This window comes from Flavobacterium glycogeni, assembly GCF_048286775.1.
In the GTDB taxonomy this organism is placed as follows: Bacteria; Bacteroidota; Bacteroidia; order Flavobacteriales; family Flavobacteriaceae; genus Flavobacterium.
The window spans coordinates 1-115,343 of record NZ_JBLVPV010000001.1 but is presented as its reverse complement, the minus strand read 5'-3'; the positions used below and the strand labels follow the sequence as shown (position 1 = coordinate 115,343).

The window sequence follows — 115,343 nt, the reverse complement described above, 5'->3', positions numbered from 1 at the left end:
CATCTTTTTTAGTTGAATCTATCCCTTATTTTACTCCGTTATATTAAATCCTGCAACATAAAAATTGGTATCTATTTCCAGTTTTGAATTTTCAGTAATCGTTGGAAGACTCTTCCATTCCGTTTCGGGTTTCAGCAATTCTTCTTTTCCATTTAGAGATACTTTCACTGGCATATTGAATCCAGAAACACAATTTGTCCAACGATAACCCACTTGATTATCCTTGAAAAAATATTCTAATGTTGGAATTCGAGTATCTCTTAAATATTGATTAAAAACAGTTGATAAATCGATTCCAACTTGCTGACTTAAATAATCTTCAATTTGTTTAGTCGTTACCGTTTGGTGATAAAAAGTACTGTTCAAACCTCTTAATATTCCTCTCCATTTTTCATCATCATTTACAATTTGGCGTAAAGTATGCAACATGTTCCCTCCTTTTGGATACATATCTCCAGAACCTTCGTTGTTTACACCGTAGTTCCCTATAATTGGTTTGTCATTGTTTATTCCTTTTCTTGTCCCTCTCACATATTCAAATCCGGCATCTTTTCCATAGTAATATTCTACAAAAAGACTTTCAGAATAGTTCGTGAAACTTTCGTGAATCCACATATCAGCAATATCTTTATACGTGATATTATTGGCAAACCACTCATGTCCCGATTCGTGAATAATAATAAAATCAAACTTTAAACCCCAACCTGTTCCGCTTAAATCCCTACCGCGATACCCATTTTGGTACCCATTACCATACGTCACACTGCTTTGATGTTCCATTCCTAAATACGGAGCTTCGATTAACTTGTAACTGTCTTCATAAAATGGATACGGTCCAAACCAATGTTCAAAAGCTTTCAGCATCCTTGGAACATCTTGAAATTGTTTTTTGGCTTTCGCCAAATTGTCTCTCAAAACATAATAGCTGCAATCTAAATCGCCTTTTTCGCCTTTGTATTTTTCTGAAAAGGAAGCATAATCACCGATATTGATATTTACACCATAATTATTGATAGGATTTGATACATACCAATTATAGGTTTTGGTTCCGTCTTTTAATTGTTTTACACTTTGCAAACGGCCATTGGATACATTCGTCAAATTTTTCGGAACATTTACGCTAATCAACATAGTATCCACTTCGTCATACATATGATCTTTGTTTGGCCACCAAACACTGGCACCCAATCCTTGACAGGAAGAAGCAATAAAATGATTGCCATTACTGTCTTTTTTCCAAGTAATTCCACCATCCCAAGGTGGATTTATTGCAACTTTTGGTTTTCCTCCATAAAATACGGTAAGTTCTTTTATTGCACCTTTTGTTTGAGGAGCAATTAATTCAATAAAGAAAGCATTTCCTTCTCTTCTGTATTTTAAAGCTACCCCATCCTGAATGACTTTATAAATGTCCATTGGATTTTGCAAGTCAATTTGCATAGTATTGTGTTCTTCCAATACTTTATATCGAATGGCGTTAGAACCTGTAATTGTGCTGTCTGCAGGATTTACTTTAATATCAAGATGATAGTATTTTGCATCCCACCAAGCTCTTTCTTTAGTGATGCTACCTCGCAAAGTATCTTGTCTGGTAAATATTTGCTCCGGTTTTCCTAGTAAACCTTGTGCATTTATACCATTAAAAAATAGAAATGTGATAAAAATAATACTAAACTGTTTTTTCATAATAATCATTTGGAACAAAAATAAACTTTATAATCCTATAAATATAGGACTCTAAAAAATTATTTTTCAGTATATACCTGAACATATTCTTGAATAAATTTATTTTCTTTTCCCCGAATCCAAACTGAGGAATGATTGTTATCCATTGTATTTATTTATTAAACTTTAAATAAAAAGCGACTATCTCTATTGAAATAGTCGCTTTTTTACTTTATGCATTAAAAATTAATGCAGGTTGGTTACCTTATTTTGTTGTACTACAGCAGTAAAATCATTGGCTAAGCGATTCCCATAATCTTCTAATAGTTCTAAAACTCGTTCCTGACTATCTGATTTTACAATAAGTCCTGCATGATGTTCTAACGGAACTCTGAAACAAACTTCCGGATCTGAAAACGAAGATAAATTAGGATGCTGGAATTTTGATAAGGTCAAAACAATTCCGGCATATCCTTTTTTTACTTTTGGTAAAATGTATTTTGTTCCTTTTACCAATGCGTCTTCAATAGCCGCCCATTCCTTCCATAAATTTATATTGGAAGCCTCGGCAACCATTTCAGCCAAATGCGCTCCTCCTACTCTTGAAGAAGTCTCCAGAAAATAGATTTGACCATCTTCATTGCTTTTTATGAATTCAGTATGTGCAGCACCATGTTTTAATCCAAAGCTTTTCAATACTTCTTCATTTAACTTTTTCATCGCTTTATCATCTTCTGAATTGTATTTAATAATAGCCGAACGAAAAACGCCTCCACCTTGTAAAATTTCCATCGGTGTAGCTAAATATTTTGAAGTTAAACTAAAGATTACTTTGCTATCCGAAATCAAACTATCACAATGATACACATCGCCAGGTTTGAATTGTTCTAATAAATATTTGAATCTGTTATTCCCCATTTCATTGATATGAATCCACAAACTCTCTTTGTCAAATATTTTTATAATTCCTGCAGCCGAAGCTTCTGATCGTGGTTTCAAAACCCATGGAGCTTGAATAGTATCTGCAAAAGTATTAATATCATGATCATTAAATAATGAACAAAAAGCCGGAATAGGAATTCCACAACTTTTGGCTCTCATGCGCATCGCCAGTTTATCTCTAAAATAACGTCCTGTAGTTTGTCCCATCCCGTCAATACGGAGATTTTCCCTGAGATACGTAGCTTTTTCTACATCATAATCATCCAAAGCAACAATGGCATCCACTTTGGTTGACTTCATAAAATTACCCACACCTAACAACAGATGTTCTAAATTCCAATCGACATCTTGACCTTCCATATAAAAAATCTCATCAATATGTTGATGCGGCCATGGTTTGTCTCTCAGTTTTTCGCTCGTCACTAAATAGACTTTGTTGCCTAACTTTTTTAAATTAATTAAAAAATCGGCACCCTTGAAATAATTTGAAATACAAAGGAAGGTTTTAGAGTTTTCCATAGGTTATAAATTTTCAATGAATTTAGTTAATAAATGAACTCCATATCCTGTTGCGTGCTTACTTTTAGCAAACTCATCATCGCCAAATGCTACACCTGCAACGTCAAGATGCGCCCAAGCTTTGTGTTCTTGGGTGAAATATTCTAAAAATTTAGCGGCGCTTATTGCTCCGGCAACTGGTTTTCCGCTATAATTTTTCACATCGGCAATATCGCTTTCGATATCTGATTTATAAACATCCCAAAGCGGCAAAGGCCACAAACGCTCTCCAATTGCATCTCCGTTATCTTGTAGTTTCTTAGCCATTTCTGCATTATTGGTAAACAAAGCACCACATTCATACCCAAAAGTACCAACGCTGCTTCCGGTAAGTGTGGCGATATCTACAATATATTCTGGTTTGAAATTTTTAATCAAATACGATAATCCATCCGCTAAAATGAGTCTTCCTTCAGCATCTGTATCAATAATTTCTATCGAATGTCCGCTGTAACTGTGAATCACATCACTGGGTAAAAACGATTTGGCATCAACGGAATTTTCGGCACAAGGAACAATTGCAGTTACTTTAACGGGTAATTGTAAATCAGCAATGAGTTGCATTGCACCAAGAACGGCTCCAGCTCCCGCCATATCACATTTCATATGAAGCATTCCGGCTGTTTTTATATCTAATCCACCGGTATCAAAGGTGATTCCTTTCCCTACCAATCCAACATGTTTTATGTGTTTCACTTCGGCTGCAGGAGTGTAATTCATAATAATAAATTGTGGTTCATTTTCACTTCCCTTTCCAACTGCCAAAAAAGCACCAAGTCCCACTATTTTTGAAGCATCATGACCTAAAACTTCTACATCAAAACCATATTTTTCACCCGTTTCTTTAGCCCAATTTGCTAGATATTTTGGATTAACAGTATTTGGAGGCAAATCAACTAAATTATGGATTGCCAGTTGCGCTTTGGCAATTTTAATTCCTTTTTTGGCTGTAGCCAAATGATCTTTTTCAGAAAGCAAATTCAATGTGAAATCAGGATCCAAAAACGGATGAACGCTTTTCTCCGATTTAAAATGACCTAAATCATACGTTCCTAAAAGCAGTCCCGAAATCATCGCTTCCACCTGATCCTGAGTAAACTGTTCCGGTATAACTAAAGCTACATTCAAACTGAAATCTTCTTTTTGTTTCGATGAAATACGGCGAAAAATAGTTTTCAATGATTTATAATCCGTCTCTTTTCCCAAGCCAATAAAAACATACGTATTGTTGTTTTTTTCGGCTAAATAATGAGTGTCTTTTTTTCCGAAAAAAACTTTTGATGTTACTTCTAGTCCATTATAAGTTATAGGAACAATACTTTTTGAATACGTTTCAAAAACCGGAATCAAAATTGTTCCTGAAAAATCAGTTACGTTCTGTAATGTATTTGTTTTCATTTGTTCTTTTCTTTTTCCCTTATTAATTGCATACACTATAAATCGTGTAGCTACGTTTCTTTTGTATTAAAAAACAACCATTCTATTGCTTTAGGGAATTCATCACTCCAATAGGTTTCGCTATGTTTCCCTTGCCTTTTAATGCTTAGATTAATCTTTGATTTGTCTTTTACAAATTCGCTTGAAATCAAATTATCTTTAAAACTTTTTATGTGTTCAATCATTGTATCACTTTCATCACCGCCAGCATACAAATAGATTTTGGTATCGGCAGTATTAGCTTTATCAGAATTGATTTTTAATTCCGGAACTACCCAAAGTGATGGTGAAAAAATCATTAATTTGCCATACACTTCAGGGTTTCTTAATCCGCTAAAAATACTTACCAATCCGCCCATCGAGCTTCCTCCTATTCCGGTAAATTCCCGTTCTTTTTTGGTTCGAAAGGTACTGTCAATAAATGGTTTTAGCGTATCCGTTACAAATCGAATGTATTTCTTGCCTTGTCCTTTACCTAATGCTGTTTTCCCAACATTATATTCTTTTATACGATCTTCTTCGGCGTGCTCTATCGCTATAATTATAATTTTTCCAATTTTGTACTCTGACATAACAGCCAGTTTTTTGTCAATTTCCCAATTGCCAAATTCGGCTGATTCATTAAATAAATTTTGGGCATCCTGCAAATACATCACGGGATAACTTTCACTTGAATTGTCATAATCATGAGGCAACAAAGCCCAAATTTTTCTTGTTTTGTTGAGCTGAGGAATTAAAAATTCATCTGAAATCAGCTGAACTTGTGGCAAAAATGATTGTTTAAAAGGCAACCAATTTTTTCGCCATCTGGCAACATGTTCTTTTTGAATACCAGTATGATTAAGTGTCGAACGATTTTCGGTACGATTGCCGTGGCTGTCAATTTCCACTTCACTCCAATCCCCTTTAGTAAATTTATACAAAAGGACGACAGGATAATCAAAATCGTGCAAAAATTTATAATGGTATAAGTTATTGCCAATTTTTTCCATCATAAACGCTTTGTCCTGCGTACGCCAATTATTGAAATTCCCTGAAATATAAACAGGTCTTGCATCATCTTCGTCAGTTGTAAGGATTATATATAGCCCCGTATTTAGTATTGGATCGTTTAATTCTTGTGTCAATGTGGTATTATCTAAATTCATCACTTGCATTGTGGTACTTTAATTTTAAAATAATAGTAAATATAGTGGATTGCAATTTGAAATAAAAGAAAAAAGAAAACCCAATAGTATATTATTTACTATTGGGTTTAAATATGAAAATTGAGTAAACTAATTTTTCTTCTGGCGACTTTTTAGGACTTCAACAACATCATTTAGCTTAAATCCTTTGGCTTGCAACAATATAAGGTAATGAAAAAGCAAATCAGCACTTTCGCTCAAAAACAAATCATCATTATCATCTTTCGCTTCAATAACCACTTCAATCGCTTCCTCGCCTACTTTCTGTGCAATTTTGTTCATTCCTAGTTTAAATAAGGAAGCAACATAACTTTTTTCAGAATCAGCATTTTCTCTTCGAAGTTGGATTGTGTCTTCTAAATTTGAAATAAATCCATAATCAGGTTTGTTTTCGTCTGCCCAACACGTATCAGTTCCTTTATGACATGTTGGCCCTTCTGGTTTTACCTGTATCAATAAAGTGTCATTATCACAGTCGTTTTTGATGTCAATCAGATGGAGAAAATTGCCGCTTTCCTCTCCTTTTGTCCAAAGTCTTTGTTTCGTACGACTATAAAATGTTACTTTTTTAGTGTCAACTGTTTTTTGATACGCTTCGGCATTCATAAAACCCAGCATCAAAACCGTTTTAGTTTCGCTATCTTGAATTATGGCAGGAATTAATCCGTCTGTATTTTTTGAAAAATCTATGTTCATTTTTTTTTAAGTATTAAGTAGTGAGAATTAAGTATTAAGACTTAAATTCTAACCTCAATGTTGTTGTTTTTAAGGGCTGTTTTTAATGATTTGATTTCAATTTCTTTAAAATGAAATACACTTGCAGCCAATGCGGCATCAGCTTTTCCTTTTTTGAATGTATCAATAAAATGCTGTATGTTACCTGCACCACCAGAAGCTATTATTGGAATATTTACTAATTCTGATAATTTTGCCAAAGCTTCATTGGCGAATCCGTTTTTGGTTCCATCATGATCCATGGAGGTAAAAAGGATTTCGCCTGCGCCACGTTCTTCAACTTCTTTTGCCCAATCAAACAAATTCAATTCTGTAGGTACTTTTCCGCCAACTAAATGAACAATCCATTGTCCATCAATTTGTTTAGCATCTATGGCAACTACCACACATTGACTCCCAAATTTCTGTGCCAAATCATTAATCAACTGCGGGTTTTTCACAGCAGATGAATTAATGGAAACCTTATCAGCTCCATTTTGCAGTAAAATTTCAACATCTTCAACAGATGAAATTCCACCACCAACGGTAAACGGAATATTAATCGTCGAAGCTACTTTTCGCACCAAATCCACCAAGGTTTTTCTTCTTTCTTCCGTTGCCGAAATATCCAAAAAAACCAATTCATCGGCTCCTTCATCCGAGTATATTTTGGCTAATTCCACCGGATCTCCTGCATCACGCAAGTCCACAAAATTAACACCTTTTACGGTTCTTCCGTTTTTTATGTCGAGACAGGGAATAATTCTTTTTGTAAGCATTCTATTTATTGTTAAAAGTCTTTTTATTCAAATACTGGGCGCAAAAAGGTTCTTTCATAGCTCAATATGCACCTTGTATCTTCTGCAATTTTAAAAGCCTCTATACATTCATGATCTTCCAAAATTAGTTTTCTGTAATTCTCATATTCGGATAAGTTAGGAAACGAAAACATGGCAAATGCTATGTTATTTGCTCCTTCAGAAGGCATGAAATAACCATGATGCTGTCCTCCAAAACGATTAACTAACTTAATCCATCTTTTGCCATAATCTTCAAAAACATCCAATTGAAAAGGATCGATAGTGTATTTTAAATAACAAGTTATCATGTTTTATTATTTGTTGATTATATAATTTTCTAATTGTTTCAATGAAATTCTTCCTTCGTAAATTGCTTTTCCGATTATTGTTCCTTCACAACCTAATTCGGCTAGCCTTGGCAACTCGTCAAATGTAGAAATTCCTCCGGAAGCAATCAATTTTATGCCGCTGGCTTCAGCCAAAATTTTTGCATACAAATCAAAGCTGGGTCCTTCAAGCATGCCATCTTTGACAATATCTGTACAAATAACATACTGAATTCCTTTGCTTTGATAGTCTTGTATAAATGGAACTAAATCTTCATCAGAATCTTCCAGCCAGCCAGAAACGGCTACTTTTTCGTTATTGGCATCCGCTCCCAAAATGATTTTATCAGAACCATATTCGGCAATCCATTTTTCGAAAATTGCTCTATTTTTCACGGCAATACTTCCGCCAGTAATCTGATTGGCACCACTTTCGAAAGCAATTTTTAAATCAGCATCCGATTTTAATCCGCCTCCAAAATCAATTTTCAATTTAGTTTTTGTGGCAATTTGCTCCAATATTTTATAATTGACAATTTGACTGGATTTTGCACCATCCAAATCAACCAAATGCAAATATTCGATTCCGTGTGCTTCGAATGATTTCGCCACTTCAAGTGGATTTTCATTGTATATAATTTTGGTATTGTAATCGCCTTTTGACAAGCGAACACATTTTCCGTCTATGATATCTATTGCAGGTATTATTCTCATTGAGATTTCAGATTTTAGAGTGCAGATTTTAGATTTTATTGTTATTGAAATTGATTTTTGCCATTGCTATTTATAACTTCAAAAAGTTTCCAAGGATTTGTTCCCCTACATCACCACTTTTTTCAGGATGAAATTGTGTTCCGTAGAAATTATCCTTTTGCAAAGCTGAGGCATATTCAACTTCATAATCTGTTGTAGCAATAGCTACGGGACAGCTCGGAGCATAAAAACTATGAACCAAATACATGTACTCGTTTTCAGAAACACAATCAAATAAAGGCGATTTCAGATTGTAAATTTGATTCCAACCCATTTGTGGGACTTTCACTTTTGGAGTGAATTTGATCACATCAACATCAAAAATTTCCAAACCTTTTGTATTCCCTTCTTCCGATTTGTTGCACATCAATTGCATACCCAGACAAATTCCCAAAACGGGTTGTTTTAAGGTTGGAATCAATGTGTCCAAACCACTTCCGATAAGCATTTTCATGGCGTAACTCGCTTCACCAACGCCTGGAAAAATAACTTTATCGGCTGTCTTAATTTCGTCAGGATTATTACTCAAAACCGCTTTGAATCCCAACCTTTCGATGGCAAACATAATACTTTGAATATTTCCTGCCCCGTAATTTATGATTACTATTTTCATTTATTTAGTCTTAATGTTGTAAAGTCAAAAGTCATAAAGTCAATTTCAATATCAAAAAAAATCATTTTTAAAGTTCTTTCGACTTTAAGACTTTCGGCTTTTGACTTAATTAAAGCATTCCCTTCGTACTAGGCAAAATCATTTTTTCGGTATCGCGTTTTACGGCTACTTTTATTGCTTTTGCAAAAGCTTTAAAAATGGCTTCAATTTTATGATGTTCATTAGTTCCTTCCGCTTTGATATTAATGTTTGCTTTAGCACCATCCGAGAAAGATTTGAAGAAATGATAAAACATTTCCGTCGGCATTTTACCAACCATTTCACGTTTGAATTCAGTTTCCCAAACCAACCAGTTTCTACCTCCAAAATCAATAGCCACTTGTGCTAAACAATCGTCCATTGGCAAACAAAAACCGTAACGTTCTATTCCTAATTTATTTCCTAATGCTTTTGCAAAAACTTCTCCAAGTGCAATCGCAGTATCTTCGATAGTATGGTGTTCATCCACTTCCAAATCTCCTTTTACAAGGATTTCTAAATCCATTTGTCCGTGACGTGCGATTTGATCCAGCATATGATCAAAAAAAGCAATTCCGGTATCTATTTTACTTTTTCCGGTTCCATCAAGGTTCAACTTGATGAAAATATCCGTTTCGTTAGTTTTTCTTTCTATTGAAGCAGAACGCTCTTCTAATTTCAAAAACTCATAAATTACTTTCCAATCTGTAGTTTGCAAAGCAATAACCGAATCGAGTTCTTCTCTTTTTGAGGCTATTTCATCCCCACCCAATCCTTCGTCTGTGTTGATGAAAATCGCTTTTGAGCCCAAATTTTTTGCCAATTCCACATCAGTTATTCGATCGCCTATTACGAATGAATTTTCTAAATCATATTCCGGATTATCAATATATTTTGTCAATAAACCCGTTGCAGGTTTGCGTGTCGGTGCATTTTCGTGCGGAAATGTTTTATCAATTAATACTTCTTTAAAAACAACTCCTTCATTTTCAAACGCTTTCATGATTAAATTATGAACTGGCCAAAAGTTAATTTCCGGATGAGAATCAGTTCCCAAGCCATCCTGATTCGTAACCATCACGAGTTCAAAATCTAGTTCCAAAGCAATTTTACCAAGATATTGAAAGGCGTTTGGATAAAATTCTAATTTTTCGAAACTGTCTAATTGATAATCGTTTGGTTCCAAAACCATTGTTCCGTCACGATCTATAAAAAGTATTTTTTTCATTTTTTTAATATTTATCCCTGTTAGGGTTTAAGACCCTAACAGGGTTATTACTTCCATTAATTTTTTATTTTCCAATTCGGTTCCAACGGTAAAACGCAAACAATTATCGCATAACGGTTGGGTTGTTCTGTTTCGAATTACAATTCCTTTTGCAATCAATTCATTGTATCTTTTATTGGCATCATCCACTTTCACCAAAATAAAATTTGCTTCTGTAGGATAGATTTTTTTGACGAAATTTACATCAAGTAATACTTTTAGTAATTCTTCTCTTTGTGCTATAATAGATGCTATTTCAGTTTTTATCTTATCCGAATCGTTCAAACGAACAATAGCTCTTTGTTGTGTTAATTCGTTTACATTATACGGAGGTTTTATTTTATTTAAAACTGAAATTACTTCTGCAGATGCATAACAAATTCCCAATCGAATTCCTGCCAGACCATACGCTTTTGATAACGTTTGAGTAATCACCAAATTTGGATATTCATCTAATTCATTAATCCAACTTTCCTTTTTTGAAAAGTCAATATAGGCTTCATCAATCACAACCAAACCTTTAAAATTTTGCAAAAGATACGCAACACTTTCATCCGAAAATGAATTCCCGGTTGGGTTATTTGGAGAACACAAAAAGATGATTTTAGTTTTTTCATCAACAGCTTCCATGATTTTCTCAATCTGAGGTTGAAAATCTGAAGAAAGCAAGACTTCTTTATTTTCAACGGCATTGATATTAGCCAAAACGCCGTACATTCCGTAGGTTGGTGGCAAAGTAATTACATTGTCTGTTTTTGGTTCACAAAAAGCCCTGAATAACAAATCCAACACTTCATCACTTCCGTTTCCAAGTAGAATTTGATTTGGTTTTACATTTCTTTGCTTAGCTAAAATAGCTTTTACACTCATTTGTTGAGGATCCGGGTACCGATTTACACCGTTTTCAAAAGGATTCTCATTGGCATCCAGAAAAATCATATCTGCAGTATCAAAATCCTCAAATTCATCGCGAGCCGAAGAATACGGTTTCAATTGCTTTACGTTTTCTCTGACTAAATTATTTATATCAAAATTATTTTCCATCCTCAATTACTTTTAATCGTAATGTAACTGCATTTTTGTGTGCTTGTAAACCTTCCGCTTCTGCCATGATTTCGATAGCTTTACCGATGTTTTGTATTCCTTTTTTAGATATTTTCTGGAAAGTCATCGCTTTGGTGAAACTATCCAGATTTACACCGCTATAGTTCTTGGCATAACCGTTGGTTGGTAAAGTATGATTGGTTCCTGAAGCATAATCTCCAGCACTTTCAGGTGTATAATTCCCTATGAATACAGAACCCGCATTTTGAATGCCATTGCTGTAAAAATCATCAAATTCTGAACAAATAATAAAGTGTTCTGGTCCGTATTCATTGATTAATTCCAAGGCAATTGTATCATTTTTCACAAAAATTAATTTTGAATTCGCAATGGCTTTTTCGGCGATCGCTTTTCTTGGCAAAACTTCCATCTGTATTTGGATTTCTGCTTCTACAGCATCAATTAATTTTTTGGAAGTAGAAACCAAAATCACCTGACTGTCCGCTCCATGTTCTGCTTGTGACAATAAATCAGAAGCTACAAAAGCAGGAACTGCAGTGTCATCAGCAACAATCAATAATTCCGATGGTCCGGCAGGCATATCGATAGCTACTCCAAACTGAGTTGCCAATTGTTTAGCAACGGTCACAAATTGATTTCCTGGTCCAAAAATTTTATAGACTTTCGGAATCGTTTCCGTTCCAAAAGTCATTCCGGCAATAGCTTGAATTCCGCCAACTTTAAGAATTTTTGTTACTCCACATAGATTCGCAGCATATAAAATAGCTGGATTTATATTTCCGTTTTTATCCGGAGGAGAACATAACACAATTTCGTTACAACCAGCAATTTCTGCAGGAACTGCAAGCATCAATACAGTTGAAAATAAGGGTGCAGTTCCTCCTGGAATATACAATCCTATCTTTTGAATAGGTCTTTTTTCCTGCCAGCACTTTACTCCTTCGATTGTTTCTACAGATACTCTATTTGTTTTTTGAGCAGTATGGAATTTTTTAATATTTGATTTAGCTAATTGAATAGCATCTTTCAATTCGGTAGAAATTGACGCAATTGCTTGGTCAATTTCAGTTTTTGAAACCTCTAATTTATCGATTTTAGCACCGTCAAAAAGCGACGTATATTTTGCAACAGCACTATCTCCTTTTTTCTGAACTTCCTTAAAAATTTCTTTTACAGTAGCTTCAATATCATCAACAGTTTTTGTAGGTCTTTCTAAAATAGAAGACCAAGTTTCCGGTTTTGGATTGTATATTTTATTCATTGTTTTTTAGTTTTTAGTTAATCCGTTAAAAGTTATGGATTAGGACGCATAACTCTTAACCCAGAACACTCAACTGTTCTATAATACCATTTTTTCAATTGGACAAACCAAAATTCCTTCGGCTCCAACTTCTTTCAACTGATCAATCACATCCCAGAAAGTATCTTTGTCGATTACGGAGTGTACGCTGCTCCACCCTTCTTGTGCCAGAGGCAAAACGGTTAAACTTCTTAATACTGGAAGAATTTTTCCTACAGCATCAATTTTGTCATTTGGAATATTCATCAAGATATACTTCGATTTTCTTGCCCTTAAAACGGATTCGATTCTGAATTTTAATGTATCGATTATTTTTTGAGATTCAGGACTTACTTTTGGAGAAACAGCCAAAACCGCTTCACTTTTAAAAATAACTTCAACCTCTTTTAGATTATTTTTAAACAAAGTACTTCCACTGGAAACAATATCAACAATGGCATCTGCTAAACCAATGTTTGGAGCTATTTCTACCGAACCGGAGATTTGGTGAATATCGACTGTTACTCCTTTAGAATTAAAAAAATCAAGTACTGTTTTAGGATAGGAAGTTGCAATACGCATACCATCTAAATCTTGAATTGATTTGTAATTAAATGCTTTCGGGACTGCAACGGATACTTTACATTTTGAAAAACCTAATTTTTGAATTACTTCAATATTGTTTCCTTTTTCAACTAATAAATTATCGCCAACAATAGCAATATCTACAACTCCATCTATTAGATATTGGGGAATATCCGAATTTCTTAAATATAAAACCTCTAATGGAAAATTTGATGCTTCGGCTTTTAATTGGTCGATACCGTTATCGATTGAAATACCTGCATCTTTAAGAATTTGAATGCTGTCTTCGTTTAAACGTCCTGATTTTTGAATTGCAATTTTTAATGTACTCATTTTGTCTTTTTTGTTTTTGTTTAAAATATTTTGATTGAGTACAAATTTTGGGTAATAAAAAACCCGTTTGATGTACTCAAACGGGTTTTTAGAATATGATGATTTACACACATACCATTAACACATCGCTTGAGAGCAATAATGAAAATGATGATGATGCAATTGATTTGTAAACATTTTTGTGTGTTTTAGAATTAAATTCTTTTGCAAATATAAGAGATAAATTATTTAAAAAACTATTTTTATTTTAACTTAATGACGTAAAATTGTTACGATTTACTTTTTATTCAATTCTGTTTCAGCAGAATCTGTATCATTTACAATTTTGGCACTGCCATCTTCTCTAATTTCAGTATGACGAATTTCACCGCCAGAAGTCCCTACGTTTATTGAAATAATTCCAGCTAGTAAAGCCAGAACAAGCGTAATAAATGAAAATATTTTAGCCAGTCGAAACTTTTTTATAGCGGCTACAAATGAAATTAATGCAAAAACTCCCGTTATATAAAGTACTAAAGCAAATTTCTCAGCTAGTTCTTCATGTTCATGGATAATTGCTTTACCAATATTTGGAAAATCCTCAACCATTTCCTCTGCTCCCTCGCCAGTTCCCATACTGAGTGCCCCAAAAATTGCAGCAACAATAAATAAAATATAAGCCGTATTTTTTACGGAACTGTTTTTTAAAAATATTCCTGTGATTAAAATTCCAATTCCAAAAATGGTTCCGATAATTGGAAAATGGTTTACGACCATGTGTAAATGAGCATCATTCATAATTTTTATTTAAAGTTTAATCTCTTTAGGTTTTATTCCTCGAAGCTCTGCTTCTTTATTTTTTTACCACAGATTTCATAAATTTTTTGTTTGTGTCAATGGCAATAATTGTACCGCTAAATTACCACTTCTTTTGTAGTAATTAAACCTCAAATCAATATTTTTTAAAACCGAATTTCCAGATTTTACACTCTTAAAAATATCCGTGTAATTTACCCCAAAACCATATTGATTCGCATTAAAGTGACTAAATCAAAATAAAACGTGTAAAACTATTTCATTTATAATTAAACACCAAAATTTGTGAAAAATTTTAAGTTATTAATGTTTTTTCACAAAATATTAAGCAATTCTTAAAAAATAATACTAAAAATTATATATACTTTTGCATCTAAAAATAGCACTATGAATTTTATCAAAAAATCATCCCCTTTTTATTATTTATTACTTTTCTACATTGCCGTAAGCTTTGTTTTAAGGATTGTCCTATTTTTTCATCCCATAACACAAACCACATTTACTTGGACTGATGCGCTGTCCCTATTTATTTTCGGGTTTATATCTGACTTTTTTATTTTTATTTTACTTAGTGGCTTTTTATGGCTCTATCTTATTTTTATATCAAATTCTAAATATTTGAAACCATACGGTTACATCATTTTTGGTTTATTGGTAGCCTTATTACTCTATGTTATATTTGGCAATACTATTCTTAATGAATATGGTGGCGCCTTACCTAAAATTGGCATTGCTTTTATAGCAATCAAAACCGTTTTATTTGGATTATTGCTTTTCCTGCCCAAATACCGCAGCCAAATCAGATTTTGGCTGTTCTCCTTTGTGATTTTTCTCTACGTGGTTTTAATTTTACAAAATGGAATCAGTGAATACTTTTTCTGGAATGAATTTGGCGTTAAATACAATTTTATAGCGGTAAATTATTTGATTTACACCAATGAAGTCATTGGAAATATCATGGAATCGTATCCTGTCATTCCTCTATTTTCCGGACTGTTTATTATTGCTGGAATTGTAACCTATCTAATTGTAAAAAAATCAAAAAACTATATTGAAAGCATTCCTGCTTTTGTAGAAAAAATAAAATTGTCCGGGATTTATTTAGTGTTGTTTGGTCTTTCTTTATTGGCAATACCATTTTTATCCACCAAAGAAAATTCTCAAAATATTTTTGCAAATGAACTTCAGGCAAACGGTATTTACAAATTCTACTTGGCATTTATGAATAGTGAATTGGATTATTTCAAATTTTACAAAACAGTTCCCAGTAGTGAGGCCTTTGCTCAATTAAAACAACAAATTCCTTCCATTTCAGGAGAAACAACTTTGAGACAAATAAAAAATGAAGCTGCCGAAAATCATAAAAACGTAGTTCTGATAACTATTGAAAGTTATAGCGCGGAGTTTATGAAAATGTATGGCAACGAGAAGAATATCACTCCGTTTTTAGACAGTTTGGCAACCAAAAGTTTAGTTTTCACAAACCTATATGCTGTAGGCAACAGAACGGTCCGTGGGCTTGAAGCCGTTACTTTATGTTTCCCTCCTACTGCCGGCGAAAGCGTTGTGAAAAGAAAAGACAATAAAAATAAATTCTCCACTGGAAATATCTTCAAAGAAAAAGGGTACAATGTAAAATATCTTTACGGCGGCGATGCTTTTTTTGATAATATGGAAGATTTCTTTACAGGAAACGGTTATGATATTGTAGATAAAAAAACATTTACCCCTGAAGAAATCACTTTTTCGAATGTATGGGGCGTTTGTGACGAGGATATGTATAACAAAGCAATCAAGGTAATGAACACAGAAGCAGCAGCGAATAAGCCGTTCTTTAATCATATAATGACGGTAAGCAACCACAGACCATTCACGTATCCAAATGGAAAAATTGATATTCCGGGTGATGCAAAATCCCGTGATGGTGGTGTAAAGTACACGGATTATGCGATGAAAAAATTCTTTGATATGGCAAAAAAACAGCCTTGGTTTACCAATACCGTTTTTGTAATTATTGCCGACCATTGTGCTTCCAGCGCAGGAAAAACAGAACTTCCGGCAGATAAATATAGGATTCCTGCCTTAATTTATAGTCCTGGTTTTGTTGAACCAAAAAACTATACTAATCTGATGTCACAAATTGATATTATGCCAACGGTATTTGGACTATTGAATTTTGATTACCAAAGTAAATTTTATGGCCAAGATGTTTTAAAACCAGATTATAAACCTCGAGCTTTGATTGCAACCTATCAGGATTTAGGATTGATTAAAGACAATGTTTTAACGATTATTTCCCCAAAACAAAAAGTGAAACAATTTCAATTGACTTTGAAACCAAACCAGGAAGTAGCTCGTGATTTCCAAATTCATTACGATCAAATACCGTTGTCAAAAGAAAGAACAGATTTAGTAAACGAAACGATTTCATACTATCAAACCGCCTCGGATATGTTAAAGAAAAAGAAATACCAAAAAATTAATTGACATAAAAAAAACGGGTGAAATTAAAATCTCACCCGTTTTCTAATTGGAAGTATAACGTTACTCTTTTTCGTTTGTCAAGCCAAAAAGATTCCCTTTTTCAAAAGTTTTTAAATCCTTTTTCAAAGTTTTGCTGTTGCGTTTTGTAAGTTCGGTAGCATCAAGATTACTTAAATCCGGTTTTCCTGCATTTACCCAAGCCGTATACCAAAAACTCGCCGTTGCAGTAATGGCTTTTTTCATTTGTTTTTCAACCATACCATTCAACTCCGTGTGGAATTTACCGGCATATTCATCTGAATATAACATTCCACCATATTTGTTTTTTACAATATTTCCAGTTGCATCTGTTACATACATTTTGTTTTCAGCAGTTGCGGTTCTTAGTTTTTTATCCGCAGCCAATAAAGGCTCCACCAAACTGTGGGTATCAAAAATGATATCCCAAGTTGCTTTGTCCACATCCTCTAAATATTTTCCTTGCGCTACAATCAATTTATAATCTTTAGCAAACAATTCCGGCAAACGACTTTCCCACAAAGAATGAATTCCTTTTTGATTGGTATTTTGTCCATCGTGATTGTCTGAAGTATGCAACGGCATGTGCGCATCCGCAATGTAATGCCCTAAATCAGCTGTAATAAATAATATTTCGTTCTTTCTTTTGTCCTTGAAAGCCTTTGTCAATTTGACCATCATATCCTGAATATACCAAGGTAATATTCCGTTTTTAGTCAAAAACTTCTCATCGTATTTTAGTTTCGCTTCTTCCATCGTTTTAGGAAAAGTTTCTACTGCACCAAAATTCTCCATATCAAAATAATGACGAGGTGGCTCTGCTTTATCATTCAAAACATTTCTTCTCAAATCTGGAACGGTAGATTCTTGCGTGATGAAATCAATATGATTGTAAAAGAAAGTCTGTAATGGTTTTGGAAGTGCCATTACCGCCGCTCTATTGATTCGTTCATGTCCAATAATTCCCCATGACAAAAGAAAAAAAGCAACTCCAAGAGTAGATAACGCGATAAACGTAGGTCTAATTTTAAAATTTTTCATTAAATTTATTTTTTTGAAGTGCAAATGTATTTCTTTAAATCGTTATTAGAAAAAATTGGGTTTAAGATTCTGTTAATTAAAAAAGAAAACTATAAATATGTTTCGACATCAAGGAAAAAACAGAACTTTTATTCACAATCTTCGTTTAGCCACTTTATTATCTTTTGTTGCCGGAATTGTAAATGTTACCGGAGTTTTATCGATACAAACATTAACTACCAATGTTACGGGGCATTTCGCCTACTTTGCCGAAGAAATCATGAAGCGGGATTATGCAGCCGCAATTACCTTTTTTGTATTCACTATTTTCTTTTTGTTTGGCGCTTTTACCTCTAATTTTTTAGCGGAATTGATTTCCAAGAAACATCCAAATTTATCTCATGTCATCCCTATTTCTCTGGAAATGATTGTTTTGATTGGTGTTGGGGTTTTCGGAGCACAATCAGCATTATCCAGCATTGAAGGGAAATGGATTGCTTTTTCGATGCTTTTTGCCATGGGAATACAAAACTCTTTGGTAACCAAAATTTCTCAATCTACAGTTAGAACAACCCATTTAACGGGGCTTTTTACTGATTTGGGAATTGAACTGTCTCAATTATTTTTCTATAAAAAACCAGAAGAAAAGAAAAAATTAAAAACCAGTATCTATCTGAGATTATCCATTATTACGTTCTTTTTTATCGGCTGTTTTTCAGGTGGTTTCCTTTATAATTTATTGGAAATGAAAACCCTTTTTGTTGCCGCAACTTTTTTATTAATTGCGCTTTTGTATGATTACATCCGATTGCAATTTCATGTTATCAAACGAAAAACCTTTCATCATAAAACTATTTTAGATAAATAATCGAGACCAAAGTAGCTATTGCTATAAATGTCCAAAGCAAAATTCCCTGCGCAAGCGGTTTCAATCCCACCGATTTTAAAACAGTTCTATTTAATCCGGCTCCAATCAAAAACAAAGTCACCGTCAGACCAATTTTGGCAACAGAAACCAAATGCGGTGCCATAATCTTAATTTGTGGCAGATACGTATTAGCAATCATCGCCAAAATAAATAATCCGATAAAATAAGGAATTTTTATTTTCCCCGATTTATTTTTAAAAATAAAAGCAGTAATCAATGCTACAGGAATAATCCATAACGCACGGGCTAATTTTACCGTTGTGGCAATTTGTAATGCTTCCGGACCATATTTACTGGCTGCTCCTACCACAGAACTCGTATCATGAATGGCAATGGCGCACCATAATCCAAACTCTTTTTGAGATAAATCCAACCAATCACCCACGGCGGGAAACAAAAATAAAGCCACCGAATTCAGAATGAATATCACTCCCAAAGCAACTGAAGTTTGTTTTTCATTTGATTTGATTACGGGCGCAATAGCAGCAATGGCACTTCCGCCACAAATTGCCGTTCCGCAAGAAATTAAATGAGATGTTTTCTTTTCCGTTTTAAACCATTTCCCCAGAAAAGTCCCTAAAACCAAAGTACTGAAAATAGAAATGACAGTAAACAAAAAGCCTTCTTTACCAGCAGAAACAGCACTGTGGACATTCATTCCAAAACCCAGTCCTATTACCGAAAACTGCAATAAAAAATGAGTTGCCTTATGATTCAATTCTAAAAAAGGATGCCCAAAAAGGTTGGCTACAATCAATCCTAACACTAAAGCAATTGGCGGAGAAACAAAAGTTGATGTGCAGAACAATAGCAATGCAACAAAAATGAGTTGCTGTAATTTGGCATTTATTTTAAAAAAAATAAAGGATTCTTTCTGAATTACTTTTTGATGCGTTTCCAATGAAAAGTTGTTGAATTATTACAGTACAAAGGTGAGCATATAAAACTATTAATGCCAATCGCAAATTATAATCTGCTATAACTTTAAATTATAATGATTCGAAATGTTTTGGATAAACAAATCCGATAGCGAATCGGTTTTTCCTTGTAACGTAATGACATAAAAGAAACGTTCTATGATTAAATCTTTAATGTCTAATATCGCCAGTTCATTGTTTTTAAGTTCTTTTTTTATCGCATGAATGGATATAAAAGCCACACAATCAGAGTTCATCAAATAGGATTTTATGCTTTCCGTACTTCCCAATTGCATTTCAATTATTAATTCTGATAGTTTAATTTCAAATGGTTTCAACGCATGTTCAATAACTTCAAGTGTTCCTGAGCCTTGTTCCCGCATTAAAAAATGCATCCTTTTAAGATCTTCCTGAGTCACTTCATCAAGACTGACTAATGGATTGGAACTCTTACAGACTAAAACCAATTCGTCTTTTAAAAACTCGGTATATTTAATAGACTTGTTTTTTGATTGCCCTTCAACTATACCTATTTCAATTTCCTGTTTTAATAAAGAGTTTTCTATTTGTTCCGTATTTCCATTCAGTAAATTCACTTTTACATCTTGCAATTTTTGATGGAAACGAGCTAAAAGCGGCGGAATTATATACTGAGAGATAGTTGTACTGGCTCCTAATCGTAACAATCCGGAACGTTGATTAATCAGCGTGCTCATATCAAAATCTATCTCGCGGTATACTTCAAAAATATTTTTGGTGTGTTTTAATAATACTTCACCGGCGGTTGTCAGTGAGATTTTAGAACCATTTCTATCAAACAGTTTGATTTTATATTGTTCCTCTAATTCCTGAATATGTTTGGAAATCGCAGGTTGCGTAATAAACAATTCCGTTGCAGCTTTAGTGAAACTCAAACGGTTGGCAACGGTATAAAACACTTTTAGTCTAAAATCCATGTTGTTTAATTGTATTTTATTACAGTAATCCGTTGTATTTTCGAACAAACCATTCAGTTGCCAGCAAAATTGAAATTAAAACCAATAACCAAATCCAATCAATCAAAGGAGTTTTAGTAATAATGTTCTTCTGTATCGCTTTATATTCCTCATTTTCTAAAAGCGTTTTAATCAACACATCTACTTGATCCGAAAAATACGCTTTTCCTTGTGTTTGTGTGGCTAATTGTGTCAATTTCTCCACATCGGGATTGACAAATTGCTTTTCGATATCAAAATCAAGAATTTCAAAACTACTGGAATACGTCGTTTTAGAATTTAATTCTTTTACGGTAAACGCATAAGGACCGGCTTTCAATCCGTCAAGATTGACTTTATAGGAATTATTTCCTTTTAATAAATCGTAATTTTTCGTTTGCTTGGTTTTGGTATTTGTTACCGCAATAGTCAAACGGGCTTTTTCATCAAACTCATAATTTTTATTAAAAAATTGCGCGGTTATTTCAATGGGTTCATCTGAATTATAGAAACTTTCATGTTCAACCACTAATGATTTTTTAGAATTATTCGAAGCCAAAAATTGAATAATCTTATCAATAAAAACATCATATTTTTCAAAAGATTGATTGTTGACGTGTGTTTGCAAGCGCCATTTCCAACTGTTTTCTCCCAAAAGATAAGCGGATCGCCTGCCTTGATTTTCTGTAAAAGCCAGTAAAGGCGCATTCGTATCTATTGTTCTAATTTTGGATGAAAGTAAAACTGATACCGTTCCTTTTGTAGTTACGGTTCCAAAAGCATTTTGTAAAGGCGGTAAATTTTCAAACCCGATATTATCAATGGCAAACAAATTAAACTGAGTATTAAAAACCGACAAATAATCTTCTTTTTGTCCGCTCATTTTAAAGCTCAAATTATCCTGCTGCTGATTCAGAAAATTAAAATCGGTGTTGTTTCCAGTAATAATAAACGTGTTGATTCCGGCACCTTTATTATTCTCAAAAATGGTTTTGAATTCGGTTGTTGGCTGGTATAAAATTAAAACATTAAAATCTTGCAATGTTTTGACTTCATTTGGCTTAATGATTGTTACTTTACGTTGTACATTAGATTCAATGGCCCTTTTTAGCGCCCCTAAATCAGGATGATTTATAGCAGATACTATAGCAATATTTGTTTTTTGATCTATAACTTCAACCGCAAAATTCTTGGTATTATTATACGTATTTTTTTCCTTTTCTTTCGATGAAATAGAGGCTTTAAAAACCTGTAATCCTATTTTATCAGCCGGTAAAAGCACACTTACAATTGCCGTTTTTTTGGAAGGCGAAAAGGTAATAGATTGTTTACTGAATACCGAATTTCCTTGCGAAATGATGAAATCAGCTGTTACGTTTTTTGTTCCTGAATACTGTAAAAAAGCTTCTACAGGAAATTTATTTTTGTGAAAAGCGTATTTGTTAACGTTCAGCTGATTGATTTTAAAATCTAAAAAAGTCGTTGTATCACCTACAATTACGGGATATATTTTATTCACAACATCAAAACTATAGACATAATCATTCCCGGAAGTTTGATTTCCATCAGTAATTAAAACCGCTGGATAGATTGCATTTTTATAAATACTTTTTAGATTTTTGGCAACAACATCAATATTAGTTTGGGTTCCTTTAAAATCAAATGTTTCTGTAGGTTTAAAATCATCTGAAAACTGATACGATTGCACGTCGAATTTCTCTTGTAAATCCGAGTTTGATTGTATTTTTTTATACAATTCCAATGCTTTTTCATTGGCATTCAAAAACGAAATAGAACTCGAATTGTCAACAACAATCGGTAAAGGCGTTTTTACGGTTTCAAGCGTATTTTTGGTTATTATTGGATTAATCAACAATAATAAAATTCCAAAAATGGATGAAAAACGCAAAAAAGCCAAAAACCAACCGATTTTCGATTTGTTTTTGGCTTTGTAGATATATTGAAAAAATGACAAACCGCCAGCTATTAGTAAAGAAAGAAGTAATAATAGTAAAGTGTTTGTTGTCATATTTTAGTAGTGTTCAGTCATCAGTATTCAGCAACTGAGCACTGATGACTGATCACTATTTTTTTTAGGTAAGCATTCCTCCACAAACATTCATAACCTGTCCCGTTACGTAAGCACTCATGTCTGAAGCAAAGAAAAGACACGCATTGGCAACATCTTCAGTCGTTCCGCCACGTTTCAACGGAATTCCGTCTCTCCATCCTTTTACAACATCTTCGTTTAATTTAGCCGTCATTTCTGTTTCTATAAATCCTGGAGCAATTACATTGCAACGAATGTTACGAGATCCTAATTCCAATGCTACTGATTTAGAAAAACCAATAACTCCCGCTTTAGAAGCAGCATAATTAGTTTGTCCTGCATTTCCTTTCACCCCTACTACTGAACTCATATTGATTATAGAACCAGAACGTTGTTTCAGGAAAGTACGTTGAATTGCTTTGGTCATATTAAAAACCGATTTCAAGTTAACATCAATTACTTGATCGAAATCTCCTTCAGACATACGCATCAAAAGGTTGTCTTTAGTAATTCCGGCATTGTTAATTAGAATATCAACCGTTCCAAATTCAGCTAAAACCGCATCAACAAAAGTTTGCGCTTCATTAAAATCGGCAGCATTTGATTGGTATCCTTTGGCTTTAATTCCAAGCGCATTCAATTCATTTTCTAATGCCAAAGCTGATTCTACAGATGAGCTGTAGGTGAATGCTACATTTGCTCCATGTTTTGCAAAAACTTCAGCAATTCCCTTTCCAATTCCGCGACTCGCACCTGTAATTATGGCTACTTTTCCTTCTAGTAATTTCATATTCTATCGTTCGTTTGTATTTTTTTTTATAAGACAAATATAACAATTCAATTCAAAAATTTTATGTCAAAAGCTTAAACTTTCAAAAATCTATTTATCGATTTATCCCAAAAATCGCTGTAAATGGCAATTAAAGTAACTAAAAACAAAAATAAGAGATACCAAGCATTACTGAGTAAATCTAAGAAATTCAGTTTACCATTAGCAAAACTTAAAATCAACAACACTTGAGCGCCATAAGGCAAAATTCCTTGTACAATACAAGCAAAAATATCCAGTAAAGTTGCTGTTTTTTTAGAGCTCAAATTATACTCATCATTAATTTCTTTGGCTATAGAACCAGTAATAACAATGGAAACCGTATTATTGGCGATAGCCATATTAGTAAAACTCACTAAGGTACCAATTCCCATTTGCGCCGATTTTTTGTTTTTAATTCTTGATTTAATTTTGTGAATGACAAAATCAATTCCACCTGCTTTTTCTACCAATGCCGCTAAACCACCCGTAAGCATGGATAACAAGAATATATCGGTCATGCTCGTAAACCCTTCGTATATTTTTTGTGCAAACACTAAAATAGTAAAATCGGCACCAATAATTCCAATAATTCCTGCTACCACAATTCCGATGATTAAAGTTGTGAAAACATTAATTCCAATTATGGCAAGGACAATCACTAGCAAATAGGGCAAAATAGTCACTAATTCGTAGCTCGATTTTGGAATAGCGACAGCCGTAACTTCCGAATTTAATCCTAAATAGAAAAGTAAAAAAATGGTAATTACCGAAGCCGGAAAAGCGATGAACAGATTTACTTTAAATTTATCTTTCATTTCGCATCCCAAAGACTGAGTAGCCGCAATGGTTGTATCAGAAATCATCGATAGATTATCCCCTAACATGGCGCCCCCCAATAAAGATCCCGCGATTAACGCAAGCGGAGAACCGCTTTTTTCAGCAAGACTTACCGCAATTGGTCCTAATGCTACAATTGCACCAACTGAAGTTCCTGTAGCAGTCGAAAGAAAAGAAGCAATCAGGAAAATTCCTAATGGAAAATAAGCCACATCAATATTGTTGATACCTAAATTCACCACAGAATCAACTCCTCCCATTGCTTTAGTGACAGTGGCAAAAGCGCCTGCAAGCAAATAAATCAAACACATGGTGATTATTTTACTCTCGCCACAACCGGAAATTAGAGTATTTACTTTGTCTTCTGTTGATTGTTTGAAAAGTAAAAAAGCAGCTATAATCCCTAATAAAACCGCTACTGGAGATGGGAATGCATAAAAATCATTAAGCCAAATTCCAGCTCCTAAAAAGGTTAAAATAAAAATAAATAACGGAAGTAATGCCAATGCATTTCCTTTTAGTTGAATTTTTTTTGTCATAAATAATGGTATAAAATGAATCCATTACCACGACTAACAAATAAACCAAAATATAAAAATGATTAAAACAACATTTTTTCCAAAGGATTTGGCTTATCGTTTTAGCACCTTGCTTGTTGTTGCAGGTTGCTATCCTTTTAAAGGATTCGTGATAACGGGTGCAAAAGTAATTAATTATTTATGAAATAATTTGGATTTCATTCAAAAAAAATAATAATTCAGAAAAAAGCGTCACATAAAAATGTGACGCAATTATAATTAAAATATTGGAAAACAGACTTTAAACAATTAAAAAGCTACATTCCATTTTGGCAATCTTCCATTTTCGTCAAGGAAATTTTGTAAAACTTGTCCTTCTACAAATGTTGGGATTGCTTTTGTTTTATCGTTGAATGTCTCATACCAAACCACTTCTAGCGTGCTGATATCTTCGATTTTCATTTGTGCTGGCCAAGAATATTTTCTTCCTGTTTTTGCAAATTGGTGTCCTTCTACAATTTTTTCTTTTAGACCACCATTTTTAATTTTCAAAGTTCCATCATTTTGAACAGTTCCAGTAGAACCAACCATAATCAACTCTTTTTCCTCCCCTACAGAATACACTAAAAACACTCCAGATCCTTCTGAAGCATTACAAACTTCTGCTAGACTGTCCTCTGTAGTAAATGAAAACTGATTGGTAACTTTGAATTTTTTTAACTCTTTGTACATATTATTTTATTTTTATTTGAACTGGCTTCGGCAAAAAAATACCCCACAAAATCGTGAGGCCCATTAGAAACCATTCGTTTATGTTTGTTCTTATTAGGATTACATCTGAAAAACAGATGCATTTAATAAAGTGCAAAGATATTTCTTTAATTCAATTTATAATAAAAAAGCCCCACAAATTGTGAGGCTTTTAAAATATTTAATTAGAGTTTAGATTAACCTAAAACTTCTTTTACTTTTTTACCAATTTCAGCTGGAGAATCTACCACGTGAATTCCACATTCTCTCATGATTTGTTTCTTAGCTTCAGCAGTATCGTCAGATCCACCAACGATTGCACCTGCATGTCCCATTGTACGTCCTGCTGGAGCGGTAACTCCTGCAATGAATCCTACAACCGGTTTACGGTTACCATCCGCTTTGATCCAATGAGCAGCATCAGCTTCTAATTGTCCACCAATTTCACCTATCATTACGATACATTCCGTTTCAGGGTCATTCATCAATAATTCAACTGCTTCTTTTGTAGTAGTTCCAATGATTGGGTCTCCTCCAATACCAATTGCAGTAGTGATTCCTAATCCTTGTTTTACCACTTGGTCAGCAGCTTCGTACGTTAATGTTCCCGATTTAGATACAATACCAACAGTTCCTTTTTTGAAAACAAAACCTGGCATAATACCAACTTTAGCTTCACCCGGAGTAATTACACCTGGACAGTTTGGACCTATTAATCTAGAATTTCTTTCTTTAACGTAACTATTTGCTTTTATCATGTCAGCAACAGGAATTCCTTCAGTAATTGCAATAATTACTTTAATTCCAGCATCTGCAGCTTCCATAATTGCATCAGCAGCAAAAGCAGGCGGTACAAAAATGATAGTCGTATCAGCTCCTGCTTGTTCTACAGCATCTTTTACAGTATTGAAAACTGGCCTGTCTAAGTGAGTTGTTCCCCCTTTTCCTGGAGTTACACCACCAACAACGTTAGTACCGTACTCAATCATTTGAGAAGCATGGAAAGTTCCTTCGCTTCCTGTAAAACCTTGAACAATTATTTTGGAATCTTTATTAACTAAAACACTCATGATATATTTTTTATGTAGTTTTTAAAATTGTTATGCAAAAGTATAAAATAGTAATCAGTAATCAGTATTCAGTATTCAGTTTTTTGCTACTAAATTATGATAATTGACTCATTTGATACCCTCGAAATAGTTTATTGTCTTTTATTTGCCAAATAACCATAAAATGCGCCAATAACATTTCTTCTCTAGGATTCTCTATCGTTTTCACAAAATGAGAGTACCGTACCGAAATTAAATCATTTTCAGACATAATATGACTAATTCTAACCTTTGAACGAACATAGGCTTTACTTAAATCATTAGACAGGCTCAATAAAGAATCATAATCCAATTGGATAAATCCCTTACTGCTATTCCATTCAACGATCACTTCAGGATGCAAAAAATCTTTTATGACTTCGCTATCGATAAGAGCATCTGATTTGTAAAATTTCTGAACGACTTCTTTAGCAGACATATTATTTTAGTTTATTTAGAATTTCTGGTATCTTCTTGATATTAGCCAATTGTTTCAATTTTTCTCTTGATTCTTCAATTGGTGTACCAAAATAGGACTTTCCTCCTTCTACTGATTTTGTAACTCCCGTTTGACCAAGAATAACTGCCTTTGCTCCTATCGTGATTCCGCTGGTGGTTCCTACTTGTCCCCAAATAGTAACTTCGTCTTCAATAATAACACAACCTGCAATTCCGGTTTGTGAAGCAATTAAACATTTTTTTCCAATAACAGTATCATGACCTACATGCACTTGATTGTCAATTTTTGTGCCTTCGCCAATAGTGGTATCGCCAGTAACTCCTTTATCAATCGTACAAAGAGCTCCAATACCAACATTATCTTTAATGACCACTCTTCCACCGGAAAGTAATTGATCGTATCCTTCAGGACGTTTTTTATAATAAAACGCATCAGCACCAAGAATGGTTCCTGCGTGAATCATTACATTATCGCCAATTACGGTATAATCATAAATCGAAACATTAGAATGAATCAAACAATTCTTCCCAATAACAACATGATTCCCTATGAATGTATTAGGCTGTATTATAGTTCCTTCACCTATTGAAGCTGAAGCAGCTATTGAAACATTCGAAAATTGAAATGGCTTGAAATAGTTCGTTAATTTATTAAAATCCCTAAATGGATCGTCTGAAATCAACAACGCTTTTCCTTCTGGACACGCTACATTTTTATTGATTAAAACAATAGTTGCTGCTGAGTTTAATGCTTTATCATAATACTTAGGATGATCCACAAAAACAATATCGCCTGATTCAACAACATGAATTTCATTCATTCCTGTCACTGGAAAATTCTTATCACCAACATATTCACAGTCGATGATACTTGCAATTTCTTCTAAAGTGTAAACTTTTTGGAATTTCATAAATTTAATATTCGGTTTCAATATTCAGTATTCAGCCCATTTGCAAGCTGAATACTGAACATTGTAATCTACTCTTTTACACGTTCCATGTAAGAACCTGATGCAGTATCAATTTTAATTTTATCTCCTTCATTAATAAACAAAGGAACATTTACAGTTGCACCAGTTTCAACAGTTGCTGATTTTGTTGCATTTGTAGCAGTATTTCCTTTAATTCCTGGTTCTGCATAAGTCACTTCAAGAATAACAGATGCCGGCATATCTACAGAAAGAGGTAAATCAGTTTCTGTATTGATACTTACCATTACATTTTCTCCTTCTTTCAATAAATCTGGAGAATCCAAGATGTTTTTATTCAAAGTAATTTGTTCGAATGATTCAACATTCATAAAATGAAATTGATCACCTTCTGGGTATAAAAATTGAAATTTATGGTTTTCTACTCTAACTTCTTCAATTTTGTGACCCGCCGAAAAGGTGTTGTCTAATACTTTTCCGTTAGTCAAACTTCTCAATTTAGTTCTAACAAAAGCAGGACCTTTTCCTGGTTTTACGTGAAGAAATTCAATGATTTTGTAAATATCGTTGTTGTATTTAATACACAATCCGTTTTTAATATCTGATGTAGATGCCATTATTTTTTTATTTTTATTACTATTTTTATTTTTGGTAACTGAAAACTACTTTAATTTTTTAGTAGTTCCCCGAATATCCTTTCATTACTCCTCTTGATGAATTTCGAATAAAATCAATGATTTCATCTCTTTCCGGTGTCGCTTCCATCTCTGCTTCAATAATACCTAAAGCTTGAGTTGTATTGTAATTTTTTTGATACAGAATTCTATAAATATCCTGAATTTCTCTTATTTTTTCAGTTGTAAAACCGCGTCTTCTTAATCCAACAGAATTAATCCCAACATACGACAAAGGCTCTTTTGCAGCTTTTGTAAATGGCGGAACATCTTTTCTTACTAAAGATCCACCAGATATCATCGCGTGATCTCCAATGTGGATAAATTGATGGATTGCTGCCAAACCGCCAATAACAGCAAAATTACCAACTGTCACGTGACCAGCCAAAGCTACTCCGTTTACAATAATAGCATTATCGCCAATGTGACAATCATGAGCAATGTGTGCCGTTGCCATTACCAAACAATTATTACCTAAAGTAGTTTGTCCGGATGCAATTGTTCCTCTATTGATCGTTACACATTCTCTAATGGTACAATTGTCTCCAATTATTGCTAAAGAATCTTCTCCACCAAATTTTAAATCCTGTGGAACCGCCGAAATAACTGCGCCAGGGAATATATTACAATTTTTTCCAATTCTTGCGCCTTCCATAATGGTAACATTCGAACCTATCCAAGTTCCGTCTCCAATAACTACATTATTGTGAATGGTGGTAAATGGTTCGATGACAACATTTTTGGCGATTTTAGCGCCTGGATGAACATAGGCTAGTGGTTGATTCATCTGCTTTTTTTATTTTTTTTATTTTTCAGAATACAAACGTTACTCTCATTTTTTCAAATGGAGGATTTTAGTTTTAATCTAAATCTATTGTTTTTTGGCAATTTGAGCCATTAATTCTGCTTCAGCAACTAATTTTCCATTTGCGTAAGCATTTGCTTGCATGTGACAAATTCCTCTTCTGATAGGAGTAATTAAATCACACTTAAAAATTAAAGTATCACCAGGTAACACTTTATGTTTGAATTTGACATTGTCTATTTTCATAAAATAGGTCAAATAATTTTCTGGATCAGGAACGGTACTCAATACCAGAATTCCTCCTGTTTGTGCCATTGCTTCAACAATTAAAACGCCCGGCATAACTGGAGCTTCAGGAAAATGTCCAACAAAGAAATTCTCATTCATTGTTACATTTTTCATACCCACAACATGGGTTTCAGACATCTCAATGATTCTGTCAATCAATAAAAACGGGGGTCTATGAGGAAGAACCGCCATGATTTTATGAATATCCATTAAAGGCTCTTGATGTAAATCATAAACAGGAACATGATTTCTTTGTTCTATTTTTATAATTTTAGCCATTTTTTTTGCGAATTGTGTATTCACAAAATGACCTGGTTTATTGGCAATTACCTTTCCTTGAATTCTTGTTCCAATCAAAGCTAGATCACCCACCACATCAAGCAGTTTGTGTCTTGCCGCTTCATTTGGATAATGCAACGTAAGGTTATCTAAAATACCATTTGGCTTAACGGTTATTTCGTCTTTTCCAAAAGCTACTTTTAAACTCTCCATGGTTGATACCGAAATTTCTTTGTCTACATAAACGATGGCATTATTTAAATCGCCTCCTTTTATTAAACCGTTTTCCAAAAGAGATTCTAATTCATGCAAAAAACTGAAGGTTCTGGACTCTGATATTTCAGTTTTAAAATCAGCAATGCTTTTCATTGTAGCATTTTGAGTACCTAATATTTTAGTGCCAAAATCTACCATTGCAGTAACTGAATAATAATCGTTTGGCATTACTAATATTTCGCTACCAGAAGCTTCATCTGTAAAAGAAATAACTTCTTTTACTACATATACATTTCTTTTTGAGTTCTGTTCTTCTATTTCTGCTTTTTCAAGAGCTTCAACAAAATATTTAGACGAACCATCCATTATAGGCAGCTCTGAAGCATCTAGCTCTATAATAACATTATCTAAATCACAACCAATTAATGCTGCTAAAACATGCTCAGGCGTTTGAATTTGCACCCCTAATTTTTCTAAATTGGTTCCTCTTTGAGTGTTCACAACATAATTTGCATCAGCTTCAATAATAGGTTGTCCTTCCAGATCTACTCGAACAAAAGTAAAACCATTATTGACTGGAGCAGGTTTGAAAGTCATTTTTACTTCTTTTCCTGTGTGTAATCCGACTCCAGTTAGCGAAATTTCTGTTTTGATGGTCTTCTGTTTAACCATTGTTTCCATTTTTTTGGTTTAATATTTGTTTTTTTAATTCTTCTATTTCTGCAACAATTTTAGGCAAATTCTTGAAATGAACATACGATTTACTAAAATCATTGTATCCAAATGCAGGACTTCCTTGCAAGATTTCATCATCTTTTATATTTCGTCCCACACCTGATTGCGCTTGGATTCGAACATTATTTCCAATAGTTAGATGTCCAGAGATTCCAACTTGTCCGCCAATCATGCCACTTTTTCCAATTTTTGTAGAACCTGCGACACCGGTTTGAGCGGCAATTACGGTGTTCTCACCAATTTCAACATTATGCGCAATCTGAATTTGATTGTCAAGCTTTACTCCTTTTCTGATAATGGTAGAACCCATTGTAGCCCTGTCAATAGTAGTACAAGAGCCAATATCTACATTATCTTCAATAATCACATTTCCTATTTGCGGAATTTTAGTATAAGTTCCGTCCGGATTTGGTGCAAAACCAAAACCATCAGCACCTATTATAGCTCCGGAATGTATCGTACAATTATTCCCGATTTCGGTCTCCGAATAAATTTTTGCGCCAGCGAATAAAATTACATTATCCCCTATTACTACATTATCTCCAACGAAACAATTAGGATAAATTTTTACATTTTCACCCAAAACTACATTCTGTCCCACATAACTAAAACTACCAAGATATAAATTATCTCCGTATTTTACACTCTGCGAAAGGAAAGAAGGCTGCTCTATTCCACTTTTATTCAACTTCACCTGATTGTAAAACTCTAATAATTTAGAAAATGCGGCATACGCATCCTGTACTTTTATTAATGTGGTAGTTAAAGGTGATTCCGGCACAAAAGTCTCGTTAACAATTGTGACTGAAGCTTTTGTGGAATATATATAATTAAGATATTTAGGATTTGATAAAAAAGTAAGTGATCCTTCAGCACCTTCTTCGATTTTTGACAATCTAAAAACTTCTGCCATGGGATTCCCGACAACTTCTCCTTCTAAAATCCCTGCTATTTGTTCTGCTGTAAATTTCATTGCGACAAAAATATAAAAAAATAGATTTTAAATGGTCTTTTTATAACAGTTGTTTTGGGAAACAAATATAATATTTGGTCACCAATTTAGATAACGATTTTAAATTCAGCTGGTCGGAAGATTCTATAACGTCTTCGATTGTGCTGTCTTTTTTCAAAATTCGTATTGGTTCCGCTTCTTTACTGTAGGCTTGGTTTTTTATTTTACCTTTAAAAATAAAATAATTGGTCTCTAATAATGAAATATTATTCTCCATCGCAAAACGTTCTTTTAGCGGCTGTAATTCCTCAATCATCACTTTATCACTCGTTAATTTTATTTTTAGTAAATCTCGATTGACAATCATTTTACTTAATGATGACAAAATAAAATCATCTTGTTTTTGCCAAGATTTTAAAGCACCAATAATATCAAAATCATCTAATTGAGCAAACAAATCCAACGTTTCAGCGTCAAAAGTCTCTATAGTCACTTTGTTTTGCATGAAAAATAATAATGGTTCACTGCAAGGCAATGGCACTCCTTTTAGCGTCAGTTCTTTGGCGCGTTTTAAGATTTTCATCAAAATCAACTCTGCCACTAAACTGGTTTTGTGTAAATACGCCTGCCAATACATCAATCGTCTGGACATCAAAAACTTCTCGACGGAATAAATTCCCTTTTCTTCAATTACCAAGTAATCGTCCACCACATTCATCATTTGAATCAGTCGCTCCGAATTGACATTTCCTTCTGCCACTCCCGAGTAAAAACTGTCGCGTTTCAAATAATCCATTCGATCCATATCCAATTGACTGGAAATCAATTGCAACATGAATTTCCTATTGTATTCTCCTTTAAAAACCTGAATTGCCAAACTTAACTGACCGTTAAATTCCACGTTCAATTGGTTCATGAATAACAGCGATATTTCTTCATGATGCACATCTTCAACAATGCTTTTTTCCATAGCATGTGAAAAAGGGCCATGACCTATATCATGCAATAAAATAGCAATATACAGCGCATTTTCCTCTTCGGGAGATATCGAAATACCTTTGAATCGCAATACATCGACTGCTTTTTGCATCAAATGCATACAACCCAAAGCATGATGAAAACGCGTGTGATTGGCTCCCGGATAGACTAAATACGACAATCCCATCTGGGAAATGCGTCGCAGCCGTTGAAAATAAGGATGCTGGATTAAATCGTAAATTAAGGCGTTAGGAATGGTAATAAACCCGTAAATGGGATCATTGAATATTTTCAGCTTATTGATTTGACTCACTATAACTTTGTTTTGGTCAACAAATATAAGTAAATTAGAGTTTATAATTAAAAACGTGTAGTATGCTAGTTATAGATGTAATAAAAAGGATCTTAGTTCAAACCGTACAGTTTGTCAATTTCGACGAAGGAGAAATCTCATCAAGTTATTCTGATTATGTGATTCCTCCTACGTCGGAATGACAATATTACCAATAAATATTCCAATATTTTTAAAAATAAAATGGTATTCGGTGAAAAACAAAAAGAATAACCCGATTAGTCTTTTGATGAGAAAAAACAAAAACCCGGCTATTCCAATTTTTCGAGACAGGGTTTTCAATCAGAATTCATTTTTGTTGATATAAGGATACGTCCAAAGAATTACAGTAAGTGTTACGGCTTTAAACCAAGCCGAATACATTGCTTCCACTGTTTCGGCATCGTGACCTTTTTTAGTTAAAAATCCTTTGATAGTTGCCGTGATTGGAAAAATAAATGCTACCATATAACGGTAGTGAATAATAGGAACGGTGTCCACATCGTCCGTTTTGTTTTTCTTACTACTGTGATGTCTCAAAGCAATTTCGTGTTGATAGTTCAGCCAAGTTTGGTCATACGGCTTGTTGCATAAGTCCATAATCCATTGTTCAAACCTTGCTCTAACAGCTGTGAGATAGTCCATATTGGGCTGTCCATTTTTAGAAAAATAATGAACCAAGTGTTCGTTACCCCCCACAAAACCATACCAAAGGTCAAGTATCTCATTTGTTTGGTCTTTCAATACTTCGCCTGCAAGACGCAGATTTTTTTCATCTTCTTCCGTAAACAATACCGTTTTTTTAAGGAGCTCTAAATCGGCAATGCTTACCGGTGATTGCCCTACTTGCCCATAGGCATACCCTTTGATGTCTTTTTCCATTTTTTTAAATTTAATTAATGAAACAAGATATAAAGTTAGTAAATAAATTTATGAATTTTACTAAAAACAGCATCGTTACTAACTGAAAACCAATTATTTAATACCGTATGTATTTACAATGTAAAGACAGCAGTTCAAAATGTATTGGGTTCATCGTTCATTTTTGTAACCAAAAAAGTAGCGAATTTTGATAAGAAGGATTCTTATTTCAGTTGGATTGGAATCCAAATTTCCTCTTCAGAACTGGTATCGTTATTCTTGTATTTTTCTCCTAATAGTTCAAAATGCATTCTGTCATCCAAAACGTATTCAGAGTTGGGCAACCAAGTTTCAAAAATATACTGAAATGTCTTTGAAGCAGTCGTCACATCTCCTTTGTGAACAAAAACCGCATACAATCCTCCAGCCAAAGCAATCGGTTCCATTGCCTCTGGAATTTCATTAAAATCAGTTACAGCAACGGCTGCCCATTTTTCGAACTCAGTATTGGGATTAAAAGTATTAAAATACAAGGCGTCGTATTTTTGCATGGAATACAAATCAATCCCAATATTATTTTGAATTTCTTTACGTCTTGGCATAAAGCTTTTCCATAATTCCGCTGTTTTATTATTGGATAACGAAAGTGTAATTCGTTTGCCAATTAGCTTTTTCTCCGATAGTCTTTCAATTCTTGGAATCATATAAAAAATGCTTTTTTTTAGAATGAGCGAATGATTAATCAGTTGCTAAAATAGCATAACCGTAATTATCGGACCAGCCGGATGGCAAGGGCAACAATTTTCGGGTGTGGGCTTCTCTTGTCATTCCAGTTTTTTCCAAAACGCTGATGGAACCAATATTTCCCACCGCACAACCTGCTTCAATACGATGCAGATTCAGTTCATTAAAACCAAAACGGAGAATTTCTTTCAAAGATTCTGTAGCGTAGCCTTTTTTCCAATGGTCTTTGTGGAATTTAAACCAAACTTCGGCATTTTTATATTTTACTTTCCCCAAATTGATTCCAATTAATCCTATAATTTGGCTTCCAGTATTTAATTCGACCGCAAAAGTAAAATTGGTTGTAAGCACTTTGTTGTTTTCAAAAATCCACTTTTCTAATAGTAGTTTTGTTTCTTTAATATCTTCCGGAATTCCTAACGTATTGAATTCATCGGTTTCTTTCAAAGAATGTAATTCGTGAATATAATCTAAATCCAATAATGCAATTGGCCTTAGAATTAATCGTTCCGTTTTGAGGATTATGGTGTTCATTTTTTGTTTTTAATAATCTTATCGTTTTCAAAAGTCTCTTGATATTCTACTTGATCGTTTCTGTCATACCGAATAAAAGAACCATTTTTCTTGCTGTTTTTGAAATTTCCAACTTGCCAAAGCTGTCCGGTCTCTCGATAAAACAGACACTCTTCTTCCATCAATCCATTTATAAAAGTACCTTTCGCTTTCACTTTTCCGTTTTTGAAAAAATAAGTCAATTGGTCCCCAACTAACTCATGAGCAATTTGTCCGTTTACGTAATATTTTTTATCTAACATATTAATTTAATTGCATTTTTAGTTGAGAATTGATCCAAGTCCAAATGACGCCAAGAATCCTATAACTACCAATATTGTCTTTTTCATTTCATCCTATCTTAAAATTAATTGTTTCGCTGTTTTTGCTTGCAAATAATAATTCCTGTGAGGGATTATTATCGAACCGCTTCCCTATTCGAGTGTTCGGGTGCACTATTTTTTACTTTTCAGTTGCTATTGGATACAAAATTCTCAGAGCGTTAAAAACGGCTTGATGCGTTATTGTGGCATGGTCTTCCTGTGGCAAATAGTCAAAATTTACTTTTACAGTTTTAGATTTTGTACTTTTTAATTTTTCTGTTAAAAGATTTGCATCTACTTCCATTACATGTGGAATCTCGCTTGGTGCAAGTCCTTCTTTACCAACTCCTATGTAAATATCTATTTTTTTATTGAAGTTTTCTTGATAAATAGCTGAATTTTGACGCAATAAGGAGCCATTGTCCCACCACAAACTTGGACTTATTATGATATATTTATTGAATAAATTAGGTTTTTTAAGTAAAATTTCGATGGCTAAAAGTCCGCCTAATGATTGTCCTATAATGGTTTTTGAATCGTTTGTTTTGTATTTTTTTTCAATATAAGGCTGTAGTTCATTTTCAACAAATGAAATGAAATTTGCCGATTTTCCGGAAGTTAAAAATCTTTTTTGATCTGCTTCGATGGTGGTTTGATACGTAAAATCTCTTTTTCGGTCAACATTTGCAATTCCAACAACAATTGATTTTGGAACTCTATTAATCCAAGAAAAGTTGTTGAATTGAAAAAGTCCAACAACGTGAATAAAATCTTCGTCTGCTGAACCATCCAGTAAATAGATTACAGGATATGTAATGGTGTCGTTTTGTTGATACCCCTCCGGAAAATAGATATTTAACACCCTTTTTTCTGATAATACTTTTGAATATATCTCTTCGGTAATTCCAAGAACAAAAGGTTTACTATTTTCTTTTGGCTTAATACTTTGCGAATTTGATCCTGTTGTAAAAAAAAGCACTATTAAAATCAGTATTGGTTTCATCATTTTGTTTTTCTTCAAATATTTTAACAAGCGAATGTGTGTGACATTCTTTTATATTGTTAATGTTTTTGTAATTCTAATTAATTTTATTTTCGGGTAAGAGTGGGACGATTTCACTAGAGGTATGAAACGTCTGTAGTGCAACAATTTTTAATATTCATATGAGTAAATTTCATCTTTCATGTTTTTTCTTTTTAGTAAAATATATTCCTTTCTTAATTCGATGTTATCATATATAACATCTTTTACAACAGTCCCATTGATGTTAATTAAGCCTACTTTATTGTTTTGTTTTATAATAAAATATCGCCAGTTTTGTGAAGATTGTATTTCATCATAGATTAATGGAATTATCAATTCATTTAATGAATTTATTACACCATATTTATTTTGTTTTATTATAATTTGAAACAAGCTTTCTCCCATAGAATGATGTCTAAGAGTCTCAATGAAATTAATATCTTTTTCTAAATATTTAACATCGTATAAATTTTGAATGTCTAAAATTTGAGGTTCATTATTTTTTGTAGCAAATATTTTATAGTTATCAATAGTATAAAATTTATATTCTTCTGCAATTATATTTTTTCCATTATAATCATATATTCCATGTAAGTTTTTATCGTTTTTTGTTATATAAAAATCGTCATTTTCTGTTGAAGAAATATCTATATATTTTACAGGAATTACTATATTACCATTTGAATCAGATAATCCAAATAATGAATTTTCTGTCCAAAGAATAAATCTATTGTAGTTTCTGGGTAATAAAAATTGATATTGTACGGGAATTAGTTCTTTATTATCAAGGGAAAAAAGACCATATAATTTTTTATCGTGTACAATTAGTCTATTATTTTTAAACTCTATAAAGTCGTATTTAAATGGAATTATATTGTTGTTTAGACTATCAACAACTCCATATTTATTGTTTTTTCTTTCTATAAATCTATTTTTCTCAATTTTGGTTTTAAAACTTTGTGAATAAATTAGACTTGTGAATAATATAAATATTATTAAAATTCTTTTTTTCATAGTTTTTTTAAATATCGTTCAAATCATGTACATACTTGATAAAATCATCCCAATCCACCCAAAATTGTCTGGCTTGGTCTGATAAATACCAAATTATTGTTATTTCCAAATGTATAATAAATTCATTACAAATAATGTAATCTGGTTTTGTTTTCAGAAAATTTTTCTTACCCAAAAGCAGTACTGAACCGCAATCATTCTCGCAAGCGCGTGAGGGATGGAAGCGGCATCCTTTCCTTTTTTCTTTAAAAAGGAAAGATATAGCGTCCCGATAGCTATCGGGAAGCCCGACCCGGACGGAGTTTACGGAGGATGGGACACGCCCAGAACCAAACCTAAAACAAACCCAAAGCAAATTGTAATTTTATAAAATGTAGTGTAAGTATGTTAAAAAATTATCATAATATTAGCAGGTAGCCGTTACAAAAAAATGTAATTTGGCACTTTAATTTAGTACTTTAGAACACTTGTTTATACAATTATGGATAAAATAAAAATACTTTGGGTAGATGATGAAATCGACCTTTTGAAACCACATATCTTATTTCTGGAAAAGAAAAATTACGAGGTAACGACCTGTAACAACGGGCTTGATGCCATTGCAATTTTTGAGGAAAACAATTTTGATATTGTTTTCTTGGATGAAAATATGCCCGGAATGAGCGGTTTGGAAACCCTGTCAGAAATGAAGGAGAAAAAATCATCGGTTCCCATGATTATGATTACTAAAAGCGAGGAAGAATACATTATGGAGGAAGCCATAGGTTCTAAAATTGCCGATTATTTGATCAAACCCGTGAATCCAAACCAGATTTTGTTGAGTTTGAAGAAAAATCTGGATCATTCTCGATTGATTTCGCAAAAAACAACACTCGATTATCAGAAGGAATTTAGAAAAATCACCATGGAAATGGCGATGGTGAATTCCTATGAAGACTGGATTGAGTTGTATAAGAAATTGATTTTTTGGGAGCTGGAATTGGAGAATATCGACGATCAGGGCATGGTTGAGATTTTGGAATCCCAGAAAACAGAAGCCAATTCGCAATTTGGAAAATTCATTGAACGCAATTATGAAGATTGGTTTGCACCAAAAGCCGATAGGCCGGTGCAATCGCATACTTTATTCAAAGAATTAGTGCTTCCCGAACTCAAGAAAAAAGACAAACCTATTTTATTTGTAGTGATTGACAACCTGCGTTACGACCAATGGAAAACCTTTGAAAGCGTCGTAGGGAATTACTATAAACTGGAAAAAGAAGTGCCTTACTACTCTATTCTTCCTACGGCGACGCAATATGCGAGAAACGCTATTTTCTCTGGTTTGACACCGTTGGAAATGGAAAAACAGTTTCCGCAATACTGGAAAAATGACCCGGAAGAAGGTGGAAAAAACCTTTTTGAAGCAGAATTTTTGACGGCACAATTGAAACGATTGGGTTTGAATATCAAGGAAGACTATTTTAAAATAACAAGTCTTGCCGGCGGAAAAAAATTAGCGGAGGGTTTTAAAGCATTAAAAGATAATGATTTAGTGACGGTTGTTTACAACTTTGTGGACATGCTTTCCCATGCCAAAACAGAAATGGATGTCGTGAAAGAACTGGCCTCAGATGATAAGGCGTATCGCTCGCTGACGTTGAGTTGGTTTAAGAATTCCCCGCTATTGGAAATCATCCAACAGGCTCAAAAAATGGGTTTCAAATTGATTTTGACTACCGATCACGGAACGATAAATGTAAAAAATCCATCGAAAGTGGTGGGTGATAAAAACACCAGTTTGAATTTACGTTACAAAACAGGACGTAGCTTGACGTACGAGTACAAAGATGTCTATGCGGTAAAAGAACCAAAAAATGTAGGCTTGCCTACTATAAATATGAGCAGTTCTTATATTTTTGCAAAAAATGATTTGTTTTTGGCCTATGTCAACAACTACAATCATTATGTGAGTTATTACAAAAATACGTATCAGCACGGTGGAATTTCATTGGAAGAAATGATTATTCCATTTTTAGTGTTTAACCCAAAATAAAAAAAGTGGTCAGTTTTCAGTGTTCAGTTTGCGGAAATCCGAGATAACTGAACACTAATTCCTGAACACTGAATACTTAGTATTTATGAATGTTATTTTTTCATTGGACCAACTCGAAGAAGTGGCCAAACAAATTATTGCAAATAGCCCCAAAAAAGTGATTCTTTTTCATGGAGAAATGGGCGTTGGGAAAACGACTTTGATCAAGCAATTGTGTAAAACGCTGGGCGTAACCGGCGCGACGAGCAGTCCAACATTTTCTTTAGTTAATGAATATGAAGCCGATGACAATCAGTTGGTTTATCATTTTGATTTTTACAGATTGAATGATGAAGTAGAAGCTTTGGACATGGGTGTTGACGATTATTTGTATTCCGGCAATTGGTGTTTTATAGAATGGGCGGAGAAGATTCCAAATTTGATTCCTGAAACACATTCGGTTATCACTATTTCGCTGCTTCCTGACGGAAAGCGTTCTTTAACCTTAAGTTAAAAAAGTAATTATGAGTTTAGACAATACCGTAGAAATCATCCCTTTTTCAGCCGCTTTAGCTGCCCCTATAAAAACCTTGAACCTGGAATGGTTGAGAAAATATTTCAAGGTGGAACCCAAAGACGAAATCGTGCTTTCGGATCCGCAAGGGCAGATTATAGACAAAGGCGGAATGATTTTTTATGCGAAATACAATGATGCCATCGTAGGTACCGTTTCCTTAATAAAAATCGACAACATAACCTATGAATTGAGTAAAATGGCGGTAACAGATGGTGTTCAAGGTTTGGGAGTTGGTAAAAAACTGATGCTGCATTGCCTTGCTGTTGCTGAAGCAAAAGGAATTGAAAAGCTGATTTTATATTCGAACAGGAAATTACTGCCGGCGATTCATTTGTATGAAAAATTTGGATTTACAGAAGCACCTTTAGAAGACGGTATTTATGAAAGAGCCGATATAAAAATGGAAAGAATCATGCGTTAATTTCAGCAGTAAATTCAAAGGTATTTATCCCCGTTAATATTGTACTTTTTTTAAAAGTTTTTACGTAAATTGTACCATTAATTTAACAACAGCAATGTCAATTACTATAACTCCATTCACAAAACAACAGTTATTGCCACAAGAAGAAAAACTTGAGGTTGCAAGAAAAAAAAGCGAGCTTTTTATAGGTGTCCCAAAGGAAACCAGTTATCAGGAACGCCGTATTTGCCTTACTCCAGACGCTGTAAACTCGCTGACCTATCATGGGCATCGGGTGATGATTGAGGCTGGCGCGGGACTAAATTCCAGTTATACGGATAAAGAATATTGTGATGCCGGTGCCGAAGTTACCAATGATACCAAGAAAGTTTTCAGTTGTCCGATGATTTTGAAAGTAGAGCCGCCAACGTTTGCCGAAATTGAAATGATGAATCCTGAAACGATTGTATTATCAGCCATACAATTGAAAACCCGAAAGAAAACCTATTTTGAGGCTTTGACCAAAAAGAAAATTACCGCACTTGCTTTTGAATACATAAAAGATGAAGACGGTACGTATCCTGCAGTCAAATCCTTGAGCGAAATTGCCGGAACTGCTTCCATTCTTATCGCTGCCGAGTTGATGATTACCAATGAATTTGGAAAAGGACTATTATTCGGAAACATTACCGGTGTTCCTCCTACCGATGTTGTAATTCTGGGCGCAGGAACTGTTGGTGAGTTTGCCGCTAAAACCGCTATTGGTTTAGGTGCCAATGTCAAAGTTTTTGATAATTCTATTACAAAATTACGCCGTTTACAGAATAATTTGAATCAGCGTATTTTTACTTCTACCATACAACCAAAATCTTTATTGAAAGCATTGAGACGATGTGATGTCGCTATTGGCGCCATGCGGGGAAAAGAACGTTGTCCCGTGATTGTTACTGAAACTATGGTCGAACACATGAAATATGGCGCTGTAATTGTGGATGTAAGTATTGATACCGGCGGTTGTTTTGAAACTTCTGAAGTGACTTCCCACGAGAAACCAACGTTTATCAAAAACAATGTATTGCACTATTGCGTGCCCAATATTCCATCCCGATATTCTAAAACCGCATCGCTTTCCATAAGCAATATCATAACGCCTTATTTGTTGCAAATTGCCTCAGATGGTGGTATTGAAAGCGCTATTCGCTGTGATAAAGGATTGAAAAATGGCGTTTATATGTACCACGGAATCCTCACAAATAGTGCCATTGGCGATTGGTACGATTTACCAAACAACGACATTAATTTAATTGTTTTTTAAGAAAACTTTCTTCTACCTTTGCCAAAAATTTAATTCATGAAGTTTATACATCGTTTTGCTTATTACTTAGTAGGTTTAGTTATCGGATTGTTTTTTGTAGCGTTAGTTTTTAGTGGGAAAGATACCCGTTGTAATTATTTTCCAAATGCAAGAGTCTTAAATGATTTGAGAAATAAACCGTTCCATTATTCGGATAAAGCATCACGCATTCTGGCTGAAAAATGGATTGATACATCCGATATAAAAAATACATTACAATTTGGCGATGTAGATTTTGACAAAAGCAATATCGAACTTAAAAAAGGAAAATTATATATCATCGAAGGAAAAACAATCAAAAACCAAGAAGTTACTTTGAAAGTGATTAATTACTCCGATAAAGCCGTTTTAGAAGATATTATTAAAAAATAGACACTTTAATAGTGTTATTTATGGTTTAATCCTTCCAATAACAATATTTCAATTTGGGCGTGACCCTGCGTAAAAACTTCGGGTCGTGCTGTACGTTCCCGCTTTTTTTTAAGAGGCTGAAACGCCTCTCCAAAAAAAGAGCTTCACTTCCATCACTCACGCAAAGCAGTGTGAAAAAATATTTATATTTTAAAAACACACAATTAATCTTCTGAAATCCAGTTAATTAATTCTAATCCGTTTTGTTTTAAATATTCATTCGTTTTACTAAAATGTTTATTCCCAAACCATTTTCCCTGATTCGCACTCATAGGCGAAGGATGCCCGGATTCTAAAACCAAATGTTTGTTTCGGTCGATTTTTAATCCTTTTTTATGGGCGAAATTACCCCAAAGCAAGAAAACAACATGTTCTTTTTCTTCCGAAATTTTTTGGATTACTGCATCGGTATAAACATTCCATTTTAAATGTTTATGACTGTTCGCATTGTCTTCTCTAACCGTCAGCGAAGCATTCAATAATAAAACGCCCTGCTTTGCCCAAGCTTCTAAATTACCGGAAGTGGGCATGAAAATAGTCCCTAAATCATCACTCATTTCGCGAAAAATATTGCGCAACGAAGGCGGAATTCGAACACCATCATTTACAGAAAAACACAAACCGTTGGCTTCGCCTTTGCCGTGATACGGGTCTTGACCAATGATAACCACTTTTACGTCCTTGAAACTACAATAGTTAAACGCAGCAAAAATCAATTCTTTGGGAGGATAACAGGTGTGATTTTTGTACTCCTCAGCAACAGTTTCCATTAAATCCTGAAAATAGGGTTTCTTGATTTCATCAGATAAAATGGATTGCCAAGAGGGATTGAGATTGATTTGCATGTAATTTATTTTGCCGTAAAGTTCGCAAAGTTTTTCGCAAAGTCCACTAAAAAAATTAATGCATTTCACTTTGAATCTTTGTAACTTTGAACCTTTACAACTTAGATCATAAAATGATATCCATCACCGAAAAAACATTACAAGATTTACAATTTCCAACTGTTCTCGAAACCATTTCGACAATTTGTAATACTGACATTGGAAAACAAAAAGCATTAGAAATCACCCCTTTTAAAGACAAGGAAACGTTGATGCAAGCATTAATGCAAACGTCAGAATATGTTTCGTCTTTCCAAAATAACAATGCCATTCCCAACCATGGTTTTGACGCCATCACGCATGAGATAAAATTCTTGGCCATTGAAGACAGTTTCTTGGAAGTGGGCAGTTTTAGAAAAATCGCCACTATTTCTTCAACGGTAAATTTCCTATTGAGTTTTTTGAGAAAATTCGAGGATTATTATCCAAATTTAAACGCAAGAGCAAACCAAGTCGAACTGACCAAAGAAATCATCACGATGGTCGATGAAATTGTCGACAAGTATGGTGAAATAAAAGACAATGCCTCACCAGATTTATTGAGTATCCGCAGGAATATGAATGTAGTCCGCGGTAAAGTCAACCAAAGTTTTGGATCAGCATTAACACAATACAATGCTTTAGGATATTTGGATGACATCAAAGAAAGTTTTGTGCAAAACAGACGTGTTTTGGCAGTTTTAGCCATGTACCGTCGTAAAGTAAAAGGATCGATTTTGGGAAGTTCTAAAACAGGAAGTATCGCCTATATCGAACCTGAAGCTACCTTACAATATTCCCGTGAATTAAGTAATTTAGAATACGAAGAAAAAGAAGAAATCACCCGAATTTTAAAACAGCTATCCAATCAGATTCGTCCTTTTTTACCGCTGTTAATCAAATATCAGGATTTCCTGAGTGATATTGATGTAATTGCTGCTAAAGCAAAATATGCCGACAGAATAAATGGGATTTTGCCAAAAATTACGGAAGAGCGCCGACTTTATTTCAGAGATGCTTACCATCCTATTTTGTATTTGAATAACAAACAGAAAAACGAAATTACGCATCCGCAAACCATTGAATTACATCAGGAAAGTCGAATAATTGTGATTTCGGGTCCTAATGCCGGAGGAAAAACCATTTCGTTAAAAACCGTTGGATTACTGCAATTGATGCTGCAATCAGGAATGTTGATTCCCGTTCACGAACGCAGTGAAACCTTTTTATTTGATAGAATTTTAACGGATATTGGAGATAATCAATCTATTGAAAATCACCTAAGCACCTATAGTTACCGATTAAAGAACATGAACTACTTCCTAAAGAAGTGCAATAGAAAAACCATGTTTCTGATTGATGAATTTGGTACGGGTTCTGATCCTGAATTAGGTGGCGCATTAGCCGAAATTTTCTTGGAAGAATTCTACCATCGGGAAGCTTTCGGGATTATTACAACCCATTATTCAAACCTAAAAATTCTGGCTAACGAATTGCCTTTTGCCACCAATGCCAACATGCTTTTTGATGAGAAATCATTGGAACCCATGTATAAATTAGCTTTGGGACAAGCAGGAAGTTCATTCACCTTTGAAGTCGCTTTGAAAAACGGAATTCCTTTCAGCTTAATCAATCGAGCAAAAAAGAAAATTGAAGTCGGAAAAGTACGTTTTGATAAAACGATTGCCACACTTCAGAAAGAACGTTCTAAGATGGAGAAAACCTCGCAAACGCTAAAAGAAGAAGAAACAAAAGCGCGCGAAGAAGGCAAGAAAATGGAGACTATCAATGTAAAAATCAAGCAAAAACTGGAAAGCTATCAGGAATTGTATGACAGCAACCAGAAGACAATCTACATTGGTCAAAAAATTGAAGACATCTCGGAGAAATATTTCAACAATAAGAATAAGAAAGAACTGCTAGGTGAATTTTTGAAAATAATTGAAATTGAAAATTCAAAACGCAAAAAAGCGACAACCAAAGAAACAAAAGCATTGATTGAAAAGAAAAAGGAAGTCATTCAAGAAGTAACCGTTCAGGTTGAAGAAATCAGAAAAGAAAAGAAAGAGAAGAAATTGAAAGTAGTGGTTGAAAAACCAAAACCGATCCTAAAAGTAGGCGATCGCGTGCGAATGTTTGATGGAAAATCAGTGGGAACGATTGATTCTATTGAAAAAAACAAAGCAACAGTAAACTATGGCGTATTTACTTCAAAAGTGAGCCTGGAAGCGCTGGAATTCGTTGAAGCGGGGAAAAAGTAGACTAAAGTCTTTGCGAGGAACGAAGCAAACCCACTAAGAAGGACTTTGAAAAGGATATACGACATGAGATTGCTTCATTCCTCGCAATGACAAATGCAAACAAAAACTATGAAACCTGGATTTATCTATATCATCACTAATAAATACCAAACCGTAGTTTATACTGGTGTCACTTCAAATCTTCCGCAAAGAATTTTGGAACACAAAGAAAAAAGATATCCTAATTCATTTTCTGCTCGTTGCAATGCGAATGTATTAGTATATTATGAACAATTTCAATGGATTGGTGATGCGATTGCAAGAGAAAAGCAAATAAAAGCAGGTTCTAGAGAAGCAAAAAATGAATTAATTCGGACTTTAAATCCAACTTGGGAAGATTTATTTGAAGAAATTAAAGATATAATGACGGAATGACTCTAAAACGACAAACACAAGTCATTGCGAGGAACGAAGCAATCACACTAACGAGAACACGAATTGAGTAACTAAATGCGATTGCTTCGTTCCTCGCAATGACATAACAAAACAAGAAAATGCTCAATATTCCTAAAGACAAAAAAATTATCTTATTTGATGGCGTTTGCAATCTATGTGATTCGGCAGTACAAATGATTATTAAGCATGATACAAAAGATGTTTTCCGGTTTGTAGCCTTACAATCTGATTTAGGTCAAAAAATCATCAAGCACTTGGGAATTGACACAAGTAAAACGGATAGTATAATTCTCTATCAACCCGGTTTTGCGTATTATTACAAATCAGAAGCCGTTTTGGAAATTGCAAAAGATTTAAGTGGAATATTTTATTTTGGTGCTTTATTTTCGATACTACCCACTTCATTCAACAATTACATTTACGATTACATCGCTAAGAACCGATACAAATGGTATGGAAAAAAGGAAACTTGCCTAATTCCCACAAAAGAGCTCCAAGCTAAATTTTTAGAATAAAATAATAATTATGATAATTATCATACCTTTTATTTTGTAGGAAGTATAAATTTGGACAATCTTAAATTTAATTAATCATGAAAGACACTTCACTTTTTTCTTGGGATAACGGTTCATTTATAATGATTGTCGTATTCGGTTTAGTAACCATAGGACTGGTTGCCGCAGTTTTCATTATGATGAATTTCGATAAAAAAATAAAAAAATAGCGCAAAAAAAGAGGATGACCACTGGACATCCTCTTGCTATTATTAAAGTAATCAGAATAAATTAGCTTCTAATTAACTTTCTGTATTTCAATCGTTTTGGAGTTAAATCACCACCCAAACGTTTTTTCTTGTTTTCCTCATAATCAGAGAAACCACCTTCAAAGTAGTATACTTCAGAATTTCCTTCGAAAGCCAGAATGTGCGTACAAATTCTGTCCAAAAACCATCTGTCGTGCGAAATTACTACGGCACAACCTGCAAAACTCTCCAACCCTTCTTCCAAAGCACGAAGTGTATTAATATCCAAATCATTCGTAGGCTCATCCAGTAAAAGTACGTTTCCTTCTTCTTTTAAAGTCATCGCAAGGTGCAAACGGTTACGTTCTCCTCCAGAAAGCATGGAAACCTTCTTATTTTGTTCTCCGCCACCAAAATTAAATCGTGACAAATAAGCTCTTGAATTTACTTGCTTTCCTCCCATCATAATCAATTCTTGACCGTCAGCGAAGTTTTCCCAAATCGATTTATCAGGATTTATGTTTGAGTGTGCTTGATCTACATAAGCGATTTTTACAGTATCCCCAATTAAGAACTCTCCTGAATCTGGCTTTTCTTCGCCCATTATCATTTTGAAAATTGTCGATTTACCAGCACCATTTGGTCCAATAATTCCAACAATTCCTGCTTGTGGTAATGTGAAATTTAAATTATCATACAACAATTTATCTCCAAAAGCTTTAGCAACATTTTTGGCTTCAATTACATTAGTTCCTAAACGTGGACCATTTGGAATATAAATTTCTAAATTTTCATCCAATTGTTTTTGGTCTTCATTCAACAATTTATCGTAGTTCTGCAAACGTGCTTTTTGTTTCGTTTGACGCCCTTTAGCTCCTTGACGAACCCAGTCCAACTCACGTTCTAAATTCTTTCTGCGTTTTGAAGCTACTTTTTCTTCCAGTGCCATACGACCTGATTTTTGTTCCAACCAAGAAGAATAGTTTCCTTTCCAAGGAATACCTTCTCCTCTATCCAGTTCAAGAATCCAACCCGCAACATTATCCAAAAAGTATCTATCGTGCGTTACTGCAATAACAGTTCCTGCGTATTGTGCTAAATGTTGTTCTAACCAAAGAACGCTTTCGGCATCCAAGTGATTCGTAGGCTCATCCAGAAGCAAAACATCAGGTTGTTGCAACAACAAACGACATAAAGCTACGCGACGACGCTCACCACCAGATAAATTCTTAATTGGCGTATCGCCTTCCGGAGTGCGCAAAGCATCCATCGCAATTTCTAGTTTGGTGTCGATTTCCCAAGCACCCAATGCATCAATTTTATCTTGTAAAAGCGCTTGACGGTCCATCAATTGCTCCATTTTTTCGGCATTTTCATAGACTTCCGGCAAACCAAAACTATCATTGATTTTATTGAATTCATCTAAAACAGCCATAGTTTCAGCAACTCCTTCTCTTACAATTTCAATAACCGTTTTACTATCATCTAAAATAGGTTCTTGTTCTAAATAACCTACTGTATAACCTGGTGCAAACACTACATCACCTTGGTAGTTTTTGTCAACACCGGCAATAATTTTTAATAAGGAGGATTTCCCGGAACCATTTAAACCCAGAATACCAATCTTAGCTCCATAAAAGAAACTCAAATAGATGTTTTTAAGTACTGGTTTATCTGCTCCTTGATACGTTTTACTCAATTTTGACATTGAGAATATTACTTTTTTATCGTCTGCCATAGTTAAAAGTTTATTGTTTGTTGTTTTTGGTTTATTGTTATTTGAACTTTAAACCTTTGATTTCACAATTATTTAAATAGTTCATCATTGAACCAATTTTGTTTTTTTCTATTTCGGTTATTTCATTTAACTTTAAATGTTGTTCTTCTGAAATTAGTTTTTTATCAAAAGCTCTGTAAGATTGAGATTTTACTTCACCCGCAGAACCTTTTGCAATACTTAAAAACTGTATAAATTCTCTATTCCCGTTTCGTTCAAATCCTTCTGCTATATTGTCCATTATAGAACCCGAACTTCTGTCTATTTGATCTTTAAGTGAATAGTTAGTTTTTAAAGTTGTGGTTTGAATAAGTAACTCAACATATTGACAAATTTCTCTTGCTCTTTGCCAGATTTCTAATTCTTCGAATTTTGATATTCTTGCCATAACTACAAACTATTAACTAAAAACCATAAACAATTATACTCTGCCTTTAAGCGAACTAAAAACCCAAGCATTAGCCAAAAAACCAATACCTACAGCTGCAAATCCCCAACCTGCTACGTCATCGTATCTAAAAGCGCCTAATGCGATAAGCAATAAACCCATTACAATCATTATCAAAGTTGCCCAACCTAAAATAGTGTTTTTATTCATTCCCATAATTGTGGTATTTATTTTAATCCCGATTCCGAAGTCTCGGAATGGGAGTGCAAATATCGGAAATTTTTGTCCTTTAATTAAATATTTTATAAAGCATTTCTCGTAACAAATCGGATTGTGACATCGCATTTGCGCCAACACCTTTACTTTTTACATCAATATCTCTTAAAGCACCAACAATTTGACTCACTTTTTTCATTGGGTAGTTTTTCAAAGCCACATCATATTCTTTCAAAAAGAATGGATTTACGCCTAATACTGCCGCCACATTTTTTGGATTTCTGTCTTTCAAACCGTGGTATTTCAATAACTGGATAAAAAAACCAAAAACCAAACTTGTAGTCACCACCATTGGATTGTCTTTTGGATTCTGGGCAAAGTTTTCAGCAATCGTGTACGCTTTTAACTGGTTGCGTTCGCCAAGTGCTTTTCGCAATTCAAATACATTAAAATCTTTGCTGAAACCTATGTTTTCCTCAATATGCTTGGGAGTTATGATGCTTCCAACCGGTAATATGATTTGCAGTTTTTCCAGTTCATTGTTTATTTTACTCAAATCTGTCCCCAAAAATTCTACCAACATGGCATTTGCTTTAGGCTCAATCGAATATTTTTTACCTGACAAAACACGCTTAATCCACTCTCCTACCTGGTTTTCATATAATTTTTTACTTTCGTAAACGATACCGTTTTTCGCTAGTAACTTGGTTACTTTTTTACGTTTATCCAACGTTTTATATTTATAGCAAAAAACCAAAACCGTTGTTGCCATTGGATTTTCAGCGTAGCTTTCCAGTTTATCTATGGTTCTGATTAAATCCTGTGCCTCTTTTACGATTACCACTTGACGCTCCGCCATCATTGGATAGCGTTTTGCTGTCGAAATAATATCTTCTATAGAAACATCTCTTCCGTATAAAACGGTTTGATTGAATCCTTTTTCCTCTTCGGATAAGACTTTTTCCTCAATATAATCCGATAGTTTGTCAATATAATACGGTTCTTCACCCATCAAAAAATAGATGGGTTTGATGTTGCCGCTTTTTATATCATTTACAATTTTTATAACCTCGTCCATTTTGTCTTTTCTCTTTTATCTATTATCTAAAAGTCCTACTTTTGCTTCATGCAAAAACTCAATTTTCAACTTTATAATTTTCGTTTCAAAAATAGCGAAAATAAAGTCTCCATTTTTGATGAAATCAGGAAAAAATTTATCATTCTTACTCCCGAAGAATGGGTTCGTCAGCATGTAGTCCAGTTTTTATTGGAAGAAAAAAAATACCCGAAATCGTTGATAAATGTAGAGAAAGTTTTAAAAGTCAATGGCTTGCGCAAAAGATATGATGTTGTGGTTTTCAATTCTGATGGTTCCATTTTCATTTTAATCGAATGCAAAGCGCCTGAAGTAAAAATTGCACAAGCGACTTTCGACCAAATTGCAAGATACAATATGACAATGAAGTCCGAATTTTTGATGGTAACCAATGGATTGAATCATTACTTTTGCCAAATGGATTTTGAAAATGAAAAATATCAATTCCTCCCCGAATTGCCAATGTATAAAATCGTATAATCAAATAATCTAAATGAAAATAGCTGTTGTCATCCTGAATTGGAATGGAATTTTATTGTTAGAAAAATTTTTGCCTTCAGTGCTGAAATATTCTCCGGAAGCCACAGTGTATGTTGCTGATAATGCTTCTACAGATGATTCCATTTCCTACGTGAAATCTTTTTTTCCTTCGGTTAAGATTGTAAAAAACGACACTAATTTAGGATTTGCAGATGGATATAATGAAGCTTTGAAGCATATTGACGCTGAACTGTATGCCTTAATCAACTCCGATATTGAAGTGACAGAAAATTGGCTGCAACCCATTCTTAAAACTTTCGAAAATGAGCCAAATACTGCCATAATTCAGCCTAAAATACTCGACTTTAAAAACAAAGAATACTTTGAATATGCTGGTGCCGCCGGTGGTTTTATAGATCAATATGGATATCCCTATTGTCGCGGGCGTATTTTTGACACTTTAGAAAAAGACAACGGACAGTACGATGATAATTGCGAAATATTCTGGGCAACCGGAGCTTGTTTTTTTATTAGAAGTGCCGTTTATAAAGAACTAAATGGTTTTGATGATGTTTTTTTTGCACATCAGGAAGAAATTGATTTGTGTTGGCGTGCCTTTAATAAAGGATATAAAATAAAATACATTTCAGAATCGGTTGTGTATCATGTTGGCGGAGCGACTTTACAGCAAGGAAACCCGAAAAAAACGTTTTTGAATTTTAGAAACTCCTTATTGATGCTGACTAAAAACCTTCCTAAAAATAAATTGTATCCAATTCTTTTAGGCAGAATGGTTCTGGATGGAGTTGCAGGAATACAATTTCTCACGAAAGGAAAATTCAATCATTTTATTGCAATATTGAAAGCACATTTTTCTTTTTACAGACTTTTTTTAGATCATTATAAAAAAAGAACTAAATTTCAAGAACAAAAATACTATAATACAAAAAGTATCGTTTACATCTATTTTATTAAGAAAATCGTTGTTTTTAACGATTTATTTAGAACAAAACAAATATAAAAAAGTAAATTTGCCTTTAACATTTAATTAAATTAATACCATTTATGAAAAAAATAGTAATTGCCTTATCTGTATTAGCGCTATTGACTTCATGTGTTTCTAAAAAGAAATACACTGATTTAGAAGCTAGAAATAAAGAAACTCAAGACTTATTAAATACTGCAACAGTAAAATTGAATGCTTGTTTAGAAGAAAAAGCAGCACTTTCTGCTACTGCGTCTCTATTAAAAGAGCAAAACCAAGGATTGATAAGTACTTCTAAAGACATGACTATCTTGTCTACAAAAGGAGCTGAGAATATTGAAAAAGCTTTAGAATCTATCAAAGAAAAAGATTTAAAAATCAGCAGAATGCAAGATGCATTAACTAAGAAAGACAGTGTAACACTTGCTGTAGTTACTAGTTTGAAAAGTGCTGTAGGAATCTCTGATCCAGATATCGAAATAAATGTTGAAAAAGGAGTTGTATTTATCTCTATTGCTGACAAATTGTTGTTTAAAACAGGAAGTTACGATGTAACTGATAAAGCAAAAGGTGTTTTAGCAAAAGTGGCTAAAGTAGTAAATGACAAACCGGATTTTGAATGTATGGTTGAAGGTCATACTGATAATGTTCCTTATAACGGTTCAGGTATTTTATTGGACAACTGGGATTTAAGTGTGAAACGTTCTACTTCTATCATCCGTGTATTAACAACTCAATTAGGTGTTAAACCAGAACAATTGATTGCAGCAGGAAGAAGTTCATACATTCCTTTAGTAGGAAATGATTCTGCTGAAAACAGAGCACGTAACAGAAGAACACGTATTGTTGTTTTACCTAAAATCGATCAGTTCTACGACATGATTGAAAAAGAGATGAAAAAACAAAGACCATAATTCAAATATAATTTGAACTAAAAAACGTCTTGAGAAATCAAGACGTTTTTTTATGGTTTTTACTGAACACTAATTAAAGAATATCCAGACTTCCTTTACCTTCTCTGACTACAATAGGCTCATCACCTGATAAATCAATAATTGTTGATCCAATATTATCACCATAACCGCCATCAATAACCATGTCGACAAGGTTTTGCCATTTCTCAAAAATGAGTTCCGGATCAGTCGTATATTCTATCACATCATCATCATCGTGAATGGAAGTAGACACAATTGGATTCCCTAGCAACTTCACAATTTCTAATGCTATTGCATTATCTGGAACCCTGATTCCGACAGTAGTTTTCTTTTTGAATTCCTTCGGCAAATTATTATTTCCGGGTAAAATAAACGTATAAGGTCCTGGCAAAGCTCTTTTTAATAATTTAAAAGTGGACGTATCAATCTGTCTTACATAATCAGATAAGTTACTCAAATCGTGACAAATAAAGGAAAAATTAGCTTTTTCCAGCTTGATCCCTTTAATCTTTGCGATGCGTTCCAAGGCTTTGGTATTGGTGATATCACAACCTAAACCATAAACTGTATCCGTCGGATAAATCACCAAACCACCGTCTTTTAAAACCTTAACTACTTTGGCAATTGCCGCTTCATTAGGTTTGTCTTCGTATATTTTTATAAATTGAGCCATTTTTTTTAGTTTATTATTTTACCTTCACTTAGAGTGCAATGTCATTACGTTAAGTCACTTTGGCCGTCTCTTCGAGTGATTTTTAATAGTAATGCGACAGCTTTACTATTAAAAATTGTATCGAGAAGTATAATAAAGCGTTTAATTCTCGATACTTCAAAAGCTCTTTAAAACTTTTTCTTTGCTAAATTAGGAAGTTTGCCATATTCTTCATTAATCAATGCTTCTTTTTTTGCTCTAGATCATTTTTTAATTTTTTTCTCAATATCAATTGCAAAATTAATATCCGTGAATTCACAATAATAAACTAGTTCAACGGGTCTTTTGCTTGCGGTATAACAATCGGGATAAAAACCTGTTTCATGCTGAAAAAGTCTTTGGGTTAAATTACTCATAACCCCAGTATAATACGAATTATCAAAACATTTTAAGATATATACGTAAGACTGTTTCATATTATTTTTCTATAATAATTTTTGTTACATTCGAATTTAATGGTTCTCGATACATTTTTTGTTCCGTTACTCTCCACAAAAAAAACTCGAACAGACGACCAAAAAGAAACTACAAATTAAAAGAAATTACCCAATAATATCCAGTTTTGCAAAGCGCAACAATAATTTCTTTATTCCGCCAATTTCAAATTTGATTTCGGCTTTTTTATCTGCTCCTGTTCCTTCAAGGTTTAATACTTCGCCTTTGCCAAAACGTTCGTGCATCACAATATTTCCGGCAACCAATTTATTATCAAACAAATTCGCACTACCGCTTGCAGCAACAGTATTGGATACAGGTTTCAATTTACGAATATTTATATCCGATTTGGGTTCATTATCGCTAGTATGTTTTGGAGGTGGTGTTCCATTTGCTGGTTTTGCCAGACGCAATCTAGATTTATCCACATCTCCAAAAATATCACTGTCAATCATTGGTTTATACCTGTAATTCGATTCGGCCGGCGTGAGATATTCTAAATACTGTGCGTCAATTTCCTCAATAAATCGGGAAGGTTCGCTATCAGTCAGTTTTCCCCAACGATAGCGTGACTGTGCATACGTCAAATACGCCTGATGCTCAGCGCGAGTCAAGGCCACATAGAACAAACGACGTTCTTCTTCGAGCTCACTTCTCGTACTCATACTCATCGCACTCGGAAACAAATCTTCTTCCATTCCCACCACAAAAACATGAGGGAATTCCAATCCTTTTGCCAAGTGAATCGTCATCAAGGCCACGCGGTCTTCATCACTGGTATCTTTATCTAAATCAGTTGCCAAAGCCACATCTTCCATAAACTCAGACAAGGCGCCACGAGCACCATCAATTTCTTTTTGCCCTTCGGTGAAATCCTTGATACCGTTTAATAATTCCTCTATATTCTGGATTTTAGCCATCCCTTCCGGAGTGGCATCTTTCTTTAATTCTTGAACCAATCCTGTTTTTTTGGCAACGTGATCGGTGATATAGAATGCATCCTGATTTTCATTAATTACCTGAAAACTTTGGATCATCGTCACAAAATCTTGTAATTTTTGTTTGGTTCCCGAATTCAGTTTCAAGTCAATTTTATCAATATTCTGCATCACTTCCCAGATGGAACGTTTGTAGTGATTGGCTGCAATCGTAAGTTTTTCAACAGTTGTATCTCCAATTCCTCGAGCCGGATAATTGATTACACGAACCAAAGCTTCTTCATCTTTTGGATTGATAACCAATCGCAAGTAACACAATACATCCTTGATTTCTTTCCTTTGATAAAAAGATAAACCACCATAAATTCGATACGGAATATCTCTTTTTCTAAGCGCATCTTCCATCGCACGGGATTGTGCATTGGTACGATACAAAATTGCAAAAGAGCCGTTGCTAAGCTGATTTTGCATCTTTTGTTCGAAAATAGTACTGGCCACAAAACGCCCTTCTTCGGCATCGGTCATGCTGCGGTGCACTTTTATTTTTGGACCAAAATCATTCGCAGTCCAAACTATTTTATCCAGCTTTACTTTATTCTTATCGATAATAGTATTTGCTGCTTCCACTATATTTTTTGTCGAACGGTAATTTTGTTCCAATCTAAAGGTTTTTACACCTTCATAATCTTTTTGGAAATTCAAAATGTTGTTGATATTCGCTCCTCGAAATGCGTAAATACTTTGCGCATCATCACCCACCACACAAATATTCTGGAATTTATCAGATAAAGCACGAACAATCAAATATTGAGAATGGTTCGTATCTTGGTACTCATCCACCAAAATATAACGGAAACGGTTTTGATATTTGGCTAAAACTTCCGGAAAACGAGTTAATAATTCATTGGTTTTCAACAATAAATCATCAAAATCCATCGCCCCGGATTTAAAGCATTTATCAACATAATTTTGATAAATTTCCCCTAATCTTGGCTTTTTAGCCATTGCATCCGCTTCTTGTAATTCGGGATTGTTGAAATAGGCTTTTACCGTAATCAAGCTGTTTTTATAACTGGAAATTCTGCTTAAAACCTGTTTTGGTTTATATACATCCCTGTCCAATTGCATTTCTTTGATAATCCCGGAAATGCAACGCAATGAATCTTGGGAATCATAAATCGTAAAATTCGAAGGATATCCCAAATGATCGGCTTCGGAACGTAAAATTCTGGCAAAAACCGAGTGAAATGTTCCCATCCAAAGATTTTTTGCCTCACTTGCACCTACAATCTGAGAGATTCGGGTTTTCATTTCCCGTGCCGCTTTATTGGTAAACGTAAGCGATAAAATATTGAAGGCATCAACACCCTGATTCATCAAATAAGCAATTCTAATAGTCAACACACGTGTTTTCCCAGAGCCCGCACCAGCAATGATAATCATTGGCCCGTCTTTTTGAAGAACAGGTTCACGTTGGGCTTCGTTGAGTTGATCGATATATTTATGCATGGAGAAATTTAAATTTATTATGCAAAAATAAGAATTTAAGATTTAGAAATCGGGTTTAAATTACAATCATAATGAGTTCTGATTTAACCAAAAATTCACTTACTATAAAGTCATTGACAAAGCTGCGAATCTTTAATAATCAATACATAAAAACAATTATCAGTTATAATAATAGGCTTTTATTTGAAAAATACGTCGTACGCAAAACGGATTAAAGTACCGACAACCACAACCAAAAAGAAAATCCGAATAAAACTATTTCCTTTATTAATAGCTAATTTAGCCCCAATCCAACCACCAAGTGCATTACTGGCTGCCATAGGCAATGCAACGGCCCATATTATTTTACCTTTTAAAATAAAAAGGCAAATAGAACCAAAATTAGTAGCCAGATTCACCATTTTGGCATTTGCGGAAGCATGCAAAAAATCGAATCCCATAATGGCAATAAAAGCCATCACCAAAAAACTTCCGGTTCCTGGGCCTATAAATCCATCGTACAAACCAACTACAAAACTAATTCCAATCGCATTCCATATTTGGGTTCTCGAAGAATGATTTTTTTCAATATGTTGCCCAAAATTTTTCTTGGCGTACGTATAAATCACTAAAAAAGAAAGAACTACCAATAATAAAGGCTTCATGAAATCGTTGCTTACATACGTCAACAAAGTAGAACCTAAAAATGCCGAAGGAAATGCCAAAAGCATCATGATAGCCAGCAATTTCCAGTTCATATCCACTTTTTTAAGATATTGATAGGCCGCAAACGAAGTCCCACTAAAAGCGGGAACTTTTAAGGTGCCAATAACGGTTGAAACAGGAAGATTAGGCAATAAAATCAACCCCATAGGTGTTTGTATCAAACCGCCGCCACCGACAATGGCATCAATAAATCCTGCAGCAAAAGCAGCCAAACAAAGTAAAACTAATATGTAGGTTTCCATTTAACTATTATTTTTATAATTCCCGTAGTCGTTGGCAAAAATACCATTCGTATTGATTTATTGCTATTAAAATGGAATTGATTTATAACCAAAAAAGTATATTTTTGCTTTTATAAATTTTATCAAAACATGGATACTACAAAAATTATAGAATTACTAAGTTATACGTTACCGGCAATTGTTACGGGTCTTGTTGCCTATTATTTTTTTGATCTCCATACCAAAAACGAAGAAGGAAGACGTCGTTATTTACTGAACAAGGAAGCACAAAAAAATGCTTTACCCTTGCGTTTGCAAGCGTATGAGCGCATGTCATTGTACATGGAACGCATCAATCCTACTAAATTATTAATTCGAATTGCTCCAATTTCTAATGATAAAAACGATTACGAAAATCTGATAATTACACAAATCGAACAAGAATTTGAACACAATTTAACCCAACAAATATACATGTCAGACGAATGCTGGACGATTATTGTAACGGCAAAAAATGCTACAATCCAAATGATTCGAAAAGCGAATATGAGTGATCGTGTCGACAATGCCGATAAATTACGTGAAGTACTTTTAAGCGATTTGATGGAAAAACAATCACCTAGCAATGCCGCTTTGGCTTACATCAAAAACGAAGTGGGTCAGTTGTGGTAATCTATGAATTGAGTTATGAGTTATAGGTTAAAAGTTATGAGTGCCCTAGGTTTCGGATTACAATTCCTAACTCCTAACTCCTAACTTTTAACTTACTTACTATTCCTTCAACAATCGGTTCAATTGAAACTGTTCCGCTTCATTTAAATTTGACAGTATTCTTTCCAAAGAAACTCTCATTTCTGGATTTTTTAATAATTTTCTAATGTTATCTCTACCAAATTTCGAGAACTGCCACATGTGATGCGTAGTAGCATTTACCAAATTTCCCAAAACAACATCATTTATTATTTTGAAAGTAAGCAATTTCTCCAAAGCATTTTGCCTTGTATTCGCTTCGTAATTAACTGACGAATACTGTATTAGTTCGTTTGCCAATGCTGCTTTATCTATCGTATAATTTGGCGTTGATAAGGCGAGTGTCAACCACAGCGTCCTTAAATTATAATCATTGAAACCCATCCATTTTTTTGATTTATCTAAATATTGAATGCGTTGCTCCGGAAAATTATTCCATAAATTATACAGCGCCATTTCTTGTGTTTGATACGATTTGTCCTCCAATAAAGTTTCATATTGTGCTTTAAAATGCGTTGGAATTTCATTTAGTGATGCTACAATAGCTTGACGAACTTGTACGTTTTTAGTTTCTAAAGCCAACGTTAAGAGCGATTCTTTCTCTTGAAAACGGTCCTCTTTCAATTGGTTTACAACTGCTTCTTTTACCGAAAAATACACCTCAGACTGGAGTGTTTTTTCAAGAAACTCCTTTTTCTCTGACAACGGTTTATTTTTTAATTTATCGATATCAAACAGCACTTGAATTGATTTGTTTTTAAGCAATAAACTATTGGCTTGTTGCGTATTAAAAGCAGTATTTTCAAGCCATACTTTACTAAAATTACCTAAATCATAGTCCGATACTTTTTTGATTTCAGCAAAGAAATCTGGTGTGTTTACACTCTGAAAAGCATGTTTTTTCAAATAGTTTTTTACCGCTTTTTTAAATGCCTTATCGCCTATTTCTTCATGCAAAACAAAAAGTGCCCAAGCGCCCTTTTGATAGAAAGTCAATGAACTGGCTTTGGCATTCAAAACGGGAATGGTATCCGTTCGGGAAGCAAATTTCAGTTGTTGCGCCGACTCATATAATTTCGAATAAAAATAATCTTCGCCATAGATTTCCTTTTCGGCTAGCAACGCATAATAAGTCGCAAAACCTTCCTGCAACCAATGGTGTTTTCCGCTTTCGGCAGTGACTAAATTCCCAAACCACTGATGGACTAATTCATGCGCATTGACATTCGTGTAACTCCTGTCCTCAAGACCTACCGAATCCACCACATAACGTGTGTTGAAAAGCGTTGCCGATGTATTCTCCATTCCGGCATACAAGAAATCCCGAACAGGAACTTGTTTGTAAATCCCCCAAGGAAAATTCACTCCTATTTCTTTTTCTAAAAAATCAAACATCCGTTTTGAATTCCGATAGGTCGGTTCAAACTTTGCTGCATCTTTTGGTTCCAAATACATCTCTAAAGGAATACCCGAGTTTGATTTTTGGATGTTTTTTTCGAATTTGCCGATGGCAAGCATCAATAAATACGAACTCATTGGTTTTTGCATTTGGTATTGCCAAACTGAAAGTCCATCAAGTCCTGATTTAAATTTCAACGTTCCATTTGAAATTATCTGATACTCTTTATTAAATACAATATTCAAATTGAAGACTACTTTTTCATTCACATCATCAAAACTCGGAAACCAATGGCTGGTATATTTTCCTTGTCCTTGCGTCCAAATTTGTACGTTATCATTTGCTTCTGAGCCAATGAAATACATCGTTTGTTTCGGCTTTGCCGAATACTGAAAAGTCAGGTTGTTTTTCCCTTTTTTAAACGGATAAATAATTTGTAATTGTTTCTGTGTATTGCGATAATTAATGGATTTTCCGTTCAGTTTCAGATTCGAAAATTCCATGTTTTGAGCATCAATTTTAATGGTATCGATGGATTTCAAAACGTCAAAATCATAATCCACTTCTCCTGAAACTGTTTTTTCAATTGGATTTATGGCTATTTTTCCCAGAGCCGATTTAAAATCAATAAATTGGGTTTGTTGGGCGAATGTGAACGTGGAAATAAAAAAGAATAGGTATTTCATTCTAAACTGGATTTTATGGAATCAGTATTCCAATTTTTGGGATTATTTTTTATGTACTGATATATTGTATCAAATGAATTATAATTTCGAACGATATGATCGTGATAATTTGATTGCCAAATGGTGTTGACGTCGTGATTCATCAGTACATTTATTTGTTTGGTGGTAACCGATTTAAAAGCAGCAACAAACGACGAAATGGAATTTGGTTTTCGGGATAATTTGGACAATTTCAATTCCGATTCCAATTGTAGAGACGTACAGGGTAGAGACGCACTGCAGTGCGTCTCTACAGACGAGATGGAATTATCATTTTTTATTTCAACCAACAAATGAATATGGTTGGGCATAATAATCCAATTATGGAAAAACCAACGTTCCCTAATTGTAATTGATTTTAATAATTCCGTTTCAATGATTTTTCCGTTATCGTTTAATAGCATTTTATCATCATCAATGGCACCAAAAATACATTCCCTATTTTGAGCAACCAAAGTAAGAAAATAGATAGCTTCACTGGAATAATCCCAATTTTCCAATCGATTTGATTCGGTTTGGTATCTATTTTTAAATAATGGCATTTAAAATGATTAGCATGATTTTCAAAGTTACAAAGGTTTCCCAAACTAATCCGACAAATTTTGTAAGTTTACCTCCAGAAAACCACAAGAAAACTACATTGAAAAAGAAAGCCCTATTTAATTGGAGCAGCGGAAAAGATTCTGCGCTGGCCTTATATAAAACACTACAAAATCCCGAAATTGAAATTGCCTGTTTACTCACCAGCATAAACCAACAGTATCAACGTGTCTCGATGCACGGTGTTAGAGTTGAATTATTGGAACAACAAGCCGAAAGCATCGGATTGCCGCTTGAAATCATGCAAATTCCCGAAATGCCCACGATGGAAGTCTATGAAAATGTGATGCGCGAAACATTGGCTAAACTAAAAAACCAAGGCGTAACGCATTCTATTTTTGGCGATATCTTTCTGGAAGATTTGCGTAAATACCGCGAAGATAAATTAGCCGAAATAGGTTTCGAAGGCGTTTTCCCACTTTGGAAAATACCAACTCACGAAATCATTCAAGAATTTATGGGCTTAGGCTTTAAAACGATTGTGGTTTGTGTCAACGAACGATTCTTGGATAAAAGCTTTGTTGGTCGCATTATCGACCAAGATTTCATCAATGATTTACCTGAAAATGTAGATGTTTGTGGCGAAAACGGCGAATTCCATACCTTCACTTTTGATGGTCCTATTTTCTCGAAACCCATAGATTTTGAAATTGGAGAAATCGTGTACCGAAAATACGAAAAACCAGAAAAAGAAGATTCCTCAGATACCGCTTGCGACACGAGTGCTTCTGATGCATTTGATTTTGGGTTTTGGTATTGTGATCTGGTTCAAAAATAATTTAAATAAAAAACTCCGAAGTCATAAGACAACGGAGTTTCATTTTTATAGAATCTGAACGAAATTACTAATCTAAACTTGGCACAGAAAAAGTATCCAAAACACTTTTTTCATTCATAAGTGCTTCAATTTCATTTGATTTTCTTGGTGCTTCCCCAGATAAATTTACGGGCCCATTTGTGGTAATCAAAATATCATCTTCAATTCGCACCGCAATTCCCCACCATTTTTTATCACAATCACTACCGTTAGGAATGTAAATTCCCGGTTCAACTGTAATAACCATATCGGCTTCAAAAGCATTGTACAAACCCGGATCGTGAACATCTAACCCGATATGATGCGAAGTTCCGTGCGGAAAATATTTTCTGGATTCTTGTTCCGTTCTAACAATTCCTAATTTCACTAAACCGGCACCGATTATTTTACGAGCAGTATCATCCGGCGCATTAAAACTATTTCCCACTTTTGCGGCAGTAATTCCCGCTTCTTGAGCTTCATAAACCAAATCATAAATTAATTTTTGCTCAGTAGAAAATTTTCCGTTAGCAGGAATTGTTCGGGTTACATCAGCAGTATAACCATGATATTCCGCTCCTAAATCCATCAAAACCAAATCATTTTCGACTTTCATTTTACTGTTTTCAATATAATGCAACACACAACCGTTGTTCCCTGCGCCCACGATTGAAGGATAACCCTCAAACTCGCTGCCGTACTTTTTATAGACAAATTCGTGAATTCCCTGTATTTCCGTTTCGGACATTCCAGGATGCATCGCTTTCATGATTTCACGTTGTCCCATTGCCGAAATCCGAACGGCTTTTGTCAGCAAAACCAACTCTTCTTTGGATTTTTTCTCACGCAAACTCGCCATATACGTCAAAATCGATTTGGTATCGATAGTCGCTTTTTTTGCGGTAATACTTTTTTTAAGCCCTAATTCCTTTTGTAAATTCGAATCCGGTTGTGGGCTTACTTTCTCGTTATAACCAATTTGGGATTTAAACGCTCCAATTAATTTGTATAGATCGGCTTTCTCATTTTTCGAATTTCGGGTATCTTCTTCAAATTCCTTAAAGAAAACAGTGTCAAAATTTACATAATCAATCCCCGAATTTAAAAACGCTGCTCCATTCAAAGCATTTTCAAAACCTAACTCTTTTTTAGCGCCTTCCGTTCCTAAACGCACTCCTGTCCATTGTTCCGCTCTTGGATTTTTTTCCTGAACATACAGCAATTCATTCAATGATTTTCCGTCTTTATTGGTTTGATTGTTCGAAAAAATAACCAGAACTGAATTGGGTTCTTTGTATCCTGTTAAATAATAAAAATCAGGATCTTGATGGTAGATAAAATCCACATCATTGGCTCGGTTCCGAATGGGATTTCCAAAAAACACTGCCACACTATTCTCAGGCATTTTAGCACGCAAGGCTTCTCTGCGCTCTTTATGGAATTGAGCCGATAAATAATCGTTTGGATTTCCGTTTTGTGCCATTGAAACACAAACAAAAAACACAGTAAAAACAAAAGAAAGTTTTAAATTCATAGAACTAAATATTAGAGTTTTGCAAAATAAAGACGAGGTTTTGAATGAATTAATTAGTACGTAAATATAATTTTTTTGTGTGTACAAACTAACATTTTTATTGAAAGACTGATTCTTTTATTCGTTTAAAAATAGAAAAAGAGCACCAAAAGTTTTTCAACTTCTGAGTACTCTTTAGCAAAAGTGCTTCATCATTCTAAAATTAACCAAAACTAAATTTTATGAAAAATGGTTTTTAATAAGCACTTATAATTTACTTTTTGTATTCTAATCCTGGACCGTCACAGCTTTTCCAAGTACTGGACAAGGAATTATTGGCAGTCAAATACAGCACTTCTTTTAGATTTCCGTAACAGTTGCCTATAAGTTCGCTGTCATTGGGATATGTTAATTCAAAATAAATTCCGTCTGATTGAGTTGTAGTCGTGTAGGTTCCCGAAATGGAAGTTTTAACCGAATTTCTTTCTCTGGATTTTGTAAATGTTCCGTTAGTGTTGAGTATATAAAATTCCTGCCATTCCATTGCTGCGCCCGTAGTTTCAGAATTAGGAATAGAACCCGACATCGCGACCAAAGTCCATTTCCCATAATAACCAGTGCTATCCATTGTTACAGCATCATCCTTTGAACAAGAACTAAAAACAGAAAGAAAAGCAACAAGAATAACAAGATTTTTCATATATCAGTTTTTACAGATAATATGTAGATGATACATCATACAAAAGGTTGCGTCAAATTATATTTTTTTTTTTCTAAAGTGAAAAAAGTTAAAAATAGATCCTGAAACATCTTTGTTTTGACTCTAAAAAAATACCGGCAATTCGCAATTTTAAATGGATTATAGCATTTATAATTAGCGAATTAGCGGTTAAAACAGACTTAAGTCTTTATTATATTATCTTTCCTCGTAGAGTTTCAGCAACTGCGTCACCGTATTCCAATTGCGGATTGTTGCGGTAACATTCAGTTTTTTCTCGATGTATTTTTGATCAAATCGAGTTTTTCCGGCTCCAACAGCGTATTTAATAAAAATTCTGCTGCCATCAATACTGGCTTCATCCGGCTTGAATTGGCTAATTTTCAAATCATTCATACTGGTGCTTTGCAAGGTCGTAGAAATAAACGCCACGTATAACTTTTTGATATCAATATCCTTTTCCTTCAAAAAAGGATTGCTCTTGAAACACGCTTCCAAGTCTTCTTTGGCAATAACCACAATAGGCACTTCATGACCAAAAACCTTGAAAATTTCCTGTTTGATTTGAAACCCAACTTTTGCAGGACTTTCTTCTTCTGTATCTACAAAAACATTTCCAGATTGAATATAGGTTTGCACATTTTGAAAACCAATGGCTTCCAAAGTTGTTTTGAGTGCCTCCATTTTTATCATACTGTGACCGGAAACATTGATGCCACGAAGCAATGCGAGATGAGTTGTCATTTTTTAAGCTTTTTTATTTTTGCGAAGATATTGTGTTTGGATGGGAATTTCTGTTTGAATTTGATTAAACCATTTCACTTTGAATAAATCTTTTAAAACTACTTTTAGTAGCTAGCTTGATTTTTTACAAAAAAATTGCTTTTTAATTCCAATAAAATCATATCAGTTGTATTTTTTCGTTCTGGTGTTTTTCTATCTCCAAAATCAAGATTTAATTTATCGCTTGTTAAAAATTCTAATGCTTCTTTAAATTTTGAAAGTGTTAATTCTTCATTGTCTAAAACTTCAATAAGTTTATTGCAATATGTTTCTTGCTTTCTTTTATCATCAAAATTTGGAACTGTTTGAGGTAAAACTAAAAATCTGAAAATCATAATTAAATGGTATCTAAATCGTCTCAAATTTTTATCTAATTTACTTTTATTATACAGATTTTCAAGTTTAAAATATGTTAATGAACTTGTATAATAAGGCAAATTATCGTGTTCATGATTAAATATTTCATCTCCCATTTCTTTTGTCAATTTACCATAATACCCAGCAACAAGATGTGGTTTATCAAGAAACATTGAAGCAAAAACTTTAATTTGAGTTTCTCTATTTATAACTCTATACATAGGTATATCAGAACTTTTATATTGATTAGTCCTTCGCTCATAATAAAGTCTATTCTCATTTTTACCAAACGCATCATAAAATAGTTCAAGATTTCTTTGAAACTCTGTTAATGCTTCTAATTCAACTGCATCAACTGCATCAACTGCGGTTTGATTATTAGTTGCACGAGTTATTTGACTTTTAATTTCAGAATCGTTTGTTACGATTATTTTTAAAGGAACGTGCATATTTTCAATGCCAACTACATTTCTATTTTCATAAAGAACATTACTCGTTTGGCAACCATTTACAATTTGATAATTTGTAATTGTAATATTATCTCCCGGTCCTGAAATTTCATCAGCAACAACCGTGACTCCATTGTTTAGAATACAAAATGATTCAATGTTACCTTCTTTTAAAGTATTTGCTATATCAGTGTTTACGGAATTATTTTCCTGTTCTAAATAATCTCTAATATTATCATTAAAAACTGATTTCATTTTACCTGAAGACTCATCTATAATTATTTTTTTGAATTCTGAAAAAGGAATCATTCCAGAATAGGCTACTTTAATTTTTGAAATTGTTGGTATAGTTACTTTCTTTTCAAATTTTATAGTTGCCTCAACTGGTTCTTTTGTTTTTCTGTATAATTGTTGAATTTTTTTTGAATCAATAGGGTAGAAAGTTACTTTTTCAAACAAATTTAAGTTATCCAATTCAGTTATGTTGCTATTGATTACTTCCAAATGATTTTTATCATCATTCCATTTTCCAGTTGTGCAAAAATATAAATTACAAACAGGACTTCTATCTTTCATATACTTTGAATTTTGGTATATAAAATTTTTCATTTCAATAAAATTCTTCATTTCATCAGTTACAAATAAATCTATTTCTTCTTTAAAAAATGATTTTGTCCACCTAAAAAAATTTTCTATTTGTTGACCGTCAAAACTGGATGATGTTTTTGCTTGTATTAGAATAAAATTTGCATTTAGAACTCTATTTAAATCAATGAGTTCTTGAATTTCTTTTACCGAAGAGCAAAGTTTATTATTTACAATTATTCCAATGCCATCAATTCCTTGCGTTGCTGTTCCTGTTGATATACTTTTTTCATCAAATGAAATAGAATCATATTCTTTATTTATTACACAAAAATTTGTAAATAATTCAAATTGGTCACTTACAGGTAGACTTTGATAACCTTTACTTTCAATGAATTCATCTAAAAAACTTCTTGTAATTGTATCCATAATTTTTATTTTTTAATAAAATTGTCAATCGCTATTATGTATCATCTTTTAATAGCAGTATTTACTTTTCAAATATACAAATTTTCCTACTCCATTTCCAAGCATTCCCATTTCCAAATTTCCAAACAAAAAACTATCTTCGCTCCATCAAATTAAAAATCCGTTTTAATCTGCGTTTTTGCTTTTGCAAATCCGTTTTATCTGTGTCCAAAAAAATCTAAATGAGCAATCTCCTACTCACTCCCATTGAATACTTGAAAGGCGTTGGTCCCAATCGGGGCGAATTGCTGCGTAAGGAATTGGGAATTCATAAGTATGTGGATTTGGTTAATTTTTTTCCAAACAGATACATTGACAGAACACGGTATTACAAGATTAACGAACTCCAAAATAACATTGCCGAAGTTCAGATTATCGGTAAAATAATCAACATCAAAACCGTTGAATTTGGCAGAAATCAAAAACGATTGGTGGCCACTTTTGTGGATGATACGGGTCAAATGGAACTTGTTTGGTTTCAAGGTCACAAATGGATTCGGGAGAGTTTAAAACTCAATGTAATCTGTGTAATTTTCGGGAAATGCACGTCTTTTGGAAATGCGTTCAATATGGCACATCCCGAAATCGAACTGATGAGCGAGCACGAACAAAGTCTGCGTTCAGCGATGCAGCCCGTTTATCCTTCGACAGAAACCTTGACCAATCGCGGGATTTCAAACCGAGTGATTAATAAATTGATGCAGCAATTGTTTCTGGAAACACAAGCGCTATTCACAGAAACTTTACCGGATTATTTAATCAACGAATTGAAGCTGATTCCTAAAAAAGCGGCTTTATTCAACATTCATTTTCCAAAAAGCGCAGACGTTTTGGCGAAAGCCAAATTCCGATTAATCTTTGAAGAATTGTTCTTTATTCAGTTGCAATTAATCACGAAGAATCTCATCCGGAAAAATAAAATAAAGGGACATCCGTTTGCAACCGTAGGCGAATATTTCAATGATTTTTATCAAAATCATTTGCCTTTTCAATTGACGAATGCCCAAAAAAGAGTCATCAAGGAAATCCGAACTGACATGGGCAGCAACGCCCAAATGAACCGATTGCTGCAAGGCGACGTAGGTTCCGGAAAAACAATTGTCGCTTTTATGAGCATGCTTTTGGCACTTGATAATGGTTTTCAAGCCTGCTTGATGGCACCTACAGAAATCTTGGCAAACCAGCATTTTATTGGTTTAACTGAATTAGCACAAACATCAGACATCAACATTCGGATCCTAACAGGTTCCACCAAAATAGCGCAACGCAGAATTATCCATGAAGAACTGGAAAACGGTATGTTACACATTCTCATCGGAACGCATGCTTTACTGGAAGACAAAGTAAAATTTAAGAATTTAGGACTGGCTGTAATTGATGAACAACACCGTTTTGGTGTAGAACAACGCTCTAAATTGTGGAAGAAAAATGTGATTCCGCCACACGTTTTGGTAATGACCGCCACGCCTATTCCCCGAACTTTGGCGATGAGTTTGTATGGCGATTTAGACATTTCGGTAATTGATGAATTGCCTCCGGGACGAAAACCGATTCAAACTGTACATCGTTTTGACAGCAATAGATTAAAGGTTTGGAAATTCCTTCGGGACGAAATCGCTTTGGGAAGACAAATCTATATTGTGTATCCGTTGATTCAGGAATCGGAGAAAATGGATTTCAAAGATTTAATGGACGGTTACGAAAGTATTTCCAGAGATTTTCCGTTGCCACAGTATTCGATTTCCATTCTTCACGGAAAGATGAAACCGGCGGATAAAGATGCCGAAATGAAACGCTTTTCGGAAGGGAAAACCAATATTATGGTGGCCACAACGGTAATTGAAGTTGGTGTCAATGTTCCTAACGCCAGTGTGATGATTATTGAAAGTGCGGAACGTTTTGGATTATCGCAACTGCATCAGCTTCGCGGTCGCGTGGGTCGTGGTGCGGAACAAAGTTATTGCATCCTGATGACGAGCCATAAATTGAGTTCCGACAGTAAAACCCGAATGGAAACGATGGTACAAACAAACGATGGTTTCGAAATTGCCGAAGTCGACTTAAAGCTTCGTGGTCCGGGAGATTTAATGGGAACCCAACAAAGCGGCGTTTTAAATCTTCAAATTGCTGATTTGGTTCGAGACAGAGATACTTTGGCATTAGCCAGAAATTATGCTTTGAAATTACTTAAGGAAGATGCCGGAATGCAAAAACCGGAACATGCCGCTTTGAGAGCTGTTTTTATCGAAATGACCAAAAAGAAAAACATCTGGAATTATATTAGTTAAGTCTTTTTTGCGTGTAATAATTTTTCTATTCTCGATACGATTTTTTTCAAAAATCGAACGGACAAACACAAGATACCTTGATTAACGTCTCTTCGAGGCTTAATTTTTTTACAAAAAAAGCAATATAAAATGACATTCAAACCGTCACCCTGAGCGCAGTCGAAGGGCTACGTAATAAAAAACGTCAATGGTAGTGTTTTTGGCTTGAAAAAATTAGGTTTGAAAACGGAATTTGATAAGCCAAAAATGTATCGAGAAGTTTTCTCTACATAATGGTTCTCGATACATTTTTATAAAAATGCTGTCGCTATTTTATAAAACAACTCGAACTGACGTTTTGAATAATTGCACCTAACTGGTTCGTTAACTATTATTAAAAAACTAATTTCTTTTTTTAATAAAAAATCAAAGCCAAAACTTATATGAACTTACATTTCTTATATGTTTCAAATTACCTATTAAATTTATTTTCTTGAAAAAGGTCTCTTTTTTCTATTCTTGATTAAACCATTTGATTTTTTAATAGTCCTAGAAAATCGAAAGGTGTGATTGCTTCCTCCCATTAGTAGATGCTATATTTTCTAAGTGTTAATATTTGTATGTACAAACGTTAAATAAAAATTAACAAGATCACAATTCCCATTTCTAAAACCTAAATTTGTTTTTAACTAAAAATACTGAAACCTAATCCTACTTTACTCTATACCTATGAAAATTAAATACCTAGTTTATGCCTTGTTAACTATCGGAATCATTGGATTTATTGGCTACCGAATCACAGAAAATAAAACCAAAAATGGAGATTCAAAAGACCAAAAAGGAAAAGGCAAGTCCATGAGCGTAAACGGAATTGTGGCAACACCACAAACTTTTGACAATAATTTATCCCTTTCCGGTTCTATTGAAGCCAATGAACAAGTCGAAATTCGCAGTGAAGTTTCTGGAATTGTTGAGGCCATTTATTTTCAGGAAGGAAGCAACGTGAGCAAAGGACAGGTACTTTTTAAAGTAAATGATTTAGAGTTAAGAGCGCAATTGAGACAAACTTCCACCCGAGAAGGATTGGCTTCGGAAAACGAAAGAAGAGCTAAATTGTTATTACAAAAAGAAGCTATCAGTCAGGAAGAATATGATTTAGCCAGAGCCGATTTAAAATCGGCACAAGCACAAAGTCAGTTGATAAAAGCACAAATTGCAAAAACATCGGTTAGAGCGCCATTCTCAGGAAGAATCGGATTGCGTTCCATTTCACCGGGAACCTACATTACGCCTGCCATTTTGGTGGCGAAATTAGTAAATACAGGAAAGCTAAAAATCACTTTTTCAATCCCTGAAAAATACGCCAGCCAAGTAAAAACGAATACCAACATCAGTTTTACCGTTTCGGGTTCTACTGAAAAGTATACCGCTAAAGTATATGCCATTGAGCCTGAAGTGGCAGTAGCTACCAGAACATTACAAGTTCGTGCGATTGCCGATAACAAAAACGGAAAATTATTACCCGGAACGTTTGCTGATGTCGAATTGCCTTTGGATATCATAAAAGACGCTATCGTTGTACCAACAGAAGCAATTATTCCAGTACAAAACGGTAAAAAAGTTTTCATCTCCAGTAATGGCCAGGCCAAAGAAGTGATGATAGAAACTGCTACAAGAACGGATGCCTCTATTTTAGTACTTTCAGGTTTGAAAGCGGGTGATACCATTATTACCAGTGGTGTTATGTCTCTAAAAAATGAAACTCCTGTGACCGTTAAAATAAAATAATTTTAAAAGTTATAAATTATGAATTATGAGTTACACAGTGTAACTCATAATTCATAATTTATAACTCATAATTCAAAAAAAATGAGTTTATCCACAACAAGTATTAGAAGACCCGTATTTACTATAGTAATCAATTTATCCATCGTGTTGTTTGGAATAATTGGTTATACTTTTCTGGGCGTTCGAGAATTCCCATCTATTGATCCTGCGCAAGTTTCCATCAGTACTCGATATGCCGGTGCGAATGCTGATATTATTGAGTCGCAAATTACGGAACCCTTAGAAAAAGCAATCAATTCCATTGATGGGATTAGAAACGTAACTTCTTCAAGTGCGCAAGGAAGCAGTAACATCACCATCGAATTTAATCTGGATAAGGATCTGGAAGAAGCGGCAAATGACGTGAGAGATAAAGTTTCTCAAGCAGTTAGAAATCTTCCACAAGATATCGATTCCCCTCCTGTGGTTTCTAAGGCTGATGCCAATGGTGATGCGATCATATCAATGACCGTTCAAAGTGATACCAGAAACGCATTGGAATTAAGTGATTATGCCGAAAATGTAATTTCACAACGATTAGAAACGATTCCTGGCGTGAGCGGTGTCCAAATTTGGGGACAAAAAAGATATGCAATGCGTTTGTGGATTGATCCTGTGAAACTGGCTTCCTACGGTTGCACTGTATCTGAAGTGAGAGATGCCTTGAACAAACAAAATGTAGAATTACCTTCCGGAAAACTAACCGGAGACAACACTGAATTGACAGTAAAAACAGTGGGAAACCTTTCTACTGCTGAAGAATTCAACAATATCATTATTCGTTCCGAAGGGGAAAAAGTAGTTCGCTTTAGCGATGTTGGAACAGCAACTCTTGGACCTGAAAATATGGAGACCAAAATGACCCAATCAGGAACGCCTTTAGTTGGTGTTGCCATTGTGCCACTTCCCGGAGCCAATTATTTAGATATTTCTACTGCTTTTTATAAGGAATTCGAAAAATTAAAAAAGGATTTACCAAAAGATATTCAACTAAATATAGCCATTGACAATACCATTTTTGTAAAAAAATCAGTTATTGAAGTTGCTGAAACATTAGGAATTTCTATTGTTTTGGTGATTTTAATCATCTATTTATTCTTCAGGGATTGGGCAATCGCCTTCAGACCATTAATTGATATTCCTGTTTCGTTGATTGCTACTTTCTTTATCATGTGGCTTTTCGGGTTTTCTATAAATGTATTGACTTTACTGGCTATCGTTTTGGCAACAGGATTGGTGGTCGATGATGGAATTGTAGTCACCGAAAATATTTTCAAAAAAGTAGAAGAAGGCATGACGCCTATCGAGGCAGCCATCAAAGGATCGAACGAAATATTTTTTGCGGTAATTTCCATTTCGATAACCTTAGCAGCGGTATTTCTTCCTGTGATTTTTCTCGAAGGATTTGTCGGGCGATTGTTTAGGGAATTTGGCGTCGTCATAGGTGCTGCGGTATTAATTTCGGCTTTTGTATCGTTGACATTAACGCCTATGTTAAACGCCTATTTGATGAAAGGCGGCGAACAAAAAAAATCAAAATTCTACATTCGTACCGAACCGTATTTTCAAAAACTAAACAGTGGTTACGCCAGTGCATTAAGCCGTTTTATGAAGAAAAAATGGTTGAGCTTCCCTATTTTATTTGCTTGTTTTGGATTAATTTATTTGTTTTTCAACCTTTTGCAAAAAGAAACCGCACCTTATGATGACCGCAGTGGTTTTGTCTTGCGTATGTCTACACCCGAAGGTTCTTCCTATGAATACACGGATCGTTTCATGCAAGAAGTGTCTAAATTAGTAGATGACTCGATTCCCAGTAAAAAAGTGGCCTTGGTTATTACCTCTCCCGGCTTTGGATCTTCATCCGTAAACAGTGGTTTTATTCGGGTATCATTGGTTCAGCCAGATAAAAGAAAGGATTCTCAAAAAGAAATTGCTGCTAAATTAACCAAATGGACCAAGCAATATCCTGATGCTAAAACCTCCGTTATTGAGCAACCTACAATCGCGGTGAACAGACGTGGAGGATTGCCGATTCAGTACATTATACAAGCTCCAAACTTTAAAAAACTAGAAGAAAAGATTCCTGTTTTCATGGATGAAGTGTCACAAAACCCAACTTTTGCGGTTAGTGATGTGAATTTAAAATTCAATAAACCTGAAGTCAATGTCACAATTGACAGAGAAAAAGCGGAAAGTTTAGGAATTTCAGTTATTGATATTGCACAAACGCTACAGCTTTCATTGAGCGGACAACGTTTTGGTTATTTCATGAGAAATGGAAAACAGTATCAGGTTATTGGACAATTTGACCAAAAAGACCGTTCGAAACCATTGGATTTAACGTCGATGTATGTCAAAAATAATTTGGGACAATTAATCCAAATGGACAATGTGGTAACTATTGAAGAAAAAAGTAATCCGCCACAATTATACCACAACAACCGCTATATGGCAGCAACTGTTTCTGCTGGTCTTGCTCCAGGCAAAAGTATCAGCGATGGAATTGATGCGATGAACGAAATTAAAGCTAAAGTTCTTGACGATACGTTTACCACCGATTTAGGTGGAGAATCAAGAGATTTTGTCGAAAGTAGTTCGAATACTGCTTTTGCATTCGGATTGGCTTTGGTACTGATATTTTTGATTTTAGCGGCACAATTTGAAAGTTTCATTGATCCTTTTATCATTATTTTGACCGTTCCGATGGCCGTTGCAGGAGCGTTATTCTCATTGTGGTTATTTGACCAGACTTGGAATATTTTCAGCCAAATTGGAACCGTAATGTTAATTGGTTTGGTTACCAAGAATGGAATCTTAATCGTCGAATTTGCGAATCAGCTTCGAGAACAGGGAAAATCGAAAATCGATGCGATATTAGAAGCCTCGGAAGCGAGACTTCGACCAATTTTAATGACGAGTTTAGCCATTTCATTAGGGGCGTTACCGATTGCTTTGTCTCTTGGAGCTGCTTCTACCAGTAGAATTGGAATGGGAGTTGTGATTGTAGGTGGAACTATTTTCTCTTTGGTTTTAACGTTGTTTGTTATTCCAGCCATGTATTTGATGTGGTCTAAAGCCAGAAAACATTATCCTGAATTTGATCATATTGAAGAATATGAAACCAGCATTAAAAAAGATTTTTCTTCCAATGAAATAAAAAAGCTGGTTCCTGACGACCTTAGGCAAATAATAATTTCACCGGAAGAAAAAGAAGTTAAATAGCATATTTCCTTTTTCATTTATATTAAAAAACTTATATGAACTTAAATATCTTATATGTTTTAAAACACATAAGATATTTAAGTTCATATAAAAAATAAATACTTTTTAATTCTTAGTCAAATGATTTTTTGTTTTTCAAGAATTTAATGATTTTTTAAAAGATGTTGAATTATGATGAATACTAAAATACTATTTCAAAGCTTTATACTACTCCTATTTTGTGCAGCTAAAACCAATGCTCAAGAAGTTTTGACATTGGAAAGCGCAGTAAAAATTGCATTGGAAAACAATTACGAAATAAAAATTGCCACCAATAATTTAACCATTGAAAAAACAAACGTAGCTATTGGAAATGCAGGAATGTTGCCTAAAGTTACTGCAACCGTTGTGGATAACAACAGTATTCAGAATAGTTCACAAACACGTCAGGACGGAACAAAAACGGAATTAGACAATGCCAAAAACAATAGTTTGACGTATGGCGTTGGGCTGGATTGGACTGTTTTTGATGGTCTGCGAATGTTTGCCAGACTGGATCAGTTGAAAGAATTGCAAAAATTAGGTGAAGCGCAATTAAAGTTAACCGTAATCACAAGAATCAGTGACGTGAATGCTGCGTATTACGATTTGGTTCAACAACAACAACAATTAGCTGCTTTGGATACAACAATTGTTATTTCGAATCAGCGATTGACTTTGGCACAAAACAGATTTACCATTGGAAAAGCATCTAAATTAGAAGTTTTGAATGCCCAAGTAGATTTGAATACGGATCAGGTTGCGTTGTTAAGACAAAAAGAATTGTATGCTAACAGTAAAATTTTATTAAACCAACTGTTGGCCAGAGATGTTACCACTGATTTCAAAGTAATTGATGAACTTGAAGTGGACGCACTATTAGTGCTGCCGGAACTAACCGCTTTGGCCGAAAAACAAAACCCACAATTAGAAGCCCAGATTATCAATAAAAGAGTAGCCGAATTAGAATTAAAACAAATAAAAGCGGCACGTTATCCTACCGTTCGAGTGAATACGGCCTATAATTTTTCTGAAAGTCAATCCAGTCTTGGGTTTGTGTCACAATCCCAATCCAGAGGTCTGAACTATGGCTTTAGCGCTTCATTGAATATATTCGATGGTTTTTCACAAAACCGAAATGAGAAAATCGCCAAGATTCAAATTGAAAATTCTAAAATTACAATTGAACAACAAAATTTGGCTTTAAACTCACAATTGGCTACTTCTTATCAAACGTATTTGACTAATCTAGAATTGATTGCTTTAGAAGAAAAAAACGAATCGATTGCGAAACAAAATCTGAATATTACTTTAGATAAATTCCGTATTGGAACCATTACTACTTTAGAATTCAGAACCGCACAATTGAATTATGTGAATGCCAAAGTGCGCTACAGCAATGCTCAATTTCTAGGCAAATTATCTGAAATTGCGCTTCGAGAATTGGCGGGAAATCTTAATTTTTGATTTACTTTTGCTAAAAATAGTATCTTAAATGGTTTCATACAATACAAAAGACTGGTTCACCTTTATTTTTCGTTTTCACAAAGCGGACACTTTTAGAACATTAATGCCAATAATGTTCGCTATTGGGCTTTATTCTGGTATTATCGGTTATTTAGAAGTTGAATATTGGAAATTATCCGACACCAGTTATGTAAAAAACATTACGATCATGCACGGAATGTTAGGTTTCGTGATTTCATTATTACTCGTTTTCAGAACCAATACCGCGTATGACCGTTGGTGGGAAGGTCGAAAAATGTGGGGAGCATTAGTCAACAACAGCCGTAATTTCTCCATAAAATTATCGGCAATGTTGCATGATGAAAAAGATCGTAAATACTTTCGAAAAATGATTCCCGGTTATGCTTCCATTTTGCATAAACATTTGAATGATGATGATACCGGCAAACAATTATTTGAAGATGTAGATTTAGAAATTGATCATCACAAACACAAACCCAATCAGGTAGCCAAAATGTTGTTTCAGAAGATTAATGATTTATACGATTCTAAAAAAATAACTGGCGATCAACTGATTATTTTAAACGAAGAAGTAAAATCGTTTACTGATATTTGCGGCGCTTGTGAACGAATCAAAAACACGCCTATTCCCTACTCTTACAGTGCTTTTCTTAAAAAATTCATCTTCTTTTATGTGATGACTTTGCCTTTTGGATATTCTTTTAGTTTGGGTTATTATGTAGTTCCGGTTGTCGTATTTATTTTTTATGTTTTGGCGAGTTTAGAATTAATTGCTGAGGAAATTGAAGACCCTTTTGGAAGCGATGAAAATGATTTGCCGACTCAAAAAATTGCTGAAAACATCAAAAAACATGTCGAAGAATTAATTTAAAAGGACGCAGAAAAATAGAATAAGGTTTTAAAACTTTGTTCCCTACTAACTTTGAACCTCAAGAAACATTGATTATATTTGCAATCTCATTAAAATTGACAGATGAAAATATCTTACAACTGGTTAAAACAATTCATTAAAATAGACTGGAAATCCGAAGAAACAGCAGCTTTACTAACTGATTTAGGTCTGGAAGTAGAAATCGTTGACAAATACCAATCGGTAAAAGGCGGATTAGAAGGCATTGTTGTAGGACATGTTCTTACCTGTATTCAACATCCGGATGCCGACAGACTAAAAATAACTACCGTAGACTTGGGTAATGGTACTCCTATTCAGATTGTTTGTGGCGCCAGTAATGTTGCCGCGGGACAAAAAGTGCCAGTTGCTACAATTGGTACTACATTATACGATGCAGCTGGAGTTGCTTTTTCAATCAAAAAAGGAAAAATACGCGGACAGGAAAGTCACGGAATGATTTGTGCCGAAGATGAATTGGGTCTTGGTGAAAGCCACGACGGAATTATGATACTCGACGATGCATTACTACCCGGAACTCCTGCTGCAACCGTTTTCAAAATTGAAAATGACGAAGTTTTCGAAATTGGATTAACCCCCAATCGTGCTGATGCGATGAGCCATTTAGGAACTGCCCGAGATTTGAGAGCCGGAATGTTGCAAAGTGGTGTCAATGTAGAATTGATTACACCTTCAGTGAGTAATTTCAGAGTGGACAAAAGAACTTTGAAAATTGACATTGACGTAAAAGAACCTAAACTTGCTCCCAGATATTGTGGCGTAACGATTTCTGGAATTGAAGTGAAACCTTCCCCAGCTTGGTTACAAAACAGATTGAAAGCCATTGGATTAAATCCAAAAAACAATATTATCGATGTTACTAATTACGTTTTACACGAATTAGGTCAGCCGCTTCACGCCTTTGATGCTTCAAAAATTAACGGTAAAATAATAGTTCAAACACTTCCTGCCGGAACAAAATTTACTACACTTGATGATATCGAAAGAACCTTACACGAAGAAGATTTAATGATTTGTGATGAAAAAGGACCTTTATGTATTGCAGGAGTTTTTGGTGGAAAAAAATCAGGAGTATCTGAGAATACCAATTCTATATTTTTAGAAAGCGCCTATTTCAATCCGGTAAGCATTCGTAAAACGGCTAAAAGACATCAATTAAACACTGATGCTTCTTTCCGTTTTGAAAGAGGAATTGACCCGACTATTACAGAATACGCATTGAAACGTGCTGCATTATTGATTCAAGAGGTAGCTGGCGGAGAAATAACATCGGATGTTGTTAATGTGTACCCAAAGAAAATGGAAGACTTTTCTGTGTTTTTAAACTTCAGCAACGTGGCTAAAATTATCGGACAGGAATTACCAAAAGATACCATTAAGAAAATATTGGTTTCATTAGACATCAAAGTAAACAGCGTTTCGGATGCTGGATTGGGATTGACTATTCCTTCTTACCGTGTTGACGTTCAGAGGGAAATAGATGTTATAGAAGAGATATTGAGAGTGTATGGATACAACAATATTAATTTCTCTAAAAAACTGAATGCTACGGTTTCTAATTCTCCAAGAAACGAAGATTATAAAATACAAAATGTGATTGCCACACAATTGAATTCTCAAGGATTTAATGAAATGATGGCGAATTCATTGACGACTGCGTCTTATGTTGAACTTTCAGAAATGTTGAATCCGGCACACAACGTAACAATGCTTAATCCGTTAAGTACTGATTTAGCTACCATGCGTCAATCTTTATTGTTTTCCGGACTAGAAGCAATCTCTTATAATATCAATCGCAAAAATGCCGATTTGAAATTGTTTGAATTTGGAAAAACGTACCATAACTATCTTGCCGGTTACGAAGAGAAAAAACATCTGACTTTATTCCTTTCTGGGAATAGAAATCAAGAAAATTGGACCAGCGCTCAAAAACCAACTGATTTCTTTTTGTTTAAAGGATATGTAAATGGGATTCTTTCTCGATTAGGCATTCAGAAAACACAAAATGTACCAGTAACTTCGGATGTATTTTCTGAAGGGATTGCTATTAGTGTTGGAACGGAAATACTGGTAGAATTAGGAGTCGTTAAAAAATCAATACTAAAACATTTTGGAATCAAACAAGAAGTTTTTTTCGCAGATTTTAACTGGGCTTTGATTCTGAAATTGATTTCAACCAAGATTAAATATACTGAGATTCCTAAATACCCGGAAGTTCGTAGAGATTTAGCGTTGCTAATTGATCAAAACGTGACGTATGACAGTATTTATACTATTGCACGTCAAACGGAGAAATCGCTCTTAAAAGACATTAATTTATTTGATGTGTATGAAGGTCAAAATCTTCCTGAAGGTAAAAAATCATATGCGCTAAGTTTTACCATTCAAGACAGTTCTAAAACATTAACCGACACGCAAATTGATAAAATTATGAGCAAACTGCAAAATAATTTTGAAACTGAACTTGGAGCAAGTTTGAGATAATAACTATTTTTATAAAATATGAAATACCAATTCTAAATTTAGAATTGGTATTTTTTTTATACTTTAATTGAACCCAAAAATTAAAAAAAACAAATTCTAATAGTTAACTGGACGAGATAATACTTCATAAAAAAACCGTTTCTAAAATTAGAAACGGTTTTTTATCATTTAAATACAAGACTTATTTTTTAATGAACTTCATACTCGAACTTCCTTTATCTGAATTTATTTTAATGAAATAATTTCCAGTTTTTAAATTCGATACATCAATTTTAGAGATTACTTTTACATTAGGAAACGCTAGAACCAGTTGTCCCAAAATATTATATACAGCAATTGATTTCACTTCAATTTCATTTGTTGTAACAATATTCAGAATTTCATTTACAGGATTTGGATATACAGTAAAATAATTCGAAAACTCAAAATCTTGCGTTCCTAATGTTTTGAATGTTGATGTAGCTTTGTTCGTTATAATTGGAAAATTATAATCAAAATAAATACTGGCATCATTGGTAAAAGAATCTCCTAACACAAGCGTTGGTTTTGTTTTTATTTTAAAAGCAATATAACCATCATTATTCGCATCATCAAAAGGAAGATTTATATTCTCGAAGATAAATTCTACTTTGTTACCGTCAGAAATTTTGGTCGTATAAGAATGACTTGCATTTGTGGGTACCAAGGTTGAAATATCAAATTTTGACAAGTCAATCATGTCTTTCACAACAATGTTTTGTGCGGCATAATTTCCTGTATTTTCAAAGCGAATCATATAATGCACATATTCTCCAATCAAAGCTGGAGTAATTGTAATTCCTTCTAAGCAGGTTTTATCATTTGGATCGAACGAACCTACAACCGTCTGATTCAGCGTGAATGTATTGTCTTTTGGAGTTTCATCAATAACTGAAGAAACAATTTTTGCTGTGTATGCCAAAACGTCTCCATTATTAACAGCTGGTGTTTCTGTTTGTGTATTTACGTTTAGTGTAACAATAATTTCTTTGGACTCAAATGGTTTTAGATTGATAAAATCCCAAGATAGATTATTTGCAGTTTGAGTTGAAGTTATTGGATTTGCAACAACTAAATCTAAAACTGCATCATTAAAAGTTAGATTTACTGAACCTAATTGTGTTGTATTTCCCTTGTTTTTATATACTATTTTATATTTCGTATCAAAACCTGGTCTTGCAGGCTGCAATGGTAATAAGGTAACTTCTAAATCGGGATGGGAACCATTAGCCATAACACAAAAATCCTGTGTAAAAGGACTGGCCTGTGTTGGAAAAGTAACGCCTATTGTTGTTGGAGACACATTGAAGTACGCTGAATTTTCTAAAACTGGGGTAATAGTGTGTGTTCCGGTTTGAGCGGGAATTGAATAATTCCCTGTGGAATTAGAAATAAAAACTCCCGTTGTTGTTCCATCAGTTATATTTAATTTTACGTTTGGAAAATTTATATCTGAAGTATCACACTCATTATTATTACTGTCTAATTTACTATTTCCTTGTATTGTATAAAAAATTCCACCGGGAGTAAATGTGCAATAAGAATTAATACCAACAGTAGATGAAGACATTCCGCTATAATAAACTTTATTTTGAAAAAAATTATATTGATTATCTTCAGCACAGATGTATTTTAAATTTGGGTTATTGAAAAAATAAATATCATAATCAGTCCATTTATAACCATTTTTTACCAGCAAACCGGATATTTGATTATATTGGCACTTTAATAATTTTAAATCTTTTTTATCTGATAAGTTCAAAATGCCAGTTAAACTATTATTATTGCATTCGAGCTTTTTAAGTTTATCAGAGCCAATTAGATTTAAACTTGTAATTTTATTAAAAGAACAATACAGTTCTTCTAAATTATTTAAACCTGATAATTCAAGTTTTGAAACATTTTGGTAATTAGATTCAGTTTCACTACAACGCAGTATTTTTAAATTCGGTAAATTGTTAAAAGATAAATTTATTAGTGAACTCCCTGTAATTAAAACACTTTGTAAGTTATTTAATCCAGATACAGATAAATTCTTCAAACTATTAATAAACGAGAGCTTCAGTGTTATAAGATTAGGACATTGCGATAAATCCAATGTTAACATCGTACTATTATTACAATCCAAATATTCCAAATTAGTAAGGCCCGTTAAATCTAAATCATCATTAATCTGTTTACAATTTAATATTTTTAGATTTGTTAACCCAACAACATTCAGATTTTTAATAAAATTATAATCACAATTTAATTCAACTAAATTTTTTAATTGGGTTACATCCAAATTGTCTATACTACAACTTCTACAATTTAAATATATTAGATTAGTGAAGTATGAAATTCCATCTATTCCATGGAGCACACCAAATGGACCTGTCATATTTAAACTATAATTGTCAATATTTAATTGATATACATTTAATGCTTCACTTAATTGTATCTCTTTATCATCATTGATATCAATTTTAATATTGTTTCCATTTTTATCCTTTGCTACACTAGAAGAAGCTGTTGTATTAACCAAAATACTTTTAAATTCTGTACTATAATTAAAATTAACGACTTGAGCCTTAACGCTCCACAAAAAATTAAAAATAATAAGTAAACAGTAGATTTTTTTCATTTTTATGATTATTAGATATGTAAATATAAATCAATAAATCATCTAATATCGGGTTTTCTTACAAAAATTAAATGTTAAATAGCTCACCTTTAAGTTTTTAAACAAAAAAAGCTCCGCAAATTGCGGAGCTTTCTATATTCAAAAAAATTTCAAGAAATTATTTTTTCTCTGATTTTTCCATTTTAGCTTTCAATGCAGCTAATACATCATTGTTATCTCCTAAAGTTGCAGCTGGTGCATTTGTAGATGATGCAGATGAAGTATTTTCAGTTGCAGTTTTCACATTTTTCTCTTCTTCTTCACGGAAGATAGCAGTGTGAGATGCAACTACTCTTTTGAATTCTTTGTTGAATTCGATTACTTTGAAATCAGCTGAATCGCCTTTTTTCAATTTCTTTCCGTCTTCTTTTTCAAGGTGACGAGTAGGAATGAAAGCAACGATATCATCTCCGAATTCTACAGTAGCTCCTTTGTCAACGATTTCAGAAATTTCACCGTTGTGGATAGTTCCTACAGCGAAAGAATCTTCATACTGATCCCAAGGATTAGCAGTAGTTTGTTTGTGACCTAAAGATAATTTACGTCCTTCAACATCTAATTCTAATACTACTACGTCAAGTTTCTCACCAACGTTTACAAATTCTGATGGGTGTTTGATTTTCTTAGTCCAAGAAAGGTCAGAGATGTAAATTAATCCATCAATTCCTTCTTCTAATTCTACGAAAATTCCAAAGTTTGTAAAGTTTCTAACGATACCTGTATGTTTAGAACCTACTGGGTATTTAGCAGTGATATCAGTCCAAGGATCTTGAGACAATTGTTTGATACCTAATGACATTTTACGGTCATCTCTATCTAAAGTTAAGATAACAGCTTCAACAACATCACCTACTTTTACGAAATCTTGAGCAGAACGTAAATGAGTAGACCAAGACATTTCAGAAACGTGGATTAAACCTTCAACACCTTCAGCAACTTCGATGAAAGCACCGTAATCAGCGATTACAACTACTTTACCTTTTACTTTGTCTCCAATAGCTAATTTAGCATCAAGAGCGTCCCATGGGTGAGCGTTTAATTGTTTCAATCCTAATTGAATTCTTGTTTTCTCATCATCGAAATCAAGGATTACAACATTTAATTTTTGGTCTAATTCCAGCACTTCACTTGGGTGGTTAATACGACTCCAAGAAAGGTCAGTAATGTGAATCAATCCATCAACACCACCTAAGTCAATAAACACACCATAAGAAGTAATGTTTTTAACAACACCTTCTAATACTTGTCCTTTTTGTAATTGACCGATGATTTCTTTTTTCTGGATTTCGATATCCGCTTCAATAAGCGCTTTATGAGAAACAACAACATTTTTGAATTCGTGGTTAATTTTTACCACTTTGAATTCCATCATTTTGTTTACATATACATCGTAGTCTCTAATTGGTTTAACATCAATTTGAGATCCTGGTAAGAAAGCTTCAATTCCGAAAACGTCAACGATCATACCACCTTTAGTTCTGCATTTTACAAAACCATTAACGATTTCTCCTGTTTCGTTAGCCGAAATAACTCTATCCCATGATTTGATAGTACGTGCTTTTCTGTGAGATAACACTAATTGACCTGTTTTATCCTCACGGATGTCAATTAATACTTCAACAGTATCACCTACTTTTAAGGCTGGGTTGTAACGGAATTCGTTCAATGAAATAACACCTTCCGATTTTGCGTTGATATCAACGATAACGTCTCTATCTGTAATTCTAACAACTACTCCATCTACTACTTCTTCTTGATCTGTAGCAATAAATGTTTTTGAAACTAGTTCTTCGAATTCTAATAAGTTTTTCTCATCAACTGCATCAATACCTTCTTCGAAATTGTGCCAGTTAAAATTTGCTAAAAACTCTTCTTGTGATTTTACTTGTTCAGACATGCTGATTAAAAATTTGTATTCTGTATTCTCTCGAGTTTCTTACTGTGATAGAAAACAACAGAAGTTGTTTGTATAATTAATTGATACCTAAAGGAAACTCTTACTCACCAAAAGGTTTGCAAAGGTAACACATCTTTATTTAACTGTCAAGTTTTTTTGTCATGAAAATCAGCAATCAAAAAATAGTAATAAATTGATAATCAGCAGCGAAGCATTTTTACTTTTCTGTGGGTAACGTACCCGCTCTCGCCTTTATCTCTCCTTCCCGTCCCGAGGCTTCGGGATCCATCGGGGCTAGTTAGCTTTAATGGTGCTTTTTCAGTATAAAAAAAACCGATAATTCATTACAAATTATCGGGTTGCATTTATTTAAAAAGGTGTTTTAATGGCTGTATTTCTCCACCACTTTTGGGTCGTGTTTGTGCTTAAACAAGATAGCAAAAGCAATCGCTATAATCAAAGCATACGCCGCAAAAGACAACCAGATCGTGTGCCAGTCTTTCATTAAAATTTCTTTACTAAAAATTCCATCTGCTGAAATTGAATTTCCCTGGCCTTTCACAAAATCCAACATTTTAGAATTTGTAGCATCCGTTTGTAAAAATCCAGCCAACTCAGTAGTATTTTTAAACGATTTCGTAAAAAAGGAATCAATCGCCCAACCCGAAGTCAAACTTCCTAAAACTGCTCCAACTCCATTGGTCATCATCATAAACAATCCTTGCGCCGATGAGCGTATTTTAGAATCAGTATTGCTTTCTACAAATAAGGATCCCGAAATATTAAAAAAGTCAAATGCCATTCCGTACACAATACAAGACATAATAATCATCCAAAGTCCATCCGTTGGATTTCCAAAAGCAAATAATCCAAAACGTAAAACCCAAGCAAACATACTAATCAGCATCACTTGTTTGATTCCAAATCGTCTCAAGAAAAACGGAATTGCCAAAATAAATAAGGTTTCCGAAACCTGGGAAATCGACATAATAATAGTCGAATATTGTATCACAAAAGAATCCGCATATTTTGGAAAATGTTTAAATTCATCCAAAAAAACATCTCCGTACGCATTTGTCAATTGCAAAGCGCCTCCCAAAAACATCGAGAAAATAAAGAACAAAGTCATCTTGTAGTTCCCGAATAGTTTAAATGCTTCTAAACCTAAGGTTTCAACCCACGATGCGTTTTCTTTAGTCAAACGCTGTGGCTCACATTTTGGCAATGTAAACGAATAAATACCTAATATTAAAGCGCCAATTCCTGCAATATAAAATTGAAACTCCGTTGACTTACTTCCACTTAAATTCGTAATCCACATCGCAACGATAAAACCTATTGTTCCCCAAACCCGTATTGGCGGAAAATCTTTTACTAAATCTTTATTACTTAGCTTTAACGAAGTGTAAGAAATCGAGTTGCTTAAAGCAATCGTGGGCATATAACAGCACATCGCCGCAAGCATTACATAAATAAAAGTACCGGGTGTCGTTACTTGAGCAATCCCAAACAAAACCACTGCATATAATATATGCAAAACGCCATATAATTTTTCGGCATTTACCCATCTGTCTGCAATAATTCCAGTCAGAGTTGGCATAAATAAAGATGCAATTCCCATGGTACCGAAAACCAAACCAAACTGAGTTCCCTCCCAATTTTTGGTTCCAAACCAATAATTTCCAATTGTAATAAGCCAAGCTCCCCAAACAAAAAACTGAAGAAAGCTCATTATTACCAATCTATTTTTAATTCCCATGAGATGAATTGTTTTTTATTTTTTAAAAATTAACAAGGCGTAAATCTACTATTAAAAATGAGATCTGCAAATAATTATATCGTTTTAGTAATTTCATTTACTAATTCCAATACCAGCTCGAATTGTTCTTTACGATTCAAATGAGAATTGTCAATTTCTATGGCATCTTCAGCCATGACCAAAGGGGAATCCTTACGGTGTGTATCGATATAATCGCGCTCTTCTACGTTTGCCAGTACTTCTTCAAAAGTTACACTATCGCCTTTTTCAACCAATTCATCGTAACGTCTTTGCGCTCTAGTAGTTGCGCTTGCTGTCATGAAAATTTTAAGCTCGGCATCAGGGAAAACTACGGTACCAATATCCCTTCCGTCCATTACTATTGCTTTGTCTTTTCCCATTTCTTTTTGCTGTTCGACTAATTTGGTACGAACCTCTGAAACTTCAGCTACTTTACTCACAAAACTGGAAACTTCAATCGTTCTGATTTCTGTTTCAACGTTTACTTCATTCAAATACATTTCGGCAAAACCCAAATCAGCATTGAATTTGAATTGCAATTTTATATTTGGCAAACTATTAATTAAGGTTTGTTTATCAAAAGAATCCGCATTTATGTAACCATTTTGCATCGCAAATAAAGTTACGGCACGGTACATTGCTCCGGTATCAACGTAGATATATCCTAAATGATTCGCGAGTTGTTTGGCCAATGTACTTTTCCCTGTAGAGGAAAATCCGTCAATTGCTATGGTAATTTTTTTCAAAATATTGTATTTAAATTTTAATAATTAATCAAATTGTTTTGCCATTAATTTCAAAGGAGAAAAATCATTCTTGAAAGTTAACGGTTAACCCAAAAAGGCTTGTATTTCCTGCCAATGTGTATCTGGAATACGAGTAATTAAATTTCAGTTTATTCAACTTAAGCCCGAAACCTAATGAAACTCCCGAAAAATTACGTTGTTCCTGAAGACGTAATTCCTCCGCTCTTCGAAAATTATATCCCACACGCAAATTAAATGCTTTTTTAGGAAAAAGCTCCACTCCCACAATCACATGTCGCAACGCATTATTTACAAATGAAATTTTTTCTTCGGTCTCCGTACCGTCAAATGACGATTCTGCTCGGACCGGATTCGAAAAAGCTATATTCCATTGCTGTAAATTTTCCAAAGTAAGATGCCAGCGAATAGGTACATTTTCTAATTCTTGTGAAACGCCCGCAATGATTTCGAGTGGCAGTTTTTCGTTTGTACCATTATACGTAGAAAATTGGGTTCCAATATTTCGAATAGCCAAACCCCAATTCACATCATTTTTTTCATCTATAAAAAGTGCTCCAATATCAATTGCGCCACCAAAAGAATTATAACTTTCTAAGGTAGAAGAAATCAGCTTGGCACTGGCACCTAAATGAATAGTGGTATTAGGAATAGTATAGGCATACCCAAAAGAAAGGGCAATTTCACTTCCGGTAAAGTCTGAAGTTGGCTGACCATTTTCGTCATACCCTTCAAAATTACCATAGTTCACATAATTTACTCCAGCCTGAAAGGTTTGTAAATGACGATCGTAGGTATAAGCGTAAGAAGCCGTTCCGTAGGTTACTTCCTTAAAATAACTTCCATAATTTAAAGCCAGATGATTGTCCATTTCTGCATTTATAGTTGCCGGATTAAAATGGGATTGATTGACGTCATCATCATAAATCGTGATAACTTTTCCGCCCAACGCGGCTTGTCTTGGTGAAGTAACCAAGTTCAAAAACTGATAGGTATACTTACCTCCTATTTGACTGTAAGACACAGAACAAATGAAAAATAAGGAGTATAGTAAAAGTTTTTTCAACATACTTTAAATTGCAACTTATGTAAGGTAAAACGCAACTGCGAAGATAAAATTATAAATACAATAAATGGCAACTTTAAAACTCGTAATTGCAAATAAAAATTCCAAATTCTAAGCACTGAAAATCAGGTTTTAGAATTTGGAATTTTATCCCGAAGCTATCGGGATGGAATTAATTTTTATTTTAAATCCTTGGCATTCTTTACTTTCTGATCGGTCAAAGCATATTTCAATACTTCGCTCATTTCCTTAACATAATGAAAAGAAAGTCCTTCCAGATATTCTGGTTTTATTTCATCAATATCACTTTTGTTTTCGTGACACAGAATAATTTCTTTGATATTGGCTCTTTTGGCAGCCAGAATCTTTTCTTTGATTCCGCCTACTGGCAAAACCTTCCCACGCAAGGTGATTTCTCCTGTCATGGCCAAGTTTTTCTTCACTCGTTTTTGTGTAAACAAGGAAACTAATGACGTCAACATTGCAATTCCGGCACTTGGACCGTCTTTTGGAGTGGCGCCTTCCGGAACGTGCAAGTGAATATTATATTTAGAAAGTATCTCTGAATCCAACCCTAAAAGTTTCGCATTCGCCTTGATATATTCTAAAGCAATGGTTGCTGATTCTTTCATTACCGTACCTAAATTTCCGGTAATGGTCATGATCCCTTTTCCTGGAGAAAGTAACGATTCTATAAACAGAATATCACCACCAACAGAAGTCCAAGCCAAACCAGTTACCACACCGGCAACATCATTGTTTTCGTATTTATCTCTTTCTAATCTTGGAACACCAAGTGCTTTTATGATATCGTCGTCCGTTACTTTTTTGTTATACTCTTCTTCCATCGCAACTGATTTGGCTGCATTACGGATTACTTGAGCAATTTTGGCTTCTAAACCACGAACACCCGATTCACGAGTGTATCCTTCGACGATTTTCTCTAATTGTTTTTTACCAATGGTTAAATCTTTGGTCGTCAAACCGTGTTCTTTCAATTGTCTTGGAAACAAATGCTGACGCGCAATTTCTACTTTTTCTTCAATCGTATAGCCAGACATTTTGATGATTTCCATTCTGTCTTTCAATGCAGGTTGAATCGCAGCCATATTATTGGAAGTCGCAATAAACATCACTTTAGACAAATCATATCCCATTTCAAGGAAATTATCATAAAACGAATTGTTTTGTTCCGGATCTAAAACTTCCAGTAATGCCGAAGAGGGATCACCTTGATTGCTATTTGATAATTTATCAATTTCATCCAAAACAAAAACAGGATTTGATGTTCCGGCTTTTTTCAAACTTTGAATAATTCTTCCCGGCATGGCGCCAATATACGTTTTTCTATGTCCGCGAATCTCCGCTTCATCACGTAAACCACCAAGAGAAATTCTAACATATTTTCTACCTAAAGCTTCTGCAATGGAGCGTCCAATTGATGTTTTTCCAACTCCCGGAGGTCCTGTCAAACAAATAATTGGAGACTTCATATCATTTCGCAATTTTAAAACTGCCAAATGCTCTATCATTCTTTTCTTAACATCTTCAAGACCAAAATGGTCTCTGTCAAGAATTTTCTGTGCTTTTTTTAAATCGAAATCATCTTTAGAATATTCATCCCAAGGCAATTCTAAAAACAGCTCCAGATAGTTTCTTTGAATTCCAAAATCTGGCGCTTGCGGATTCATGCGACGCATTTTAGACAATTCTTTTTCGAAATGTTTTTTGGTTTTTTCGTCCCATTTTTTGGTCAAAGACTTCTGTAACATTTCATCCATTTCCTCTTCTTGGGAAACGCCACCCAATTCTTCCTGAATGGTTTTCATTTGTTGGTGAAGGAAATATTCGCGTTGTTGTTGGTCTAAATCGAAACGAACTTTTGATTGAATGTCATTTTTTAATTCGAGTTTTTGCAACTCAACATTCATATATCGTAAAGTCTCTAAAGCCCTTCCTTTCAATTCATTAATCGCTAATAAATCTTGTTTCTCTTTAACAGACAAGTTCATGTTTGAAGTAACAAAATTGATTAAGAATGATTGGCTCTCAATATTTTTGATGGCAAAGGTTGCTTCGCTTGGAATATTTGGGCTTTCTTTAATGATTTGAATCGCTAATTCTTTGATTGAATCCAGAATTGCCACAAACTCAGTATCGTTTTTCTTAGGCCTTTTTTCAGGAACTTCCTTAATTTTCGCAGTTATATATGGCGTTTCAGAAACAACTGAATCAATTTCAAAACGTTTTTTACCTTGAAGAATTACAGTGATATTGCCATCAGGCATTTTTAGTACACGCAAAATTCGGGCTACAGTTCCTATTGAATGGATATCGTCTTTGGTTGGATCTTCATCCTCCTCATTTTTTTGAGCAACAACTCCTATCGTTTTACCGGTAGCATTAGCGTCATTAATCAGTTTTATTGATTTATCACGACCAGCAGTAATTGGTATTACTACTCCGGGAAATAAAACCATATTTCGCAAAGGCAAAATAGCCAATGATTCCGGTAAAGCCTCATTATTCATTTCCTCCTCGTCCTCGGGAGTCAAAAGTGGAATTAAATCTGCTTCCGAATCAAATTCTTGAAGTGACAGATTGTCAATAGTAAGTATTTTATGATTTGACATATATTATTTAAGTCTTTTTGTCATTAAAAATTTCATTATTTAAGCAAATATAAGGTTTCAAAGTAGTCTTTTTATATAAAATCTATGTTTAACAGTCATAATTTGCTTAACTCTTAAAAAGACAATCATTATGCCAAAACGGATCTAAAATAGATTTGATTTAGACAAATTCAATCTATTAAATTGATTTTGGTTCATAAAAAAATCCGCACAAAGGCGGATTTAATAAAAACGGTGTCGAGATTAATACGAAACACTAAAAGTTCCCTCAGTAATGGTATGTTTTTCGGTAGAAAAAAATGAATTGGCTGAAAATTTAAAAGTTCCTGATACTTTTTTATTTACTTTATCATGACTTGTAATCGTGATGGTACCAGTATCAGCACCAAATATACCCGAACCATCACTATTCGCATTTTTGTTATATACTCCAATATAAGTCCCAATTGACTCCAAATTATAAGTTCCAGAAATTATGGTATTGGGAAAAGACAACCCAATAGTTTCGACACTTCCTCTTCTGGCAGAAATATTTATTTTGTCCATAAGATTTAGAGCCGTTGTATTTGTTGGAATGAAAGCTACCCCATCTAATTTTGCAGAAAAACTATTTCCCAATGGAGCGGGTGTGTCAGCTGTATATGAAATATTTGTAAAAGAGCCGTTTGTCATCACTTTTGTTTCAATACTGGTTCCTGTTTGATCCGTAAATTTAGCTCCTGTAAATTGGAAAGTTCCTGATATTTTTTTATTGGCTGTATCAATTGAAGAAATAGTTATACTGGCAGTATCAGTATATTTTGGGAAATCTGAAGCGCCACCCGAACCTTTGGGTTCACTGACAAACCCCTCAACACCATTAGATGGAATATAGGCTAATGCCATTACCCCTCCAGCTGCTTCAACACTTTTCCAAGTATAAGTGCCAACTTTGCTGGATGGTAAAGTGATTTGAACAAAATCGCCATTTGGAGCTCTAAGTCCAGTTATAGAAATATAACTGTCATTAACTAATGCTTGAACAGAGGTTGAAACAAAAGTTTTTCCATCAAAATCTACTTTTAAAGTACCGGATTTGGCATTACTATCCGTAATATTTTCAACTTTTTCATTTGAACAAGATGTAAAAATTAATCCTAAAACTAAAACTGGAATAAATAAAACGATAAACTTTTTCATGTATTTATTTTTTAATTGTTAAAATTCGAATGTAAAATTATTACAAAATTGTTTTTATTATGTGAAATTCTTGTTAAATTACACACGCAAACAATGATTAACAACTCATTATCAATAGATTAAAATTAAATCTTATAAATTATAATTGAACGTATTCAAACAAAAAAAACATATTTTTATAAAACTGTAACAAATGCAAAAACCTCTAGTCCTTATAATAAACTAAAATCAGCTGTTTGAGTTTAACCAACTATAATATCGAAGAATTAATCTTGCTTTGCAGGCAAAAAAATCAAAAAGCACAGTGCGAGGTTTACAATCGCTATGCAAAAGCGATGTATAATGTGTCCTTTCGGATTGTCAAAGATGTCCATTTTGCTGAAGATGTAATGCAGGAAGGTTTTTTAAAGGCATTCACTAAGATAAACGACTATAAACAAGAAGTTGCTTTTGGCGCTTGGTTAAAAAGAATTATCGTGAACTGTAGTATTGATTTTTACAAAAAAAACAATCAATTCAAACCGGAAGATTTTACTACAACGCTTTATAAAATTGAAGAAAACGAAACGGCTTTAACTGAAAGCACAAATTTCAATGAATTAAAAGTAAAACAAATTTTAGAGGTCATCAACGCTCTAAAATATAATTACAGAATGGTTTTGACTCTTTTTTTTATCGAAGGTTATGACCAGGAAGAAATCAGCGAAATTCTAAATATCAGTTATGCCAATTGTAGAACTACACTGAGCAGAGCCAAAGATTGTTTAAGAAAAAAATTAGAGGAAATATGAAAAAGGAAAATAAAAAACTGGACAAGTTATTTGACAAATTTGAAAATCAATGGGATGTCGAGACTCTTGAAAGTAATCATGAGGAACGATTTATAAAAAAATTAAAGTCTAAAAAATCCAATTGGAAACGTTTCGTTTCTATTGGTATCGCTGCTTCTATCGTTGTTATGTTAGGACTTTCTATCTTCAACAATACTCCTAAAAAAACAGAAGAGCTACGATTTGCATCAAGAGAAACCAAACAAACAGATTCTATTTTTACTGTTTTAATTGAAAATGAATTAGAAAAAATAAAAGAAAAAAAATCACCTGAAAATGAAAAAATAATTTCCGATGCACTCAAACAAATGAGAACATTAGATAGTGATTATGAAAAAATAATTAAGGAATTAGAAACAAATGGAGAAAGTAAGCAAATTATTTATGCGATGATCAGCAATCTTCAAACACGAATTTCTTTTTTACAAAATGTACTGTTACACATTGAAAACAATGAAAAATTAAAAAATATTTCTGATGAAAAAACAATTTAAACTACTCCTATTATTCGTTTTAGTTCCCTTTTTAGGATTTTCCAATGATCCTGATTATATCCATACCAAACAAAAAACCATTAAAAAAACCTATTTCGTAAATTCGGATGCGGGTCTTTATATCGATAATTCTTACGGCAATATTTCAGTAACAACGTGGGATAAAGATAAAACCGAATTGGATATTGTTATAAAAGTAAGTGGCGATAATGAAAATTGGGTCAACCAACGTATCAACGCTATTGATGTTGATATAATTGCGCTGAAAGGGATGATTACTGCAAAAACCATTTTGGGAAACTCCAGTTATAAGAGTAATGGTAAAAACAATAGTTTTCAGATCAATTATACGCTAAAAATTCCAAAAAATGGAAGTGTAAAACTCCATAATAAATATGGAAATATCACTACACCGGACTTATTCTCTGAGGCTGAAATTAAATGTAAATACGGCAAAATAGCACTAGGCAGATTATCCGGAAACTCAAGTAACATTCTAGTAGAATACTGCTCTAACTCGACTATTTCATTTTTAAAAAATGCAACTATTACGGCGAAGTATTCGAATTTAAAAATTGGAGAAGTCACAAAACTAGATTTGGCTTCTGATTATACTGATGTAGATATTCAAGAAAGTGATGTGGTTAAATACATCAGTAAATACGGAAATATTAAAATTCAGAATGTAAAATCCTTAGATGCAACCGGGAACTATTTAACCCTCAAAGTTGGTGAATTATCTAATAATTTGAAACTGTCCACAAAATACAGCAATGTAACTATTGGAACTATTAACGCCAAAGCCAATACAATTAATATTGCAGCAGGTTACACTGGAATAAACATTGGATTTGATGCTAATTATGCTTTTGATTTTAATGTGACAGTAAAATATGCTACTTTTAAACATGACAATGAATTAGAAATAAATTCTAAAGAAGACTCACATAACTTGAAAAAATACAGTGGTTTTTACAAGAAAAAAGGAGTCAACAATGTATCTATAATTTCAGATTACGGAAATGTAATACTATTAAAAAAATAACAACCTTAAAACTTTATTTATGAAAAATTCAATCAAATTATTTGTTAGTTGCACCTTATTACTAACTACAATGACTCATGCCCAATGGTCATCCAATCAAAAAATAAAAGGCAATGGAAAAGTAACTTCTGAAAAAAGAAGTACAGCTTCTTATGATGGAATTGCAATAACTGGATTTTTTGATGTCGAATTAGTTTCGGGAAAAGAAGGAAGCATTACTATAAAAGGGGAAGAAAATTTATTGCCTTACATCAAAGTTGAAGTTGTCGATCAAATATTGAAAATTTCTACTGAAAAGAACAAACAAATCAGTACCAGCAAAGGAAAACAAATTGTGATAGTTGTCCCTTTCGAAAGTATCAGTCAAGTTTCTTTGACTGGTTCAGGTGATGTAATAACTAAAAACAGTATTAAATCGAAATCATTTTCAGCTAAATTAGCAGGTTCAGGTGATATGAATTTAAATGTTGAAGCAAATGACTTTGATGTCAACTTAAGTGGTTCGGGAGATGTCGTTCTAAAAGGTAAAACTGAAAATTTCAATAGTAATTTAAACGGTTCCGGTGATATTGATGCGGGTGATTTAAAATCTAAAAACGCAAAGATTACCGTTTCTGGTTCAGGAGACAGCAAAGTTTTTTGCAGTGAAAGTCTTCATGCCAGAGTTTCTGGTTCCGGAGATATTGAATACACTGGAGATCCAAAGAAAAAAGATACGAAAGTGAATGGCTCAGGAGCTATTTCGAGAGCTTAATTCTTTCTAGTTAATTATCTTAATCAAGGTGTTTTATTAATTTAGAACACCTTTTTTTGGCACTCTTTTCAACAAAACAATACCAATAACAAAAAAGGCTCCCAAAAATACAATAGCAAGTCTTGTGCTTCCGGTAATCTGGTCGATAATGCCATAAATGCACATCCCAATAACAATTCCCACTTTTTCGGCAACATCATAAAAACTAAAAAACGAAGCGGTATCCTCGGTTTCCGGTAGCAATTTAGAGTAGGTGGAACGAGACAAGGTCTGAATTCCTCCCATCACCAGCCCCACAAAACCCGCCATAATATAAAATTGAATGGGCAAGGTGATAAAATAAACTACAGCACAAACTAAAACCCAAAAGCAATTGAGAGCTATCAAAGTAGGAATGTTTCCGAACTTCGCCGAAGCTCTAGAAGTTAAAACCGCACCTAAAATAGCAACCAACTGGGTCAATAGAACACAAATAATTAAACCAATTGTACCTTCACTTTTAGATTCCCAAGCAATTTCCTGGGTTCCAAAATAGGCGGCTATGAGCATCACGGTTTGCACCGCCATGCCGTAAACAAAGAAGCTAAGCAGGTAGCTTTTTAAAGCCTTATTGTGTTCCAATAAATCCCAAACTTTTTTTAATTCTCTAAAACCATTAAAAACAACATGGTGTGTCACTTTACGATCTGCATTTTTGTTGCCTTTTGGCAAAAAATAATAGGTGTATTGACTGAAAAGAATCCACCAAATTCCTGCCGTAACAAAAGAATAACGCATGGCTTTCATGGCGGCCTGTCCTTTGGTTCCAGTTATTCCAAAAAATTCGGGCTGCATAATCATTCCTAGATTGATGATTAACAAGATAACGCTTCCTATATAACCAAGGGAATATCCTTTGGCACTGGCTCCATCTTGTTGCTCTACAAATGCAATGTCTGGCAAATAGGAATTATAAAACACCACACTTCCCCAAAAACCTATTAAGCCTAATAAATAAAAGAGCAAGCTGATATAAATATTTTCTAAACTAAACCAATACAGACCCACACAAGATAAGGCGCCCAAGTAACAGAAAAACTGCATGAAGGATTTCTTATTTCCCACATAATCAGCAATTCCAGACAAAAAAGGAGAAATCAAAGCTACAACTAAAACGGCTACCGCAGTAACAAAGCTAATTAAGGCCGAATTCTTAATACTCGTTCCAAAAACATGGATGTAATAGTCCCTATCGACAAATAAGGCCTCGTAAAATATCGGAAAAACGGCAGAGGTAATCACTAATGGGTAAACTGAATTCGCCCAATCATAAAAAGCCCAAGCGTTTAATAATTTTTTACTCCCTTTTGGTAAATCTGCCATATTGTTGTTGTTTGCGATGCGAATTTATTTATTTTTTGTTAAGAATGATCTAAAAAGCAAATAATTTATGCATTAACAAATCATTAATGAATGCCAACAACCGTAATATTTTATAACTTAAATTCAAAAAAAATAGGCTATCCCTTTCAAGGACAGCCTGTTTAACTGTTTTTATAATACTATAAGTACTATCTGTAAATAACACCAACTTTAGTTGCTAAAGCTTTTGCTTCTGGAATTAGTGCTTTTAGATTTGTAATTCTTGTTGCATCAGATGGGTGTGTGCTTAAAAATTCCGGTGGCGCTTGTCCCGCAGATTGTGCAGCCATTCTTTGCCAAAAAACAATAGATTCATCCGGGTTATACCCTGCAATTGCCATTAAAGTAAGTCCTATTTTATCCGCTTCCGTTTCATGTCCTCTGCTAAAAGGGAGCATTGCACCATATTGCGTTGTTACACCATAAGCTTGTTGCCAGATTTGTTGATTTTCTTCACTCTTACCTCCTGTAGCAACTGCAACTCCTACAGCTCCTAATTGCTGCAATTGAGCTGCGCTCATACGCTGTGCCCCATGATTGGCTAATGCGTGAGAAACTTCATGTCCTATTACAGTTGCTAAACCAGCATCATTTTTAGTGATTGGTAAAATACCGGAATAAACAACAATTTTTCCACCGGGCATACACCAAGCATTAACTTCTTTATTGTCAATTAATTTATATTCCCAACGATACTCATTCAAATATTGTGTTTGCCCTAAATAGGTTAAATATTTTTCTGCCGCTGCTTTAATTCGCAACCCAACCGTTTCTACTTTTTTAGCATCTTCAGTTCCGGTAATCACTTTATTTTTCTTTAAAAAAGTACCATATTGCTGAAAAGATGTTGGAAACAACTCACTATTAGAAACAAAATTTAGGCTTTTTTTTCCTGTAAGTGGATTAGTAGCACAGGAATAAACCAATCCTACTGCAAAAATCCCTACTAATAAATGCTTTTTCATAATTTTAGATTTTAAATATTAAACAAAAATACAATTATTATAAACATTTATATTTACATAATTAAATGTAAATATATCAACTTTTTTGTTATTCACCTGTTATATGCAACGTTGTAAATTCCTTATCTACAACCAAGTAGTCATTATTTTCTAAAGTATTTTCATCAAATGACACTTCCACATTATCAATTTCAATCATTTTAACTTTAAATGGTAATCCGATAAAATTTATTTTATATTTCGAATAATTCGTGTCATATTTTCCTTCTTTATGCAGCTGAATAATCAGTTCTTTCTCTTTACCGGTTGTTTGAAACGATAAGAAACTATACCTCCCTTTTTTGTAATCATAACCGTCTTGAGCATCTTCATAAACTACTGACTTTTCTTTTCCTTCTTTGTAGTAAATATCTAATGTTAACTCATCAAATTCTAACTCTCCAACATATTGTTGCACCGGATATTTAGGAATGATTGCTCCTGCTTTTACAAAAATTGGAATTTCATCGAATTTAGTATCTACCCAGATTTCTTTTCCTCCATTAACTGTCTCATTGGTCCAATAATTATACCACTGCCCTCTAGGAATATACATTCTTCTACCTAAAGCATTAGGTTCTAAAATAGGACATACTAAAATTTGGTTCCCAAAAACAAATTCATCATTTCTGTAATGCGTTTGAATATCTTCCTGATCATAATATACCAATGGTTTTAGCATTGGAATTCCCTCTTCAATGTATTGCCAAAACATGGTATACAAGTATGGTAATAATTGATACCGTAAATTTACGAATTTTCTAGTGATATCTATTACTTCCTCGTCAAATGCCCATGGTTCCTGATTGCCATGATCACCAGAAGAGTGTGTTCTGCAAAAAGGATGAAAAACACCCAATTGAATCCAACGTGCATATAGCTCTCCTGAAGGCTGTTCCGCAAATCCACCAATATCTGATCCCGTGAAACCCATCCCGGAAATAGACATGCGTTGTACTTGAATATTTGCAATCCACAAATGTTCCCAAGTGGCCACATTATCTCCTGTCCAAGAAGACGTGTAGCGCTGTGCTCCTGCGTATGCTGATCTTGTTATTACAAAAGGTCTTTTTGGGTAAGCAAATCGTTTCACACCGTGATACGTTGCTCTGGCCATTTGCGTACCATAAATATTGTGTGCTTTTCTATGACTGCAAGGATTTCCATCGTAATCGTGACGTACATCCATAGGAAATGTTTTATTGGGAACTTCCATAACCGCAGGTTCGTTCATATCATTCCACACTCCTTTTACTCCAATATCTGAAATTAATTCTTTAAATAATCCAGCCCACCATTCTCTTACTGCCGGGTTTGTATAATCTGGAAAGTTACATTCTCCCGGCCATACTTTTCCTTTCATATACGGACCATCGGCTCTTTTGCAGAAATAATCTTTTTCTAAGGCTTCTTTATATACAGCGTATTCTTTGTCAATTTTTATTCCCGGATCAATGATTACAACTGTTTTGAAACCATCTTCGGCTAATTCTGTTACCATTCGTTTTGGATCGGGAAAATATTCTTTGTTCCAGGTGAAACATCTAAAGCCTTCCATATAATCAATATCCAAATACAACGCATCGCATGGAATTTTTAATTCCCTGAATTTGGCTGCAACTTCTTTCAAATTACTTTCCGGATAATAACTCCATTTACATTGGTGGTATCCCAGTGCCCAAAGCGGCGGCAATTCCGGTTTTCCAGTCAAATCAGTATACGTAGTAACAACATCCTGCATTTGCGGTCCGTAAATGAAATAGTAATTCATCTCTCCACCTTCGGCCCAATAACTCGTTACATTCCTTCTTTCATGACAAAAATCAAAATACGTTCTAAAAGTATTGTCGAAGAAAATTCCGTACGATTGCTTGTTTTGTAAACCAATGTAAAACGGAACGACTTTGTATAACGGCTCTTGGTCTTTTTGAAAAGCATATTGATCCGTAGCAAAATTCTCCAGTCTCTTTCCCTTCAAATTCATTTGGGTTGCTTTATCGCCAAGTCCGTAAAAGCATTCACCATCTTTGGAAGCCTTACTCATTTTTACGATATTACCGCCATATTCATAGCTTTCTTCCCAATGAAAACCCAATTCATCTTCTAGTATAATATTTTCATCCAAATCAAAAATAGACAATCGCATGTCAGTTTTTTGAATTCTACATTGTACTTTACTGGTTTTTATCTGATAATAATCTTCCACTTCAGAAACCTCAAGAAAATTATATCCATGAGAATGGCTTTTATCAATTGCATAAGAAAAATCATTGCTGAAATATCCTTTTGTAGTAAACCGAAATCGGATTAAACTATCTCTTAATACGGTTACTTTTAGGATTACACTATTACCGGTATGAAAATAGACTGAATCTACTTCATGCTCAAAAGAAACTATTTTTGAAGGATATAAATCTCCTTTATATTCTAATTCTGTATTTGTGATCATATCTTGTGAAATTAATTTTAATCATTTTTTTGGTTTTCAAACTTACAAAAAACCTTGTTAAGCACATGTAAATCTGATGTTTATTCGCGAAAACGTTGTAGTTTTTAAACAATGAGATTTAGAGATTAAGAGGGATTGTTTTGTTATTAACAAAGAGGCCTAGAGATTTAGAGAGGTTGGTTTTTATTTCTGTTTTATTTAGGGCAATTGGTTGTAATATTCGTTTAGAAATACAAATTTGCCTTCTGACATAATTGTTTGTTTACAAAAATGTTCATTTTGCCGTGAATGCCTCTTTATCTCTAAACCTCTTTGTTAAAAATCAGCTTCTCTAAATCTCCAAATCTCTTTGTTTTATAAAATTTTGAAAACCGTTACACCCAAAGGCGGCAAAAGCAATTCAATTGAGTAATCCTTTCCATCATAAGGCATCGCTTCAATTGTTAATTTGCCATGATTGGTTACCCCACTTCCGCCATAAATTTTGGCATCACTATTAAAAATTTCTGTTAGTCTTCCTTTTCTTGGCAGACCAATACGGTAATTGGAGCGAACAACTTGAGTAAAGTTACAAACTACAATCACATCGTCTTTTTGGTTATTTCCTTTTCGGATGAAAGACATCACTGCATTTTGATGATCCGAATAATTAATCCATTCAAAACCTTCTGGGCTAAATTGTTTTTCATACAGTGCCGGTTGGGTTTTATATAATTTATTCAAATCAGTAATCAATTTTTTTACGCCTTCATGATACGGATATTCCCATAAATGCCAATCTAAACTCTTTTCAAAATTCCATTCGCTACTTTGCCCAAATTCACTTCCCATGAATAATAATTTTGTTCCGGGATGTGTAAACATATAGCCGTATAACAATCGTAAATTCGCAAATTTCTGCCATTCATCACCTGGCATTCTTCCAGCGATAGATTTTTTCCCGTAAACCACTTCGTCGTGAGAAAGCGGTAACATGAAATTTTCGGAGAACGCGTAAGTCATCGAAAAAGTCAAATCGTTTTGATGGTATTTTCTGTAAACCGTTTCTTTTTGAAAATAGTCCAAAGTATCATGCATCCAGCCCATCATCCACTTCATACCAAAGCCTAAACCGCCAACGGATGTAGGTCTTGAAACCATTGGAAAAGAAGTGCTTTCCTCAGCTATGGTTTGCACTCCTTCAAAATTAGAATAAACTGCTTCATTGAATTCCTTCAAAAAACTTATGGTGTCAAGATTTTCTCTACCTCCATAAATATTAGGCTCCCATTCCCCTTCTTTTCTGGAATAATCCAGATATAACATAGAAGCGACGGCATCTACTCGAAGCCCGTCAGCATGATAATACTGCAGCCAAAACAGCGCATTACTTATCAAGAACGACCTAACTTCATTACGTCCATAATTAAAAACCAAACTTTTCCAATCCGGATGATAGCCTTTTTTTCGATCAGGATGTTCAAAAAGATTGGATCCGTCAAAAAATCCTAAACCATGTGCATCATCCGGAAAATGAGAAGGAACCCAATCCAGAATTACGCCAATTCCTGCTTGGTGCAATTTATCTACTAAAACCATGAAATCCTGTGGGTTCCCGAAACGGGAAGTCGGCGCAAAATACCCAACCAATTGATATCCCCAAGACGGATCATAAGGATATTCCATTATAGGCATAAACTCAACGTGAGTAAAGCCTGTTTCTTTTACATAATGGACTAAATCTTCGGCAAATTCAAGATAAGTCAAAAAGCGATTGTCTTCGGTATGACGCTTCCAGGAACCTAAATGTACTTCATAGACAGAATAAGGCTTGTCTAAACCGTTATGGTTTTTACGCGATTCCATCCAGTGGGTATCTTTCCATTTGTAATCCAGATCCCAAACCACTGAGGCTGTATGTGGCGGTTTCTCACAATAAAAAGCAAATGGATCTGCTTTTTCGGTGATAATTCCACCATTATTAGATTGGATTTTATATTTATAGGTTGTTCCTTTTTCTATATTTGGAATAAAACCTTCCCAAATCCCTGAAGAATCCCAACGAACTTGCAGCAGATGTTCCCCTTGTGTCCAAAAATTGAAATCCCCAACCACTGATACCGAATGAGCCGTAGGAGCCCAAACCGCAAAATAAACGCCTTTAATGCCATCAACTGTTACAAGATGCGCACCTAGTTTTTCGTATAATCGGAAATGTTTCCCTGCTTTAAATAAATCGATGTCAAAATCGGTAAAAAGGGAATGTGAGATAACTTTATTCATATAACAATTGTATAATTCTACTTTTAGAAAAAGAATAGAATATTATTTTTAAGAAAAAACAGTTTATAAATTTACTTTATGATGTAATTATCCGGTATAACTGCTCCTTTTTTAATGACAACAATTCCATCTTTGATGGCATACAATTCATTAGAAAAATCTTCTAAATGATTTCCTCCATTGATATAAACATCATTACCAATCCTACAATTCTTATCTACTATAGCATTGTTTATAAAACATCTTTCTCCAATTCCAATCAATTGTCTGTCGTTTTTAAGATCTTCATTCATATCATCAATATTCTGATAGAAATCATTCCCCATCACATAACAATTCTGAATTATGGTTCCTTCTCCTATTCTGGATCGAATACCAATTACGGAATGGTTTATTTCTTTGGCATTCAAAATGCAACCTTCGGAAATTAACGATCTATCAACCAATGTTTTCTGGAATTTTGATGGAGGCAACAATCTTGGTCTTGTGTAAATTTTATTGTTATCATCGAATAAATTAAATTTAGGCAAGTCTTCCGTTAATCCAATATTAGCTTCAAAAAAAGAATCTATATTACCAATATCTGTCCAATATCCTTCATATTGATAACTCAATATTTTTTTATGACCTACAGCTTGTGGAATAATTTCTTTACCAAAATCTTTAGTTTCTTTATTTGACATGATCTCTACCAACAGTTTTTTGTTGAAGATGTAGATTCCCATCGAAGCCAAATAATGCTTTCCTTCGTTCTTCATTTGCTCACTCACATCCGATTCCCAATCTGATAACAATTCCTTTGCTGGTTTTTCAATAAAGGACTCGATACAACTTTCGGAGTTTGTTTTTAATATTCCAAATTCAGGTGCATCTTTCGCATTTACTGGTAAAGTCGCAATCGTGATATCAGCTTCATTTTTAATATGCTCCTCTAACATATCGTTAAAATCCATTTGATACAATTGATCTCCTGAAAGAATCAATGCATAATCAAAATCATGATTCAAAAAATGAGGCATACATTGTCTTACGGCATCCGCAGTTCCTTGAAACCAAGTTGGATTATCCGGAGTTTGCTCTGCAGCAAGAATATCAACGAAGGCATGGCTAAAAATACTAAAGTTATAGGTGTTTTTTATGTGGGCATTTAAGGAAGCTGAATTAAATTGAGTCAACACAAACATTCTGTAAATATCCGAATTCATACAATTTGAAATTGGAATATCAACTAATCTGTATTTTCCTCCTATTGGTACTGCTGGTTTAGATCTTGTTTCTGTCAACGGGTATAATCTGGATCCTTGTCCACCTCCTAAAATAATTGCAATAACATTTTTCTTTTTAGCTTTCATTTTTTATTAATGATTAAATTATATATGTCTATGTATTCTTGGCAGACACTACTCCAAGAATGATCTGTACTCATTCCAATTTTTCTAATTTCATTTAGCTTTTTTCTGTCTTGGTATAAATCCACTGCTCTTTGAATCGAATAACAAATGTCAGCAACACTTGCCTGATCATGGCAAATTCCGTTTCCGTTGTCACCAAAATCAATAACAGTATCTTTCAATCCACCCGTTCTTCTCACAATAGGAATGGTGCCATACCGTAAGGAATACATTTGGTTCAAACCACAAGGCTCGACTCTTGACGGCATTAATAAAAAATCAGAACCGGCATAAATCAAATGGGCTAATTCTTCATTATATCCAATAAAAGTATTGTAGTTGCCTTTATAATCAGACAACAAGCCATTCAATTGATTTTCAATCAGTGTATTTCCTGAGCCTAAAATTAAAATATTAATCTGTTGATAATTTTCAGATAAAGCAAGTGCTGAAGCGTGAGGCAATAAATCGCCACCTTTTTCTTCCAATAATCTGCCTATAAAACTAAAAAGTGGCTTTGTTGGATCTAAATTAAAAAGGTTACATAATTTTTCTTTATTTTCCTGTTTCCCTTTCTCAAAATTCTTGATAGAATAATTGGTTGACAGCATAGCATCTTTAGCCGGATCCCAAACTTCAATATCGATACCATTCAAAATTCCTTTTGACTTGTATCGCACCAAATTAAATAAGGATTCCAGTCCATTAGCAGAATAATTTATCTCATTCAGATAATTTGGAGAAACGGTCGTCACTGCCCAAGCACATTTGATTCCTACGGCAAGCGAATTGATACAATTGTCCCATTCTAAAACTTTCACATGCGATAAATCAAATTTTGGCAAGTAATACAATTTATCAAAACCAAACTGCCCTTGATACAAACCATTATGAATGGTAATCATAGAAGGCGTATTTCGCAATTTTTCATATTCGTGACAATACAACATCATAAAAGGAATCAATCCAGTATGATGATCATGACAATTAATAACATCAGGAACTTCATTTCTCCCTATCATCCAATCTAATGTGGCAATTTGAAAAGACAAAAAACGCTCAATATCATCGTCATAGCCATACACTTCTTTTCTATCAAATAGCTCCGGAATTTCTACCAAATACAGTTCAAATTCCAACTTGTCTGTTTTCTCTTTTAGAATGTTAAAAGGAAAATTAAAACTCCCCAATTTTACATGTCCCCAATGCACGCATTCAAACTCATTTTCCTTTCTGAATTTTGTGTCATAACAAGGCATCACAACTCTCACCTGATGACCTGCACTATTCTGATATTTGGGTAAAGCCCCTACAACATCAGCTAACCCCCCCACTTTTGCTACAGGATAACATTCTGCACTAATATGAAATATTTCCATTTATGAAATTTTGTTATTTTTTAATTATTACTTAACAATACTACAGTTTATTCTTTGATATATCCCTTTGCAGATTTTAAGTAAATGCTATTAATTCATTAAATTTTTATAAAATATACTACTTTTATGTTTTTCTAAATTTAGTGAAAAATATATAAAATAATAACTCGGTTGAAAATTTATTGAAATGACAAAAAAGACTTCTATTCATACACAATCATTAGAAATTCCTAGATTTATAATCCTAACCAGTAAACTTATCTCTTTTATTTCGCCGAAATTAGTGACTCAATTTGCTGCGAAATTATTTACAACACCTATAAAACATAAAATTCCAAAAAGAGAATTGGAAATGGATCATAATAGCATCCAAAAATTAATCAAGATTCCGGCAATTGACAAAGAGGTTGTTTTGTATCAATATGGAAAAAGTGAGAAGAAAATTTTACTGGTTCACGGCTGGTCAGGACGTGGAACACAGTTATTCAAAATAGCCGATGAATTGATAAAAACAGGTTATTCCACCGTTAGTTTTGATGCACCGGCACACGGAAAATCTCCCGGAAAAACGACTATTATGGTCGATTTTATTGCCACTATTTTAGAAATAGACAAACAGTTTGGTCCTTTCGAAGCTGCAGTTGGTCATTCATTAGGCGGAATGTCCGTTTTGAATGCCATAAAAAAAGGGCTTAAGGTAAATCATGCCGTTATTATTGGCAGTGGCGATATCGTTCAAGATATTATGGATGATTTTGTGGCAAAATTAGAATTGAAACCAAATATAAGCACCCGATTGCGTTTGCATTTCGAAAAAAAACACAAGGAAGATATGAACAGTTATTCTGCTTATTTGGCTGCGAAAGAAACGACTATTCCCGTTTTAGTCATCCATGATAATAATGACCCCGAAGTTCCTGTGACAGCTGGAATACACATTCATAAATACTTAAAAAATGGGGAGTTATTATTAACGGACGGATTAGGGCATCGAAAAATCCTTGGCAACCATAAAGTAATTGAAAGAACAGTTCAATTCATTCATGATAAGTAATTGAATTACAATGAAATAAAAACTCTATAATCTTGCAGTAAGAGTTAAAAAATAAAGAATAATAATTTTTTAATAAAATTAATAAATCATGAAATATCCTGTAGAAAAAACCGAACAAGAATGGAAGGAACAATTAGGTGAAGAACGGTACCGAATTCTTCGCCAGAAAGGAACCGAATATCCACACACGGGAAAATACAACTTGAATTTTGAAAAAGGAACCTATTGTTGTGGCGCCTGCGGAGAGCCTTTGTTTGAAAGCAACTCTAAGTTTGATGCGCATTGCGGTTGGCCCTCTTTTGATGAGTCCATTCCTGGAAAAGTACAATATATTTCGGATGTTACGCATGGCATGAAACGCACTGAAATCTTATGTGCCAATTGTGGCAGTCATTTGGGTCATGTATTTGAAGACGGACCTACCAAAACTGGGCAACGCTATTGTGTGAATTCCTTATCTGTAGATTTTAAAGAATGATACTATGGATTTATTTGGAAATTCAAACGATTGGGCTAAGAAATTAGAACCAATTTTAGCAAAGTACAAAGGAAGAAAACATCCGTTGGACTACCATAATTTATACCAGCTTTTGGTGATGGTTGTTTTATCGGCACAAGATTCTGATGCCCATATCAATAAAATTGCCCCTGCTCTATTTGAAGTGTACCCAAATATGGAAAGCTTGTCTGTTTCAAATGTGGAGGCATTATTTCCCTATATCTCCAAAGTCCGGAATTTTGGAACCAAAGCCAACTGGCTTCTGGAAATCGCGAAAACCATCAAAAAAAACGAAAATATTCCACTCACTATGGAAGGTTTGGTGGCATTAAAAGGCATCGGACGAAAATCAGCCAATGTTATTATGCGCGAAGCTAAAGTTCCTGCAGAAGGAATTATAGCCGATTTGCATGTTATAAGAGTGGCACCCAGAATAGGATTAATCACAGAATCCAAAGATGGCATTAAAGTCGAAAAACAATTGATGCAAGTGTTACCAAGAGAAATCTGGGGTGAAATCGGGATGGCTATCTCCTTTTTGGGAAGAGAAATTTGTCGGCCGCAACCCAAGTGCCCTGAATGCCCTATTAACTCGATTTGTGAGTATTATAGAAATTTAAAATAACCTTTGGGTAATTATTAAAAACGTCAGTTCGAGTGTTTTTTGTGGAGTAAAACGTAACAAAAAATGTATCGAGAACCGTTTTTAATTCTACATTTTCTTGTTTTCGATACAATTTTCTTCCCGAGGCTTCGGGAGAAAATCACTCGAACTGACGAAAATTATAATTAAAAACTAATTACACCCAACGAGTTAAAATAGTCTAAAAAACCAATCTGTTTCCCCAAATTATCAGCTGCTTTTTGAGTACATTTGCCCCTTATTTTATTTAATCAAATAATTCCCAAAAAGGATTTTTCACATGCCCAACAATAAACTTAAAGCTGTAGCTCTTAAAACATTAAAATACATAGGAATTACTATTGTCGTTATTCTTTCTTTGATGTTCATAACCCCTTTTATTTTTTCAGAAAGGATTGAGCAGGAAATCAAAAAAGCGGCCAATGCTAAATTAAATACTGAACTGAATTATTCGGATGCAAAGGTTTCCTTTTTCTATCATTTCCCATCTTTAACACTTACGTTAAATGATTTTAAACTCAATGGTTCTGCTCCATATAAAACCGAAAAATTTATTACAGCCAAAGAAGTTTCGTTTGGTATAAATGTCTCAAGCCTAATTTTTAGCAGTACCATTGAAATTGACCAAATCTACCTGAACCATTCCTTTATAAATGTAAAAGTCAACAAAAATGGGGAAGCAAACTATAATGTGTATATCGCCCCAAAAGAAACCAAAAAAAGTGACAGCTCTGAAACAGCTTTAAAACTGGAAAAAATTGAAATAAAAAACAGCCAAATTGTTTACGACGATCAATCGACCAACATTCATTTTGATGCTTTGGGTTTTAATTATCTTGGCAATGGAGATTTAAGCAAAGATGTATTTGACTTATATTCAAAAGCAAAAATCGATCGATTAAATATCATTTATGAAAATGAGCCCTACTTGATGAATAAAAAAGTAGATGGAGATTTAATCACTAAAGTAAATGTCAATTCATTGTCTTTTGTATTTGAGCAAAATGATTTAAAAATCAACAAATTACCGGTAGATTTCAAAGGAAAATTTGACTTTCTAAAAGATGGTTATAATATAGATTTCATTGTTAAATCTACTGATAGTAATCTGGAAGACTTATTTACTGCTTTTCCTCCAAAGTATATTACATGGCTCAAAAAAACCGAACTTAAGGGAAAAACAGATTTACTGCTGACTTTAAAAGGCAAATACATTGCTTCCGAAAAGAAAGCACCCAATTTAAATCTGGATTTAAAAATAAGAGATGGTTTTGTAAATTATGACAAGAGTAAATTTCCTGTTTCAAATCTAAATTTGGATCTATCAACTCAACTTCCTTCACTCAATCCTGATCTTTTGATTGTTGATGCAAAAAATTTGTCTTTGAACATTGCTGCCGATTATTTGAAAACGAAATTGCATGTAAAAGGAATACATAATCCCGAAATTGACGCTACTTTAAACACCAAAATTGATTTAGAAAAACTCAATCGTGCCCTTGGAATTCCTGATATAGAATTAAAAGGAATGCTTACTGGCGAAGGAACAGCAAAAGGAAAATACGATTCACAAAATCATATTTTTCCAGTTACAAATGCAACTATAAATTTAAAAAACGGCTATTTAAAAACCAAATACTATCCGAATCCAATTACTGATATCAACATTGTTTCCAAAGTAACCAATCAAAAAGGAACATTCAGCGACCTGAAAGTAACATTAAAACCAACACAATTTACCTTTGAAGGAAAACCGGTTTTTGTGGAAGCCGATTTATCTAATTTTGATGATCTTGCTTATGACATCAAAGCCAAAGGAACGCTCGACATTAGTAAGATATACAACGTATTCTCCCAAAAAGGACTGGATATTGATGGCTCTATCAAAGCAGATTTAGCACTAAAAGGAAAACAAAGTGATGCCGAAAAAGGGAACTACAGCAAACTGCGTAACAAAGGTACACTAGAACTCCGAAACATTCTTTTTGCGTCTGAATACCTGCCTAAGTCATTTCTTATAAAAGAAGGCATTTTCAAAATCAATCAGGATAAAATGAGTTTCAATCACTTTTTGGCCGCTTATGGTCAATCTGATTTTAAAATGAACGGTTATTTACAAAACGTATTCAATTTTGTAACTTCCAAAAATGGTGTTTTAAGAGGTGCATTTATGCTAAATTCAAAATACATCAATGCCGATGAATTTATGTCGAGTACCACCAAAATGGCTGCAACGACAACGGCTGCACCATCAGAAACAGGAGTAATCCTGATTCCGTCTAATTTCGATTTGCGATTCCAAGCCAATGCTCAAAAAGTAAATTTCAATGGACTGACTCTCAACGATGCCAAAGGTACACTCCAAATGAAAAACAGCAAATTAAACATGCAAAATACCGGTTTCAATCTGATTGGTTGTGCCGTTACGATGAATGCCAAATATCAAGGTATTACGCCCAAAAAAGCGCAATTTGAATATGAGATAAAAGCCAGCGATTTTGATGTTAAAAGAGCGTACAACGAAATTAAAATTTTCAGAGAAATGGCAAGTGCTGCCGAAAAAGCGCAAGGAACCATTTCATTAGACTACAAACTCAAGGGGAAATTAAATGAAAAGATGGAACCCGTATATCCTTCATTAGTAGGTAACGGTGTCGTTTCTATAAAAGATATAAAATTATATGGCATGAAGATGTTTAATGCCGTAAGTAAAAAAACCAGTCACGAAGGAATCAAAAATCCTGAAATTTCAAAAGTGGATATAAAGTCTTCGATAAAAAACAACATCATAACTATCGAGCGTTTCAAGTTCAAATTCGCCGGTTTCCGACCAAGAATTGAAGGAAAAACAAGCCTCGACGGAAAACTGAACCTCAAAATGCGATTGGGATTACCACCTTTAGGAATTTTCGGAGTTCCATTAGTTATCACAGGAAACAAAGACAATCCTAAAATAAAAATTGGAAGAAAATCCGATGAGCTAGAAGAAACGAAAGATACAATTGACTAGTTCCTCGTATTTTATATCGTGAATTTCTAAACCAAAAACATTGGTTACATAAATAATAATTTTGTTTTGGGCGTGACCTTCCCGAAAAGATCAGGTCGGGCTATTCGTTTCAAGTCCTCGTCCCGTTGAGTTTGAGACTCAAAGGGACTGTGGGCTTTTCACTGCTATCCCTCAAGCAGGAAATATAGAGACATAAATCTAATTTATAATTTCTTCGACTTTACGTAAAGCTTCTTCGAATTTCATTGGTTTAGATTTAGAATTAATATAACTCATTGTAGAATTATCTATCAGAATGTTGATATAAAATAATTCAGAATCGTGCTCTTCTTTGTTTAGCTTATTTTTTATTGAATTTAAAACTTTCTGAGTTTTAGTATAATTTTCAGCGTCTTTAGATAAATTAGTGACATATGAACTCATGAACTCTGCACTATCGTTAAAAACACTTTTGCCTGAATCTTTTTTATAAGTTTCAAAAAAGATCTTCTCAAAAGTATCATAATCTACAGCGGAATAATTTGAATAATACATACGTGACAAATGATCTTCATTTAGTAACGAGTGATAGTAAACGATCGCTTCTTTTCGATTTTGTTGAAACAAAACTCCTAATGCATCCCACAGACAAAATTTATTACTATCTTCAAAATTAATATTTAAATATTCGATTGCTTTAGTAATACAAAAATTAACCTCTTTATCTAATTTTAATAAAATTTTAATTGCCGACCAACATTTAGGACTTTTAACATCTTCGCAACATTGTTTCAATAACGCAATATCTCCCGTTAACTGAATATATTTTTCTAGTTTTTCATCTAAATTATAACCTAGGCTACTATTACTAAAATAGTTTCTAATTTCAGTAAAAGCAAGCTCCAAGTTATGATCAAGAGCATAACTTACATGCCTATCCATAACAAATGAAAACATTTTTTTTGACAATATATTATTAACTATTCGTTGATTAAAAAGTTTTTTGTCACTTATCCTCGCTAACAATTTCTCAAAAACATCATCCTCTTCGCTTGTTTTCTCAATATCAAAAAATTCAAGGCAATTCAATAAAAATCCCTGTGACAATTCAAATTCATATATATCTTGAAAAATCAAAACAGTTTTTAAAACTTCATAATCACGAAGCATAGAAAAAGAATTGACTCCATCAAGTTTAATAATCATATCAAATTCTATAGATTTTGAAGCTTCAACACACCAAGCAATTATATTTCTTTTTTGCTCATCTGAAACTTCAAACTTAACATTCGAATTTACGTTTCCTTTAATTAAAGTTTTTATTTTATCATATCTAATGAAATCATTTTCTAATTTTTCTTCAACTTCTAGAAAAGATAAAGTTTCTTTATAATGGTAAAAAACTAGTGTACTTAAAAGTTTTATCGAAGTGTCAATTGTATTACTCCAACTTCCATTCTTTTCATACCAATTACTTTCAATTTTTCTTATTTCGTTTTGATCAATAACTGGGTTATTTTCTTTAAAAATAATTTCAATTGCTCTCAATAACTCATCTTTATTAAAAAGAATATCAAAATTATGTTGAAACTTAGAGTTATTTTTTATTTGCTGTTTTGATAGCTCCTCTTCACTTAAAAGTGGAGTGTCAAATTTAAAATTAATACCCTCACTACTCATCAGTAAATCGAATTCATAGCTTGCAGCTTTATTATAAACCCATAAATTATGTCTAAAAATATTTATTTCTTCAGAACTAATCTGTTTTAAAACAAACCAATCTTTAACTAATTCAATAACTTTTGTATTAGCAATACTAGCCAAAAGTACTCTTACTTTTGAGAAAGGGTTGTTCTCTAATAAATAATTAGATATTTCCAATTGAGAATTACTTTGTAAAATAATTTCTTTAAGTAGTCTTTCATGTTTATAAAATTCAGTTTTACCGTTAATCGCTGTTAGGAAACGAACCGTAAAATCACCTTCTTTCAAATTAAAAAACAAACATCTTTGCAATATTTTTTCAGCATCATCATTACTTAAATCCAAATTATATCCTATTGTAAAATGATAAGCTATTAATTTTATGAAAAAATCAGAATTATTTAATTTTAAAATAAGTTCATTTAAAACCCAACTATTTCCTCTATGAACATCATCAATATCATTTCTCTTAACAATTTTATTAACTCGAAGGAATTCTTCTTTTAAATACAAAAACAAACTATCAATATTATCAAGATCTCTAATCATAAACAATAATGAACTATTAATTTCCTTATTTGTTTCTTCTTTTAGAACATCAAAAATGGAATTTAAGTAATCAGAATCATTTACGATTAACTTTTGAATATTAATAAACTGAATAATATTAGACTTAACGCTTACTTCTTTATCTAAATTTTTTAATAAATCTAAACACCAGATTTTTATTTCATTTTCTTTCCCAATTGGAATTTCAAAAAAACATAACAATTTCAAAGCAGACAATACTATTCTTATGTGACACTTGTCATCATTAACAAAATCTACGAGATAATTAAAATTTTTTTCACAGTTACCAAAATCAGCTATCTCTTTTACTGAAAAAGTATTTTTTGTACTAATCCAAAGGCTTTTATCTATGCATTCAGTTTTAAAATAGTACTGAAATACTTTTACTTTAAAAACATCTATTCGATTGGAATCCGCTCTAAATAGGAGTTCCGGTTCTTTTTCTATAAACCATTCTACTAATTCAGTGTACTTTTCTCCTTCTAAAATATTAATTAAAAAAGTAATTGTGTTAAAAAGAGTAGGATGAGTTTTATCAGTTCCCTTGATAAGAATATTTTTTTTAATTTTTTTAGTGGATAATTCCGACAGTGCTTTAGCTGCAAAGTATTCTTGGATGTTCCTATGCTCAAAAAACCAAATATCTTCGCCTTCAATTTTTTCTAGCAATGGATTCTTTTTAAATTCTTTGAAGTCAGTAGAATTCTCTTTTAAAATCGAAAATAGTTTGCTTTCATCAAAAACATTGGTTTTCATCAACTCACTAATCAAAGACGTTTTCTTTGAAAATTTATTTATTAACATTGGATCAATAGAAATTTTAACTAATTTATCCTTTTTATCATGAGCCAATCTTTTTTCAATGTAAGCTTTCCATAAAGCAGCTGTGCTTATTGGGGTTTCTTCCTTTTCAGAAATATATTCTGCCAAAATACTTACTAAAAATGGGTTCTTTAAAAAGACATCCCATTTCGAATCGTATTTAAATTCAATTCCTTTTTTTGAAAGTAGTTCAATTCCTTGGGCTTTTGTTAAATCCCGCAAGTAAAAGGCACTAAAATTAGGAAGTCTATTAACAACGCTTTCGTATATGTTAGTTCTGCAGCTTATAACATACTTTATGTCCTTTTTTAAATGATTAGCATCAATAAAATTTTCTAATTTAGACTTAAAAGATTCAATATCTGAAATCTCATCAATACCATCCAGAATTAATAAAATCTTATTTAATTTTAACCAACTAGATGGTAAATAGTCTTCTAAAGTGCTAGTATTGGCAAAATTTTTAAGACTTTTAAAAATCGGCACATAATCGTCAACCTCCCCTTCCTTCCAATTCAATATTGCTAGTTTTTTTAGTTCTGTACTTTTTCCACCGCCAGGGTTTCCTAAAACAAATAAGTTCTTATGTTCATTAAGTTTTTTAGATAATGTTGATTTTTCTTCATTGTCTTCAAAATAATCAACCTCCTTTTTAGATACCTCAGATAGAGTTCTGTCTATATAATACTCATCTAAAATAATCTCACCTATAAAATTCGTTTTATCTTCTGCTTTAATAGAAATCTTTATCTGTTGCTCCTTATTTGAAAGCAAAGAAGTTTCAAAATTATATTGATCAAAGATTGAATCGAGTTTTACACATTTGATATGTCCAAATGTCCCATTTGTAACTCTTAAATCTGTTACAATCCCTATTAAAAATATCTTTTCATTATAAATCTCGAAAACACCGCTACCAGATAAACCACTAGATGTTTCACTGGTTGATTTTTCTAAAGATAAATCTTTAATTTCATCAGATTTAATAATAAAAGTTTCACTATCAACTTCATCTACTTTACAATCGAAAGTTTTTGCTTCATCTTTTTCAATTAACCATTTAGGAAATCCTCTAAAATTTATTCCATTACAATCAGACTCGTTATTTAGTTTTGAATATATTACATTATCGCTTTGCCCGTTTAAGGGTGCTATTGAAAGTATAGCTATGTCTTGTTTCTCATCGCAAAATAATATATCCGAAACAATTATATTTTTGAAATTATCTCCATTATTGAACTTATGTTGAATAGTGATGTTTTCCCGAATAATATTGTTTAGCCTTGCGCCACTTTTCCCATTAATACAATGTTCTGCTGTAATAATAAAATATTTTCCTTCTCTATTTTTGGTTATTACACCACTTCCCGAAATTGAATTAGTCCCATCAGATACAGAAACCTTAACTACTATTTGCTTTAACAATTCTACACTCATATCGTAAATTCATTTTTATTATGACAATCAAAAAGTACTAATTCTTCATCTTTAAACAGTTTACCCGTTTTAATCTCTATATCAGAAAGTGGATAATTAAAATAAAATTGAACATTTGATTTTTGCATATTCTTATGACATACAATCTTAGCAATAGTTTGCCTATCTGGATGTTTAGTTCTTCCTTTTCCTCCATTTGTAGAAATTATATAATTATAGCATTCTATAGTGTCGAGAAATCTATTTGAAATATTGTATTTACTACCATGATGGGACAATTTGACATAATCAAAAACAATTGGGCTTTGATTTGGATATTTATCCGAAAGCCCCTCAGCTACTATTGTAGAATGAGCGTCACCTAAAAATAAACCATGAAAGTCAAGTGTCTGTATTGAAAATGCAATTGAAGAGGCATTTGCAAAATCTTTTTTAATATTTTTTTCTAGATCAACATTATTAGCTAAACTTTCAAAATTAACATTGAAATCTTTTGCAATAATATCTACACTTGCTATTTGAGTTCCTTCATCTTCGGAAAGATCAATTTCAGACCAATTTTTATTTAACTCATCTAAGGCAATTTGATTTGGAGAAAGTATTTTAATATCTATACCGTCCGGTAAATCTAGCTTATTTAGAGATTCCGAAGTAACATCACTAATGATTTTTAAGTTTGGATATTGCGAATGAATTAGCCTTTCAAATTCAATTCCTTCGTCAATAGAAATTTGTGTTCCACTTGTGTCTACTTTTAATAAATTAGGGGCATTAAGTAGTAATTTATCAAAATGATGATTTTTTGCGTATGAACTAGATAAATATTGAATTAGACCTGAAATATGATCATGATCAATATGAGTAAGTATAATTAAATCTATTTTTTCATATCTATTTAACTCGTGAACTAATGTAGTTCTGAATGTTTCCCTTGGTCCACCGTCAATTAGAATTGTGAATTTATTTTTACTACTATCATAAGTCTCAATAATTATTGAATCACCATGATGGGCTTTTAGTATGTTAAGTTTTGTGCTCATTGAATTCCTCTGTATCTGTTGAATTAATACTATTCAGTAAAATATTTTCAAATATAACCAACTTCTAGCCTGAAATATTACAATTAAATAATATTTTTCTTATAATAAAAACTTTTTTTAACATATCTAGTCTGAAATTAGCGATAAGTAAAAAAATAAACAAGACTTAAACAAAGAATCCTCATCATTCAAAATGATGAGGATTCTTTAATAGTAAAAATAAAAAAACTTCAGCCAGCGTTAGCCAACTGAAGTTTTTTGTACTCAGAGCGGGACTTGAACCCGCACGAACATTGCTGTTCACTGGATTTTAAGTCCAGCGTGTCTACCAATTTCACCATCCGAGCATTTTGTGGTACCTCCAGGGATCGAACCAGGGACACATGGATTTTCAGTCCATTGCTCTACCATCTGAGCTAAGGTACCAGTATACTTTACTTATAATAAAAGTATGAATAAAAAACCCCGTTCGTTAGAACGGGGTTTTCAAAGAAAGGCGACGACATACTCTCCCACATAACTGCAGTACCATCTGCGCAGGCGGGCTTAACTACTCTGTTCGGGATGGGAAGAGGTGAGCCCCGCCGCAATAACCACCTTAAGAGGTTATAATTGCTTTGGGCAATCATTTTGCAAGTAATAATTAAAAATGAATAATTAAAAATTGCAATAATATCTTAACATACTGAGATAAAGAAAATAAAAAGTTATTAGAAAGTTTCTTCCCCGGGTTGCCCCGGGGAAAAGCGTACATAAGCTTACGGGTTATTAGTACTACTCGACTATGACATTACTGCCTTTACATCTATAGCCTATCAACGTGGTCATCTCCCACGACCCTTAAAAGAAATCTCATCTTGTGGTG

94 protein-coding genes, 2 tRNA genes, 2 rRNA genes, 1 pseudogene and 1 riboswitch are annotated in these 115,343 nt (G+C 33.7%); of the genes and pseudogenes, 30 read left to right on the top strand and 69 right to left on the bottom strand.

Translation table 11 applies throughout. The annotated features are described in order from the left end of the window. Positions 1 to 30 precede the first annotated feature (30 nt). From ACNQGX_RS00495 to ACNQGX_RS00430, 14 genes are all read right to left on the bottom strand, one after another. On the bottom strand, positions 31 to 1,686 hold the full coding sequence (locus tag ACNQGX_RS00495) for a M1 family metallopeptidase (RefSeq protein ID WP_417973027.1): 1,656 nt from the start codon (positions 1,684 to 1,686) through the stop codon (positions 31 to 33). Between the two features lie 225 nt (positions 1,687 to 1,911). Next, entirely contained in the window at positions 1,912 to 3,126 is a 1,215-nt protein-coding gene (locus tag ACNQGX_RS00490) for an ATP-grasp domain-containing protein (RefSeq protein ID WP_417973025.1), read from the bottom strand. A gap of 3 nt (positions 3,127 to 3,129) precedes the next feature. Further along, positions 3,130 to 4,563, bottom strand: a complete 1,434-nt coding sequence (locus ACNQGX_RS00485; protein WP_417973023.1) for a leucyl aminopeptidase family protein — start codon at positions 4,561 to 4,563, stop codon at positions 3,130 to 3,132. A 50-nt stretch (positions 4,564 to 4,613) separates the two neighbouring features. Continuing rightward, positions 4,614 to 5,750, bottom strand: coding sequence for an alpha/beta hydrolase (locus ACNQGX_RS00480; RefSeq protein WP_417973021.1), 1,137 nt, complete (start codon positions 5,748 to 5,750; stop codon positions 4,614 to 4,616). A gap of 129 nt (positions 5,751 to 5,879) precedes the next feature. Continuing rightward, positions 5,880 to 6,485: a bifunctional phosphoribosyl-AMP cyclohydrolase/phosphoribosyl-ATP diphosphatase HisIE gene (gene hisIE / locus ACNQGX_RS00475; RefSeq protein WP_417973019.1), complete on the bottom strand. Its 606-nt coding sequence runs from the start codon at positions 6,483 to 6,485 to the stop codon at positions 5,880 to 5,882. 41 nt (positions 6,486 to 6,526) lie between these two features. Further along, the gene (gene hisF / locus ACNQGX_RS00470; RefSeq protein ID WP_417973018.1) at positions 6,527 to 7,282 is read right to left on the bottom strand and encodes an imidazole glycerol phosphate synthase subunit HisF; all 756 of its coding nucleotides are present in this window, start codon (positions 7,280 to 7,282) and stop codon (positions 6,527 to 6,529) included. A gap of 23 nt (positions 7,283 to 7,305) precedes the next feature. Next, positions 7,306 to 7,611 (bottom strand): NIPSNAP family protein, encoded by a 306-nt coding sequence (locus tag ACNQGX_RS00465; RefSeq protein WP_417973016.1) that lies wholly within the window; start codon positions 7,609 to 7,611, stop codon positions 7,306 to 7,308. A 6-nt stretch (positions 7,612 to 7,617) separates the two neighbouring features. Further along, positions 7,618 to 8,343, bottom strand: coding sequence for a 1-(5-phosphoribosyl)-5-[(5-phosphoribosylamino)methylideneamino]imidazole-4-carboxamide isomerase (gene hisA / locus ACNQGX_RS00460; RefSeq protein ID WP_417973014.1), 726 nt, complete (start codon positions 8,341 to 8,343; stop codon positions 7,618 to 7,620). Between the two features lie 70 nt (positions 8,344 to 8,413). After that, the gene (gene hisH, locus ACNQGX_RS00455) at positions 8,414 to 8,995 is read right to left on the bottom strand and encodes an imidazole glycerol phosphate synthase subunit HisH (RefSeq protein WP_417973012.1); all 582 of its coding nucleotides are present in this window, start codon (positions 8,993 to 8,995) and stop codon (positions 8,414 to 8,416) included. 109 nt (positions 8,996 to 9,104) lie between these two features. Next, positions 9,105 to 10,241, bottom strand: coding sequence for a bifunctional histidinol-phosphatase/imidazoleglycerol-phosphate dehydratase HisB (gene hisB, locus ACNQGX_RS00450; RefSeq protein WP_417973010.1), 1,137 nt, complete (start codon positions 10,239 to 10,241; stop codon positions 9,105 to 9,107). A gap of 27 nt (positions 10,242 to 10,268) precedes the next feature. After that, the gene (hisC, locus tag ACNQGX_RS00445) at positions 10,269 to 11,324 is read right to left on the bottom strand and encodes a histidinol-phosphate transaminase (RefSeq protein ID WP_417973008.1); all 1,056 of its coding nucleotides are present in this window, start codon (positions 11,322 to 11,324) and stop codon (positions 10,269 to 10,271) included. After that, entirely contained in the window at positions 11,314 to 12,606 is a 1,293-nt protein-coding gene (gene hisD, locus ACNQGX_RS00440; RefSeq protein WP_417973006.1) for a histidinol dehydrogenase, read from the bottom strand. Before hisD ends, hisC begins: the two co-directional genes overlap by 11 nt. Positions 12,607 to 12,684: 78 nt before the next feature. Next, positions 12,685 to 13,542, bottom strand: a complete 858-nt coding sequence (gene hisG, locus ACNQGX_RS00435) for an ATP phosphoribosyltransferase (RefSeq protein WP_417973004.1) — start codon at positions 13,540 to 13,542, stop codon at positions 12,685 to 12,687. Between the two features lie 276 nt (positions 13,543 to 13,818). Then, the gene (locus ACNQGX_RS00430; protein ID WP_417973002.1) at positions 13,819 to 14,319 is read right to left on the bottom strand and encodes a hypothetical protein; all 501 of its coding nucleotides are present in this window, start codon (positions 14,317 to 14,319) and stop codon (positions 13,819 to 13,821) included. A 405-nt stretch (positions 14,320 to 14,724) separates the two neighbouring features. On the opposite strand from ACNQGX_RS00430, the gene ACNQGX_RS00425 reads away from it, so the two are divergent. Further along, positions 14,725 to 16,824, top strand: a complete 2,100-nt coding sequence (locus tag ACNQGX_RS00425; protein WP_417973000.1) for an LTA synthase family protein — start codon at positions 14,725 to 14,727, stop codon at positions 16,822 to 16,824. Between the two features lie 57 nt (positions 16,825 to 16,881). On the opposite strand, the gene ACNQGX_RS00420 is transcribed toward ACNQGX_RS00425, so the two are convergent. Continuing rightward, a complete protein-coding gene (locus ACNQGX_RS00420) occupies positions 16,882 to 17,880 on the bottom strand; it encodes a zinc dependent phospholipase C family protein (RefSeq protein WP_417972998.1) in 999 nt (332 codons plus the stop codon). Positions 17,881 to 17,977: 97 nt separating this feature from the next. On the opposite strand from ACNQGX_RS00420, the gene ACNQGX_RS00415 reads away from it, so the two are divergent. Then, positions 17,978 to 18,727, top strand: a complete 750-nt coding sequence (locus ACNQGX_RS00415; RefSeq protein WP_417972996.1) for a YoaK family protein — start codon at positions 17,978 to 17,980, stop codon at positions 18,725 to 18,727. Here ACNQGX_RS00415 and ACNQGX_RS00410 read toward each other — a convergent pair. The 20 genes from ACNQGX_RS00410 to ACNQGX_RS00315 form a co-directional block, all read right to left on the bottom strand. Continuing rightward, the gene (locus ACNQGX_RS00410; protein WP_417973377.1) at positions 18,711 to 19,667 is read right to left on the bottom strand and encodes a YeiH family protein; all 957 of its coding nucleotides are present in this window, start codon (positions 19,665 to 19,667) and stop codon (positions 18,711 to 18,713) included. The two genes, ACNQGX_RS00415 and ACNQGX_RS00410, sit on opposite strands and share 17 nt — an antisense overlap. Positions 19,668 to 19,763: 96 nt before the next feature. After that, entirely contained in the window at positions 19,764 to 20,660 is an 897-nt protein-coding gene (locus ACNQGX_RS00405; protein WP_417972994.1) for a LysR family transcriptional regulator, read from the bottom strand. Between the two features lie 19 nt (positions 20,661 to 20,679). Continuing rightward, complete coding sequence (locus tag ACNQGX_RS00400; protein WP_417972992.1) at positions 20,680 to 22,707, bottom strand: hypothetical protein; 2,028 nt, start codon at positions 22,705 to 22,707, stop codon at positions 20,680 to 20,682. 64 nt (positions 22,708 to 22,771) lie between these two features. Then, positions 22,772 to 23,518: a 3-oxoacyl-[acyl-carrier-protein] reductase gene (gene fabG, locus ACNQGX_RS00395; RefSeq protein WP_035672321.1), complete on the bottom strand. Its 747-nt coding sequence runs from the start codon at positions 23,516 to 23,518 to the stop codon at positions 22,772 to 22,774. A gap of 74 nt (positions 23,519 to 23,592) precedes the next feature. Further along, positions 23,593 to 24,915, bottom strand: coding sequence for a Na+/H+ antiporter NhaC family protein (locus ACNQGX_RS00390; protein ID WP_417972990.1), 1,323 nt, complete (start codon positions 24,913 to 24,915; stop codon positions 23,593 to 23,595). A 63-nt stretch (positions 24,916 to 24,978) separates the two neighbouring features. Continuing rightward, positions 24,979 to 25,075, bottom strand: a riboswitch (SAM-I-IV-variant riboswitch). A gap of 128 nt (positions 25,076 to 25,203) precedes the next feature. Next, on the bottom strand, positions 25,204 to 25,626 hold the full coding sequence (locus ACNQGX_RS00385; RefSeq protein ID WP_131916670.1) for a hypothetical protein: 423 nt from the start codon (positions 25,624 to 25,626) through the stop codon (positions 25,204 to 25,206). Positions 25,627 to 25,841: 215 nt separating this feature from the next. Next, positions 25,842 to 26,714: a succinate--CoA ligase subunit alpha gene (gene sucD / locus ACNQGX_RS00380; RefSeq protein ID WP_131916671.1), complete on the bottom strand. Its 873-nt coding sequence runs from the start codon at positions 26,712 to 26,714 to the stop codon at positions 25,842 to 25,844. A 94-nt stretch (positions 26,715 to 26,808) separates the two neighbouring features. Next, positions 26,809 to 27,171 carry a nuclear transport factor 2 family protein gene (locus ACNQGX_RS00375; protein WP_131916672.1) on the bottom strand — a complete coding sequence of 121 codons (363 nt, stop codon included), beginning with the start codon at positions 27,169 to 27,171 and terminating at the stop codon, positions 26,809 to 26,811. Between the two features lies 1 nt (position 27,172). Beyond that, positions 27,173 to 28,102, bottom strand: a complete 930-nt coding sequence (locus ACNQGX_RS00370) for a UDP-3-O-(3-hydroxymyristoyl)glucosamine N-acyltransferase (protein WP_417972987.1) — start codon at positions 28,100 to 28,102, stop codon at positions 27,173 to 27,175. Between the two features lie 68 nt (positions 28,103 to 28,170). Then, positions 28,171 to 28,737, bottom strand: coding sequence for an elongation factor P (gene efp, locus ACNQGX_RS00365; RefSeq protein WP_417972985.1), 567 nt, complete (start codon positions 28,735 to 28,737; stop codon positions 28,171 to 28,173). A gap of 58 nt (positions 28,738 to 28,795) precedes the next feature. Next, positions 28,796 to 29,581, bottom strand: coding sequence for an acyl-ACP--UDP-N-acetylglucosamine O-acyltransferase (gene lpxA, locus ACNQGX_RS00360; protein ID WP_131916674.1), 786 nt, complete (start codon positions 29,579 to 29,581; stop codon positions 28,796 to 28,798). A gap of 84 nt (positions 29,582 to 29,665) precedes the next feature. Continuing rightward, positions 29,666 to 31,054, bottom strand: coding sequence for a bifunctional UDP-3-O-[3-hydroxymyristoyl] N-acetylglucosamine deacetylase/3-hydroxyacyl-ACP dehydratase (locus ACNQGX_RS00355; RefSeq protein WP_417972982.1), 1,389 nt, complete (start codon positions 31,052 to 31,054; stop codon positions 29,666 to 29,668). Continuing rightward, complete coding sequence (lpxD, locus tag ACNQGX_RS00350) at positions 31,047 to 32,090, bottom strand: UDP-3-O-(3-hydroxymyristoyl)glucosamine N-acyltransferase (protein WP_417972980.1); 1,044 nt, start codon at positions 32,088 to 32,090, stop codon at positions 31,047 to 31,049. The genes ACNQGX_RS00355 and lpxD overlap by 8 nt, the downstream gene beginning before the upstream one ends. A gap of 40 nt (positions 32,091 to 32,130) precedes the next feature. Continuing rightward, the gene (locus ACNQGX_RS00345) at positions 32,131 to 33,360 is read right to left on the bottom strand and encodes an HD domain-containing protein (RefSeq protein WP_417972978.1); all 1,230 of its coding nucleotides are present in this window, start codon (positions 33,358 to 33,360) and stop codon (positions 32,131 to 32,133) included. 321 nt (positions 33,361 to 33,681) lie between these two features. After that, on the bottom strand, positions 33,682 to 34,260 hold the full coding sequence (locus ACNQGX_RS00340; RefSeq protein WP_417972976.1) for a protoglobin domain-containing protein: 579 nt from the start codon (positions 34,258 to 34,260) through the stop codon (positions 33,682 to 33,684). 203 nt (positions 34,261 to 34,463) lie between these two features. After that, on the bottom strand, positions 34,464 to 34,943 hold the full coding sequence (locus tag ACNQGX_RS00335; RefSeq protein WP_417972973.1) for a GyrI-like domain-containing protein: 480 nt from the start codon (positions 34,941 to 34,943) through the stop codon (positions 34,464 to 34,466). Positions 34,944 to 34,977: 34 nt separating this feature from the next. Next, positions 34,978 to 35,517 carry a GNAT family N-acetyltransferase gene (locus ACNQGX_RS00330; protein ID WP_417972971.1) on the bottom strand — a complete coding sequence of 180 codons (540 nt, stop codon included), beginning with the start codon at positions 35,515 to 35,517 and terminating at the stop codon, positions 34,978 to 34,980. Beyond that, positions 35,514 to 35,798: a toxin-antitoxin system YwqK family antitoxin gene (locus ACNQGX_RS00325; RefSeq protein WP_417972969.1), complete on the bottom strand. Its 285-nt coding sequence runs from the start codon at positions 35,796 to 35,798 to the stop codon at positions 35,514 to 35,516. Before ACNQGX_RS00325 ends, ACNQGX_RS00330 begins: the two co-directional genes overlap by 4 nt. Positions 35,799 to 35,997: 199 nt before the next feature. Next, positions 35,998 to 36,864 (bottom strand): alpha/beta hydrolase, encoded by an 867-nt coding sequence (locus ACNQGX_RS00320; protein ID WP_417972967.1) that lies wholly within the window; start codon positions 36,862 to 36,864, stop codon positions 35,998 to 36,000. A gap of 147 nt (positions 36,865 to 37,011) precedes the next feature. Beyond that, the gene (locus tag ACNQGX_RS00315) at positions 37,012 to 37,896 is read right to left on the bottom strand and encodes a WG repeat-containing protein (protein WP_417972965.1); all 885 of its coding nucleotides are present in this window, start codon (positions 37,894 to 37,896) and stop codon (positions 37,012 to 37,014) included. Positions 37,897 to 38,377: 481 nt separating this feature from the next. Between ACNQGX_RS00315 and porX the strand changes: the two genes are divergently transcribed. The 5 genes from porX to ACNQGX_RS00290 all read left to right on the top strand — a co-directional run bounded on the left by porX (position 38,378) and on the right by ACNQGX_RS00290 (position 42,613). Then, positions 38,378 to 39,931: a T9SS response regulator signal transducer PorX gene (gene porX, locus ACNQGX_RS00310; protein WP_417972963.1), complete on the top strand. Its 1,554-nt coding sequence runs from the start codon at positions 38,378 to 38,380 to the stop codon at positions 39,929 to 39,931. An 85-nt stretch (positions 39,932 to 40,016) separates the two neighbouring features. Then, complete coding sequence (gene tsaE / locus ACNQGX_RS00305; RefSeq protein ID WP_417972961.1) at positions 40,017 to 40,424, top strand: tRNA (adenosine(37)-N6)-threonylcarbamoyltransferase complex ATPase subunit type 1 TsaE; 408 nt, start codon at positions 40,017 to 40,019, stop codon at positions 40,422 to 40,424. Between the two features lie 10 nt (positions 40,425 to 40,434). Then, positions 40,435 to 40,908 carry a GNAT family N-acetyltransferase gene (locus ACNQGX_RS00300; protein ID WP_417972959.1) on the top strand — a complete coding sequence of 158 codons (474 nt, stop codon included), beginning with the start codon at positions 40,435 to 40,437 and terminating at the stop codon, positions 40,906 to 40,908. Between the two features lie 94 nt (positions 40,909 to 41,002). Beyond that, positions 41,003 to 42,202, top strand: coding sequence for an alanine dehydrogenase (locus tag ACNQGX_RS00295; RefSeq protein ID WP_417972957.1), 1,200 nt, complete (start codon positions 41,003 to 41,005; stop codon positions 42,200 to 42,202). 36 nt (positions 42,203 to 42,238) lie between these two features. Beyond that, a complete protein-coding gene (locus ACNQGX_RS00290) occupies positions 42,239 to 42,613 on the top strand; it encodes a DUF4258 domain-containing protein (protein ID WP_417972955.1) in 375 nt (124 codons plus the stop codon). 203 nt (positions 42,614 to 42,816) lie between these two features. On the opposite strand, the gene ung is transcribed toward ACNQGX_RS00290, so the two are convergent. Continuing rightward, the gene (gene ung / locus ACNQGX_RS00285; protein WP_417972953.1) at positions 42,817 to 43,497 is read right to left on the bottom strand and encodes a uracil-DNA glycosylase; all 681 of its coding nucleotides are present in this window, start codon (positions 43,495 to 43,497) and stop codon (positions 42,817 to 42,819) included. 113 nt (positions 43,498 to 43,610) lie between these two features. Between ung and ACNQGX_RS00280 the strand changes: the two genes are divergently transcribed. The 4 genes from ACNQGX_RS00280 to ACNQGX_RS00265 all read left to right on the top strand — a co-directional run bounded on the left by ACNQGX_RS00280 (position 43,611) and on the right by ACNQGX_RS00265 (position 46,935). Continuing rightward, entirely contained in the window at positions 43,611 to 45,776 is a 2,166-nt protein-coding gene (locus ACNQGX_RS00280; RefSeq protein ID WP_417972951.1) for an endonuclease MutS2, read from the top strand. A gap of 93 nt (positions 45,777 to 45,869) precedes the next feature. Then, positions 45,870 to 46,190 (top strand): GIY-YIG nuclease family protein, encoded by a 321-nt coding sequence (locus ACNQGX_RS00275; protein ID WP_417972949.1) that lies wholly within the window; start codon positions 45,870 to 45,872, stop codon positions 46,188 to 46,190. A gap of 119 nt (positions 46,191 to 46,309) precedes the next feature. Next, positions 46,310 to 46,726 (top strand): thiol-disulfide oxidoreductase DCC family protein, encoded by a 417-nt coding sequence (locus ACNQGX_RS00270; protein WP_417972947.1) that lies wholly within the window; start codon positions 46,310 to 46,312, stop codon positions 46,724 to 46,726. A gap of 77 nt (positions 46,727 to 46,803) precedes the next feature. After that, positions 46,804 to 46,935 carry a hypothetical protein gene (locus tag ACNQGX_RS00265; protein ID WP_417972945.1) on the top strand — a complete coding sequence of 44 codons (132 nt, stop codon included), beginning with the start codon at positions 46,804 to 46,806 and terminating at the stop codon, positions 46,933 to 46,935. Positions 46,936 to 46,996: 61 nt separating this feature from the next. Here ACNQGX_RS00265 and ettA read toward each other — a convergent pair whose 3' ends face one another. The 4 genes from ettA to holA form a co-directional block, all read right to left on the bottom strand. Next, positions 46,997 to 48,691, bottom strand: coding sequence for an energy-dependent translational throttle protein EttA (ettA, locus tag ACNQGX_RS00260; protein WP_417972943.1), 1,695 nt, complete (start codon positions 48,689 to 48,691; stop codon positions 46,997 to 46,999). A gap of 37 nt (positions 48,692 to 48,728) precedes the next feature. After that, a complete protein-coding gene (locus tag ACNQGX_RS00255; protein ID WP_417972941.1) occupies positions 48,729 to 49,118 on the bottom strand; it encodes a four helix bundle protein in 390 nt (129 codons plus the stop codon). 33 nt (positions 49,119 to 49,151) lie between these two features. Next, the gene (locus ACNQGX_RS00250) at positions 49,152 to 49,334 is read right to left on the bottom strand and encodes a CAL67264 family membrane protein (RefSeq protein ID WP_417972939.1); all 183 of its coding nucleotides are present in this window, start codon (positions 49,332 to 49,334) and stop codon (positions 49,152 to 49,154) included. Between the two features lie 73 nt (positions 49,335 to 49,407). Further along, positions 49,408 to 50,412, bottom strand: a complete 1,005-nt coding sequence (gene holA, locus ACNQGX_RS00245; protein ID WP_417972937.1) for a DNA polymerase III subunit delta — start codon at positions 50,410 to 50,412, stop codon at positions 49,408 to 49,410. A gap of 48 nt (positions 50,413 to 50,460) precedes the next feature. On the opposite strand from holA, the gene ACNQGX_RS00240 reads away from it, so the two are divergent. The 3 genes from ACNQGX_RS00240 to ACNQGX_RS00230 are packed head-to-tail and all read left to right on the top strand — an operon-like array spanning position 50,461 to position 52,809. Then, positions 50,461 to 50,910 (top strand): type I restriction enzyme HsdR N-terminal domain-containing protein, encoded by a 450-nt coding sequence (locus ACNQGX_RS00240; protein ID WP_131917266.1) that lies wholly within the window; start codon positions 50,461 to 50,463, stop codon positions 50,908 to 50,910. 13 nt (positions 50,911 to 50,923) lie between these two features. After that, positions 50,924 to 51,931 (top strand): glycosyltransferase family 2 protein, encoded by a 1,008-nt coding sequence (locus tag ACNQGX_RS00235; protein ID WP_417972935.1) that lies wholly within the window; start codon positions 50,924 to 50,926, stop codon positions 51,929 to 51,931. 44 nt (positions 51,932 to 51,975) lie between these two features. Further along, positions 51,976 to 52,809, top strand: a complete 834-nt coding sequence (locus ACNQGX_RS00230; protein WP_131917264.1) for an OmpA/MotB family protein — start codon at positions 51,976 to 51,978, stop codon at positions 52,807 to 52,809. A gap of 73 nt (positions 52,810 to 52,882) precedes the next feature. On the opposite strand, the gene ACNQGX_RS00225 is transcribed toward ACNQGX_RS00230, so the two are convergent. The 4 genes and pseudogenes from ACNQGX_RS00225 to ACNQGX_RS00210 all read right to left on the bottom strand — a co-directional run bounded on the left by ACNQGX_RS00225 (position 52,883) and on the right by ACNQGX_RS00210 (position 57,371). Further along, a complete protein-coding gene (locus ACNQGX_RS00225) occupies positions 52,883 to 53,503 on the bottom strand; it encodes an L-threonylcarbamoyladenylate synthase (RefSeq protein WP_131917263.1) in 621 nt (206 codons plus the stop codon). Between the two features lie 167 nt (positions 53,504 to 53,670). Further along, positions 53,671 to 53,958 (bottom strand): annotated as a pseudogene (locus ACNQGX_RS00220) (GIY-YIG nuclease family protein). A 126-nt stretch (positions 53,959 to 54,084) separates the two neighbouring features. Beyond that, positions 54,085 to 56,424 carry an ATP-dependent helicase gene (locus tag ACNQGX_RS00215; protein WP_417972932.1) on the bottom strand — a complete coding sequence of 780 codons (2,340 nt, stop codon included), beginning with the start codon at positions 56,422 to 56,424 and terminating at the stop codon, positions 54,085 to 54,087. Between the two features lie 179 nt (positions 56,425 to 56,603). Continuing rightward, a complete protein-coding gene (locus tag ACNQGX_RS00210; protein WP_417972930.1) occupies positions 56,604 to 57,371 on the bottom strand; it encodes a sulfite exporter TauE/SafE family protein in 768 nt (255 codons plus the stop codon). Between the two features lie 129 nt (positions 57,372 to 57,500). On the opposite strand from ACNQGX_RS00210, the gene ACNQGX_RS00205 reads away from it, so the two are divergent. Next, complete coding sequence (locus ACNQGX_RS00205) at positions 57,501 to 58,022, top strand: DUF7935 family protein (protein ID WP_131917260.1); 522 nt, start codon at positions 57,501 to 57,503, stop codon at positions 58,020 to 58,022. A 99-nt stretch (positions 58,023 to 58,121) separates the two neighbouring features. On the opposite strand, the gene ACNQGX_RS00200 is transcribed toward ACNQGX_RS00205, so the two are convergent. Further along, complete coding sequence (locus ACNQGX_RS00200; RefSeq protein WP_417972928.1) at positions 58,122 to 60,185, bottom strand: M1 family metallopeptidase; 2,064 nt, start codon at positions 60,183 to 60,185, stop codon at positions 58,122 to 58,124. Continuing rightward, positions 60,182 to 60,766: a transposase gene (locus tag ACNQGX_RS00195; protein ID WP_417972926.1), complete on the bottom strand. Its 585-nt coding sequence runs from the start codon at positions 60,764 to 60,766 to the stop codon at positions 60,182 to 60,184. Before ACNQGX_RS00195 ends, ACNQGX_RS00200 begins: the two co-directional genes overlap by 4 nt. A 98-nt stretch (positions 60,767 to 60,864) precedes the next feature. Between ACNQGX_RS00195 and ACNQGX_RS00190 the strand changes: the two genes are divergently transcribed. Further along, on the top strand, positions 60,865 to 61,602 hold the full coding sequence (locus tag ACNQGX_RS00190) for a Dph6-related ATP pyrophosphatase (protein ID WP_417973374.1): 738 nt from the start codon (positions 60,865 to 60,867) through the stop codon (positions 61,600 to 61,602). Positions 61,603 to 61,669: 67 nt separating this feature from the next. Here the strand turns inward: ACNQGX_RS00190 and ACNQGX_RS00185 are convergent, their stop codons facing one another. The 4 genes from ACNQGX_RS00185 to ACNQGX_RS00170 all read right to left on the bottom strand — a co-directional run bounded on the left by ACNQGX_RS00185 (position 61,670) and on the right by ACNQGX_RS00170 (position 66,454). Beyond that, positions 61,670 to 63,154 (bottom strand): aminopeptidase P N-terminal domain-containing protein, encoded by a 1,485-nt coding sequence (locus ACNQGX_RS00185; protein ID WP_417972924.1) that lies wholly within the window; start codon positions 63,152 to 63,154, stop codon positions 61,670 to 61,672. Positions 63,155 to 63,407: 253 nt separating this feature from the next. Next, entirely contained in the window at positions 63,408 to 63,833 is a 426-nt protein-coding gene (locus tag ACNQGX_RS00180; protein ID WP_417972922.1) for a hypothetical protein, read from the bottom strand. 216 nt (positions 63,834 to 64,049) lie between these two features. Further along, on the bottom strand, positions 64,050 to 64,595 hold the full coding sequence (locus ACNQGX_RS00175; RefSeq protein ID WP_417972920.1) for a DUF1697 domain-containing protein: 546 nt from the start codon (positions 64,593 to 64,595) through the stop codon (positions 64,050 to 64,052). Positions 64,596 to 64,699: 104 nt separating this feature from the next. Beyond that, the gene (locus ACNQGX_RS00170; RefSeq protein WP_417972918.1) at positions 64,700 to 66,454 is read right to left on the bottom strand and encodes an AIPR family protein; all 1,755 of its coding nucleotides are present in this window, start codon (positions 66,452 to 66,454) and stop codon (positions 64,700 to 64,702) included. A gap of 221 nt (positions 66,455 to 66,675) precedes the next feature. Here ACNQGX_RS00170 and recG point away from each other — a divergent pair, with 221 nt between their 5' ends. The 6 genes from recG to pheT all read left to right on the top strand — a co-directional run bounded on the left by recG (position 66,676) and on the right by pheT (position 78,712). Beyond that, on the top strand, positions 66,676 to 68,781 hold the full coding sequence (gene recG, locus ACNQGX_RS00165; protein WP_417972916.1) for an ATP-dependent DNA helicase RecG: 2,106 nt from the start codon (positions 66,676 to 66,678) through the stop codon (positions 68,779 to 68,781). Between the two features lie 708 nt (positions 68,782 to 69,489). Continuing rightward, positions 69,490 to 70,548, top strand: a complete 1,059-nt coding sequence (locus tag ACNQGX_RS00160) for an efflux RND transporter periplasmic adaptor subunit (protein ID WP_417972914.1) — start codon at positions 69,490 to 69,492, stop codon at positions 70,546 to 70,548. A gap of 81 nt (positions 70,549 to 70,629) precedes the next feature. After that, a complete protein-coding gene (locus ACNQGX_RS00155; protein ID WP_417972912.1) occupies positions 70,630 to 73,812 on the top strand; it encodes an efflux RND transporter permease subunit in 3,183 nt (1,060 codons plus the stop codon). A 174-nt stretch (positions 73,813 to 73,986) separates the two neighbouring features. Continuing rightward, the gene (locus tag ACNQGX_RS00150) at positions 73,987 to 75,297 is read left to right on the top strand and encodes a TolC family protein (RefSeq protein ID WP_417973372.1); all 1,311 of its coding nucleotides are present in this window, start codon (positions 73,987 to 73,989) and stop codon (positions 75,295 to 75,297) included. 28 nt (positions 75,298 to 75,325) lie between these two features. After that, positions 75,326 to 76,189, top strand: coding sequence for a bestrophin family protein (locus tag ACNQGX_RS00145; RefSeq protein WP_417972910.1), 864 nt, complete (start codon positions 75,326 to 75,328; stop codon positions 76,187 to 76,189). A 102-nt stretch (positions 76,190 to 76,291) separates the two neighbouring features. Further along, entirely contained in the window at positions 76,292 to 78,712 is a 2,421-nt protein-coding gene (gene pheT / locus ACNQGX_RS00140; protein WP_417972908.1) for a phenylalanine--tRNA ligase subunit beta, read from the top strand. Positions 78,713 to 78,893: 181 nt separating this feature from the next. Here pheT and ACNQGX_RS00135 read toward each other — a convergent pair whose 3' ends face one another. From ACNQGX_RS00135 to ACNQGX_RS00105, 7 genes are all read right to left on the bottom strand, one after another. Continuing rightward, positions 78,894 to 81,353 carry a DUF7619 domain-containing protein gene (locus tag ACNQGX_RS00135; RefSeq protein ID WP_417972906.1) on the bottom strand — a complete coding sequence of 820 codons (2,460 nt, stop codon included), beginning with the start codon at positions 81,351 to 81,353 and terminating at the stop codon, positions 78,894 to 78,896. Positions 81,354 to 81,510: 157 nt separating this feature from the next. Next, positions 81,511 to 83,289: a 30S ribosomal protein S1 gene (gene rpsA / locus ACNQGX_RS00130; RefSeq protein ID WP_131917246.1), complete on the bottom strand. Its 1,779-nt coding sequence runs from the start codon at positions 83,287 to 83,289 to the stop codon at positions 81,511 to 81,513. A gap of 382 nt (positions 83,290 to 83,671) precedes the next feature. Beyond that, entirely contained in the window at positions 83,672 to 85,048 is a 1,377-nt protein-coding gene (locus ACNQGX_RS00125) for a nucleoside permease (protein ID WP_417972904.1), read from the bottom strand. A gap of 74 nt (positions 85,049 to 85,122) precedes the next feature. Beyond that, positions 85,123 to 85,815, bottom strand: a complete 693-nt coding sequence (cmk, locus tag ACNQGX_RS00120; protein WP_417972902.1) for a (d)CMP kinase — start codon at positions 85,813 to 85,815, stop codon at positions 85,123 to 85,125. 64 nt (positions 85,816 to 85,879) lie between these two features. Further along, the gene (gene porQ, locus ACNQGX_RS00115) at positions 85,880 to 86,902 is read right to left on the bottom strand and encodes a type IX secretion system protein PorQ (RefSeq protein WP_417972900.1); all 1,023 of its coding nucleotides are present in this window, start codon (positions 86,900 to 86,902) and stop codon (positions 85,880 to 85,882) included. A gap of 176 nt (positions 86,903 to 87,078) precedes the next feature. Then, on the bottom strand, positions 87,079 to 89,532 hold the full coding sequence (lon, locus tag ACNQGX_RS00110; protein ID WP_417972898.1) for an endopeptidase La: 2,454 nt from the start codon (positions 89,530 to 89,532) through the stop codon (positions 87,079 to 87,081). Positions 89,533 to 89,775: 243 nt separating this feature from the next. Further along, positions 89,776 to 90,711, bottom strand: a complete 936-nt coding sequence (locus ACNQGX_RS00105) for a DUF6252 domain-containing protein (protein ID WP_417972896.1) — start codon at positions 90,709 to 90,711, stop codon at positions 89,776 to 89,778. Positions 90,712 to 90,947: 236 nt separating this feature from the next. Here ACNQGX_RS00105 and ACNQGX_RS00100 point away from each other — a divergent pair, with 236 nt between their 5' ends. Genes ACNQGX_RS00100 through ACNQGX_RS00085 form a run of 4 tightly spaced genes read left to right on the top strand, consistent with a single transcriptional unit; the run spans position 90,948 to position 93,834 of the window. Then, complete coding sequence (locus ACNQGX_RS00100; protein ID WP_417972894.1) at positions 90,948 to 91,502, top strand: RNA polymerase sigma factor; 555 nt, start codon at positions 90,948 to 90,950, stop codon at positions 91,500 to 91,502. After that, positions 91,499 to 92,035, top strand: coding sequence for an anti-sigma factor (locus tag ACNQGX_RS00095; RefSeq protein ID WP_417972892.1), 537 nt, complete (start codon positions 91,499 to 91,501; stop codon positions 92,033 to 92,035). The genes ACNQGX_RS00100 and ACNQGX_RS00095 overlap by 4 nt, the downstream gene beginning before the upstream one ends. Next, positions 92,019 to 93,080 carry a hypothetical protein gene (locus ACNQGX_RS00090; RefSeq protein ID WP_417972890.1) on the top strand — a complete coding sequence of 354 codons (1,062 nt, stop codon included), beginning with the start codon at positions 92,019 to 92,021 and terminating at the stop codon, positions 93,078 to 93,080. Before ACNQGX_RS00095 ends, ACNQGX_RS00090 begins: the two co-directional genes overlap by 17 nt. A 19-nt stretch (positions 93,081 to 93,099) precedes the next feature. Continuing rightward, on the top strand, positions 93,100 to 93,834 hold the full coding sequence (locus tag ACNQGX_RS00085; protein WP_417972888.1) for a head GIN domain-containing protein: 735 nt from the start codon (positions 93,100 to 93,102) through the stop codon (positions 93,832 to 93,834). A gap of 36 nt (positions 93,835 to 93,870) precedes the next feature. Here the strand turns inward: ACNQGX_RS00085 and ACNQGX_RS00080 are convergent, their stop codons facing one another. From ACNQGX_RS00080 to ACNQGX_RS00055, 6 genes are all read right to left on the bottom strand, one after another. Next, complete coding sequence (locus tag ACNQGX_RS00080) at positions 93,871 to 95,196, bottom strand: MFS transporter (RefSeq protein WP_417972886.1); 1,326 nt, start codon at positions 95,194 to 95,196, stop codon at positions 93,871 to 93,873. A 188-nt stretch (positions 95,197 to 95,384) separates the two neighbouring features. Next, positions 95,385 to 96,200 (bottom strand): M48 family metallopeptidase, encoded by an 816-nt coding sequence (locus ACNQGX_RS00075; RefSeq protein WP_417972884.1) that lies wholly within the window; start codon positions 96,198 to 96,200, stop codon positions 95,385 to 95,387. 88 nt (positions 96,201 to 96,288) lie between these two features. After that, positions 96,289 to 98,688 (bottom strand): glycoside hydrolase family 31 protein, encoded by a 2,400-nt coding sequence (locus ACNQGX_RS00070; protein ID WP_417972882.1) that lies wholly within the window; start codon positions 98,686 to 98,688, stop codon positions 96,289 to 96,291. Positions 98,689 to 99,042: 354 nt separating this feature from the next. After that, entirely contained in the window at positions 99,043 to 100,950 is a 1,908-nt protein-coding gene (gene glgB, locus ACNQGX_RS00065) for a 1,4-alpha-glucan branching protein GlgB (RefSeq protein WP_417972880.1), read from the bottom strand. Between the two features lie 71 nt (positions 100,951 to 101,021). Next, the gene (locus tag ACNQGX_RS00060) at positions 101,022 to 102,302 is read right to left on the bottom strand and encodes a glucose-1-phosphate adenylyltransferase (protein ID WP_417972878.1); all 1,281 of its coding nucleotides are present in this window, start codon (positions 102,300 to 102,302) and stop codon (positions 101,022 to 101,024) included. Then, positions 102,299 to 103,720: a glycogen synthase gene (locus tag ACNQGX_RS00055; protein ID WP_417972876.1), complete on the bottom strand. Its 1,422-nt coding sequence runs from the start codon at positions 103,718 to 103,720 to the stop codon at positions 102,299 to 102,301. The genes ACNQGX_RS00060 and ACNQGX_RS00055 overlap by 4 nt, the downstream gene beginning before the upstream one ends. Before the next feature lie 187 nt (positions 103,721 to 103,907). Between ACNQGX_RS00055 and ACNQGX_RS00050 the strand changes: the two genes are divergently transcribed. The 4 genes from ACNQGX_RS00050 (at position 103,908) to ACNQGX_RS00035 (ending at position 108,926) form a co-directional block, all read left to right on the top strand. After that, the gene (locus ACNQGX_RS00050) at positions 103,908 to 104,774 is read left to right on the top strand and encodes an alpha/beta fold hydrolase (RefSeq protein ID WP_417972874.1); all 867 of its coding nucleotides are present in this window, start codon (positions 103,908 to 103,910) and stop codon (positions 104,772 to 104,774) included. An 88-nt stretch (positions 104,775 to 104,862) separates the two neighbouring features. Further along, positions 104,863 to 105,252: a peptide-methionine (R)-S-oxide reductase MsrB gene (gene msrB, locus ACNQGX_RS00045; protein ID WP_131917227.1), complete on the top strand. Its 390-nt coding sequence runs from the start codon at positions 104,863 to 104,865 to the stop codon at positions 105,250 to 105,252. A gap of 4 nt (positions 105,253 to 105,256) precedes the next feature. Beyond that, positions 105,257 to 105,898: an endonuclease III domain-containing protein gene (locus tag ACNQGX_RS00040; protein ID WP_417972871.1), complete on the top strand. Its 642-nt coding sequence runs from the start codon at positions 105,257 to 105,259 to the stop codon at positions 105,896 to 105,898. Between the two features lie 298 nt (positions 105,899 to 106,196). Further along, on the top strand, positions 106,197 to 108,926 hold the full coding sequence (locus ACNQGX_RS00035; RefSeq protein WP_417972869.1) for an AsmA family protein: 2,730 nt from the start codon (positions 106,197 to 106,199) through the stop codon (positions 108,924 to 108,926). Between the two features lie 198 nt (positions 108,927 to 109,124). Here ACNQGX_RS00035 and ACNQGX_RS00030 read toward each other — a convergent pair whose 3' ends face one another. The 6 genes from ACNQGX_RS00030 to ACNQGX_RS00005 all read right to left on the bottom strand — a co-directional run. Next, a complete protein-coding gene (locus ACNQGX_RS00030; RefSeq protein WP_417972867.1) occupies positions 109,125 to 113,438 on the bottom strand; it encodes an NACHT domain-containing protein in 4,314 nt (1,437 codons plus the stop codon). Continuing rightward, on the bottom strand, positions 113,435 to 114,478 hold the full coding sequence (locus ACNQGX_RS00025) for a ComEC/Rec2 family competence protein (protein WP_417972865.1): 1,044 nt from the start codon (positions 114,476 to 114,478) through the stop codon (positions 113,435 to 113,437). Before ACNQGX_RS00025 ends, ACNQGX_RS00030 begins: the two co-directional genes overlap by 4 nt. Before the next feature lie 261 nt (positions 114,479 to 114,739). After that, positions 114,740 to 114,825, bottom strand: a tRNA-Leu gene (locus ACNQGX_RS00020). A 6-nt stretch (positions 114,826 to 114,831) separates the two neighbouring features. Next, a tRNA-Phe gene (locus ACNQGX_RS00015) sits at positions 114,832 to 114,904 on the bottom strand. Between the two features lie 65 nt (positions 114,905 to 114,969). Continuing rightward, positions 114,970 to 115,079, bottom strand: a 5S ribosomal RNA gene (gene rrf / locus ACNQGX_RS00010). Positions 115,080 to 115,226: 147 nt separating this feature from the next. Further along, positions 115,227 to 115,343: ribosomal RNA gene (locus tag ACNQGX_RS00005) — 23S ribosomal RNA — on the bottom strand; the annotation flags it as partial.

Coding starts and splice junctions, on each gene's coding strand:
- ACNQGX_RS00155 (WP_417972912.1), top strand. CDS start 70,630: ATGAGTTTATCCACAACAAGTATTAGAAGACCCGTATTTACTATAGTA.
- ACNQGX_RS00270 (WP_417972947.1), top strand. CDS start 46,310: ATGCTCAATATTCCTAAAGACAAAAAAATTATCTTATTTGATGGCGTT.
- hisB (WP_417973010.1), bottom strand. CDS start 10,241: ATGAAAAAAATACTTTTTATAGATCGTGACGGAACAATGGTTTTGGAA.
- ACNQGX_RS00025 (WP_417972865.1), bottom strand. CDS start 114,478: ATGAGCACAAAACTTAACATACTAAAAGCCCATCATGGTGATTCAATA.
- ACNQGX_RS00055 (WP_417972876.1), bottom strand. CDS start 103,720: ATGGAAATATTTCATATTAGTGCAGAATGTTATCCTGTAGCAAAAGTG.
- ACNQGX_RS00250 (WP_417972939.1), bottom strand. CDS start 49,334: ATGGGAATGAATAAAAACACTATTTTAGGTTGGGCAACTTTGATAATG.
- ACNQGX_RS00400 (WP_417972992.1), bottom strand. CDS start 22,707: ATGACAACAAACACTTTACTATTATTACTTCTTTCTTTACTAATAGCT.
- ACNQGX_RS00425 (WP_417973000.1), top strand. CDS start 14,725: ATGAATTTTATCAAAAAATCATCCCCTTTTTATTATTTATTACTTTTC.
- ACNQGX_RS00485 (WP_417973023.1), bottom strand. CDS start 4,563: ATGAAAACAAATACATTACAGAACGTAACTGATTTTTCAGGAACAATT.
- ACNQGX_RS00405 (WP_417972994.1), bottom strand. CDS start 20,660: ATGGATTTTAGACTAAAAGTGTTTTATACCGTTGCCAACCGTTTGAGT.
- fabG (WP_035672321.1), bottom strand. CDS start 23,518: ATGAAATTACTAGAAGGAAAAGTAGCCATAATTACAGGTGCGAGTCGC.
- hisC (WP_417973008.1), bottom strand. CDS start 11,324: ATGGAAAATAATTTTGATATAAATAATTTAGTCAGAGAAAACGTAAAG.
- ACNQGX_RS00050 (WP_417972874.1), top strand. CDS start 103,908: ATGACAAAAAAGACTTCTATTCATACACAATCATTAGAAATTCCTAGA.
- ACNQGX_RS00465 (WP_417973016.1), bottom strand. CDS start 7,611: ATGATAACTTGTTATTTAAAATACACTATCGATCCTTTTCAATTGGAT.
- tsaE (WP_417972961.1), top strand. CDS start 40,017: ATGAATGTTATTTTTTCATTGGACCAACTCGAAGAAGTGGCCAAACAA.
- msrB (WP_131917227.1), top strand. CDS start 104,863: ATGAAATATCCTGTAGAAAAAACCGAACAAGAATGGAAGGAACAATTA.
- ACNQGX_RS00235 (WP_417972935.1), top strand. CDS start 50,924: ATGAAAATAGCTGTTGTCATCCTGAATTGGAATGGAATTTTATTGTTA.
- ACNQGX_RS00060 (WP_417972878.1), bottom strand. CDS start 102,302: ATGAAAGCTAAAAAGAAAAATGTTATTGCAATTATTTTAGGAGGTGGA.
- lpxA (WP_131916674.1), bottom strand. CDS start 29,581: ATGAATCAACCACTAGCCTATGTTCATCCAGGCGCTAAAATCGCCAAA.
- ACNQGX_RS00030 (WP_417972867.1), bottom strand. CDS start 113,438: ATGAGTGTAGAATTGTTAAAGCAAATAGTAGTTAAGGTTTCTGTATCT.
- ACNQGX_RS00210 (WP_417972930.1), bottom strand. CDS start 57,371: ATGGAAACCTACATATTAGTTTTACTTTGTTTGGCTGCTTTTGCTGCA.
- hisH (WP_417973012.1), bottom strand. CDS start 8,995: ATGAAAATAGTAATCATAAATTACGGGGCAGGAAATATTCAAAGTATT.
- hisG (WP_417973004.1), bottom strand. CDS start 13,542: ATGAGTACATTAAAAATTGCAATTCAAAAATCAGGACGTTTAAACGAA.
- efp (WP_417972985.1), bottom strand. CDS start 28,737: ATGGCATCTACATCAGATATTAAAAACGGATTGTGTATTAAATACAAC.
- ACNQGX_RS00340 (WP_417972976.1), bottom strand. CDS start 34,260: ATGGAAAAAGACATCAAAGGGTATGCCTATGGGCAAGTAGGGCAATCA.
- ACNQGX_RS00070 (WP_417972882.1), bottom strand. CDS start 98,688: ATGATCACAAATACAGAATTAGAATATAAAGGAGATTTATATCCTTCA.
- ACNQGX_RS00205 (WP_131917260.1), top strand. CDS start 57,501: ATGGATACTACAAAAATTATAGAATTACTAAGTTATACGTTACCGGCA.
- ACNQGX_RS00280 (WP_417972951.1), top strand. CDS start 43,611: ATGATATCCATCACCGAAAAAACATTACAAGATTTACAATTTCCAACT.
- hisD (WP_417973006.1), bottom strand. CDS start 12,606: ATGAATAAAATATACAATCCAAAACCGGAAACTTGGTCTTCTATTTTA.
- ACNQGX_RS00420 (WP_417972998.1), bottom strand. CDS start 17,880: ATGAAAAATTTTAAAATTAGACCTACGTTTATCGCGTTATCTACTCTT.
- ettA (WP_417972943.1), bottom strand. CDS start 48,691: ATGGCAGACGATAAAAAAGTAATATTCTCAATGTCAAAATTGAGTAAA.
- hisA (WP_417973014.1), bottom strand. CDS start 8,343: ATGAGAATAATACCTGCAATAGATATCATAGACGGAAAATGTGTTCGC.
- ACNQGX_RS00145 (WP_417972910.1), top strand. CDS start 75,326: ATGGTTTCATACAATACAAAAGACTGGTTCACCTTTATTTTTCGTTTT.
- ACNQGX_RS00090 (WP_417972890.1), top strand. CDS start 92,019: ATGAAAAAACAATTTAAACTACTCCTATTATTCGTTTTAGTTCCCTTT.
- ACNQGX_RS00170 (WP_417972918.1), bottom strand. CDS start 66,454: ATGGATACAATTACAAGAAGTTTTTTAGATGAATTCATTGAAAGTAAA.
- ACNQGX_RS00495 (WP_417973027.1), bottom strand. CDS start 1,686: ATGAAAAAACAGTTTAGTATTATTTTTATCACATTTCTATTTTTTAAT.
- ACNQGX_RS00195 (WP_417972926.1), bottom strand. CDS start 60,766: ATGCCATTATTTAAAAATAGATACCAAACCGAATCAAATCGATTGGAA.
- ACNQGX_RS00430 (WP_417973002.1), bottom strand. CDS start 14,319: ATGAATGATGCTCATTTACACATGGTCGTAAACCATTTTCCAATTATC.
- rpsA (WP_131917246.1), bottom strand. CDS start 83,289: ATGTCTGAACAAGTAAAATCACAAGAAGAGTTTTTAGCAAATTTTAAC.
- ACNQGX_RS00135 (WP_417972906.1), bottom strand. CDS start 81,353: ATGAAAAAAATCTACTGTTTACTTATTATTTTTAATTTTTTGTGGAGC.
- hisIE (WP_417973019.1), bottom strand. CDS start 6,485: ATGAACATAGATTTTTCAAAAAATACAGACGGATTAATTCCTGCCATA.
- lon (WP_417972898.1), bottom strand. CDS start 89,532: ATGTCAAATCATAAAATACTTACTATTGACAATCTGTCACTTCAAGAA.
- ACNQGX_RS00215 (WP_417972932.1), bottom strand. CDS start 56,424: ATGCATAAATATATCGATCAACTCAACGAAGCCCAACGTGAACCTGTT.
- sucD (WP_131916671.1), bottom strand. CDS start 26,714: ATGAGTGTTTTAGTTAATAAAGATTCCAAAATAATTGTTCAAGGTTTT.
- ACNQGX_RS00125 (WP_417972904.1), bottom strand. CDS start 85,048: ATGGGAATTAAAAATAGATTGGTAATAATGAGCTTTCTTCAGTTTTTT.
- hisF (WP_417973018.1), bottom strand. CDS start 7,282: ATGCTTACAAAAAGAATTATTCCCTGTCTCGACATAAAAAACGGAAGA.
- ACNQGX_RS00325 (WP_417972969.1), bottom strand. CDS start 35,798: ATGTTAGATAAAAAATATTACGTAAACGGACAAATTGCTCATGAGTTA.
- holA (WP_417972937.1), bottom strand. CDS start 50,412: ATGGACGAGGTTATAAAAATTGTAAATGATATAAAAAGCGGCAACATC.
- ACNQGX_RS00255 (WP_417972941.1), bottom strand. CDS start 49,118: ATGGCAAGAATATCAAAATTCGAAGAATTAGAAATCTGGCAAAGAGCA.
- ACNQGX_RS00370 (WP_417972987.1), bottom strand. CDS start 28,102: ATGAAATTCCAAAAAGTTTACACTTTAGAAGAAATTGCAAGTATCATC.
- ACNQGX_RS00185 (WP_417972924.1), bottom strand. CDS start 63,154: ATGAATTTAAAACTTTCTTTTGTTTTTACTGTGTTTTTTGTTTGTGTT.
- ACNQGX_RS00320 (WP_417972967.1), bottom strand. CDS start 36,864: ATGATGAAACCAATACTGATTTTAATAGTGCTTTTTTTTACAACAGGA.
- ACNQGX_RS00390 (WP_417972990.1), bottom strand. CDS start 24,915: ATGACAAAAAAAATTCAACTAAAAGGAAATGCATTGGCATTACTTCCG.
- ACNQGX_RS00035 (WP_417972869.1), top strand. CDS start 106,197: ATGCCCAACAATAAACTTAAAGCTGTAGCTCTTAAAACATTAAAATAC.
- ACNQGX_RS00085 (WP_417972888.1), top strand. CDS start 93,100: ATGAAAAATTCAATCAAATTATTTGTTAGTTGCACCTTATTACTAACT.
- ACNQGX_RS00290 (WP_417972955.1), top strand. CDS start 42,239: ATGAAGTTTATACATCGTTTTGCTTATTACTTAGTAGGTTTAGTTATC.
- ACNQGX_RS00180 (WP_417972922.1), bottom strand. CDS start 63,833: ATGAAAAATCTTGTTATTCTTGTTGCTTTTCTTTCTGTTTTTAGTTCT.
- ACNQGX_RS00200 (WP_417972928.1), bottom strand. CDS start 60,185: ATGAAATACCTATTCTTTTTTATTTCCACGTTCACATTCGCCCAACAA.
- ACNQGX_RS00385 (WP_131916670.1), bottom strand. CDS start 25,626: ATGTACAAAGAGTTAAAAAAATTCAAAGTTACCAATCAGTTTTCATTT.
- ACNQGX_RS00095 (WP_417972892.1), top strand. CDS start 91,499: ATGAAAAAGGAAAATAAAAAACTGGACAAGTTATTTGACAAATTTGAA.
- ACNQGX_RS00480 (WP_417973021.1), bottom strand. CDS start 5,750: ATGAATTTAGATAATACCACATTGACACAAGAATTAAACGATCCAATA.
- pheT (WP_417972908.1), top strand. CDS start 76,292: ATGAAAATATCTTACAACTGGTTAAAACAATTCATTAAAATAGACTGG.
- ACNQGX_RS00080 (WP_417972886.1), bottom strand. CDS start 95,196: ATGGCAGATTTACCAAAAGGGAGTAAAAAATTATTAAACGCTTGGGCT.
- ACNQGX_RS00265 (WP_417972945.1), top strand. CDS start 46,804: ATGAAAGACACTTCACTTTTTTCTTGGGATAACGGTTCATTTATAATG.
- ACNQGX_RS00240 (WP_131917266.1), top strand. CDS start 50,461: ATGCAAAAACTCAATTTTCAACTTTATAATTTTCGTTTCAAAAATAGC.
- ACNQGX_RS00040 (WP_417972871.1), top strand. CDS start 105,257: ATGGATTTATTTGGAAATTCAAACGATTGGGCTAAGAAATTAGAACCA.
- ACNQGX_RS00150 (WP_417973372.1), top strand. CDS start 73,987: ATGAATACTAAAATACTATTTCAAAGCTTTATACTACTCCTATTTTGT.
- ACNQGX_RS00275 (WP_417972949.1), top strand. CDS start 45,870: ATGCAAACAAAAACTATGAAACCTGGATTTATCTATATCATCACTAAT.
- ACNQGX_RS00375 (WP_131916672.1), bottom strand. CDS start 27,171: ATGTCTGCTAAAGAAGTCGTTCAGAAATTTTACAAATCAGATGCTCTT.
- ACNQGX_RS00295 (WP_417972957.1), top strand. CDS start 41,003: ATGTCAATTACTATAACTCCATTCACAAAACAACAGTTATTGCCACAA.
- ACNQGX_RS00225 (WP_131917263.1), bottom strand. CDS start 53,503: ATGGCTCAATTTATAAAAATATACGAAGACAAACCTAATGAAGCGGCA.
- porQ (WP_417972900.1), bottom strand. CDS start 86,902: ATGTTGAAAAAACTTTTACTATACTCCTTATTTTTCATTTGTTCTGTG.
- ACNQGX_RS00230 (WP_131917264.1), top strand. CDS start 51,976: ATGAAAAAAATAGTAATTGCCTTATCTGTATTAGCGCTATTGACTTCA.
- ACNQGX_RS00490 (WP_417973025.1), bottom strand. CDS start 3,126: ATGGAAAACTCTAAAACCTTCCTTTGTATTTCAAATTATTTCAAGGGT.
- ACNQGX_RS00330 (WP_417972971.1), bottom strand. CDS start 35,517: ATGAACACCATAATCCTCAAAACGGAACGATTAATTCTAAGGCCAATT.
- recG (WP_417972916.1), top strand. CDS start 66,676: ATGAGCAATCTCCTACTCACTCCCATTGAATACTTGAAAGGCGTTGGT.
- ACNQGX_RS00075 (WP_417972884.1), bottom strand. CDS start 96,200: ATGAAAAAGCATTTATTAGTAGGGATTTTTGCAGTAGGATTGGTTTAT.
- ACNQGX_RS00160 (WP_417972914.1), top strand. CDS start 69,490: ATGAAAATTAAATACCTAGTTTATGCCTTGTTAACTATCGGAATCATT.
- ACNQGX_RS00300 (WP_417972959.1), top strand. CDS start 40,435: ATGAGTTTAGACAATACCGTAGAAATCATCCCTTTTTCAGCCGCTTTA.
- ACNQGX_RS00315 (WP_417972965.1), bottom strand. CDS start 37,896: ATGAAAAAAAGAATTTTAATAATATTTATATTATTCACAAGTCTAATT.
- porX (WP_417972963.1), top strand. CDS start 38,378: ATGGATAAAATAAAAATACTTTGGGTAGATGATGAAATCGACCTTTTG.
- ACNQGX_RS00175 (WP_417972920.1), bottom strand. CDS start 64,595: ATGACAACTCATCTCGCATTGCTTCGTGGCATCAATGTTTCCGGTCAC.
- lpxD (WP_417972980.1), bottom strand. CDS start 32,090: ATGAAATTTACAGCAGAACAAATAGCAGGGATTTTAGAAGGAGAAGTT.
- ACNQGX_RS00335 (WP_417972973.1), bottom strand. CDS start 34,943: ATGATTCCAAGAATTGAAAGACTATCGGAGAAAAAGCTAATTGGCAAA.
- ACNQGX_RS00415 (WP_417972996.1), top strand. CDS start 17,978: ATGTTTCGACATCAAGGAAAAAACAGAACTTTTATTCACAATCTTCGT.
- glgB (WP_417972880.1), bottom strand. CDS start 100,950: ATGAATAAAGTTATCTCACATTCCCTTTTTACCGATTTTGACATCGAT.
- ACNQGX_RS00105 (WP_417972896.1), bottom strand. CDS start 90,711: ATGAAAAAGTTTATCGTTTTATTTATTCCAGTTTTAGTTTTAGGATTA.
- ung (WP_417972953.1), bottom strand. CDS start 43,497: ATGCAAATCAATCTCAATCCCTCTTGGCAATCCATTTTATCTGATGAA.
- ACNQGX_RS00355 (WP_417972982.1), bottom strand. CDS start 31,054: ATGGTTAAACAGAAGACCATCAAAACAGAAATTTCGCTAACTGGAGTC.